The following is a 115,343-nucleotide window of genomic DNA, read 5'->3' as shown; positions in this document are numbered from 1 at the left end:
AAATCACCTTGCCGGTGTGAGGAATGCTCGTCACATCGATGACCACCGCATTCTGCATGCGGCCTTCGATATCACGGATCCGTGCCTCGACCATACCCTGCTGCTCACGGGCAGCGTGGTATTCGGCATTTTCCTTCAAGTCACCCAACTCGCGGGCCGTACCGATGTCCTGGCTGAGCTTCGGACGAACGACCTTGGTCAGGTGAATGTGCTCTTCTTCCAGGGCGCGAGCGCCCTGAACGGTCATTGGGTACTTCGTTATGCTCATGCCTTCAATCCTGCGTGTAGATCCTGCAAGCGGCGTACGGTCTTCTCGGGACCGAACTTCAGCGCTTCACAGATGGCTTCGCCAGCAGCAATGGTGGTGGTGCAGTAAATCTTGTGCTGCAGGGCATTACGACGAATGGAGTACGAATCAGCGATCGACTGACGACCTTCGGTGGTGTTGATGATCAGCGTGACTTCGTCATTCTTGATCATGTCGACCACGTGCGGACGACCTTCGGTCACCTTGTTCACACGGCGCACTTTCAGGCCTGCAGCCTCGATCAGCTTGGCAGTACCGGCAGTGGCAACCACTTCGAAGCCCAAGTTGATCAGATCACGGGCCACGCCCGCAACCAGCGGCTTGTCGTCATCACGCACGCTGATGAACGCAGTACCGCCGGTCGGCAATACTTCGCTGGCACCCATCTGGGCCTTGGCGAACGCCTCACCGAAGGTGTCACCCACACCCATCACTTCACCGGTGGACTTCATCTCAGGGCCGAGGATCGGGTCAACGCCAGGGAATTTGGCGAACGGGAACACCGCCTCTTTCACGCTGTAGAAGTTCGGGATGATTTCCTTGGTGAAACCCAGCTCTTTCAGGGTCTTACCGGCCATCACGCGTGCCGCGATCATCGCCAGGGAAACGCCGATGCACTTGGACACGAACGGTACGGTACGGGAAGCACGCGGGTTGACTTCGATGACGTAGATGTCTTCGCCTTGCAGCGCCAACTGAACGTTCATCAGGCCAACCACGCCCAGTTCCAGGGCCATTTTCTTGACCTGTTCGCGCATCTCGTCCTGGATATGCGCCGGCAGCGAGTATGGCGGCAGCGAGCACGCGGAGTCACCGGAGTGAACACCGGCCTGCTCGATGTGCTGCATGATCGCGCCGATCACCACGTCCTTGCCGTCGCAGACCGCATCCACGTCCATTTCGATGGCGCAGTTGAGGAAGTGGTCCAGCAGCACCGGGCTGTCGTTGGACACTTGAACCGCTTCACGCAGGTAGCGCTTGAGCTCTTCTTCTTCGTAAACGATTTCCATCGCACGACCGCCCAGTACGTAGGACGGACGCACCACCAACGGGTAACCGATCTTGCTGGCGGCACGAATGGCTTCGTCTTCGCTGCGCACGGTGGCGTTCGGCGGCTGACGCAGGTTCAGGCGCTGGACCATCTGCTGGAAGCGCTCACGGTCTTCGGCGCGGTCGATTGCATCAGGGCTGGTGCCGATGATCGGCACGCCAGCGGCTTCCAGGGCACGAGCCAGTTTCAGCGGGGTCTGGCCGCCGTACTGGACGATCACGCCTTTCGGCTTCTCGACGCGGACGATTTCCAGCACGTCTTCCAGGGTCACTGGTTCGAAGTACAGGCGATCGGAGGTGTCGTAGTCGGTGGATACGGTTTCCGGGTTGCAGTTGACCATGATGGTCTCGTACCCGTCATCGCGCAGGGCCAGTGCCGCGTGTACGCAGCAGTAGTCGAACTCGATGCCCTGGCCGATACGGTTTGGGCCGCCGCCAAGGATCATGATCTTGTCGCGACCCGATGGCGCGGCTTCGCACTCTTCTTCGTACGTCGAGTACAGATAGGCGGTGTCGGTGGCGAACTCGGCGGCGCAAGTGTCGACGCGCTTGTAGACCGGGAAGATTTCCAGCTTGTGGCGGTGAGCGCGCAGGCTCTTCTCGGTCACACCCAGCAGCTTGGCCAGGCGCATATCGGAGAAGCCCTTGCGCTTGAGGCGGAACATCAGGTCGCGGTCGATGCTGGTCAGACCCAGGGTCTTGACCTTCGCTTCTTCCTTGATCAGGTCTTCCATCTGCACCAGGAACCAAGGATCGATCATGGTCATGCCGAAGATGTCTTCGACGCTCATGCCGGCGCGCATTGCGTCCGCCACGTACCAGATACGCTCGGCGCCCGGCACGGTCAGCTCGCGCTTGAGTACGCTCATGCTTTCCGGGTTGGCCAGATCAACTTTCTCGTCCAGGCCACAAACACCGACTTCCAGGCCGCGCAGGGCTTTCTGCAGGGATTCCTGGAAAGTACGGCCGATGGCCATGACTTCACCGACCGACTTCATCTGAGTGGTCAGGCGCGCGTCAGCCTTGGAGAACTTCTCGAAGGCAAAGCGTGGCAGCTTGGTGACGACGTAGTCGATGGACGGTTCGAAGGACGCCGGGGTCTTGCCGCCGGTGATGTCGTTCGACAGTTCGTCGAGGGTGTAGCCCACAGCCAGCTTGGCCGCGACCTTGGCGATCGGGAAGCCGGTGGCTTTCGAGGCCAGTGCCGAGGAACGGGATACACGCGGGTTCATCTCGATCACGACCATGCGGCCGGTGTTCGGGCAGATACCGAACTGAACGTTGGAACCACCGGTTTCCACGCCGATCTCGCGCAGTACCGCCAGGGAGGCGTTACGCAGGATCTGGTATTCCTTGTCGGTCAGGGTCTGTGCAGGAGCCACGGTGATCGAGTCACCGGTGTGCACGCCCATCGGGTCGAAGTTTTCGATGGAGCAGACGATGATGCAGTTGTCCTTCTTATCGCGGACAACCTCCATCTCGTACTCTTTCCAACCAATGAGCGATTCGTCGATCAGCAGTTCCTTGGTCGGCGACAGGTCCAGGCCACGGGCGCAGATTTCTTCGAACTCTTCACGGTTGTAGGCGATACCACCACCGGTGCCGCCCATGGTGAAGGACGGACGAATGATGCACGGGAAGCCGAGCTTCTCGAGGACCGCATTGGCCTCTTCCATGCTGTGGGCGATACCGGAACGCGGGCACGCCAGGCCGATGGATTTCATGGCCTTGTCGAAACGCGAGCGGTCTTCAGCCTTGTCGATGGTGTCGGCATTGGCACCGATCATCTCTACGCCGAACTTCTCCAGAACGCCTTCGCGCTCCAGGTCCAGGGCGCAGTTCAGAGCGGTCTGGCCACCCATGGTTGGCAGCAGCGCGTCCGGACGCTCCTTTTCGATGATCTTGGCAACGGTCTGCCACTTGATCGGCTCGATGTAGGTGGCGTCGGCCATGGCCGGGTCGGTCATGATGGTGGCCGGGTTGGAGTTCACCAGGATGACGCGGTAACCCTCTTCGCGCAGGGCCTTGCAGGCCTGGGCGCCGGAGTAGTCGAATTCGCAGGCCTGGCCGATCACGATCGGGCCAGCGCCGAGAATCAGGATGCTTTTAATGTCTGTACGTTTTGGCATGGGTTTGTCACTCAAATCCGCAGGTCAGTCGGCAAGCCGTCTTGTTCAATCTCTGACTTGAGGGGGCCACCGGTATCGGGGCCGCCCTCAAGCTGTGCTACATCAAGGACGAGCGATCAGCGTCGCTTGGCCATCTCGTTGATGAAGCGATCGAACAATGGCGCTACGTCGTTCGGGCCAGGGCTGGCTTCAGGGTGACCCTGGAAGCTGAAGGCGCTCTTGTCGGTACGCTCGATACCCTGCAGGGTGCCGTCGAACAGCGATTTGTGGATCGCGCGAACGTTGGCTGGCAGGGTCGCCTCGTCTACGGCAAAACCGTGGTTCTGGCTGGTAATCATCACCACGCCGCTGTCCAGATCCTGGACGGGGTGGTTGGCACCGTGGTGGCCGTGACCCATTTTCAGGGTCTTGGCGCCGGAGGCCAGGGCCAGCAGCTGGTGACCGAGGCAGATACCGAAGACCGGAATTTCGGTTTCCAGCACATCCTTGATCGCCTGGATCGCATAGTCGCAAGGCTCCGGATCACCAGGGCCGTTGGACAGGAACACGCCGTCCGGCTTCAGCGCCAGTGCATCGGCAGCAGGCGTTTGCGCAGGCACGACGGTCACGCGGCAACCGCGCTCGACCAGCATGCGCAGGATGTTCACCTTGACGCCGTAGTCGTAGGCCACGACGTGGTACGGCAGCTCGGAGGCTTCGAGGGTCGCGTGGCTGTCGGTTTTCAGATCCCAGACAGTCGAGCGCCACTCGTAGCTTTCCTTGGTGCTGACGACTTTCGCCAGGTCCATGCCCTTGAGGCCAGGGAAACCCTGGGCGGCGGCGATGGCAGCTTCTTCGGAAATGTTGTCGCCGGCCATGATGCAGCCGTTCTGCGCGCCTTTTTCACGCAGGATGCGCGTCAGGCGGCGAGTGTCGATACCGGCGATGGCCACAACATTGTTGGCCTTCAGGTAGTCGGACAGGGACATCGTGTTACGCCAGTTGCTCGCCACCAGTGGCAGGTCACGGATGACCAGGCCGGCAGACCAGACGCGGTTGGACTCGGCGTCTTCCGGCGTGGTGCCGGTATTGCCGATGTGCGGATAAGTCAGGGTAACGATTTGTTGGGCGTAGGAAGGATCGGTAAGGATTTCCTGATAGCCGGTCATTGCGGTGTTGAACACCACCTCACCAACGGTCTGACCGTCGGCTCCAATGGCTTCGCCGCGAAAAATGCTGCCATCAGCAAGGGCGAGTATGGCTGGCTTAGTCAAGAAGACCTCCCGTAAATAAAGCCTGAAAGGGCGATCGCAGGTTGTAAAAAAGCGGAGTGACGTATGGACACGTCACCCCGCTTGTTCACTGAATTATTCTGCGCGCTTTTAGTGGACACACTAAAGCTGTAGCTTACAGAAAAAGGCATTTTTGGTCTACCGCCAATGAGCCTTAAAGGCTGGAGAATGCGACAGGACGTCGCTTGGCGGAATAAAACCGGGCTCGAACGCTGTGCGCGAGCCCGATTTCGGGCGCATCTTAACGCAGGTCGAGCACGTCTTGCATGTCATAAAGGCCAGGCTCGCGCCCGTCCAGCCACAACGCAGCACGCACCGCCCCCTTGGCGAAGGTCATGCGGCTGGAGGCTTTATGGGTGATCTCCAGACGCTCACCTTCGCAGGCAAACAGCACCGTGTGATCACCAACCACATCACCACCGCGCACGGTGGCAAAGCCGATGGTTTCACGCTCACGCACACCGGTATGGCCTTCACGACCATAAACCGCGACCTTCTGCAGATCACGATCCAGCGCGCCAGCGATCACCTCACCCATGCGCAGGGCCGTACCGGACGGCGCATCGATCTTGTGACGGTGATGCGCTTCGATGATTTCGATATCCGCCTCATCACCCAGCACGCGTGCAGCCATATCGAGCAGCTTCAGCGACAGGTTCACACCAACGCTGAAGTTGGCAGCGAAGACGATGGGAATATCTTTGCCCGCCTCGGCCAGCAACTGCTTCTGCGCAGCGTCCAGCCCGGTGGTGCCGATCACCATGGCCTTGCCTGCCTTGCGGCAGAAGGCCAGGTTTTTCAGCATGACTTCCGGCAGCGTAAAGTCGATCAACACGTCGAACTCTTCCGCCACGGACTCCAGGCTGCCGGTCAGCGGCACACCAATGCGCCCCAGCGAAGCCAACTCACCCGCATCCACGCCAATCAGCGTGCTGCCAGGGCGCACAACGGCCGCCGTCAGACCGGTCAGGGGCGCGCGCTGCTGCACGGCCTCGATGAGGATTTTACCCATGCGCCCGGCAGCGCCCATCACAGCTATACGTCGCATGCCGACTCCTTACAAATCGCCGAAGAAGCGCTTGACGCCTTCGAACCAGCCAGTGGTTTTCGGCGAATGACTGTTGTCGTCCGCCAGCGAGCTGCGGAACTCCTCGAGCATTTCGCGCTGGCGACGGCTCAGGTTGACCGGAGTCTCGACCGCCACACGGCACATCAGGTCACCGGCACCGCCACCGCGCACGGGCGCAACACCCTTGCCACGAACACGGAACTGCTTGCCGGTCTGGGTCCCTTCAGGGATCTTCAGCTTGACGCGACCATCAAGGGTCGGAATCTCCAGCTCGCCACCCAGCGCCGCATCGACGAAGCTGATCGGCACTTCGCAGAACAGATGCTTGCCGTCACGCTGGAAGATCGCGTGCTCACGCACATTGATCACCACGTACAGGTCGCCAGTCGGACCACCCTGAGCACCCGCCTCGCCTTCGCCGGACAGACGAATGCGGTCACCGGTATCGACACCGGCCGGCACTTTCACCGACAGGGTCTTGTACTCTTCGACACGACCTTCGCCGTGGCAGGAATCGCACGGATCGGAAATGATCTTGCCCTGGCCATGGCAACGCGGGCAGGTCTGCTGCACCGAGAAGAAGCCTTGCTGCATGCGCACCTGGCCGATACCACCGCAAGTCGGGCAGGTCACCGGCGCAGAGCCTCTCTTGGCACCGGAGCCGTCGCAAGGCTTGCAATTGACCAGCGTCGGAACGCGGATGTTCACGGTCGTACCGCGCACCGCTTCCTCGAGGTCCAGTTCCAGGGTGTAGCGCAAGTCACTGCCGCGCTGAGCGCCACCACGGGAACCGCCGCGACCACCACCGAAGAAATCACTGAAGACATCGCCAAAGATATCGGAGAAGTTCTGACCACCGAACCCGGCACCGCCGCCACCCATGCTTGGGTCGACACCGGCATGACCGTACTGGTCGTATGCCGCGCGCTTGCTGGAATCCGACAGCACTTCGTAGGCCTCGTTGGCCTCCTTGAATTTCTCTTCCGACGCCTTGTCATCCGGATTACGGTCCGGGTGGTGCTTCATCGCCAGGCGACGGTAGGCCTTTTTCAGGTCCGCTTCGCTTGAGCCACGCTCAACACCCAACACTTCGTAATAGTCACGCTTTGCCATAAGTCTTTGCACTCTTGAGGACGTCCGACAAAACCCTCCTGAGTCTGCCGAACTCGTTGAGCCCCAATACAGGCCCGGACCCAACTCACGTCAATTCAACGATCCTGGTCTTTGATTCAATGCGGTACTTGCGGCTCGAAAAGCAGGAGCATTCCCGGCCATACCACCAGTACGCGAACACTGTCGCATACTGTAAAAATTCGCGTATTCCAGACACGCCAACGCGGGAGCAAGCTCCCGCGCGGCGACATCCTACCAGTCACTGCCCAAAGGCAGTCAACCGGCCGACCAACAACTTACTTGTGGTCTTTGACTTCTTCGAACTCGGCATCAACAACGTCGTCAGCCTTTTGCGCCTTGTCGTCGTGCGGTGCTGCGCCTTCAGCAGGCTGAGCCTGTTCGGCGTACATCTTCTGCGCCACTGGAGCGGAGACTTTCGAAAGTTCTTCAACCTTGGCTTCGATAGCAGCCTTGTCGTCGCCTTTGACGGCGGCTTCCAGGGCAACCACTGCCGCTTCGATTGCAGTCTTCTCTTCAGCGGTCACTTTATCGCCGGCATCGGTAACCATTTTGCGCGTCGAGTGAACCAGTGCGTCGCCCTGGTTGCGAGCGGTGGCCAGCTCTTCGAACTTGCGGTCTTCCTCGGCGTTCGCCTCGGCATCACGCACCATGCGCTCGATTTCTTCGTCGGACAGACCGGAGTTGGCCTTGATCACGATCGACTGAGTCTTGCCGGTAGCCTTGTCTTTCGCACCTACGTGCAGGATGCCGTTGGCGTCGATGTCGAAGGTCACTTCGATCTGCGGCACACCACGTGGAGCTGGTGGAATGTCGGCCAGGTCGAACTTGCCCAGGGACTTGTTCTGCGCGGCTTGCTTACGCTCGCCCTGCAGTACGTGAATGGTCACGGCGCCCTGGTTGTCGTCGGCAGTCGAGAACACTTGCGATTTCTTGGTAGGAATCGTGGTGTTTTTCTCGATCAGCGCGGTCATCACGCCACCCATGGTTTCGATACCCAGGGTCAGCGGGCTGACGTCGAGCAGCAGAACGTCTTTCACGTCACCGGCCAGTACCGCGCCCTGGATAGCAGCACCCATGGCAACCGCTTCGTCCGGGTTCACGTCTTTACGAGCTTCTTTACCGAAGAACTCGGTTACCAGCTTCTGAACCAGTGGCATACGGGTCTGACCGCCCACCAGGATCACGTCGTTGATCGCGCCAACGTCGATACCGGCATCTTTCATCGCGATGCGGCAAGGTTCGATGGTGCGCTGAACCAGGTCTTCCACCAATGCTTCGAGCTTGGCGCGGGAGATCTTCACGTTCAGGTGCTTGGGACCGGTAGCGTCTGCAGTGATGTACGGCAGGTTCACGTCGGTCGACTGGCTCGAGGACAGTTCGATCTTGGCTTTTTCAGCAGCTTCTTTCAGGCGCTGCATGGCCAGCGGGTCACCCTTGAGGTTCATGCCGCTTTCTTTTTTGAATTCGTCGACGAGGTAGTCGATCAGACGAATGTCAAAGTCTTCACCGCCCAGGAACGTATCACCGTTGGTGGCCAGTACTTCGAACTGGTGCTCGCCATCGACTTCAGCGATCTCGATCACGGAAACGTCGAAAGTACCGCCGCCCAGGTCGTAAACGATCACGGTGTGATCGCCCTTCGCCTTGTCCATACCGTAAGCCAGAGCAGCTGCGGTTGGTTCGTTGATGATACGTTTTACGTCCAGACCGGCGATGCGGCCGGCGTCTTTGGTCGCTTGACGCTGGCTGTCGTTGAAGTAGGCCGGAACGGTGATCACCGCTTCAGTCACGGTCTCGCCGAGGTAGTCTTCGGCGGTCTTTTTCATCTTCTTCAGGATTTCAGCCGAGATTTGTGGCGGTGCCATTTTCTGGCCGTTCACTTCAACCCAGGCGTCGCTGTTGTCAGCCTTGACGATCTTGTAAGGGACCATCTGGATGTCTTTCTGCACGACTTCTTCGTCGAAACGACGACCGATCAGACGCTTCACCGCATACAGGGTGTTGTGCGGATTGGTCACAGCCTGACGCTTGGCCGACTGGCCAACCAGAATTTCGCCATCGTTGGCGTAAGCGATGATCGACGGCGTGGTACGCGCGCCTTCAGCGTTTTCAATAACTTTTGCCTTGCCGTTTTCCAGCACGGAGACGCAGGAGTTGGTAGTCCCCAGGTCGATACCGATGATTTTGCCCATGTTCACTCTCCCGAAACTTTGGATTTGGTTGCCGCAGCAGTGGTGGCTAACTGCGGTAGCACTTAAACGCTTGACTTATAAATGGGGGCCTTGCGGCGGATTTCAAGCCTGCTCGTCAATCGAGGGCGAAACCGGCGCAGGCGCCTTGCTGACCACGACCATGGCCGGGCGCAGCAGGCGACCATTGAGCTGATAGCCCTTCTGGAACACCTTCAGAACGCTGTTCGGCTCGACATCGGCGCTTTCCTGCATGGCCATTGCCTGATGCTGAACGGCATTGAACGGTTCGCCATGCGGATCGATCGCTTCGAGCTGATAACGCTTGAGGGTGTCGTGGAACATTTTCAGGGTCAGCTCGATGCCTTCGCGCATCGGACGGATGCTTTCGTCGTCCGGGCTGGACAGTTCCAGGCCGCGCTCCAGGCTGTCGACGATCGGCAGCAGGTCGCCGGCGAATTTTTCCAGCGCGAACTTGTGAGCCTTCTCCACATCCTGCTCGGCGCGACGGCGGACGTTCTGCAGATCGGCGGCTACACGCAAAGCCTGATCCTGAGCGCCTGCCAGTTGCTCTTCGAGCACTTGTACACGAGCCGCCAGGTCTTCACCCGAAGCCTCGGGCGCCTGGTTGGCGTCTGGGTTTTGCGTATCCACTGTCTGTTCGTCAGCCATAGATTTCTCCTTTCAATATCGTCCGCGAGCTCGACTCGCGCTTCTGCCCAGCTATATGGGGCCGCAAAATCCGGCTTCAAGGGGGGCCCGATCATTAACCCTACAAAAAACAACTGCATTGTCATTCCCGCCCGCGATAAGGGTTTCGTCGGACCAAGCCAATCGAGCTAACGAGGGGCATTGTCAGCCAGAAACAAAACACTGTATAAATAACCAGACCTAACACCTGGGAGCGGCCCATATGCTGGTGCACCTGTCCGTACACAACTACGCCATCGTTGAACATCTCGATCTCGAACTCGATCGCGGGATGAGCGTGATCACCGGGGAAACCGGCGCGGGCAAGTCGATCATGCTCGACGCGCTGGGCCTTACCCTGGGTGATCGCGCCGACAGCGGCGTGGTCCGCCCCGGCGCCGACAAGGCCGATATCCTGGCCACCTTTGATCTGGCCGACATTCCGGAAGCCAGCGCCTGGCTGGCCGAGCGCGACCTCGAAAACGACGGTCCGTGCATCCTGCGCCGGGTGATCACATCCGAAGGGCGCTCGCGTGGCTATATCAACGGCACGCCCTGCCCGCTTGGCGACCTCAAGGCGCTGGGCGAATTGCTGATCGACATTCACAGCCAGCACGAGCACCAATCCCTGCTCAAGACCGATACCCACCGTCGCCTGCTCGATGAATATGCCGGCGCGACGGATCTTGCCCGTCAGGTTCAACTCGCCGCCCAACGCTGGCGCCAGACCCGCCAGGAACTGGAGCGACTCTCCAACTCCGGTGACGAACAACGCGCCCGTCATCAGTTGCTCAGCTATCAACTCGAAGAGCTGGAAAACCTCGGCCTTGGCGACAACGAGCTGGAGCAGCTGGAACAGGAACACAAGAACCTGACCAACGCCGAAACCCTGCTGGGAATCTGCCGGCAAGTCGTCGAGCAATGCAGTGAAAGTGATTCGGGGAATGTCCTCAATGCACTCACCGCCAGCCTCAACCGCCTGTCGAGCGTGAACAGCTCGATCGGGGCTCTGGGTGAAGCCAGCAGCCTGTTGACCAGTGCTCAGATCCAGGTTGAAGAGGCCGTAGGTGAACTGAACCGCTTCCTCGACAATTTCGACGCCGACCCGTCGCGCCTTCAATACCTTGAAGAGCGCCTCGACGCGATCTACACCCTGGCACGCAAACACCGCATCCAGCCAACCGAAGTTGCCGAGATGCAACAGAAACTGCTGGATGAAATCGAGACCCTGAACGCCAACGACGAATCCATCGAGCGACTGAGCGATGAGCTGTCGTCCTATGCTCGGCACTATCAGGAAAGGGCCCGGGAACTGAGCGACCTGAGGCACCAGGCGTCGAACAGCCTGGCCAGCGCCGTGGAGCAGGAAATCCAGCGCCTGGGCATGCCTGGCGGGCGCTTTACCATTGAACTGCGACCCAACAGCAGCGATGAGCTACTGCCCAATGGCCTGGAACAGGTAGAACTGCTGGTCAGCGCCAACCCTGGTCAGCCGTTGAAGGCCCTGGCGAAAGTGGCGTCCGGCGGCGAACTGTCACGGATCAGCCTGGCGATCCAGGTAATCACTGCACAGACTTCCCGTGTTCCGACCCTGGTATTCGACGAAGTCGACGTCGGCATTGGTGGCCCGACCGCAGAAATCGTCGGCCAGTTGCTGCGCAGGCTCGGCGAGCGCGGACAGGTATTGACCGTGACCCACTTGCCGCAAGTGGCAGCGCAAGGACATCAACATCTATTCGTGCACAAGGTGCGCGGTGAGGATGCCACCCGCACAGCCGTTTCCAGATTGAGCAAAAACGACCGCGTCGAAGAAGTCGCACGAATGCTGGGTGGCATTGACCTCACCAAAGAGTCCCTGGCTCATGCCAGGAAAATGGTGGTTGCCGCAAAAGCTTAAATTTAAATAGAGGCAGAAAGCACGAAGGCGACCCTGGGGTCGCCTTCGCTCGTTTCGCGAACTGGTGTTCGCGCGACATGCTTACTTTTTCTTGCGCACGTACAGCACCAGATTGTGATCAACCATCTCGAAGCCATACTTGTCGACGATTGCTTTCTGAAGCCGCTCGATTTCCTCGTCGAAGAATTCGATCACTTCACTGGTTTCGACGTTGACCATATGGTCGTGATGCTTTCCGTCGTCCAGTTCGAAGACCGCATGGCCTCCGTCGAAGTTGTGCCGCACCACAAGGCCAGCTGCCTCGAACTGGGTCAGAACACGGTAAACCGTGGCCAGACCGACGTCCTCACCAGCCTCCATAAGGGCCTTGTAGACATCCTCGGCACTCATGTGGCGCTGCTCGGCGGAATCGAGCATTTGCAGAATTTTGACCCGTGGCAGGGTCACTTTGAGGCCGGCTTTGCGTAGTTCGCTATTTTCAACCATGGTCAGCTTTCTCGCGATGCTGCTTCGCAGCTTCTCTTAATGCGGGTATGATCGGCGTTTACGTTGTCCCAGCCAAGATAGTGGAAGTCGCCCACCGATGCAAAACACCAAGCTCTTGCTAACCAGTTTCACCTTTGTGGGACTGCTCGCACTCGCCGGTTGTTCATTCCCCGGGGTTTACAAAATCGACATCCAGCAGGGCAATGTCGTCACGCAGGACATGATAGACCAGTTACGCCCGGGAATGACCCGCAAGCAAGTACGGTTTATCATGGGCAACCCTCTGCTGACTGACACGTTCCATGCCGATCGCTGGGATTATCTGTACAGCCTGCAACCAGGTGGCGGTGAACGCCAGCAAGAACGCATCAGCGTTATCTTCAACCCAAATGATCAGCTTGTCAGCCTCTCCGGTGATTTCATGCCAGGTGTGAGCCGCGACGAAGCCATCCTCGGCAAGGACAGCGGCACGACAGTCACTGCCCCGGCAGAAAACGTCGAAAAGCCAAAACCGGAAAAACCGGTCAAGCCAGGTTCGTTGCTGGACCAGATCCAGAAGGACGTCGACGGCGTAGAAACCGTTCCGGTCCCGACGCCGCAACCACTGGAAACCTCGCCGCAATAATTTGCGACGCAATAAAAAGCCCGGCATGTCCGGGCTTTTTATTGCGTCGCGTTCGGTGACTTACTGATTCCGGGCCTTCGCCTCGGCAGCCTTGGCCGCACGCAGCCGGCGAACCTCTTTGGGATCAGCCAGCAATGGTCGATAAATCTCGATGCGATCCCCCGATTGAACCAAACGGCTGTCGGGATCGACAACCACCTTACCGAAGATCCCCACAGGACACCCGGCCAGATCCAGCTCAGGAAATGCCTGACCGATACCGGATTTCAGCAAAGCGGCGCGAACAGTCGTTCCTGCTGGCACTTGCACCGGCAGAAGCACCTGGCGATCAACGGCGGCATACACCACCTCAACCCCGATATCCGCCTCAACCATGGATTTGCTTGGCCCGCTGGCAGAATGCATCCACCAGTGTATTGGCCGCCTGATTGAACAAGGGCCCCAGGGTCGCACGAACGATCGGCCCTGCGTAATCGAATGAAAGGTCCAGGCTGATCTTGCAAGCCTTGTCGGTCAACGCCTTGAACACCCAGATGCCGTGCAACTGAGTGAATGGGCCCTCCTCAAGGTTCATTTCGATCGACTGGCCAGGAACCAGAGTATTACGCGTCACGAAATGCTGGCTGAGGCCACCCTTCGCCACGCCAACGCTCGCCCGCATGTGCTCAGGCGAGCTCTCCAGGACTTCGGCCGCCGAGCACCACGGCAGAAACTCCGGATAGCGAGCCACGTCGTTGACCAGGTCATACAGCGCTTGTGCCGGATACGGCAGCAAGGCCGAACGTGAAATGTGTGTTGTCATGTCAGCGTTACTTCCACAGCTGGGCGGCAAACACTACGAGGATGCCGATAGGCGCCACATAGCGCATCAAGAACAAGGACAGACCAAACAGCGCAGGATTGCGCATCGACAATTCGTCGCGCACCGCTTCACGCCCCATGATCCAGCCCGCAAACACCACGAAACACAAACCGCCAAGCGGCAACATGAGTCGCGAGGTAAAGAAATCGATCACACCAAAGAAGTCGAGACCACCGGCTGCACCCCATTGGTAGAGGTGGAACATCCCGCCATCATTCACGAAAAACTTGGCCTCCTTCCAGATATTGAAGGAGAACACTGTGCCCAGGCCAACAAACCAGCAGCTGAAAGCCAACCAGAAGGTGACCCATGCACGACTGACTTTAGTGCGCTCGACCAGGTAGGCCACCATCGGCTCAAGCAGGGAAATCGCCGAACTCCAGGCAGCGACCGCCACCAGCACGAAGAACACCACCCCCATCACTTGCCCGAACGCCACGTTACCGAAGGCAAACGGCAGGCTGACGAACATCAGCCCCGGCCCTTCGCTCGGATTCAGGCCCGCCGCGAAAACTATCGGAAACAATGCCAGGCCGGCCACCAGGGACACAAAGGTGTCGAGCAGCGCCACACCAACGACAGTCCCCGATATCGACGAGTCCTTTGGCATGTAGGCGCCGTAGATCATGATCGAGCCGACGCCCACGCTCAGGGAAAAGAACGCATGCCCCATCGCGGGCAACAAGCCGTCCAGGACCTTTTCCGGGTGGAAGTCGAACATGAAATGCACGCCCTCCATGAAATGACCGGTGGTCATGCTGTAACCCAGCAGCACGAGGACCATCACGAACAACAACGGCATCATGATGCGCAAACTGCGCTCAAGCCCGGCAACCACGCCCTTGGCGATCACCACCGCGGACAACAGCATGAAAATCGTGTGCCAGAGTGTCAGGCGCCAGGGATCGGCGATCACATTGCCGAAGTAAGCCCCCACCTGATCCGGCGTCGTGCCCTGGAAGTCGCCACGCCCCATGTCGATGATGTAATCCAGCGACCAGCCGCCAACCACACTGTAGAAAGACAGGATCAGCAACGCCGTGATCATTCCGGCGAATGCGCCCCAGGACCATTTGCCCGAGTGCCCCGCCTCAATCGCCAGCGCCTTCAAGGCATTCGCCGGGCTGTGCCGGGCACGTCGGCCGATCAGGGTTTCCGCCAGCATGACCGGCACGCCAATCAGCGCGATGCAAACCAGGAACATCAGCACGAAGGCGCCGCCACCATAGACGCCGACCATGTACGGGAATTTCCAGATACTACCCAGCCCCACGGCCGAACCGGTCGCGGCGAGTATGAAGACCCAGCGGCTAGCCCAACTGCCATGGACTGAAACCTTGTCTGTCGACATCGCTATCACGTCCGGCGTTCAAAAAAGAGGCCGCATTGTCCGGGATTCAATCAACCTGCTCAAGCACGTAGCAACACCGTAGCCGACTCGCGTGCAACTCCCTATAATGCCGCCCCTATGGCTAAACAGAAGAAACACCCAACAGGGACCATCGCGCAAAATAAAAAGGCGCGACACGATTACTTCATCGAACATCGGTTCGAGGCTGGTCTGGTCCTGGCCGGCTGGGAAGTAAAAAGTCTGCGGGCAAGCAAGTTGCAGCTGGTCGACAGCTACGTACTGCTCAAGGATGGCGAGGCCTGGCTGCTCGGCAGTCACATCACGCCCCTGACGACCGCCAGCACCCACGTCATCGCTGACCCGGTTCGCACCCGTAAATTGCTGCTCAATCGGCGCGAGCTGGAAAAGCTCTCCGCTGCCGTGCAGCAAAAGGGTTACGCCTGCGTGTGCCTGTCCTGGTACTGGAGCAAGCACATGGTCAAGTGCGAGATCGCCCTGGGCAAGGGCAAGAAGGAATACGACAAGCGTGATACCGAGCGCGAACGCGACGCCGGTCGCGAATTGCAGCGCGCGGTGCGCAACAAGGGCAAGGAAGAGTAATTCCCTTCGCGGGCAAGCCCGCTCCTACAGGGTTTCGGTGTACCTGTGGGAGCGGGCTTGCCCGCGAAAGCAATCTCACAAACGATATGGAACCGACTGGCTACATCCCCTTGCGCCGCTCCGCCCGGGCCATGCGCTGCACTTCCTGACGCACCTCTTCCAGCACTTCCTGCACATACAAAATGTGTCGACTGGAAACTTCCCGCGCCTGCTCCGCCCGCCCTTCAATAATCGCCTGATACAACTCCCGATGCTGCGTGATCAACATGTCGCGGGTTTCAGTGCGCTGCTTGTACATGCCACCGATGTTGGTCACCACGTTGCGCTTGAGCAGATCGAACAGCCCACGAATGGTGTGCAGCAACACGGCATTGTGGCTGGCCTCGGCGATCGCCAGGTGAAAGCTTGCGTCCGCCGCCCCCTCTTCGGCACGGCTCACCTCTTCGTGACGTGAATAGCAGTCCTGCAATTCGTTGAATGCCGCGGTCAGCCGCTCGCGATCCACATCAGTGGCACGCAGCGCCGCGTAGTAGGCACAGGACGCTTCCAGGGTATGGCGAAACTCCAGCAGATCGCGTTGCGCCTCGGGGTTGCTTTCCAGCAGATGCAACAAGGGATCACTGAAGGTGCTCCCCAGTGATTCCACCACATAGTTGCCGCCGCCCTGGCGACTGACCAGCAATCCCTTGGCGGTCAGTTTCTGAATGGCTTCGCGCAACGAAGGGCGTGAGACGCCAAATTGTTCGGCCAACGCACGCTCAGCCGGCAAGCGCTCACCCGCCTTCAACGTGCCCTCGAGGATCATGCCCTCAAGCTGCTCGACAATATCGTCAGACAAACGGCGCTGACGAATCTGATCAAACCCCATAACTCGATTTCTCCACGATCCGACGGCTCGCCGGGGGCTCTATTCTGGCCTATCGGCGCCGCGCCAGCACCTGCAACAACGCATTTGCGTCATACCAGGCAGACGGCCTGCGCACTTTGCATTCGACAAAAGTTTTAGGGCGGCAAATTGACACACCGCCTACAAGGCTTTTACCCTAGCCAACAGCGATTGTAAATTGGTCTTACCAATTATCCAGGATCGCTGATCAGTGCCTGACCAACAACAATTAGGGGCCACCCCATATGCAAACCTGGCAACAGCTCTATACCCCGCTCGGCAGCCTCGGCCTGTCCGCACTCGCAGCCGTCATCCCCATCGTATTTTTCTTCCTGGCTTTGGCCGTGTTCCGCCTCAAAGGGCATGTCGCCGGCAGCATCACCCTGGCCTTATCGATATTGGTGGCGATCTTCGCCTTCCAGATGCCGGTCGACATGGCGTTCGCCGCCGCCGGATATGGCTTCGCCTATGGCCTGTGGCCGATTGCCTGGATCATTGTGGCAGCGGTGTTCCTCTACAAACTGACGGTCAAGAGTGGCCAGTTCGAAGTCATCCGCAGTTCGGTGCTGTCGATCACCGATGACCAGCGCCTGCAGGTCCTGCTGATCGGTTTCTGCTTCGGCGCCTTCCTCGAAGGTGCGGCCGGCTTTGGTGCACCGGTGGCGATTACCGCGGCCCTGCTGGTAGGACTGGGTTTCAACCCGTTGTACGCCGCCGGCTTGTGCCTGATCGCCAACACCGCGCCGGTAGCCTTCGGTGCCCTGGGCATTCCGATCATTGTCGCCGGGCAAGTGACCGGCATCGACGCCTTCAAGATCGGCGCCATGACCGGTCGCCAACTGCCGCTGCTGTCGCTGTTCGTGCCATTCTGGCTGGTGTTCATGATGGATGGCCTGCGCGGCGTGCGGGAAACCTGGCCGGCAGCCCTGGTGGCCGGCTTGAGCTTTGCCGTGACCCAGTACTTCACCTCGAACTTCATCGGCCCGGAACTGCCAGACATCACCTCGGCCCTGGCCAGCCTGATTTCCCTGACCCTGTTCCTGAAAGTCTGGCAACCGAAACGCGCCGCCGGCCAACACATCGTGGGGGCTGTATCGGCCTCAGTAGTAAGCGCCAGCGTCGGTGGTTTCGGTCAGAAGCGCACCACCGTGGCATCGCCCTACAGCCTCGGGGAAATTTTCAAGGCCTGGTCGCCGTTCCTGATTCTCACCGTACTGGTCACCATCTGGACCCTGAAGCCGTTCAAGGCCATGTTTGCCGCCGGCGGTTCGATGTACAGCTTCGTATTCAACTTCGCCATCCCGCACCTGGATCAAATGGTGATCAAGGTCGCACCGATCGTGACCGCGCCAACCGCCCTTCCGGCAGTGTTCAAACTCGACCCGATTTCCGCCACTGGCACGGCGATTTTCTTCTCGGCCCTGATCTCCATGCTGGTGCTGAAGATCAATATCAAAACTGGTCTGACCACTTTTAAAGAAACCTTCTACGAACTGCGCTGGCCGATCCTGTCCATCGGCATGGTGCTGGCCTTCGCCTTCGTCACCAACTACTCGGGCATGTCCTCGACCATGGCGCTGGTATTGGCAGGCACCGGCGCGGCGTTCCCGTTCTTCTCGCCGTTCCTCGGCTGGCTGGGCGTGTTCCTCACCGGTTCCGATACCTCGTCCAACGCCCTGTTCAGTTCGCTGCAAGCGACCACCGCACACCAGATCGGTGTCAACGACACCTTGCTGGTGGCGGCGAACACCAGCGGTGGCGTAACCGGCAAGATGATCTCGCCACAGTCGATCGCAGTGGCCTGCGCCGCAACCGGTCTGGTAGGCAAAGAATCGGATCTGTTCCGCTTCACCCTCAAGCACAGCCTATTCTTTGCAACGATTGTCGGCTTGATCACCCTGGCCCAGGCCTACTGGTTCACCGGCATGCTGGTGCACTAAGACTACAAGCGACATGGAAATAACCGACGCCGGTCCGTGATTCCGGCGTCAGCAATTCACAACCCGGTCTGTAAGGCTGCTGAAAGCAACTCTCTCTATATTCAGCAGCCTCAGCGGACGGATAACCGGGACCACCCGGAGACACGCCTGATGAGCGAGCTTTTTTACAACGCTGTGCCGAATGCGACCCGTGTCGCCCCGCCACTGCCCGAGCCTCGGCAATACCCCAGCGAGAAACCGTCACGGGTTTACCTGTTCGGGACCTGCGTGGTCGATCTGTTCTACCCCGAAGCCGGGATGGATGCGATCCACCTGCTGGAGCGCGAAGGCATTCGTGTCGAGTACCCGCAAGGGCAAAGCTGCTGCGGCCAACCGGCCTACACCTCGGGTTACACCGAGCAGGCACGGACCGTAGCGCGCTCGCAACTGGCGCTGTTCGCTGGCGACTACCCGGTGGTGGTGCCGTCGGGTTCCTGCGCGGGCATGCTGCGCGAGCATTACGCGGACTTGTTCAAGGACGAGCCGCAGACGTTGAAACAGGTTCAGGCGCTGGCCGCCAGAACCTACGAACTGGCCGAGTTCCTGTTGTTTGTCTGCAAGGTGCAGCTCAAGGACAACGGCGAACCGGTAAAAGTGGCGCTGCACACCTCGTGCTCGGCACGCCGTGAAATGAACACCCACCTGCACGGCCGCGAATTGTTGTCGCAGTTGAGCAATGTGGAGCGGGTCAATCACGATCACGAAAGTGAGTGCTGTGGCTTTGGCGGGACATTCAGCGTCCGTATGCCAGACATTTCCGGCGCAATGGTGGCTGACAAGACCCGGGCGTTGAAGGAGTCCGGCGCGCACAAGGTGTTGAGTGCCGACTGCGGTTGTTTGATGAACATCAACGGCTCGCTGGAAAAACAGCAGGAAGCGTTGCGCGGCCAGCACCTGGCCAGTTTCCTCTGGCAGCGTACCGGAGGTGCCCGATGAGCACTTCCACGATTATTCCTACGGTTGCCGTAGAAGAAGATTTCCGCACCCGCGCCCACAAAGCGCTGGGTGACGCGCAATTGCGAAACAACTTTCGCAAGGCGATGGATTCACTGATGAGCAAACGGGCAGCGGCTTTCAGCGATGCCCATGAAAGAGAACATTTACGCGCGCTGGGCAATGCAGTCCGTGCCCGCGCATTATCCAAGTTGCCCGAGCTGCTCGAGCAACTGGAACAGAACCTGACCCGCAACGGTGTGACAGTGCACTGGGCGGAAACGGTGGACGAAGCCAATGGCATCGTCCTCTCGATCATCCGCGCTCACGAGGGGCGGCAAGTGATCAAGGGCAAATCGATGGTCAGCGAAGAGATGGAGATGAACCATTTCCTCGAGGCTCAAGGCATTGAATGCCTGGAGTCCGACATGGGGGAATACATCGTCCAGCTCGACCACGAGAAGCCTTCACACATAATCATGCCGGCGATCCACAAGAATGCCGGTCAGGTCGCGTCCTTGTTCCACGACAAACTTGGGGTGGAGTACACCAAGGACGTTGACCAACTCATTCAGATCGGTCGCAAGGTCTTGCGGCAGAAATTCTTCGAAGCGGACATCGGCGTCTCCGGTGTCAATTTCGCCGTGGCCGAAACCGGCACCCTGCTGCTGGTGGAAAACGAAGGCAACGGCCGCATGACCACCACCGTGCCACCGGTGCACATCGCCGTCACCGGTATCGAAAAAGTCGTGGAAAACCTGCGCGATGTGGTGCCGCTGCTGTCGCTGCTGACCCGTTCGGCCCTGGGCATCCCGATCACCACGTACGTCAACATGATCTCCGGCCCACGCAAGGCGCATGAACTCGACGGCCCGCAGGAAGTGCACCTCGTGCTGCTCGACAATGGTCGCAGCCAGGCCTTTGCCGACAGCGAACTGCGCCAAACCCTGAACTGCATCCGCTGTGGCGCCTGCATGAATCATTGCCCGGTGTATACCCGAATCGGCGGCCATGCCTATGGAGAGGTTTACCCCGGCCCCATCGGAAAAATCATCACCCCGCACATGGTCGGCCTGGCGAAAGTCCCGGATCACCCGAGCGCGTCTTCGCTGTGCGGTGCCTGCGGGGAAGTCTGCCCGGTAAAAATCCCCATCCCTTCGCTGCTGCGGCGTCTGCGGGAAGAAAACGTCAAGGCCCCGGACAGCCCCAATCAAGTGATGCGAGGTCAGGGCAGCAAGTATTCGCGTAAGGAACGGTTCATCTGGAACGCCTGGGCGAAGCTCAACAGCTCGCCGACGCTGTATCGCCTGTTCGGCTTCTTCGCCACCCGTTTGCGCGCCCTCACGCCGAGCAATGTCGGCCCCTGGACGCAAAACCACAGCGCACCAAAACCCGCTGCCCGCTCGCTGCATGACATGGCCCGCGAACATTTGGCCAAACAGGGAGACCGCTGATGAGCGCCAAGCAAAATATCCTCGCCAAGCTGCGCAAAAGTCTGACAGGCACCACGCCGGTGGCCGACAACTTTGATGTCGACCTGGTAACCCAGCCTTACACCTACGCGCCTGAGCAACGCATTGCGCAACTGCGCAAACTGATGGAAGCGGTGCACACGGAAATCCATCTGACGTCCGGCGAAGAGTGGCCGACGCTACTCGCGCAATTGCTGCGGGACCGCCAGTTGCCGAGCCTGCTGATCGCACCCACCACGCCCCACGGTCAACGGATCACACAGCACTGGGCGAAACATCCCGGCCTGCCAATGCTCAAGGCCTACGACCGCCCGGTTGAGGAGTGGAAGGCCGAACTGTTCAACGACACCCCGGCAAGTCTGACCGGCACCCTCGGCGCCATCGCGGCAACCGGCAGCCTGATTATCTGGCCGACCCGGGAAGAACCGCGTTTGATGAGCCTCGCGCCACCGGTGCATTTCGCCCTGCTCAAGGCCAGCGAAATCCGCGACAACTTCTATCAGGTGCAGCAGGAGTTCGAATGGGCACAGGGCATGCCGACCAATGCATTGCTGGTGTCCGGCCCATCGAAAACCGCCGATATCGAGCAAGTGCTGGCGTACGGCGCCCACGGCCCGAAAGACCTGGTGGTGTTGATCCTGGAGGACCAATGAGTCTACCGGCCGCGTTCCTGCGTGATGTACAGCAGCTGATTCCTCAAGAGCGACGTTTCGACGACCCGCTGTCGACCCTGGCCTTCGGCACCGATGCCAGTTTCTATCGCTTGATTCCGCAACTGGTGATCCGCGTCGAGTCCGAAGACGAAGTGGTGGCACTGCTGCAACTGGCACAACGCGACCGGGTGCCGGTGACCTTCCGCGCCGCCGGTACCAGCTTGTCCGGTCAGGCGATCAGCGATTCGGTGCTGATCGTGCTGGGGGATAACTGGAACAGTCGCGAGATCCGCGGCCAGGGCGCGCAAATCCGCCTGCAACCCGGTGTGATCGGCGCCCAGGCCAACGCCTGGCTGGCGCCGTTCGGACGCAAGATCGGCCCCGACCCGGCCTCGATCAATGCCTGCAAGATCGGCGGCATCGTCGCCAACAATGCCAGCGGCATGTGCTGCGGCACGGCGCAAAATACCTATCACACCCTGGCCGGTATTCGCCTGGTGCTGGCCGATGGCAGTCGTCTCGACACTGAAGATGCCGCCAGCGTCGCGACGTTTCGCCAAAGCCACGCCGCCCTGCTGGAGCGCCTGGCGACACTGGGGCGCGAGACCCGCGCCAACGCCGAGCTGGCTGCGAGAATCCGCCACAAATACCGTCTGAAAAACACCACCGGCCTGTCACTCAATGCCCTGGTGGATTTCGACGAGCCTGTGGATATCTTGAGCCACTTGCTGGTGGGCTCCGAGGGCACGCTCGGGTTCATCAGTGCGGTGACCTACGACACAGTGATCGACCATCCGAACAAAGCCTCGGCCCTGATTGTGTTCCCCGATGTCGAGACCTGCTGCAACGCAGTCACCGTATTGAAAAGCCAACCGGTATCGGCCGTGGAACTGCTGGACCGCCGCAGCCTGCGTTCAGTGCAGGACAAACCCGGCATGCCGCCTTTCGTACAGCATCTGTCGAACAATGCCTGCGCCCTGCTGATCGAGTCCCGCGCCGCGTCGACCACCTTGCTGCACGAGCAACTGGCGCAGATCATGGCGTCGCTGCAGGCGTTCCCGGTGGAAAAGCAGGTCGATTTCACTGAAGACCCACAGGAAAACGCCCGCCTCTGGGCCATCCGCAAAGACACCTTCCCTGCCGTCGGCGCCGTGCGCAAGACCGGCACCACGGTGATCATCGAAGACGTCACCTTCCCGGTCGAGCAATTGGCCATCGGCGTCAACCGCCTGATCGAGCTGTTCGACAAACATCACTACGACGAAGCGATCCTTTTCGGACACGCACTGGAAGGCAATCTGCACTTCGTCTTTACCCAAGGCTTCAACAACGCGCAAGAAGTCGCACGCTATCAGGCGTTCATGGACGACGTGGCGCAACTGGTGGCAGTGGAGTTCGGTGGCTCACTGAAAGCCGAACACGGCACCGGACGCAACATGGCGCCATTCGTCGAGCTGGAATGGGGCAGCGATGCCTACCAGTTGATGTGGCAACTCAAGCGTCTGCTCGACCCCAACGGCATTCTCAACCCGGACGTGGTGCTCAGCGAAGACCCGCAGATCCACCTCAAGCACCTCAAGCCATTGCCGGCCGCCGACGAGATTGTGGACAAGTGCATCGAATGCGGCTTCTGCGAACCGGTCTGTCCGTCGAAAGGCCTGACCTTGAGCCCGCGCCAACGCATTGTGATCTGGCGCGACATTCAGGCGAAAAAACGCGCCGGCATCGATACTGCCGAACTCGAAGCCGCGTACGAATACCAGGGCATCGACACCTGTGCCGCCACCGGCCTGTGCGCGCAACGCTGCCCGGTCGGCATCAATACCGGCGAACTGGTGAAAAAGCTGCGCAGCCGAAAGGCAACGCATACGAAAACCGCCAACTGGCTTGAAGGACATTTCGCCACGGCACTGCAAGGGGCGCGTTTCACCCTGCACGTCGCCAATGGTGCGCGCCTGTTGCTGGGAGCGCCGCGACTGGCAAAGCTTTCCGCAACCGTGAGCAAACTGTCCAAAGGGCAAATCCCGCAGTGGACCAACGCCATGCCCCAGCCTGAACGGCCGATTCGCTTCAGCCCGGCGATCAGCGATGAGCGCCCGCGGGTGGTGTACCTGGCCGCGTGCGTATCTCGGGCCATGGGGCCGGCAGCTGGCGACAAGGAACAAATGTCGCTGCACGACAAGACCCGCGGCCTGCTGGAAAAGGCCGGTTATCAGGTGGTTTTCCCAGACAACCTGGACAGCCTGTGCTGCGGTCAGCCGTTCGCGTCCAAAGGTTACGCCGAGCAAGCAGAACACAAACGCCAGGAACTGATTGGCGCCTTGCTGCACGCCAGCCGCGGCGGGCTCGACCCGATCTACTGCGACACCAGCCCATGCACCTTGCGCCTGGTTCAGGACCTGGGCGAAGCCCGCCTGGACCTGTACGACCCGGTGCGCTTCATCCGCACGCACCTGATGGATCGCCTGGAGTTCACGCCACAGGAGGCACCCATCGCCGTACATGTGACCTGCAGCACCCAACACCTGGGGGAAAGCCAGGCGCTGATCGACCTGGCGCGCAAGTGCAGCAAAAACGTGGTCATTCCCGAAGGTATTCACTGCTGCGGCTTCGCTGGCGACAAGGGCTTCACCACGCCGCAGTTGAACGCCCATTCGCTGCGCACGCTCAAGGACGCGGTGCAGCAGTGCAGCGAGGGGATTTCCACCAGCCGTACCTGCGAGATCGGCCTGACACAACACGGCGGAATCGATTACCACGGGCTGGTCTATCTCGTGGATCGGGTCACCCGGGCGAGGGCCAACTGAAGAAAAATAGAACCCTGATGCGCTGCTGTAGTCCACCGATCAAGTCCTGCACATGTGGGACCTCCCCCAAACTCGGCAGCCCGTTCTGATGGCCAGCGATGCCTGGACCTCAGTTCAAGGAGATACACATGAAACGTTCTGTACTACTGTCAGGTCTGTTCGTTACTGCCTCACTGATAGCGTCTACCTCGTTTGCCGCCGGTGGCACAGAAGATCTCTGCGAAACCAATCTGCAAACCATCAACAATGCCAAGGCCCAGGTCCAGGCGCAGGAAATCCAGGCCCGGGTAGAAGCCAGCGTTCAGCAAGCCAAGGCTTATCAGGCACAAAAAACCAAGGAAGGGACGGAGAAATGCATCGCTGAAACCACCCAGACGATTCAGGAAATCCAGAAAGCCAGTAAAGACGGTAAAAGCTCGTAAGGCTTCAAGGCCAACCTTCGGGTTGGCCTTCCGGGTCGCATTGACGTACACTGTGCATGCCTGTTGCTCACTTGATTCAAAGAGCACCAGGCTCGGGGCCGTTTAGGATTCGACGCCGGTTGCGAAACTTTAGGTGCATGCCGAGTTGGTAACAGAACTCGTAAATCCACTGTTGCAACTTCCTATAGTTGCCAATGACGAAACCTACGGGGAATACGCTCTCGCTGCGTAAGCAGCCTTAGCCCTTCCCTCCTGGTACCTTCGGGTCCAGCAATCATCAGGGGATGTCTGTAAACCCAAAGTGATTGTCATATAGAACAGAATCGCCGTGCAGTACGTTGTGGACGAAGCGGCTAAAACTTACACAACTCGCCCAAAGCACCCTGCCCGTCGGGTCGCTGAGGGTTAACTTAATAGACACGGCTACGCATGTAGTACCGACAGCGGAGTACTGGCGGACGGGGGTTCAAATCCCCCCGGCTCCACCAAATGATCAATCAAAGACGTCCAAGGACGTCTTTTTTTGTGCCTGCGATCCAGTAAATACGCGGCCTCCAGCGCTTTTGCGGTCTTTTGAGATTTTTTGAGTTCCAGCCATTCAGGTATTCCAGGCGGTATTCCAGCCCATCCGGTGCTAATCTTTGGAATACCCAATCAGTGCCTGAGGACAATCTCATGCCTGCTCAAAACCTCCGCCTCTCCGATCGACAGCTCAAAGGAGTCAAACCCGCGTCCAAGGATTACGTCCTTACTGACGGTGACGGTTTGCAGCTTCGAGTACGCAGCAACGGCTCGTTGCTGTGGAATTTCAATTACCGCGAACCGGTGACCAAAAAGCGCATCAACATCGGCTTCGGGACCTACCCCGAACTGTCACTAGCGAACGCTCGAAAGATGGCAGTCGAAGCACGCGAGCTGCTCGCCCAAGGCATCGATCCGAAGGTGCGGCGCAATACTCTGAATGAGGCCAAGCGCGCAGAAACCGAACACACCTTCGAGAACGTGGCCACAGCCTGGTTCGAGCTCAAGAAAGACTCGGTCACCCCAGCCTACGCCGAGGACATTTGGCGATCGCTCACGCTGCACGTGCTTCCCGACTTGAAGACGACCCCTCTCGCGAAAATCACCGCGCCGATGGTGATCGAGTTGCTTCGTCCGATCGAAGCGAAAGGCAGCCTGGAGACGGTCAAGCGCCTTAGTCAGCGGCTTAACGAGATCATGACCTACGGAGTGAACTCCGGCCTGATCTTCGCCAACCCTATCAGCGGTATCAGGGCAGTATTCAAAAAGCCCAAGAAAGAGAACATGGCTGCGCTTCCACCCGAGGAGCTCCCCGAGCTGATGCTGGAGATCGCGAACGCCAGCATCAAACGCACGACCCGCTGCCTGGGCACGTTGAAGCACCAGGCCGCGTCGTCTTGATTAGCCAGCTGTTCCAAGGTGAAGAGACGGGAATCAATACGCATGGCGATCTTCCTGGCAAGCCTTCAAGTACGTTTCGAGCCATTGCGATTTACCCGCAAGGATCAAGCATTCGGAATCCAACTGCCCTTGATAGAATTCCAGGACTGCCCTCTTGTATCGTCCCTGCACACCCTGCCCTGTTGCTACCGTTTCGTTGGCATACGAAGACGCCACCACTTGTTGTCGGTGCTGAAGAAAGTCCAGCACCTGCTTCGGGTGGTAACTCTGGGCAATAACATCCAACAGGTTCAGCTCGGCCAGCCTAAAGAAATTGGCCGCAGTTTCCTGCTTGACCTGTTTTTTCTCCAAGCGAATCGCACCCAGCAAAAACTCCAAGCGCAGGGCAAAGGCGGTCAGTTGTTCAACTTCGAACTGATCGACATACATCAGGCTGCACAGCATGAAGATCTCGCGCAGGTACTCCTGGTTATTGCGCAGCAGCTGTTTGTAGATCGTGCGGAATGTGCTCACCTGCAGGCATGGCGCAGGATCATTCATCAGCCGTTGCAGCAACGCTGCGTACTTGTCTGCGTATAGAAAGAACCCAACACCTTCATGGATGGGCTGACGCAACGCCATGGGCAGGCTTGCAGGATTTTGACCGACTCGCAGCTGGCTGCCCTGCAGTACGTAATCGCCATCTCCCGCCAGAGTCATGCAGGACGCTAGCCGATTGTGCCGAGTCGCGTAGAGCGGCACGCTGTCAATGCGGCTACGGCTGTCGGCGACGTGGGGCCAAGTGTCACGCTGGAATTCTGCTAGGAGCAGTTCGTGCCTCCCCGCAGGCGTGTGCGATCCGCGCCAACGCCGCGCACGCCAGAGAAAACGATTGAATAAGTTAGGGGCGAAGTCCTGACCAGGGCTTAGCACCGCCGGGTGGCGTTGCAGGCTCTCCCAACGCTCCGCACAGTGCCGCTGCAGTGCTGCCTTGAGTTCAGTCTTCCCTTGCGCGTAGTCGATCGCACGCAGGTGATAGGCCTTGAGCAGGTCAGTGGCCTCCAAGCGCACCCCGCGGTTGTTCTGGGTGTCGAAAAAGGTGAAAGCGAGATCGGTGCTGTCCACTTCAATCACTGTCAGCCGTAGCCTTTCGATGATCTGCGGCGCAATCGCCTCCATTTGCTTCAATGCCTGCAACCCTTCAGCAATATGTCGCGCGGATTGGCCCGAATAGCTGAGTGCCTGCCCCACTGGCAACTTGCCGGTAGAGCGGTGGTACAACAGCGACAGCGCGGTGATACGCTGCTGACCATCGATAATGAACCGCTTCGACTGGCTTGCGTCGCGATGCAGTAATACGCCCCCCATGTAGTAAGGCAGGGTGATATCCGTCTGCTCTGCATACGCTGCGAGGTCACTGACCAATTGCGTCAGCTTATCCGGGCCCCAGACGAAACCACGCTGATAGCTGTCCAATGCCAATGGCCAATCGCTTGTATTCAGCAATTCGGCGAAAGGCAGAGTACTGACCCGAACAAGCGAATTCGGCTTGCTGGGTACAAGTTCCCAGCTCAATTTTCGTCCCAGCGTCTACGCAGCGTCCTGATCAGTGCGTTCCCACGCAACGCGCGACCGTCTGGCCCACAGAGCGCGACAGAACCTTCCGGCAACCCAAAGACTTCTTCGATCCTTGCCCGGATGGTGCTCACTTTTGCATCCGAGCGCGCGGCCCGATAGCGAGCCGCCTTCCGGTTGCCGATAACGACCGTCGAGTCTTCTTCCTGGTCATCCGAAGCCTCCAGGCCCTCAGCATCCCAGGCCTCTTCCGTTTCATCCTCATCGATAGGCTCGGCATCGTCGTCGACCTCTTCAGCCTCGTCAGCTTCAGCGGTCAGGTCAGCCAGTGTCTGGGCGTGGGAGTACCAAGTGCTGGCATCCTCTTGTTCCCACACCAAGCCATCCTGAACATGGAAAGTGCGCAAGGCTGCGGAAGACGGAATGTAATCGCTGAATCGCGACTTCACGGCTTGCAACCGTTCAAAGCCGGCCCCCAAGGCACGCAGCACCTTTTCTGGACCTGCAACCAGCAAAAACTCAGACCAGCACGGCTCGCGGAAATTGACGCTGACAGTACCGTACATATAGAGAGTCGCCCGAAGTGATGCGTCCTGCTCGGCCAATTGGGTGAGTACCTGCATCACCGTGCGGTAGATGCTGAAACCTGCGTCCTCGATGGACTGCGAATCGACCTCGACGGTGGGTAACGGCGATTTACTGTTGACGAACGCGAGCTCCGTCACCGATTTCTTGATCATTGCCTTCATTCCTTGAGCGGGACCTTGGATGGGCGTCACGAGCTGAGTTGCCAAGATTGCAAACGTTGGGATGAGCGCACAGAGCAGCGAGGGCCATCCCCTGCGGAAGCCGTATGGTTGCGGGAGCATAATGCCACCATTACATGATAAGACTCTACAATCCCTCGTCGAACCTGGCTTCATGCTTGGGGGGCGCCACCTGGAACAGCAGCGTCAAGCGAGATCAACTGCGTGACTGCGCCAACCTACTCGGCAAGCTGGCTCCGGTCATTATTCTGCTGATGCTGGATAACCCGGAAACATTGTGGGGTAATGCGCGTTATCCCGTAGTCGTTTAGCTCAGTGACCACGCTTGGGCCAGGAGTCGCCCGATAGCGGGCGACCGAACTGGTCACCGGCAAGCCAGGAACTTGTCGCGGTATTCCAATCGGTATTCCAGCTTAAAATACAAACCGGAAATCACCCCAATTAATCAATATGTTACTGGCCTGTTTCAAATTACACCGGCCCACCAATTGAGACACCAACGAAGCCCGCCCTGTGCGGGCTTTGTTGTTTCTGGCTGTATCGCAAACCCTGCAACCGTATGAAGCAGGCCTCACGCTAACGATCAGTACTTGATGTCCCGGGCTGTGCGACGGGTATCCTGCTTGGTACTGCGCTTGTCCTGGCGACATTCTACGTTGCTCTTGTCATTGCCCCTTCTACAGTCATCCTTGGTTTGCCGGGCAGCGGAGCGCCCTTCCTGCCTGGTATCGCGGGCCTCACGCCGTTGTTGACCCTGCTCGGTCGCGGACGCAGGTAGCGTCACCCACTGCACGCCAGCGGCGATGAGCAGCATTGCCAAGGCTTTCAAGTAGCGCTTGCGAATCATGATTTGTCTCCAATTCCATACCGCTCAATCGCTTCGTTCACTCACCGAAGAGCCCAGCGAAAACGTGCATTACATCGTACGCTCACAACTCACCAAACCACGTTGTGGTACGTAAAATCCGACGATAGGGTCGCATCAGCAGTCGCGCAATGGTTGTTATGTGCATGATTGCAATATGGACATCGCTAACGACCAGGCTTTGCATCTGGCTGCCCGCGAAGAGACCAGCGAGACCCTCCAGAATATGTTGCATCCACAGTCGCCTATCTCACGGCCATTTCCCCCGAGAAGCTCATGCGCCAAGCCCTCCTAATCATCGACGTTCAACCCGGCTTCGCCCCGCCGCAGTGGCTGGTCGACGGTATCCAGGCACTCATCGGAACCTTGCCCAGTGCCGCCACGGTCGAGCGTCATGATGAGTCCATCACCCCCTTTGAAAAACAGCTCGGCTGGCACCCCGCGCCGGACGATGACAGCCTGATCCCCGCCGACCGCATTTTCATCAAGCACGGCTACGCGCCCACAGCGCAAACCATCGACTACCTGAAAAGCCTGAACGTCGAGCGCGTGCTGGTCTGCGGCCTGCAGACCGAAACCTGCTGCCTGGCGGCGGGGTTTGCGTTGTTTGATGCGGGTTTACAGCCGACGTTGATTACGGATTTGACGGTAGGGTCATCGCTGGACCGGAGCGGCGGGTTAGGGGTCAGGCTTTGGGAACATCATTTCAAGCACACGGTGAGATCGAGTGACCTGTGATCGGTGCAACAACTTCACCGCGTCCTAGGACATTTCCCGCAAAACGCATCGCCTTTCATGAACTGGCGGGCGCTTCTTCTCGACGATAACCTTTACCGATCGCTGCAAATCAGCGATCAGTTTTGACAGACTGAAAACCGGGGCAGCTCCTATGAATTGACCAGGATCTCCATAATGAAAAAACACAGCCCCATCCCACAAGACTCTACATCTGATCCAACTACCAAAACACCCGACTTATCCAACCTCTCCAACACCACCGAACCCGCCATCAGCGCCCGCCTCCGCAACCCCAATCACCTCGACCCCATCAGCCACGTCTTCACCCTCCGCCCCAACATCGACACGCCGTCCCTGCTCACCCACGCCAGCGAAACCCTCGCCTCGCTCAACGTCATGAGCACCGACCTTGCCTGTGATCTTGAAAGTTCGCGTCGCAACATCGCCCTGGCAATCCAGCAGTTGGCCGTGCTGGCGCAATTGCTGGTGAATCGGGCGCTGGACAACGTCGCGCCACTTGATGAAGTGGAGGTTTGAGATGAATCGATACATGCCGATGAGCGGCATCGACTGCACCATCGCGTCGCTGCTGATCGACACCGAAGCGCCGCTGGATGTGCTGCATGAAACAGCCGCCTATCGCATTCGAACCGCGACGCAATTGCTGGAGAGTCTCGCGACTGACGAGGGTGTTTACAGCGAACTGGCGCGGGTGCTGGTCACGTCCCTGCGCGATGGATGCGATTTGCTGGATGTGGTTGGGCGGCGATTGCAGATGCAGGTTTGATCCTTGAAAAATGGACGGTCTCATAGAGGTCGTCCAACTCCAGAGCCGCGATTTCAAGCACGCAGCCGCTTAACCCCAACCCCCACCAATATCCCCAACACAATCGACACCAACGGCACCGTCCCCACCCAGGTCAGCGTCGGAAACACCAATAGAATCTGCGAGTCATTGCCACCCAGCATCATCGATGCGCCGGTCCCCATCAACACGCCCGCGAGCAGGTGCCTGCCCGCGGTCATCCCTGCGAACCGCTGATAGTTGAACGTGCGGCGATGCAACGTGTAACAGAGCATGCCAAGCATCAGCATGGCGAACACCGCCACACGCTGGGTAGTCAATGAGGTGTCGCCCGGGCCCCGGAACATTTGCGAGAGATCGTAGAAGAACACACTGGGCGTCCACAGCGGTTCGAAGGTGTAGAGGGCACTGGTCAGTGCGCCCAGCAGCAGGCTCGACAGCACCAGGTGTTTGTCGCCGTGAATCCGGATCAGGAACAGCAGAATCAGCAGCACGATGCCGATGGCCAGCCAGTAATGACGGCCAGTGATCATCGGCATTTGCAGCGCCCGCTGTTCGGTCAGCATGTTCAGGTGATGCCACAGCACGATCCCCAGTACCCAGCCGAGAATGGTGAAGGCCTTGTTTAGATTGCCGCTGGCGAGTTTGGTGAGAGTACCGACGCTGCATCCGTCGTTGAGCACCGAGGCAAGGCCGAACAGCACTCCGCCACCGACCAGTGCCAGATAGCCAACCTCAGGGATGAACAGCGGCTGACTGACGCCAGACAAGGCATAGACCGGCGCGAGCAACAGACCGAACAATCCGCAACTGATCAGCGACACGAACAGGGTTGGTCGGCGTTTGAGCAGCAGCCCCATGGCATTGACAAGGCACATGCCCATGCGCTGAGACACCCAGCCGATAAGGAACGCCAGCAGCAGTGAAACTGGCAATGAAAACACGGGCCTCCTTGTTTCCAGGTGGTGGCATCGAGTCGATGCCTGACAGACAGATTAGTCGCTGGGCAAACACTTCGGATGAACCCGCAAAGCCCTTCTACACTCAATTCGCAAACGCCCTACAACACCTGTCGAATAGGCCCCCATGACCACCCTCACCGACCGTTTGAAGCAAGGCAGGGATGCACGCAAGAAGTGTTCGCGCCGTTCGCAAGCATCCCTGGGCAATGTCGCCCGCGACCCGATACCGCTGATCAAGGCGTCGAGTGAAGGGCGCGTCAGATCGCTGGTGGAGTTGCGCTACGGGCGCATGCTGGTGTCACCGTTCACCTTCTATCGCGGCAATGCGTTGCTGCAGGCCCACGATCTGGCGGGCACTTCGAACATGGGGCTGGTTTCGCCGATCTGCGGCGATAGCCACCTGATGAATTTCGGCGGGTTCGCAACGCCTGAACGCAACCTGCTGTTCAGCGTAAACGACTTCGACGAAGCCCATCCCGGACCGTGGGAGTGGGACTTGAAACGTCTGGTGGCGAGTTTCCTGGTGGCGGCTCGCGATCTGCGGCATGGCGAGTCGGTTGAAGACACGGTTTGCCATGAGGTCGTGGGCGCCTATCAGAAAACCATGCTCGAATGCGCCGAACAGAGTGCGCTGGAAACCTGGTACGAATCCATCAGCTATGACGACCTGCTGGCGCAGGCCAACAAGAGCACCCTGGAACATGTGCAGCGCGCCATCGAAAAAGCCGAACGTCGTACCCATGCCGAATTGCTGCCAAAAATCAGCGAACGCGACGCCCATGGTCATCTGATCATTCGCGATGACCTGCCGGAAATTTTCCACCTGCACAAGAACACCACGCTGCTGGATGCCGATGATGACTGGTTGCGCCTATCGGACTGGCGTCCGCTCTACGACACCTTCATGCGCGACTATCGCGGCACCCTGCAAGCGGACCGCCGTGATCTGGTGTCGCGTTTTCACGCTCAGGACATGGCGTTCAAAGTGGTAGGCGTCGGCAGTGTCGGCACCCGGTGCCTGGTGGCACTGCTGACCGACGATCAGGAGTTTCCGTTGTTCCTGCAATTCAAGGAGGCGCGGCGCTCGGTGCTTGCCGGCTACGTGAAGGCCAAGTCGCGGGTGCGGCATGAAGGGCAGCGGGTGGTCGACGGTCAGCGGCTGATGCAATCGGCCAGCGATCTGTTCCTCGGCTGGACCACCGGCCCCAGCGGGCGGCATTTTTATGTGCGGCAATTGCGCGACATGAAAATCTCCGCCGAACTCGAGACCTTCGATGGCGAAGCTTTCGCGGCCTATGGCCGACTCTGCGGCCGGGCCCTGGCTCGCGCCCATGCCAAGTCTTCCGGGCACGCGGCGGTGATCAGCGGCTACATCGGCAAGAGCGACGCACTGGCCGACGCGCTCTACAAATATGCCCGGGGATATACCGAGCAGAACGAGCGCGATTTCGAGCAGTTCCAGCAAGCCTGCCGCAAGGGTCGTTTGCGTGCACGGTCGGAAGCCGACTTTGCCGCGGATCATTTGCCGTAGCTGTGTCGCAGGCTCTGGTATGGGGCTTTGACCGAAATGAATTTTTCTTCACCCCACGCTTGCGTTCCTGCCTGTACATTGCCCTCGCTCATTCAAGAAACTACGGTTTGCCCGCCCTCCCGCGGGCTTTTTTTTGCCTGGGATTTTGTCTGACGGCCACCAGTGGTTTTATCCAGCCGACACCGCCCATCACTGTGCCGCTTGCGCGCCATTCCCTTGCGATTGCTCGGGCAGCAAACAGCCTTTGGCCATCCACTGGCAGTCTCTGGTCCAGCGATAACCGGATTCCAGATCGCCTCGGTCGTTGTAATACCCCAGCCTGAGTTGAGTGGCACTCAGGTCGAGTTTGGCAAAACCAGCCCGCGAGTCAGTAAAGGTGCTATTCGGCGTTGGCGTTGGCAGGACATCCAGCTTCTGGCCACCCGCCCCGGAAATCACCCACGCGGGTTCACCAGCACGCAACAGCAATTGCTGGTTGTGATCATGACCCGACAAAAGCAGATCGACGTGGTTGCGTTGCAACACTGGCAACAGCCGTGTGACCAGGTCCGACTCCTCGCCATGCTCACCTTGATTGCGCACCGGGTGATGGGACGCGGCTATTCGCCATACCGGAGCCGGTCCGGGCGCCTGGAACGCCTGATCGATCAAGTCGATTTGCTGCTGCAGAGTTTCACGTGGCGCCGAAGTGTCGAGGAACACCATCCGCACCAATGGCTGCCCGTCGACGTCACCGAAATCCTTGATGTAGAAATTCGCCGGCATCTGCCAGCGACCCGACCCCCGGTGCTGTTGGCCGTACTCGATCTCGTATTTTTGCGACACCGGGTAATCGTGGTTACCCAGCACTGCGTAAAACGGCACATGGCTGAGCCAGTGCCCCCAATAGACACGCTCGAATCGGGTTCCCCAACGATAATCGTGAGTACCGGTCAAGGGCTTGCCGTAGAAGTTGTCGCCGAGGAAAACCACCATGTCCAGGCGCCCCTCCCGGGCCGCGACGCGCTCCATGGCTTGCCCCACTCGCCATTGTTGCAAGTCACCGCTGCCTTGATCGCCCACGGCGATCAACGACACTGCCGCGGGGTCCAGGCCGCTCAGCGGAACATAGGGTGACGGCGGCACGAACAGCCAGTAACCACCTGCGATCAGCAGGAGAGCGAAGACAATGCCTGAGCCAGACAGGACCTTTCGGAGCACCGGACGTTTGGCAAAAATCGAGGGGGAATTTGTGCGATTCAATCAGGGACTCACCGGGCATCGAATGCCAGACTGGCTGGCGAAATGAAGGTCGACCTTCACCCCTAATAGATCACAGCAGTTGTTCATGCTTTGTTAAGAAAGCGTTCCGTATACTTTTTCCAGCCCTTTTTTTCGGCCTTCCTTTTCCGGTAGCCAGAAGTCATGTCGCGCCCTGTCCCACTGCTGTTTGCACTGTGTTGCCTGCTGTTTTTCTTCGCCCTTGGCAACCACCAATTACAAGGCTCCACCGAAGCGCGGGTCGCCGGAATCGCCATGGAAATGCACCTGGATAATGACTGGGTGACGCCGCGACTTTTCAGCGAACCCTTTCTGGAAAAACCACCCCTGAGCCTGTGGCTCGGCGCCGGGGCAATTCGTGTATTTGGCGGTACACCGTGGGCCGTTCGCCTGACGTCTGCATTCGCCGGGCTGTTCAGTGTGATGCTGCTGTACGCCATGCTGCGCCGGCTCGGCCGGCCCGTCAGTGTCGCGTGGGCGGCGGCGATTCTGCTGGCGACCATGGCCAGTTACTGGAGCAACGTGCGCGGTGTCGGTGAAGATGCGTTGCTCGCCCTCGGGGTGAGCGCAGCGTTGCTGGCGTTCTTTGCGGGGCAACGACAAACAGGCATCGGCAACGGATTGCTATTTGTGGCGGGGATCGCCATCGCGACCCTGAGCAAGGGCGTGCTGGGCCTGGCCATGCCGGGTGTGGTGATCTTCACGTATCTGCTGGTCACCAGCCTGATGGACAAGCGCCTGAACGTCGCTGGTTGGCTGCGACCAGGCCTGCTGACGCTGCTGGGGCTGGTACCGCTGGTGATCTGGCTCGCGATGCTGTACCAGCGCGACGGTGCCCATGCCGTGACCGAGGTGCTGTTGACCAACAGTGTCGGTCGCTTCAGTGGTTCCTTCGTCGAAGCGGGGCATCACGAGCCGTACTATTACTACCTGGTCAAACTGCCCCAGGCCTTCCTGCCCTGGAATATCCTGGTGTATCTGGGCCTGTGGCATTTTCGTAAAAGCCTGGTGGCTAACCGGTACTTGCTGTTCTTCGCCCTGTGGTTGCTGGCGCAATTTGTGATGCTGACGCTGGCGTCGAGCAAACGTACGGTGTACCTGATGTCGCTGACGCCCGCAGCAGCGGTGATCGCTGCCGAATATGCACGCGTGCTGCTCGAACGCCTGAAGTCCCGTGAAGGTTCCCCGACCTGGACCGGTCGCGTGGCCGGGTATCGTAACGGTCTGGCGGTTGGCACCCTGGCCGTGGTCATTTGCGGTTACTTCGCCGCAGCACAATGGGCGATGCCTCATGCCGACCGGACATTGTCCTTCCTGCCGCTGACCGAGCAGATCCAGTCGATGCAGGCCAATGGGCAACAGGTTGCCCTGTACCAGGCCACTGAACGATTGGGCGGCGCCAGCGTGTTCTATACCCGCAGCGTGCTCAAAGGTCTCGATACCGAGTCGCAGTTGCATGATTTTCTCGGTGCGTCGCCTGAAAATGTCGCGGTGCTCTCCGGCGACACTGAGCCTGCCGCACCGTTGAAGGTGCTCAAGACAATGATGGTGGGGCGTCAGGCCTACTACTTCGTTGCGCAGTGAGGCACCCGTTCCTGCTGGATCTTTGCTGCGCCCAACCCATGACCCGCTGACATTTCCTCAGCCAATAAAAAACCCGCAGCCCTTTCGGTTTGCGGGTTTCGCTGTTCAAAGCGGACTCAATTCACTGGCTGAGTCTGAGCAGCCGGTACTGCTTGCTGCGCTTTGGAAAGCACCGGCTGTTCCAGCCTCGCTCGCCCGTAAAACGCCAGCGCCGTCAGCAAACATGCCAGCCACACAAAGATCCCAGCCCATAGGGTGTGGGACATGTAGTGCCAGCCTTGCAGCACCCGCGTCGTGCCGTAGATGAAACCGAGGGTCAGCGAGCCGTACATGATCGCCTTGGAATAGCGCCAGCGATAACGGCGAGCCACGAAGTACAACGCCAGCATGGTGAAACCACCCGATGCATGTCCGCCCGGCCAGCAGCGACCGTCACCGGCGACTTTCAGCAGGTCGAAATTTTCATACCACTCAACGTGCTCCATTTTGCCGCCGTACAGGGTGGTCTCGATCGGGCAGTACACGCTGGTGTGGCCCTTGAGGTAGTGAATGACCCCGGTGCTGATGGAAAACGCGAACACCACATAGAGAAAGTCCCGACGGTGCCGGGTGGCAAAGCGCAGCACCGGTGCGACTTTGATTTTTTCCAGGAAAGCGATGATTTTCGAGTGCTTTTCCGCCTTCAGGCGTGGCCAGAGAAACGACAGCAAGGCACCGATAATCGCAATTTCACCGGTCCAGTTCGGAATGATCCGCGCCCATTTATGGGTAATTTTTTCGAACAGATGGGATTGGTCCAACGGGTACGTCTGCGTCACCGGATCAAAAAAGTAATTGTTGAAGGCAATGTCGATTTTGGTCATGTCGAACATCAGGAACACCGCGACCGCGCAGGCCAGCGGAATACCGAAATTCACCCAGTAAAAGCGGTAGCGAGAAGCGGTCTGCATTGTGAATCCTGATTCAAAAAGAGGAGGGGAAAACTCAATGAGTGTTCACCGAGCTCCAGTCAGAGGCATCGATGAAACCAAGCATGCGCGGAGTTTGCGGGGTTTCGGCGGAAATAAACAGCGAAGCGCCATAACCCAGCGTCGTAGGCGGTAACTTCAGGCCTTTTTCCAGTTGTTCCATGCACTCGCTGTGAGTCACCAGAACCAGGTTACGCCCGGCCACTTTGTGCGCAAGCGCGTCGCGCAGCATGGTGCCCTTGCAACTGATCAGCCAGTCTTCCCCCGTGCCAACCTTGTTGAACATGAAGTTGGCGGTCTGTGCCGTGCGCAGGATCGGGCTGTTGTAGATATCGGCCTTGTCCAGGCCAAGGTGTCTGAACTGTGCCCCGAGGCTCTCGGCAACGCTGCGAGCGCGCGCGGTAATGCCATCGTTGCCAACCAGGCAAGGCGCCGAGGAGTGATCGCAGCGCTCGACATGGCGCACCAGTACGATCACATCGCCCTTGGCCCATCCCGTCATCAAAGCCTGTGCACCGGCCACATTGCCGTGGGCCAGGTCGGGCGCGGTGGCGGGACGCAGCAAAAACACGATCAACGGGACCACCAGCAGCGCCGAGGCCAACACCACCGCAGCGTTGCGATAACGGGCGAAGCGGTTCAGATCGATCGAGCGTTTTATCCCGAAAAGACTCAGTCTTAATTCCACATCAAGCCGCCTCGCCGGCACGGACCACCTCATTAGATCCGCAAAGGTTAAGGAAACGTGCGTTGTCGGCGAGTGAAAGACATGTGAAAAAAAGCTTAAAACGCTGCAAAAACCTTGTTACAGAATCCGCCACACAAAAACCTTTCAGCTCCCGGGATTGCTGCCGATACATCTTGCTTACACAGCTTGGCGGCCCCCAAAAAAAACAATCTTCCAGCCAACCGACGAAATAGAAGCACTACGTTCCTGGAGGAATTTGATGAATAGCTGGTTCGGCAACATCAGCGTGAACCTGAAACTGGGCCTGGGATTTGGCCTGGTCCTGGCACTGACCTGCGTCCTCGCCCTGACCGGCTGGACCAGCCTGGGCGGGCTGATCGACCGCAGCAACTGGATGAGCGACATCACCCAGCTCAACGCCGGCCTGACCAAACTGCGCGTGGTTCGCCTGCAATACATGCTGACCAACGGCGACGAAACCGCCGCGCAGAGCGTGCAGACCACCCTCGACGCCTTCTCGGCCCAGCAACAAGCCTTGCTGGCGAAGTTCAAGAGCCCGGAAAACCTCAAGCTGCTCCGAGAGCAGGGTGCCGTCATCGACGCCTACAAGGTGTCCCTCGGCAAAATGCGCAACGCTTATCGCGCCGGCAACAGCGCCCGCGACGCCATGGGTGCCAACGCCGAAACCGCCAACACGCTGATCAATGGCATCACTACCCGCGTTCAGCAAATGCCGCTGAGCGACCAGCGCTTTGAACAGTTCCAGGCCATTACTGCTGCCAGGGAAGCGTTTCTGCTGGCCCGCTACGAAGTGCGCGGCTATACCGCCAGTACCAATGCCGAGACCGAGCAAAAGGCAGTCGGCCAACTGGATGCCGCCATCGCCAGCCTGAAACCGCTGAACGCGCATTTCGCCGACTCCCAGCAAGACGCCCTGCGTCAGCTGGAGGCTGCGCTGGGTAACTACCGCAGCGCCTTGCAGGCCTACAAGGCCGCCAGCAATGACGCGGTGCAAGCACGCCAGGAAATGACCGACCAGGGCGCCGCCATCGTCTCCCTGAGCGATCAGCTGTATCAGATCCAGCTCGACCGTCGTGACGCCGAAAGCGCCCGGGCGCGCACCTTGCAGCTGGTCAGCACGTTGCTGGCGTTGCTGGTGGGCGTCATTGCCGCCGTGGTCATCACTCGCCAGATCACCCGTCCATTGCGCGACACCCTGGCGGTGGTCGACCGCATCGCCAGCGGTGACCTGACCCAGAACGTGCTGGTCACCCGTCGCGACGAACTCGGCGTGTTGCAGCAAGGCATCGCACGCATGGGCGTGACCCTGCGCGACTTGATCAGCGGCATCCGCGACGGCGTCACCCAGATCGCCAGCGCCGCCGAAGAGCTGTCGGCCGTGACCGAGCAGACCAGCGCCGGGGTCAACAGTCAGAAAGTCGAGACCGATCAGGTCGCGACCGCCATGCACGAGATGACCGCCACCGTGCAGGAAGTCGCGCGCAACGCCGAAGAAGCCTCGCAAGCCGCTGCGGCGGCGGACGGTGAAGCCCGTGAAGGCGACAAGGTGGTCAACGAAGCCATCGCCCAGATCGAGCGCCTGGCCAGCGAAGTGGTGCGTTCCACCGAAGCCATGAGTGTGCTGCAGCAGGAAAGCGACAAGATCGGCAGCGTCATGGACGTGATCAAGGCCGTGGCCGAGCAGACCAACCTGCTGGCGCTCAACGCAGCCATCGAAGCGGCCCGCGCCGGGGAAGCCGGTCGTGGTTTTGCGGTGGTGGCCGACGAGGTCCGCGGCCTGGCCCAGCGCACGCAGAAGTCCACCGAGGAAATCGAAGGCCTGGTGGCCGGCCTGCAAAACGGCACGCAACAAGTATCGGCCGTGATGAACAACAGCCGCACCCTCACCGACAGCAGCGTGGCCCTGACCCGCAAGGCCGGCGAGTCACTGGAGAACATCACCCGCACGGTGTCCAATATCCAGTCGATGAACCAGCAGATCGCCGCCGCTGCCGAACAGCAAAGCGCCGTGGCCGAAGAGATCAGCCGCAGCATCATCAATGTGCGCGATGTGTCCGAGCAGACTGCTGCGGCGAGCGATGAAACCGCCAAGTCCAGCGTTGAACTGGCGCGGCTGGGTGGTCAATTGCAGCAGATGGTGAGCCATTTCCGCGTGTGATGACTTCAGGCTCATCCTGTAGGAGCGAGCTTGCTCGCGATGGAAGTCAACGATAACCCGTGCATTCTGAATGATCGCGGCGTTGGCAAGTTCTTCGCGAGCGAGCTCGCTCCTACAGGGAGCTCAGCTCATCCAGGGATCTATCACTTCAATACCGCTGAACTCGAAATCCCGAACATTACGGGTGGCTATGGCAGCCCCATGGCTTCGGCAAGTGGCGGCAATTTGCGCATCTGCCATTGAAACCGCACGCCCATTTGCTTCAGCACCTGCTGCCAGCGTTGCGTACTCGACAGCGGCATGAGCATCGAACGGCAAAATGCGTCCGGCAAAGTCTTCTTCGAACATTGCCATGGCATGGGCTTCAAGTTTTTGTTTGCGCTTGCCAGAAGGCAGGCGTGCAATGCCGTGAAGTATTTCTGCCACCGTCACCGCACTGACTGCCAGATCCATTGCTGGCTGCGCATCAACCCAGACAAGCACCCGGGCTTCAGGCTCGACTCGCATAAACTCTGAAAGAACGTTGGTATCGAGCACTATCATTCAGAAAAATCCACCGCAGTTGCCTTCTCTGAACGCTCTGGCAGATCAAGCTCAACTCCTCCGATAGGGCTGAATCTGTTGCGGATCCTGCTCCCAAGTCCACCGGCGCGATCAACAGTCGCCAAGGCCCTGCCCAGAATCAACCGGGCCTCTTCTTCCATGGAATGTCCGTTATGAGCCGCTGTGATACGCAACTGCTCCTTGAGCTTCTCATCAAGGTTTCTAATTGTGATGCTGGCCATGATGCCTCCTGCAATCAATGAAATCATTGATTGCAGGCTAGCACATTCTGTCAAACCAAAACCCGGCAATCTTCCGGATGGCCAATATCACCACTTACCGCGTCCCGCGCTGGCGCAATGCCGACGGCATGAAGTACGCGTCTTCCGGCACCGGCTGGGCGAAGTCCACTGTGGCCGGCTCTTCGTTGTCCAGGTTTTGCACGTAGTAACGACGCGCCTGCAAGTCATGGAAGACATCCAGCGCACTCCAGGTGGTGGGCAGGTCGTAGAAGTTTTTCAGGTAGGCCATCGACACCCGCCACAACTCCCCTCGCCCGTCATATTGATCCACCAGTGCGGCGCCCCAACTGTCCTCGTCCAGAAACAGCACACGCTTGGAATAGATATGCCGTGCGCCTGGCTTGAGCGTGCCTTCGACCACCCAGACCCGATGCAGCTCATAACGGGTGAATTGCGGGTTGAGATGGCCCGGTGTGAGCAACTGCGCGTACTTCACCTCAGGGCTACCGACTTTGTAGTTGTTATAGGGAATGTAGACCTCTTGCTTACCCTTGAGCTTCCAGTCGTAGCGGTCTGGCGAGCCGTTGAACAGGTCGGTATCGTCCGCCGTGCGCAGGCCGTCGGATGAGGCGATCGGGGTGTCATACGCGAGGTTCGGCGCGCGGCGCACTCGGCGTTGGCCCGCGTCGTAGACCCAGGCCTGGCGCGGGTCCTTGAGCTGGTCCAGGGTCTCGTGAACCAACGCCGCACCGCCAGCCAGCCGGGCCGGGCTCTTCACGAACGCCAGGTAGTAAAACAGGATGTTCTTCAGGTCGGCAAACTGCCCGCCCTGGCGGTAATAGTTGAAGAGCCCCTCCTGCTGCGAGGTCACCAGCGCGAAGCTGCCGTTGCGTTGTACCGGCGCTTCGGAGGCACGTCGGACCACATAGATGCCGCGATAACGGGTGATGTGGTTCCACAGCACCTCGATCCCGTCCTTGGGCACCGGGAACGGCACACCGCCATAGGCATCGGCAAAACCGGTCCCGCCATCGAGCAGCTTGGCCGAGGTCGCATTTTTCAAGGTGTTGTCATACAGCCACTGCGGCGCCGATCCGGAGCGACGGGAGGGATAGACCGGCATCTGGAAGGTGTCGGGGTAGCTGTTGAACAGTGCAATCTGACCCGGGCTGAGGTGGTCCTTGTACTGATCGAGGTTGGTCTTGGTGATGGTGAACAGCGGCTTGTCCGCCGCATACGGGTCCAGGTGATGCTGACCAGGCTTGTAGCCCGCCGGCGCCTGGGTGATGCCGCCGGTCCAGGCCGGAATGGTCCCGGCCGCGTTACCGGCACGTTCGGCCCCCAGCGGCGTCAGCGTGGTTTTCAATTGCTCGGCTTGCTGGGGCGTGACTGCGGCCAGCGCACTGCCGGCGGCCAGGCTCAGGAGCAGCGCCAGCGTGGTCTTGGTCAATCGTGAAGTGTGAAACATGATCGTTCTCCGAAATAAAGGCCGCAGGTCTGCAAACACACAGCAGATCCCCTGTGGGAGCGGGCTTGCTCGCGAAGAGGGCGGCACATCCAGCACAGATGTCGCCTGATACACCGCTTTCGCGAGCAAGCCCGCTCCCACACAGGGTTTGCGTGTAGCGATCAAAGGAAGTACTTGAGGTTGAAGCCGACGTTGTCGCGGTCACGCAGGCCGTTGTCCTGCCCACCGCCATAGAACTCGGTGTATTGCAGCTCGGCCTCCAGTTTGTTCTGGTAGTTGGCCTTGATCCCCAGGGTGTAGGCCTTGCGGCCCTCGATGATGTTGCCCGCCTGATAGCTGTTGCCCTCGAAGTCATCCTTGTAGACGACATAAGGCGAGACGTTGACCCCGGCATACACGTCGTTCCAGGTGCCATTGAGCATCGCGGTGTAGCTGTAGGAATTGCGGTTGACCTGGTCGTCGCGCTCACCGCCGGACACATAGGAAAAGTTACCGGTGCCAGCGAAGTAACGGGTGCTGCCGTCAAAAGCGGTGTATTGCAGGCTGCTGCCGCGCAAGTGTTCGGATGCCAGCTCGAATACGCCGAACAGCGAGTCGAACGACAGGCTCGGACCGAAGTTGTAAATGGTGCCGACGGAGGTGTTGAACGCCTCCACCCGCTGGGCGTTATTGATCTGACTGGCGAGCGTGACCTGCTGCCCGCCAATGTTGATGGTCTGGCCGGCTGCCGCGGCGGCAGCGCCGTTGGCCAGGTCGCCGATCAGGTCGTTGGTGGCGGCGACCCCGATGGGCAGGTTCGGCCGATAAGCCACTTCACCGAACACCGATGCCTGGCCCAGGGTGGTGTTGAAACTGAAGCCGTACATGCGGATGTCTTCGGCGTAGCGCCGATGCGCCTGTATGTTGCCCAGCACATCCACGGTCGCCAGGCCGTTGGCCAGTTGCCCCGCCTGACTGCCGGCGACACCGGCCAACAGGTTGGTCAGGGCATTCATGTCGATGCCCTTGTACCCTCCCAGATCGGCAGAAATGGTCGGTTCCTTGGCGTGGTAGTTGACCATGTACAACCCGAACTCGGTGCTGTTGAGTGCTTCTGCGATGTAGCGAAACGCGAAACCGAACTGGCCGTCGTTGCGCGCGTTGAAATCCTTGCCGACCGAGGCCACCTTGACGGTGTTGCCAAAGGCAGGGGTAACCCCGCTGGCGTACAGGCCGGTAGTCCTCAGGGCCTGGTTGAGTACCGGGTTGTTGCCCAGTGCACCGTACAGATCGATCACGTTGCCGAACCCCGGCACCGGGGTGTCCAGCGCGGTACCGGTAAAGTTGTTGTAGGCGGTGTTGCCACCGTCGGCGAACAGGTCCGTCTGCGAGTAGAACGTGCCGACCGGGTCGATGCGGGTTTCCTTCCAGTTGGTCTGGTAGAAGCTTTCCATGGTCAGGGAATCGGTCAGGCCGATGTTGAAGCTCAGTGCTTCCACCGGTACCAGCACTTCCTTGACTTCGGCCCCGGGTAGACGGTACTTGGCCGCATCCACCGGGTTGGTGGTGTTGATCCCGCCACGGTAGAAAATCCCCTCGCCCCAGTTGAACACCTGGCGCCCTATACGTGCCGTGAGCGGCATCTGCGCTACATCCCAGTTGCCGTAGAGGTAGGCGTCGAGCATCTCCACCCGGCTGCCGGCGATATCGCGGGTCTGGTCAGTGAAGTGGTCGTCCTGCGGGAAACTCTGACTGGGTTGCGACGGTTTGTTGTTGCGCAAGTAATCGTTGCGCTTGTCCATCAGTTGGGTGTCATAGAACGCGGTGCCGCGCACGAACATCCCGTAGTTCTGATAGTTGGCCTCGAGTTCCGAGGTGATCTTGTACACCTCGGAAACCAGCCCGGTGTCGAAGTTGCGATTGCCGTCGTTGGTGTTGACGTCATCGTTGGTCTTGTCCCGGCCCTGGACCCGCCACAAGCGGCCGTAGGACAAGGTACTGTCGAATGAACCGGTGATCTGGTTGTCCAGCACGCTGAACTCCTTGGCCTGCACGCCGTCGACCGCGCACAGTTGCAGCAGCCCTGCCAGGCCGACACCAGGAAGCGCCGCGCCAGACAGGCGAAATCGAATCTTCATGATCTGTTCCCCTTCCCCTGGTTTTATTGTTTTTGTGTTCTGGCAATGTGGCTGCGATGGCTAGGGTGCCAACCCCGCAGTGACATAAACCCGGCTGTGCGCACCGAAATGCCCCAGCAGTTTGAACAACTGCCGGTTGAGTGCCGGATGGTCGAAATCTTCGCGCTGCAGCTGATTACCGTTGCTGAAATCGCTGGTGATCGGTGCCGAGTCCAGCCACTGACCGATGGCTTCATCGAACGCCGCGGACTCGTCAACGGACTCGGCACTCACCACTTCGCGCAGGTAGTCCACCGAGTACGGCGGGTAATGGCCGTCCCGGGCAGAATCGGCATAAGCGTCGAGCATCGGATGGGGCTGGCCGGCACGCAGCAAACGACGCAGCCAGGTCGACTGATACTTCTCCACTTCCATGTGCCGGGTCGCAACGCGTTCGATGGACGCCTGCTTGTCGGCAGCGAAACCGGCCAGTGCCTTGCCTTCCAACAGAAGAAGACTGGCAAGGTCGACGCCGGGCAATGGCTTGGCGTGATAAGGCTGGGTCAGGTCCTGAATGTGGTGCAGGCCCCAGCCGAGAAAGCGATAACCCCAATAAGGATGACCGGTGGCAAAGGCCAGTCGCGCCAAGCCCATGTACTGGTAGGCGCGCCAGTCAGGCCAGCTGCGTTCGAGAAACCCGGCAGCGGCGTACACCACCGGGCTCTCATGGAAGAAGCCCATATGGAACGGCGCCTGGGAGCTGTACTGAAACCGTGCGTCACCAAAGGGCTGCGGGCCGAAGCCGTACAGCGCGCCGACTTCGCCCGGGTTGTCGCTGAACAGGTTGATGTCGTGACCGTAATCCGGCTCGTCGGCGGCGCTGGCCAACACGGCCAGGGGTGCGACTTTTTCGTTGTCAGTCACGCGAATGAAGCGCTGGCGATTCCATGGCGAGAGGGTCTGCTCGACCATGACCTGCTCGGCGATTAGGTGTTCACGCTCAGGCAGATCCTGGCCGGGCAGCGGTTGAATGACCATCGCCAGATGAATCTGCGGATTGATCCGCAGCGCGGTGAGGAAGTCGTGGCGCAGATTGTCCCCAGGTACGTCTGGCAATCGCAGATTGTCGGGGCGTGGCGGGTACTGGGCGAAGTGTTCGCGGGCGAAGCGTTCCTGCTCGTCGAGTAACGCGCTCACGGCTTGATATTGCTGCGCGAGAAACCGCTCCAGTGGCTCGACTTCGACAGTTGGCGCATCACGCAACGCCGGCAGGTCCTGCAACGCCAGGTAGCTGCCCACCGTATGGTTGGACCAGCCCCAGGCCGTCGGGGCCGTTGCACAAAGCAGCAACAGGAGGAATGTCAGCTTCATTGCTTTTGGTTCTTATTGGATGTGCCGTGGGGGTTGAGCCTAACAACCGACCCGGGCCCTGACACTGTCCAAACTCACCAGAAAAGTTCTCCGATAGCGCCACGCCTCGATGCAAAAAAACACCACGGACCAATGTGGGAGCGGGCTTGCTCGCGAAGGCGGTGTGTCAGTGAAATCAATGTTGACTGACACTCCGCCTTCGCGAGCAAGCCCGCTCCCACAGGGGGGATCTGCGGTGTTCTTTCAGGCGGGGTAACCGGTGATTTTGCGGATGCTTTGGTACAGCGGCTTGAGCTGTCGATACATACGCAGGTAGACCTCCTTGTACAGTCGCTCATAGATCTGCTGCGCCTCGGGTTGCGGCATGAATACCGCTCCGACCCGGGTCATGGCGGCCATCGCCGTGGGGAAGTCCGCGTGCAGCCCCAGCCCTACCGCGCAGCAAATGGCCGCGCCCAGCCCGGACGCTTCGTAGACATGCGGACGCTCGGCCGGCAGGCCGAAAATGTTCGCCGTGAGTTGCATCGCGGCATCACTCTGGGAGCCACCACCGGCGACGCGCAAGCGCGTGATGGAGACCCGCGAACGTTTCTCGATCTTCTCCATGCCCTGACGCAAGGCATACGCCAGGCCTTCGAGGATCGCCCGGTAAATGTGCGCGCGGGTATGCACGTCACCAAAGCCGATCATCGCGCCCTTGGCTTCCACACCCGGCTCGCGGATGCCGGGCGACCAGTAGGGTTGCAGCATCAAGCCCATGGAGCCCGGCGGCACGGCGTCGACCAGCGCATCGAAGAGTTGCTCAGGCTCCACGCCCTGGGCTTTGGCCTGCTGCATTTCCCGCAGGCCGAACTCGTTCTTGAACCAGCTGACCATCCAGTAGCCGCGATAAATCATCACCTCGCAGTTGTATTGATCCGGCACCGCCGACGGGTAAGGCGGAATCAACGGGACGATTTCCAGGTAGCGCGACCGGGTACTGGTGATCGTCGCCGTAGTGCCGTAGGAAAGGCACACGGTGCCGGCGTCGACGACGCCGGAACCCACGACTTCGCAGGCCTTGTCGGCGCCCGCGGCGATCAGCGGCAACCCCTCGGGAATACCGGTGTGGCGGCTGGCCTCGGCGCTGATGTAGCCGAGGGTTTCACCGGGCTTGTGCAGGCTCGGCAGTTGCTCGGGACGCACCGCCAGCGCCTGCCATTTCCAGTCGGCGGGTGCGGCCCATTTCAGGCGTTTGAAGTCGAAGGGCAAGTAGCCGACGCAACACCCCACGGAATCGACAAAGCGCCCGCACAGGCGATGGGTGAGAAACCCCGAGAGCAGCAAAAACTTGTCGGTTGCCGCCCAGACCTCAGGCTGGTGGCGGGCGATCCAGTTGGCCTCGGCCTGGGCGCGAAAGTAGTCCACCGTGGCTTGCGCGCCGACCAGTTTGAACAGCCAGCCCCACGGTCCCTTGATACCGCCTTCGACTTCGGCCTGGCGTTGATCGAGCCACAAAATCGCCGGTCGCAGTGGCTTGCCCTGGGCATCGACGTTGATCACCGTGCCGCGCTGGGTGGTCAGGGATACACCGGCAATCTGCGAGCGATCGATGCCGGTTTGCTGCCACAACTGCTGGCAGGCCTCACCCAGTTTTGCCCAGTAATACTCCGGGTCCTGCTCGGCCCAGCCGGGTTGAGCCGAGTAGTAGGCCTGCAACTCGACCTTGCCTTTGCCCAGCAGATTGCCCTGCAGGTCGAAGAGCAGCGCGCGCACGCTCTGGGTGCCATTGTCGATGGCCAACAGGTAACGCTTGCTCGGGTGGTTATCCATGGAACTCTCTTCAATGGGCATCAATGCGCGGCATCCGGCAAACCATGATGGCGTTGCCACAACGCCAGGTAGCGCTGCTGTTCCTGCTGCCAACGCTCATCGTCCCAGCCCAGCCGCGGTTGGCAGAGTCGGCGAATCGCCGGCCAGTAATCTTCGGCGCCTCGAGGCAGCAACAGGCCAATGCGGGTGCGGCGCAGCAGCAGGTCATCCAGGTGCAGGACCATTTCCGTATCGCAGGCAACGGCCAGCTCTGCCCACAAGGTGTCAGTGCCGCCGACGGTGTCATGGCCCAGTTCGACAAGCAGCTTCGCCAGCCTCGGCAGGTCACGGCCATGCCGCCCGGCCAGGCGCCGCCACTGGTTGGCGCTGAGCCCCGGGATCGCCAGCGGCGGCACGACGGCGAACACCGGCGCGGCGTCGTCATTGAAGGGCCGGTCGAGCATGTTCGCGCAGGCCTTGAGCACTTCGATCGCCTGCGGGCGAAAGGTGGTCAGCTTGCCGCCGGCCAGGGTCACACAACCCGGTTCCTGCCACAGCACATGTTCACGGGTTTCATTCGAGGGCTTGAGTTCACCCGCAGCGCTGCCCACCACCGGGCGCACGCCCGACCAGGTCGACAGCACGTCGGCGGCGACCACCTCGGCCTGGGGGAACTGTTGGCTGCAGGCAGCCAGCAGATAGTCGAGTTCCTCGGAGCTGATGCTCGCGCTTTGGTCGAGATCGCCGTGATGATCGAGGTCCGTGGTACCGACCACCGTGGCACCCTCCCAAGGGAAAACGAACACCGGTCGACGGTCGCGCTCGTGCAGAAAGGTGAAGGCTTGTGCCACTGGCAGGCGCCAGCCCGGCAACAGCAAATGACTGCCACGCAACGGGCGCAACTGGCGAGGGGCATCGGACGGGCGCAAGCGCTCGGCCCACGCGCCGGTGGCCACGGCCAGCACACCGCAACGCAATGTCAGTAGTCCGCCACCCTCGCAGTCCTCGACCTGAACGCCGCAAACGCGCCCCTCTTCACGCAGCAATCGCTGCACCCGCATACCGTTGAGCACCACGGCGCCGTCGGCCCGGGCCTCGCCCAATACACGCATCACCAGCCGGGCATCATCGGTCAGCGCATCGACAAAACAGGTGCCGCCCAGCAGGTCATCTTCCTTCACCCCAGGCGCCAGATAACGCAGTTGTTGCGCGTCGTGGAAGCAATGGCTGCGCCGCCCGGCCAATGCGTCATAGATGGACAGCAAACCACCCAGCACCCGTGGTCCGGGAAAACCGCCACGGTAATGCGGCATCATGAAACTCATCGGTTCCACCAGCCCCGGCGCTTCGTCGAGCAGGCGCTGGCGTTCGCGGACCGAATCGCGGGTCAGGCGCCACTGGCCCTTGGCGATGTAACGCAAGCCGCCATGGACCATTTTCGAAGAGCGGCTGGAAGTGCCCCAGGCAAAATCGCGCTGCTCCAGCAGCAGGCAACGCCACCCACGGCGCGCGGCTTCGCGCAGGATGCCGGCGCCGCTGATGCCGCCGCCGATGACGATCAGGTCCCAGGTTTCATCCGCCAGCGTCGGCAGCACCTGCTGTCGCCACGCCGCGTTCCAGTCCAGGCTCATGGCCGTCACTCCTGCAACAGCGTGCCAGGGTTCAGTCGCCCGGCCGGATCAAAATGCCGACTCAGTGCCTGCAGGGTTTCCATTGCCAGTGCGCCCTTTTCCCGGCGCAGGTACGGCGCGTGGTCCTTGCCCACGCCATGCTGGTGGCTGATGGTGCCTTGGTTGTCGACGATGGTCTGGCTGGCCGCCTGCTTGAGTGCCTGCCAGCGCGCCAGGGTGGCGGGGTAGTCCGCTGCCGGGCGAAACACATAGGTGGTGTAGATGCTCGATCCTTCGCCGTAGACATGGGAAAGGTGGGTGAAGACATGCACCCGCTCGCCTTCGGCAGCCAAGGCGTCGCGCAGGCTGTTTTCGATGAGCGTGAGGAGGTTATCGACGTTGCTCCAGTCAGTGGCCGTTTCCAGGGTGTCCACCACGTAACCTGCATTCCACAGGTTTTCGCGCAGGTAGGGAAAACGAAAACGGTTCTGCGCCCACTTCTTGCCGAGCAAGGTGCCGGTAAACACCCCGCCGAACGCCTTGAGGTGCTGCCGGGCCTGACGCAGGGACAGCGCATTTTGCCGACGGTTGCCGGTCACGCCGAACGTCAGCAGGCATTTGCCCTCACCGGCGCCGCGCAGGGCCAGGTACTTTTCCAGCCAGGCGATCTGTTGCGGGTGACCGGCCAGCGCCAGCTGGGTTTCGGTTTCCACCGCGTTGGACAAGCGCAGCATCGACAGCGGCACGCGCGCCTGGGCCAACTGGCGGATGGCTTGCAGCGCCTTGGGCCAATCGGGCAGAAACACCCCATAGAAACGCTCATCGGCGGGCAGTGCGCTGACCCGTACCTTCACCTCGGAAATGATCCCGAATCGACCCTCGCAGCCCAACACCACCTCGCGCAGATCAGGGCCGGCCGCCGAGGCCGGGAAGGAGGGAATCTCCAATGGGCCGGCGAAGGTTTCCAGGGTCCCGCCGGCGAACAATTGCTCGATTCGCCCATAACGCAATGACTGCTGGCCACTGGAACGGCTGGCGACCCAACCGCCCAGGGTCGACAGCTCCCACGACTGCGGGAAATGCCCCAGGGTGTAACCCCGGGCGCGCAGCTGACTTTCCACCTGCGGTCCAGTGGTGCCGGGGCCAAAGGTGGCCAGTAGACTCTCTTCGTCGAGATCCAGCAGGCGATTCATGCGAGCCAGGGAAACCGTCACCACCGGCCGCGCGGAACTCGGCGGGTTGATGTGACCGGCCACCGAGGTGCCGCCGCCATAAGGAATCAGGCACAGGTCCTGTTCATGGGCGAGCAGCAGTAACCGGCGAATCTGTTCAGCGCTCGTGGGATAGGCCACGGCGTCGGGATAATTCCCCAGCGCGCCCTCACGCAACGCCAGCCAGTCCGGCAGGCTCTGGCCCCGCGCATGCAACAAACGATCATGGGCATCCACGCTGTACAGGAAGTGTTGCTGCAACCGCGACGGGGGTACGCGGGCCAATGCCGTCTCAAGCGTCGCATCGGGCAGCGCTCGACCGTCACCCACCCGCCGGGCGAGAAAACTCGCGCCCTGGGCCGGCAGTTCGACCACCGTGGTTGCATCTCCCCAGCCGTTCCAGCGTCGCATGCGTGTGTCCTTTTGCGGTTCTGATCAGTGATATTTCAGGCCCCCATACTAGTGCGCCGCCCGAAAGTGTCACGGTCGCATCCGGCCAGTTCGAGTAGCCAATTGAGTCAAACGTCGCGCAAGCGTCAGCCATTTACTTTAGCCGTGGTTTCAAATTACCTTTCAGGGCATTCATCCGCGCACGCGGGCCTTGATCAAAGGAAACGATCATGCAATCCCTGGGCTTCACTTCAGTTCCGCCGCTGCTCAAATACCTGCGTCATGCCGAACAACTGGGCATGGCCATCGAGCCTGCGTTGGCGGCTGCCGGGTTGCAGGCACAGCAGTTGAGTGACAACAGCCTGCGGTTGCCGGGTGAAGCCCATGAACGGCTGCTCGATTATTTCTGCGAACACTCGGGCGATGCGTTGTTCGGTCTCAACGCCGCGCGTTTCGTGTTGCCCAACTCCTGGAGCGTGCTGGGTTACATCACCATGAACTGCGCGACACTGGGCGACGCCATGAGCCGCATCATGCCGTTCGAAAAGCTGGTGGGAGACATGGGCGTGAGCCGCGCCGAGGTGCAGGACAGCGGCGTGCACCTGATCTGGACATGCCGCCACCAACGCCCGCGAATTCGCCGGCACCTGGTGGAAAACGTGCTCGGCTCCTGGCTGCAATACGCGCGCTGGATCGCCGACACGCATATGTCGCCGGCCGCCGTCTGGCTGGAACATGCCCGTCCGGCCGACACGACGCTGGCACAGTACGAGCAGTTCTTCGACTGTCCGGTACTGTTCGACCAGCCTTACTCGGCGCTGATTGTCCCATTGCCGTATTTGCAGTTGCCATTGCGCCAGGCCGATGCGCAATTGCTGCGCACGCTGGAAGAACATGCCCTGGGATTGATGGCCACACTGGAGGACGCGTCGCTGGAACAACGGGTCAAAAACATCCTGCGCCAATTGCTAAAGGAAGGTCTGCCACGCAAGGAGCAGGTGGCCGAGCATCTCACCGTGTCAGTGCGCACGCTGCAACGCCAGTTGCATCAGGCCGGTACGTCGTACCAGCAGATCCTTGATGATCTGCGCCAGGAACTGGCCGAGCATTACCTGCTCAACAGCACCCTGCCGATTCAGGACATCGCCCAATACCTGGGTTTCACCGAACCCCGCTCGTTTCACCGCACGTTCAAAAGCCGGCGCGGGATGCCGCCCGGCGAGTTTCGGCAAACCCACCGGGTGTCGAACGAAAGCTAAAGGCTCAGAGGCTGATCGCGTTGGTGAACACCAACCGATTGCCGAACGGGTCGGCGATGGTCATGTCCTGGCTGCCCCACGGCATGGCCTGAATCTGTGGATGGGAAAAGCTGTATTGCTTGGCCAACAGTTGCTGTTGAAACGTCTCCAGCTCATCCGTCTCGATTCGCAGTGCAGAACCCGGCGTGCTGTCGCCATGGTGTTCGGACAAGTGCAGCACGCATTCGCCACGGGAGATTTGCAGGTACAGCGGGAAGTTCGCTTCGAATCGATGCTGCCAGTCGATCTTGAAACCGAGGAAGTCGACGTAAAACTCCACTGCCTTGGCTTCGTCGAAAATACGCAGGACCGGAGTGGTTTTGCCGAAGCTCATCGGATTGCCCCCAGACGGTGAAAGACCTGTGGGAGCGAGCTTGCTCGCGATGGTCGTTAATGATGACGCGTGTCTACCGGGTAAACGCTGCGCTCTTTTGTCCATCGCGAGCAAGCTCGCTCCTACAGAATACGTAACCGAACAATGAATGGTTGTCAGGTTTGATATCAGTCCTTCGGCGCGGAAATGCCATTCTTTAATTTCAAAGTGCCATCACTGTGACACAGTCCTCGAAACTCACTCGAACCCCGTACGCAAATCCCCTTCCCTAGCCAGGAACCGCCCTTCTCTGCGCCCGTTGGCCTGGCCATCACGGTAACTCAACACACCGTTGACCCATACGCCCTCGATGCCTTGCGCCGCCCGCTGCGGATCGTTGAAATCGGCGACATCGCGGATGGTTGCCGGATCGAACAACACCAGGTCCGCCCAATGACCTTCGCGAATTTCACCACGCTCCTTCAAACCGAAGCGTGCCGCCGACAGCCCGGTCATCTTGTGCACGGCGGTGTGCAATGGAAACAGTCCTACGTCACGGCTGAAATGTCCGAGCACCCGGGGGAATGCGCCCCACAAGCGTGGGTGTGGGAACGGGTCTTCCGGCAAGCCGTCGGAGCCGACCATCGACAGCGGATGCGCGAGGATTCTGCGGACATCGGCTTCGTCCATCCCGTAATAAACCGCGCCGGCCGGCTGCAGTTGGCGGGCCGCGTCGAGCAGCGACAGGTTCCATTCGGCGGCGATGTCCATCAGGTCGCGGCCGCCCATTTCCGGATGCGGGGTCGACCAGGTGATGGTGATGCGGTGGGCATCGGTCACCTGCTTGAGGTCCAGGGTCGATGAGCTCGCGGCGTAGGGATAACAGTCGCAACCGACCGGGTGGGTCTTCGCTGCCTGTTCGAGGGATGCCAGCAACTGCGGACTACGCCCCCAGTTTCCGGCACCGGCACATTTGAGGTGGGAAATGATCACCGGGCTTTGTGCATGGCGACCAATCCGGAACGCCTCGTCCATGGCCTCCAGCACCGGTTCGAATTCGCTGCGCAGATGGGTGGTGTAGACCGCTCCGAATGCCGTCAATTCTTCGGTCAGCTGCATCACTTCATCGGTCGATGCCGAGAAGGCGCTGGCATAGGCAAGGCCGGTGGACAAGCCCAAGGCGCCGGCTTCGAGGCTTTCACGCAGTTGCTCGCGCATCGCGCTGATTTCATCGGCCGTGGCGGTGCGAAACAGGTCGTCCAGATGATTGCTGCGCAACGCCGTATGGCCGACCAGCGCGGCTACGTTCAACGTGGTATTCGCCGCTTCGACCGCCGTGCGGTAGTCGCGGAAGGTCGGATAAACGAACGCCGCGGCCGTGCCGAGCAGGTTCATCGGATCCGGCGGATCACCGCGCAAACTCACCGGCGAGGCACTGATCCCGCAGTTGCCGACGATCACCGTGGTCACGCCCTGGCTGAGCTTGGGCAGCATCTGCGGCTGACGAATCACCACGGTGTCGTCATGGGTGTGCACGTCGATGAAACCCGGCGCCAGCACCTGGCCCGCTGCGTCGATTTCTTCGTTTGCGTGGGCATCGCGCAAGTCGCCGATACGCTCGATGCGCCCATTGAGAATGGCCACGTCGGCGGGGTAACCGGGGCTGTTGCTGCCGTCGATGATCAGGGCGTTGCGAATCAGCGTGTCGTACTGCATGTCAGTCTCCCAGCGGCAAGTGATCGTCGCCGCCGCGGTATTCGTCCAGGGCGAGTTTGATCCGCCGCAGACGTTCTTGATTGTCTTCAGGATTGGCCAGGGCCAGCTCGGTGGCGAGCACGTCGATGGCCAGCAGCATGCCGTAGCGCGCTGCCGTGGGTTTGTAGATGAACGAAGTTTCGGCACTTTGCAGGGGCAGGACGATGTCGGCCAGTTGCGCCAGCGGTGAACCCGCGAGCGTAATGGCCAGAATGCGAGCGCCATAGTTGCGCGCCAGCTCCACCGTTTCGATCAACTCCGGGGTGATCCCGGTCAGCGAGCAGACAATCACCACCTGTTCAGCGCTGAGGCTGGCGGCGGTGACGCGCATCATCACCGCATCGTGGCACGCCGTAATCGGATAGCCGAGGCGCACCAGGCGCACTTGCAGTTCGTCGCTGCACAGGGTCGAGCAGCCGCCCATGCCGAAGGCGTGAATCATCCGCGCCTTGCCCAGCAGTTTCACCGCATCGGCGAAACGCGACTCATCGAACGCCGCCAGGTGCTGGCGCAAGGTCGATTCGATGTCACTCACGATCTGTCCGTAGAACGCCGACTGCTCGGGCGTGCCCGCCGGGTCGAGAAACCGGCTGCCGACGCCGCTGGCCTGGGCCAGTTGCAAACGCAAATCGCGCAAATCCCGGCAGCCGACCGTGCGGGCGAAACGCGACAGCGTGGCGGTGCTGACCTCTGCCCGCAGCGCCAGTTCATCGAGGCTGGCGGAGGCGGCAAATCCTACGTCGTCGAGCATCAGGCGGGCGATGCGGCCTTCACCGGCGCTGAAGGAATCCTGACGGGCGCGGATCTGGTAGAGGATGTCCATGCGGGTGGCTCCGGCTAAATCAGGTAAGAAAGGCCAACGGTCAGTCCGAAGGCAACGACCGAGATCAACGTCTCGAGCACGGTCCAGGTCTTGAAGGTTTGGGCAACGGTCATGTTGAAGTATTCCTTGATCAACCAGAAACCGCCGTCGTTAACGTGGGAAAAGATAACCGACCCGGCGCCGGTCGCCAGCACCAGCAGCTCCGGATGGGGATAACCCAGACCAATGGCTACGGGTGCGACCACACCTGAAGCGGTCGTCATGGCCACAGTGGCAGAACCGGTGGCGATGCGCATCAGCGCGGCAAACAGCCAGCCCATCAACAGCGGCGACAGATGAAATTCGTGGGCCAGGCCAACGATCTGGTCGGTGACGCCAGCGTCCACCAGAATCCGGTTCAAGCCACCACCGGCACCCACCAACAGCGTAATGCTCGCGGTCGGCGCCAGGCATTCGTTGGTGAACTTGAGGATCGATTCACGGTTGAAGCCCTGCGCCAGGCCGAGGGTCCAGAAGCTCAGCAATGTGGCGAGCAACAGCGCGATCACCGAGTTACCGATGAACAGCAGGAACTGGTTGAAGCCGCTGCCCGGCGTGGAAATCAGATTGGCCCAGCCGCCGATCAGCATCAGCACCACCGGCAACAGGATGGTTGCCATGGTGATGCCGAAACCCGGCAGGCTGTCGCGGGGCTCACGCTCCAGGAACTGGCGCTCCAGCGGGTTTTCCGCCGGCAATTGAATACGCGGCACGATGAACTTGGCGTACAGGGGACCTGCAATGATCGCGGTCGGAATGCCGATCAGGATCGCATACATCAAGGTCTGCCCCACCGACGCCTGATACACCTGTACCGCCAGCATCGCCGCCGGGTGCGGCGGCACGAGCGCATGCACCACCGAGAGCCCGGCGACCATCGGCAAGCCGACCATCAGGATTGATACACCCACGCGCCGTGCCACGGTAAAGGCAATCGGCACCAGCAAGACGAAACCGACTTCGAAGAACAGCGGCAGCCCCACCAGAAACGCGATGCACACCATCGCCCAATGCGCGTTCTTCTCGCCAAAACGGTCGATCAGCGTGCGCGCCATCTGCTCGGCGCCACCGGACTCGGCCATCATCTTGCCGAGCATGGTCCCCAACGCCACCACCAGCGCGATGTGCCCCAGGGTTTTGCCGACACCCGCCTCGTACGCCCCCACCACACCGGAGGGTGGCATCCCGGCGACCAGCGCCAGGCCGAGGGAAATCAGGGTGATGACAATGAACGGATTGAGCCGGTAACGAGCGATCAGAACGATCAGCGCGATGATGGCAACGGCGGCATACACCAGCAGCCAATAGCCGAAGGACGGGGTCATGCGGTACTCCTCGAGAGGGTCACGTCGAAATATTTGTGAAACTCTTAAAACATTTCGGTCGGTGATTTTCAAACGAGGTGAAAGTAATTTTCGTGCACGGATAAGAGGTGTCGTACAGAGACATGGCGTGTCGCGAATTATGAAAGTCGGCCGTACGAATTTTCATCGCCGAAAGACAGATCGTTCCCACGCTCAGGGTGGGAACAATCGAATGGCTGAGCTCAGTCGTGCTGCATCCGGGCGCGCTTGAGCAACTTCTTGCAACGCTCGGACAAATGCAGCACACGCAAGTGCTTGCCAGCCTTGGCGTAGCGCTCGCGCAAGGTGCCCAGCGCAGCGATGGCCGAGTAATCGACAAAACTCAGGTGACGACAATCCAGGGTCACTTGCACCGGGTCATTGGCCGGATCGAACTGATTGAGAAAGGGTGTGGTCGAGGCGAAGAACAGCGTGCCATGCAGCCGATACAGCTTGCTGCCGTCGTTCTCCAGATGACTGTCGGCATACAGCTGGCGGGCCTGCTGCCAGGCAAAGTTCAGCGCCGCAATGATGATGCCGCAGAGCACCGCGATGGCCAGATCGGTGAAAACGGTAATCACCGTCACCGCGATGATCACCAGCACATCGTTCAACGGCACTTTGTTCAGCACCCGCAATGAGGCCCAGGCGAAGGTCTGTTGCGACACCACGAACATCACCCCGACCAGCGCGGCCAATGGAATGCGCTCGATCAGCGGTGACAGGAACAGGATGAACAGCAGGATCGACACCCCGGCCACTACCCCGGACACGCGCCCGCGACCGCCGGAACTGAGGTTGATCATGGTCTGGCCGATCATGGCGCAACCGCCCATGCCACCGAACGCACCGGACACCACATTCGCCACCCCCAGCGCCACGCACTCGCGATCCGGGTAACCACGGCTCTCGGTGATTTCGTCGGTGAGGTTCAGGGTCAACAGGGTTTCCAGCAACCCGACCAGTGCCATCAGGATCGCGTAGGGCGCGATGATCCGCAGGGTGTCCGGATTCCATGCGATGTCCGGCAACGCCAGCGTCGGCAAGCCACCGGCAATGTGCGCCATGTCGCCCAGGGTGCGGGTCGGCAGGCCAAGCAGATACACCGCCAGGCCCACACCGAGAATCGCCACCAGCGCCGGTGGCACCGTACGGGTCAGGCGCGGCATCACATAGACAACGGCCATGGTCACCGCGACCAGCCCGAGCATCATGTACAGCGGCGTACCGCTCAACCAGGCCTCACCACTCTTGAAGTGCTCCAGTTGCGCCAGGGCAATGACAATCGCCAGGCCGTTGACGAAACCGAGCATCACCGGATACGGCACCATGCGCACCAGCTTGCCGAGCTTGAGCAGCCCGAACGCGATCATGATCAGTCCGCCCAGCAACACCGTGGCCAGCAAATACTGCACGCCGTGTTGCACCACCAGTGCGACGATCACCACGGCCATCGAGCCGGCCGCACCGGACACCATGCCTGGTCGCCCGCCAAACAGCGCGGTCAGGGTGCAGATGATGAATGCGCCATAGAGCCCCATCAGCGGATTGAGATGCGCCACCAGCGCGAAAGCGATGCACTCGGGCAACAGGGCGAAGGAAGTGGTAAGTCCGGCCAGGACATCGGCGCGTAGACGTTTTGCTTTCATGGGGAACCGCACACTGGGAGAGACGAGAAATGAGTGTGCGGATGTTACGGAATCGAGGGCGGACCGGCCATCATCTGTGTCATCGAAAATGCCTTCGCGAGCAAGCCCGCTCCCACAATTGATCGCGCTTCGTCAGAAGGAATGCGGCCGAATGTGGGAGCGGGCTTGCTCGCGAAGAACGATGACGCGGTCTAAAGCGAACTCACACCATCTCGTCGCGAATCCACTCCACCACCGACGTGCGCTTCGGCACCCAGCCCAGCAGCTCCCGCGCCTGCTTGCCGCGCACCCGGCTGTTGGAGCCCAGGCCATAGTTGGCCATTTCATAGCCCCACTCGGCTTCGGCGTCCTTGAGCGGCCAGTCTTGCGGCTCGCCCAGGTTCAGCGCCCGGGCCATGGCGGTGGTCATGTCGATGAACGACGCTTCACCGCTTTCGACGAAGTAGAAGGTGCCAGGCACGTTTTCAGTCAGCGCCAGCAGGTACAGCGCCACCACGTCCTCGATGTGCACATTGGACCAGATGTTCCGGCCCGTGCCGACATGGCGTACAACGCCGCTTTTACGCGCCTGTTTGAGCAAGCGCGGCAATTGCACGCTGTCGCGATGGACGCCCAGGCTGTGACCGTAGATCAGCGTGTTGCAGATCACTGCCGAGTTCACCCCGTCCATGGCCGCCGCCAGGATCAGGTTGTCGATGGCCACTCGCGCCGCCTTGTCGACAGTCGGCTCCGGCAGGTTGTCTTCGAAGTAGATGACATCACTGGATTTGCCACCCGAGGCATCACCGACAATGCTCGAACCGCTGGTATGCAGGAACACTTTGCCGGAACCGCGCAAGGCATCGAGCAATGCTTGCACCGCACCACGATGATCGCTGCTGGCGGCGTTGATCACCGCGTCGGCAGCCAGCGCCTGATCGGCCAACAGGGCGGAGTCGTCGAGGGTGCCGATCACCGGTGTGATGCCCAGTGCACGAAGTTCATCCGCTTGTTCGGCGCTGCGTACCAGACCAGTGACGTTGTAGCCGGCCTGGACCAGCCCCGTGGCGATGGAACCGCCGATAAAACCGGCAGCACCGGTAACGAATACGTTCATGGAGAAACTCCCTGCGTTGATAAGTGATGCAAGGAGTATCCAGCAGCGATCCCTGGCGAAAAATCCCTGTCGGCCCAATTCACTCTTGCGCAGGAATCACGAATCAACCCTTGAAGTCTGCGCTCGCATAATCCGCCAACTTGCCCTGGATAAAGTCCAGGAAGCATTGAATCCGCAGGGCCAGTTGCGAGTTGCGGTAGTACACCGCGTTGATCGGCTGGCGATAGCCGCTGTTGAACTCGGCCAACAACACTTTCAAGCGCCCGGCACGAATGTCTTCGATGGTCATGAAATGCGACAGGCTGGCGATACCCTGGCCGTCCAGTGCCAGATGGCGGATGGTCTCACCGCTGGAGGCGCTGATCGACGCCTGGATCGGCCAGCGATCGCCATGCACGTAACGCAGCGGCCATTGGTTGAGGCCTTCGTTCTGGGTGAACCCCAGCAGCGTATGGTTGGCCAGGTCAGCCACGGCTGTCGGTGTGCCGTGCTTTTCCAGGTAGGCGGGGCTGGCGACGATGTGCAGCGGGCTGCAACCCAGGGAGCGGGCATGCAGTGTCGAGTCGGTCAGGGTGCCGATGCGGATGGCGATGTCGGTGCTCTGTTCCAGCAGATCGATGATCAAATCATTGCTGTTGAGTTCGAGCTGGATGTCGGGGTAGAGCCGGCGGAATTCATCGATGTAGGGCACGATGGCGTGCAGCATGAACGGTGACGCCGCGTTGATGCGCAAACGCCCGGACGGCGTTTGCTGGCGTGAGGACAGGCGCTCTTCGAGTTCGTCCATCTGATCGAGAATCTGCTTGGCGTGCTCGAAGAAGTACTTGCCCTCTTCGGTCAGGTCCATGCGCCGCGTGGTGCGGTTGATCAGCGTGGTGTCGAGCTTGGCCTCCAGCCGCGACAGCGTACGACTGACCGCCGAAGGCGTTTGCCCGACCTGCTCGGCCGCCGCAGAAATCGACCCGCATTCAATCACGCAGACGAAAATCTGCAACTCATCGGATCTGGCTTTCACGTGTGTCCTCTTTTGCGAGTCGGCGCGGCGATCTTCCTGGCCGTTGCATCGGATAGTAGCCGAGCACTATGCCTTGAGGCCAAACACCTCAGTCAAATGCTGCGCATAGCGTGCCACGTCACCTTCGATGTTCGGGCGTTTCATCACGTCCACGCACAGGAAGGTCGGCAAACCGGCCATGCCAAGGAACTCGTTGGCCTTGTGGAACGGGAAGTAAACCGCATCCACACCCTTGGCTTCGAAGAAATCGCTCGGGTCGTCGAAGGCTTGCTGCGGGGCGTTCCAGGTCAGCGACAACATGTACTGCTTGCCGTGAATCAGGCCACCGCTGCCGTACTTCTGCGAGGCATCGGAACGGGTGCGACCGTCGCTGGCATAGAGGCTGCCATGGCCTTCGGTGAAGACTTCGTCGATGTACTTCTTCACGGTCCACGGCGCACCCATCCACCAGCCGGGCATCTGGTAAATGATCACGTCGGCCCAGAGAAACTTGGCCACTTCTTCGGCGATGTCGTAACCCTCGTCGATGAAGGTGGTTTTGACATCCAGGCCGCCGCGATCCAGCACGCTCAACGCTGCTTCATGCAAGGTGGTGTTGTAGCGACCATCGGAGTGCGCAAATTTTTTGCCGCCATTGAGCAACAGGACTTTTTTCATGAGTGATCTCGGGAAGGGTCAGGAATTCGATGGCGGCAGAGTACCGACCGGCTTCGCGCGGAATAAGCATCGATTTGGCAAAATTCATTTGACCCACAAGCACGAATCGACAGGCGATTGTTGCCTTAGACTGGCGCCAGTTCTGACTTGAGGAGAGATGTACATGAGTGAAATCCAGGGCTTCATCCTGCACGCTAAGACCCGCCCGGAAAAATCCGACGCCTTCGAAGCGTTTTTCAGCAGCTACGTGGAAGCAAGCCGCGCCGAACCCGGTTGCATCGAATACCACATGTTGCGCGACAAACAGGACCCGACCCTGTTCATCTTTTACGAGATCTGGCAATCCCAGGCCCACCTCGACGTGCACTCGAACCTTCCGCACATGAAGCAGTTCCTCGAGCAGCGCGATGAATACCTGGAACGAGACTTCGAGATCCGCGCCATCGAGATGATCAGCCCGTCGTCCGCTAGCCGCTGATCAGCAAATGGCCGCCGAGCACACCCAGGCCACTGAAGAACACGCGCTTGAACCACAGGGCGCTGATCCGCTGGCGCAGCGATTGCCCCAGCCACATGCCGAGCATTGCCGGGATCAGCGCCAGCAGCGACGCGCTCAACTCGCCCCCGCCGAGGGCGCCGCGCCATAGCAATCCACCGGCCAGGGCCAGGGTCGAGACGGTGAACGACAGGCCCAGCGCCTGCACCAGCTCGTCCTTGCTCAAACCCAGCGCTTGCAGATAAGGCACCGCCGGAATCACGAACACGCCGGTGGCCGAAGTAATGAATCCGGTCAGCACGCCACACAATGGCCCGAGCCAGCGTTCGCTGCGCCGCCCCACGCGCAAAATCGGCAGGAACAGACCGCTCAGCGCATACAGCAACAATGCCGCCCCCAGCCCCCGCACCACCCAATGGCCACCGCTCATGCCGATCCACAGCGTGCCCGCCCCTGTGCCGAAAAAAATCGCCAGCAGCATTGGCCACAGCCGTTTGACCAGCCCCGACAGATGCCCGCCGAATGCCAGTTGCCAGACATTGGTGAGGGTCGCCGGAATGATCAACAGCGCCGCAGCCTGCGTCGGTGCCATAGCCAGGCCGAGCAGGCCCATGGCAACGGTCGGCAGGCCGAGGCCGATGACGCCCTTGATCATGCCGGCCAGCACAAAGGTGCCGATAACCAGTAAGGAAAGGGCCAATCCGAGATTCTGGTAAAACGTCGAGAGTGTGTTCATGGGGCTATGGTGAGCCCGCGAGGGCAGGTTGAAAATCTGCCATATACTGAGGCTGCCTCTTGCTTTGGCAGAGGCTGAATACTTCACTGCAGCGACTGGCCTCTTCGCGAGCAAGCCCGCTCCCACAGTGGATCGCATTTCTTCCATGAGAATTCGGTCACCTGTGGGAGCGGGCTTGCTCGCGAAGGCGCCCGCCCAGACAACATCACATTCAAGGTTGTACCGATGCACTTCGACCTCACCGACCTGCGCCTGTACCTGAACATCCTCGACACCGGCAACATCACCGCCGGCGCTGCCCGCAGTCATCTGTCCCTCGCAGCGGCCAGTGCGCGCATTCGTGCCATGGAAGCCTCACTGGGGATCGAGTTTCTCGAAAGAGGCCGACGCGGCGTAACGCCAACGCCTGCCGGCAAGGCCCTGGCTCAGCATGCCCGTACCCTGATGCAACAAGCCGAGCGCATGCAGCAGGACCTGGCCGAATACGCCAAGGGCGTCAAAGGCCAGGTGCGATTGTTGTGCAACACCACGGCGATCACCGAGTACTTGCCGGAATTGCTCGCCGATTTCCTGCGTGACCACCCCAACCTCGACATCGACCTGCAGGAACTGCCCAGTACCCGTATCACCCACGCCTTGCGCCAGGGGGCGGCGGACCTGGGGATCGTCTCGGATGCGGTGGACACCCACTCCCTCGACACCCTGCCCTTTCGTGACGATCCGCTGGTACTGATCATGCCGCCCGGGCATCCCCTCGCCGACGGCGAACCACCGAATTTCAGCGACACGCTGCAACACCACTACGTCGGCCTGACCGCCGATAGCGCGTTGGCGGTGTACCTGGAAGAACAGGCTTTGCACACAGGCCTGCGCATGCAAATCCGCATCCGTGCCGAAGGTTTCGACGGCGTGATGCGCATGGTCGCGCACGGTGCCGGGCTGGGTATCGTGCCGCTGGCAGCGATCCGCCGCTGGACGGTGGATCAACCGCTGAAAAGCTTCGCGCTGAAGGAGCCATGGGCACAACGAAAACTGCTGCTGTGCGCACACTCATTCGAGCACTTGCCCGGCTATGCCAGGGCCTTGCTGGAGGCGCTACTTAGCGCAAAACGTCGTGAAAATCCTTGAAAATCACCGTTCAACCCTACGCGCGGCTGTATAACCAAGAGGTCACCCAGAGTAATATTCGTCCTTTGAAATCAGGCCTGGCCACAACAACCAGAAGGGAACCAGATGGCGGATGAAATATTGCAACAGGGGACGCTCAAGCGGGGGTTGAAGAATCGTCATATTCAGCTGATCGCCCTGGGGGGAGCCATTGGTACGGGGCTATTCCTGGGCTCCGCCGGCGTGCTCAAGTCGGCCGGACCGTCGATGATCCTCGGCTACGCGATTGCCGGATTCATCGCCTTTCTGATCATGCGCCAGCTCGGCGAGATGATTGTCGAGGAGCCGGTGGCCGGCTCCTTCAGCCACTTCGCCCACAACTACTGGGGCGGCTTCGCCGGCTTCCTGTCCGGCTGGAACTACTGGGTGCTGTATGTGCTGGTGGGCATGGCCGAGCTGACGGCCGTCGGCAAGTACGTGCAGTTCTGGTGGCCGGAAGTGCCGACCTGGGTCAGTGCCGCGGTGTTCTTCGTGCTGGTCAACCTGATCAACACGCTGAACGTCAAAGTCTTCGGTGAAATGGAATTCTGGTTCGCGATCATCAAGGTCGTGGCCATCATCGGCATGATCGTCCTGGGCTGCTACATGCTGTTCAGCGGCACCGGCGGCCCGCAAGCCTCGGTGAGCAACCTGTGGGACCACGGCGGGTTCTTCCCCAACGGCTACAGCGGCCTGCTGATGGCGATGGCGTTCATCATGTTTTCCTTTGGCGGCCTGGAACTGGTCGGCATCACCGCCGCTGAAGCCAGCGAACCAAGGAAGGTCATTCCCAAGGCCATCAACCAGGTGGTTTACCGGGTACTGATCTTCTACGTCGGCGCGCTCACAGTGCTGCTGTCGTTGTATCCGTGGGACCAACTGCTGCAGACGCTCGGCGCTTCGGGCGATGCCTACAGCGGCAGCCCGTTCGTGCAGATTTTCGCCTTGATCGGCAGCGACACCGCCGCGCAAATCCTCAATTTCGTGGTGCTTACCGCGGCGCTGTCGGTCTACAACAGCGGCGTGTATTGCAACAGCCGCATGCTCTATGGCCTGGCCGAGCAAGGCGACGCACCCAAGGTGCTGATGAAACTGAACAAGCAGGGTGTTCCCTTGCTGGCTCTGGGCGTATCGGCACTGATCACGATGCTGGCGGTGCTGATCAACTACGTCGCGCCACAGGAAGCGCTTGAGTTGCTGTTCGCCCTGGTGGTCGCGTCCTTGATGATCAACTGGGCGCTGATCAGCCTGACGCACCTGAAATTCCGCAAGGCCATGGGCCAGCGCGGCATCGTGCCGGGCTTCAAGGCCTTCTGGTCGCCGTACACCAATTACCTGTGCCTGGCCTTCATGGCCGTGATCATCTGCGTCATCTGGATGATTCCACCGGTACGCGCCTCGGTGTACGCCATGCCGGTGTGGGTGTTGTTGATCTACGCTTGCTACCGGTTGCGCATGGCCCGGCATCGAAAGCTGCCAGTGGCTCAGTAACCCCGCACAATAAAACGCCCCGACATTCGATGAATGCCGGGGCGTTTTTCATGGCGTGCGCAAATCGACTAGCGCTTCTGGATACCTCGATGTCGACCACAGACAACTGATGCCCGGCCAAGCCCTATAGGGTGCGACTTCAGCTCTCCCTCATGCCCGGAGTCATCATGACCGCACCGATTACCGTACTTCGCGACACCCACCCGCTGCCCGTACTCGACGCCTGCAAATGGGAAAAACTCGAAGGCGACCCGCACACCGTCAACCTCAACGCCTACACCAGCGAAGACGGCAGCAAGATCATGGGCACCTGGATCTGCACGCCGGGCAAGTGGTACGTGGAATACGTGAAGTGGGAATACTGCCACTTCCAGGAAGGCTACTGCATCATCACTCCGGAAGGCATGGCGCCGATCCACCTGCGCGCCGGTGACATTTTCGTCATCGAGCCGGGGATGAAAGGCACCTGGGAAGTAGTGGAAACCGTGCGCAAGTATTTTGTGTTTGCCTGATCCCAACCCAAAACGACACCCGGTTACAAAAGCGACACCTGCAACGAGTAGCTACCCAAGTAACTACTCGTTGCGCAATATCGTCTTCCATAGACGCACTCGCATCCCCTCTCGTCTCCCCCCTTCCACGCTCAAAACACCCACGCTATACGCTTCGCCGCTACATCAGCAGAACGCTTGAAAAAACAAAGTGATTGCTTTTTGCCACTCAGTGACCAATCGGTTTTCATAACGAACGCAAAGCTTGACCGTGTCGATTTCAGATACGAAGGTGGCGCGATCAGGTAACGGGAGCGTCGGACAAGCCGGGTAAGGTGGCGCTGCTTTTCACCGATATAACCACATCGCGATGATGGGTTTGACAAGAACGGCAGCGTCTGGAGGGCGCAGCGTTCAGAAAGGGTATCCGGCAATTGTGACAATCACTGCCCCCCATCAGCCCGCTCAAATGTCGTTCACCAGAGAAAAAAAATAATGATTAGCCCGAGCTCCAAGGATTCCAGTGGCCAATTGGCGCAGGGCTTCAAGCCTCGTCACGTCACCATGTTGTCTATCGCCGGGATTATCGGCGCCGGTTTGTTTGTAGGCTCGGGGCATGCCATCGCGGCCGCTGGCCCGGCCGTATTGCTGGCCTATCTGTTCTCGGGCCTGCTGGTCGTTCTGGTCATGCGCATGCTCGGTGAAATGGCGGTGGCCAATCCCGACACCGGTTCGTTCTCCACCTATGCCGACCAGGCCATCGGCCGTTGGGCGGGCTTCACCATCGGCTGGCTCTACTGGTGGTTCTGGGTGCTGGTGATTCCTATCGAGGCGCTGGCCGCCGGCCATGTGTTGAACCAGTGGTTTCCCCAGATCGATGCCTGGCTGTTTGCCCTGGTGTCGATCATTGCGCTGGTGGTGACCAACCTGTTCAGTGTGTCCAAGTACGGCGAGTTCGAGTTCTGGTTCGCCATGGCCAAGGTCGTGGCGATCATTGGTTTCATCGGCGTGGGTTTTGCCGTGTTGATGGGCTGGGTTCCCGATCGGGAGGTCAGCGGGCTGAGCGGCCTGATGGCCGAGCACGGCGGGTTTGCTCCCAACGGCCTGTCGGCGGTAGTCGGCGCCTTCATCACCATCATGTTCAGCTTCATCGGTACCGAAGCGGTCACCATCGCCGCAGCCGAATCCGACAACCCGTCGCAGAACATTGCCAAGGCCACCCGTTCGGTGATCTGGCGCATCGGGGTGTTTTACCTGCTGTCGATTTTCGTGGTCATCTCCGTGGTGCCCTGGAATGACCCGCTGTTGGCTTCCGTAGGCTCCTACCAGCGCGCACTGGAAATCATGAACATTCCCCACGCCAAGTTCATGGTGGACGTGGTGGTGCTGATTGCCGTGGCCAGCTGCATGAACTCCTCGATCTATATCGCCTCGCGCATGCTGTACTCGCTGGGGCGCCGTGGCGATGCGCCGAAAGCGCTGAAGGCAACCTCTTCCGAAGGCGTACCACGGGCGGCGGTCATCGCCAGTACCGTGTTGGGGGCGGCGATTACCGTTTGGAGCTACTTCATGCCCGCCGGGTTGTTTGAGTTCCTGCTGGCCAGCTCCGGCGCGATTGCATTGGTGGTGTACCTGGCCATTGCGGTATCGCAGTTGCGCATGCGTCGGATGCTGCGTCGACAGAACGTCGAACTGGCCTTTCGCATGTGGCTGTTTCCATGGCTCACATGGCTGGTGATCGCGTTCATTTGCGCTGCGCTGGCAGTGATGATGGTCTCCCCGCAACACCGTACCGAAGTGAGCACGACCATTGGCCTGGCGCTGGCGATTTCCTTTATCGGCCTGGTCACATCGCGTCAACCTGCGCAATCCGCAAGGGCGACGTCAGTGGGATAACACAAGAGAGATACCTGCGAGAACCTGATACTTGCGCGTACCCGAGGCAGGGGCGTTACACGCTACCGTGCCTTGGGCCGCCATCTCTCTTTGTGAGGACATGACCACGATGTCATCGAGCTCCAGCGTATCCGTCGGTACGACGACCCGATCGGTTGGTTTTCTGTTGCTGGATCAATTCACGCTGATTTCCCTGGCCTCGGCCGTAGAGCCATTGCGCATGGCCAATCAATTGTCAGGGCAAGAGCTATACCGCTGGCACACGTTCAGCCTCGGTGGCGAGCCGGTATGGGCCAGTGACGGCGTGCCGATCACCCCGGATGCCTCGTGGAACGATCCCTGGGTAACAGACACTGTGTTCGTGTGCGGTGGCGTAGGTATCCAGAATGTGGTCACCCGCGAGCACATTGCCTGGCTCAAAGCCCTGGCGCGTCAATCCAGGCGGCTGGGAGGCATATGCACCGGTAGCTGGGCACTGGCCAAAGCGGGCCTGCTCGATGGCTACGAGTGCAGTGTGCATTGGGAGTTTCTGGCCGCCATGCAGGAAGCTTTCCCGCGGGTCAGCATGAGCGCGAGTCTGTTTACCCTTGACCGGAACCGGTTCACCAGCTCCGGCGGAACGGCGCCCATGGACATGATGCTGCACCTGATCGGCCGCGATCATGGCCGTGAATTGTCCGCCGCCATTTCGGAGATGTTTGTCTACGAGCGCATACGCAACGAACAGGACCATCAGCGCGTACCGCTCAAGCATGTGCTGGGCACTCATCAACCCAAGCTGCAGGAAATCGTTGCGTTGATGGAGGCCAACCTCGAGGAGCCGATCGACCTGGATGACCTGGCAGATTACGTTGATCTGTCACGTCGGCAGTTGGAGCGGCTGTTCCAGAAATACCTGAACTGCACACCGTCCCGTTACTACCTCAGGTTACGCCTCATTCGAGCGCGGCAGTTGCTCAAGCAAACGTCGATGTCGATCATTGAGTTGACGGCGGCCTGCGGTTTTGTGTCTACGCCCCACTTTTCCAAATGCTATCGCGAGTACTTCGGCGTTCCACCTAGCGACGAGCGCGCCGGCTCTGAAATGAGTCGAAAACCGGCAACGCTTGCGATTGTTCAGCAGCCATCGACCAGGCCGGTGACGACGCTGGAGCAGGCGCGAAATGAGTCGACATTTGCCAGCGTCCGGATGGGCGATCATTCCTGGTAACGCCCATCACAAAGCCTGCGATCTTTTTCCGATAAAAAAACCGGGAAGCCGCCCGACGCGGCCCCCGGTAAATGTTGATGCGCACACGCCTTACCTGTAGGAGCGAGCTTGCTCGTGAAAAACCCGAGGCCAACGCGGGGTGTCAGACACCCCGCGTTATCGTTAACGACCATCGCGAGCTGGCTCGCTCCTACAGGGGTTTGCGATAGCTGTTGATGATCGCCGAGAAGTCGTTGCCGCCCTCCCCACGCAGGCTCATCGCCTGATACAACTGCTGGGCCACCGCGCCGAGTACCACCGGCTGGTGCGCCTGACGCGCCGCTTCAGTAGCCAGCCCCAGGTCCTTGAGCATCAGTTCGGCCCCAAAGCCGCCGGTGTAACCGCGCGACGCCGGTGCCGTTTCAACGATGCCCGGCCATGGGTTGTACATCTCCGAACTCCAGCAACGCCCGGTGGAACTGTTGATGATGCCCGCCAGCACCTTGGTGTCGATGCCGAGGGCGTCGCCCAGCGCCATGGCCTCGCTGACGCCGACCATGGAAATTCCCAGCAGCAGGTTGTTGCAGATCTTGGCGATTTGCCCGGTGCCGACTTCACCACAATGGACGATGTTACGGCCCATTTGCGCCAGTACCGGTTGCAGGGTGGCGAACAGTTCAGGCGTGGCGCCAACCATGAAGGTCAGTGTCCCGGCGGCTGCACCACCGGTTCCACCAGAGACCGGCGCGTCGGCCATGGCCACGCCCTGTTTCGCGGCGGCGGCGGCCACGTCCCGCGCAGTCTGCGGATCGATGGTGCTGCAATCCACGGCCGGTACACCTTTACCGATACCGGAGAGCACGCCGTCCTCACCCAGCCACACGCTGCGCACATGCACGGCGGCTGGCAGCATGGTGATCACAAGTTCCGCGCCCTCTGCCGCTTCACGGGCCGATGCGCTGATGCTGCCGCCCAGTTGCTCCAGTTCCGCCAGCACGGCTTTGTTCAAATCGACCAGGCGCAACGCATGACCAGCCTTGATCAGGTTGCGCGCCATTGGCGCGCCCATGTTGCCCAGACCGATAAAAGCGATTTTCATGTCCGGCTCCTTAACGCAGGTTGATGGTGGTGTTCACACCGTCGTTGACACTGTCGTCATCGAACCAGCGGCTGGTGACGGTCTTGGTCTGAGTGTAGAACTGCACCACTTGTTTGCCGTACGGGCCGAGGTCGCCAAGCTTGGAACCGCGCGAACCGGTGAAGCTGAAGAACGGCACAGGCACCGGGATCGGGATGTTGATACCGACCTGGCCGACATCGATTTCATTCTGGAATTTGCGCGCCGCCGCACCGCTCTGGGTGAACAGGCCCGTGCCGTTGCCGAACGGGTTGGCGTTGACCAGGGCGATGGCCTCATCGAGGGTTGCAACTTCCAGTACCACCAGCACCGGGCCGAAGATTTCCTGGGTGTAAATCTGCATGTCGGTGGTCACGCCGGAGAACAGGGTCGGGCCGACAAAATTGCCCTTCTCGTAACCCGGAACCGAGATCTCGCGACCGTCCAGCTCCAGTTTCGCGCCTTCCTTGATGCCGCTTTCGATCAGATCGAGAATCCGCGCCTTGGCTTTTTTCGAGATCACCGGACCGACATCGGTGCCCGGCTCGCTGCCGGCATTGACCTTGAGTTTTTGCGCCAGCGCCTTGAGGTCCGGCAGCCACTGTTTAGCCGCGCCCACCAGCACCACCACCGAGGTGGCCATGCAACGTTGACCGGCGGCACCGAAACCAGCGCCCACCAGCGCATTCAGCGCTTGTTCGCGATTGGCGTCCGGCAGTACCACGGCGTGGTTCTTCGCGCCCATCATCGACTGCACACGCTTGCCGTGCTTGCCGGCCAGGTCATAGACGTGAGTACCGACAGCGGTCGAACCGACGAAGGAAACAGCCTTGATGTCTTTGTGGGTGCAGAGCCCGTCCACCACATCCTTGCCACCATGCACGACGTTGAGCACGCCAGCCGGAATACCCGCCTCGATCGCCAGTTCCACCAGCAGCATGGTCGACATCGGGTCCTGTTCCGACGGCTTGAGTACGAAGGTGTTACCGCAGGCGATGGCCATCGGGAACATCCACAGCGGAATCATTGCCGGGAAGTTGAACGGAGTAATACCCGCGCATACGCCGATCGGCTGGCGCAGGGTGTAGGTGTCAACGCCACCGGCGACGTTTTCAGCGAACTCGCCCATTTGCAGGCTGCCGATGGAGCAGGCGTGCTCGACCACCTCCAGGCCACGGAAGATATCGCCTTCGGCGTCGGCAATGGTCTTGCCCTGCTCGGCGCTCAGGACGGCGGCGATGCGCTTGGAGTGCTCGCGGATCAGCGCCTGGAGCTTGAGCATGATGCGCATGCGCGCGCCGATGGGGGTCAGTTTCCAGGTCTGGAAAGCACGATGAGCGGCGCTGATGGCAGCATCGACTTCTTCAGCGGTGGCAAACGGCACCTTGGCCAGCACTTGCTGGGTCGCCGGGTTGATGATGTCGTGCCATTCGGTGGACTTGGATTCGACCCACTGGCCGTCGATCAACAGTTTGACCTTCTGCACGGTGGTGTCAGTGGGCGTAAGCGATACGTTCATGTGGGTCTCCAGATCTTTGTTGTTATCTTGGGAGCCAAGGCGAAATAGTCGCCTTGAGAAGAGGCATGCGCCGCGAATTGGTTAACGGGCTGTTTTTGGAGTATAGATGTGCAAACTTCTGATAAGAACGCACATAAAAACCGGTCCAACATGCAAAAAAACATCACCTCCCTCGGCTCGTTGAACTGGGACGACCTCAAGTTTTTCCTGGAAGTCTCCCGCACCCGCAAAGCCAGCACTGCGGCCAAGCGCCTGGCGGTGGACTACACCACGGTGTCGCGGCGCATCAGCTCCCTGGAAACGGCGCTGGGCACATTGCTGTTCGAAAAATCCCGGACCAGCGGCTTTGTCCTGACCGCCGAAGGCCAGCGGTTGATGGGCTATGCCGAGTCGATCGAAAGCACCTTGCACATGGCGTGCGAGCAGGTTTCCGGGTCCGGCGTGGCGCTGTCCGGTCATGTGCGCATGGGATGCACCGAAGGCTTCGGCAGCTTTTTCATCACGCCGCAGCTGAGCCACTTCGTCGACACCTACCCGGCAATCTCGGTGGATATCCTGCCGTTGCCGCACTTCATCAGCCTGTCCAAGCGCGAGGCCGACATCGTCATCGCCCTGGAGCGTCCGGAGCATGGCCCGTACGTCTGCTGCAAACTGTGCGACTACCGATTGCAGCTGTACGCGACCCAGGATTATCTGGACAACCACCCGGCCATCCGCCGCCCGGCAGACCTGGCGAAACATTCGTTTATCAGTTACGTCGACGACCTGGCATTCAGCTCGGAGCTGTTGTACCTGGCCAACGTACTGCCCGGTGCCAGTGCCAATCTGCGCAGCACCAGCGTGATCGCACAGTTCGTGGCCGCGCAGCAGGGACGCTCACTGGCGATCCTGCCGTGCTTCCTCGCCACCCAGGACCCTCGCCTGCTGCCGGTGTTGCCACAGGAAATCAACATCACTCGACAGTTCTGGATGTACTGCCGCGAAGACCTGCGCAAGCTCAAGCGGATCACCCTGTTGTGGGATTACATCCGCGAGGTGACCGAACGCAATCAGGGCCTGCTGATGGGTGAAAGCCGGGAGATGCTGTTCGCCGACTGATGGGCTCGCTGCAAGCGCTGTCAGTCGCGGCCCTCCTTTAGCTCCAGCATCAGCCCGCTCAAGCGTTTGACCCGGCGTTTCACCGCCTCTTCAAACACGCCCGCACGCGACTCGATCAAGGTGAACCAGTCCTTGGCCCGGGTGATCCCTGTGTAGATCAGTTCCTTGGTGAGTACCGGATTCAAGGCGTCAGGCAGAATCAACGCGGTATGCGCGAACTCCGAGCCCTGGGATTTATGCACGGTCATGGCGTACACGGTTTCGACATCATTCAGGCGGCTTGGCAGGACGAATCGCACGCCCCCCTGGCCATCATTTCGCGGGAACGCCACTCGCAGAACCTGCCTTCCAGTCTCATGGCCCTCCTGCTCCGGGAGCTTGAGGGCGATGCCGATGTCGCCGTTCATCAAGCCCAGCCCGTAGTCATTGCGGGTCATCAGTACGGGGCGGCCTTCGTACCACTGCTGGTCACTGTCGATCAGGCGCGCCCTCAGCAAAGCCTCCGTCACTCGCAGGTTCAAGCCCTCCACACCCCACGGCCCCTTGCGCACGGCACATAACAACTGGAACGCGTCGAAGGCCTGCAACACTTGTCGAGCCCAATCAGTCCAGCGCGAATCCTCCAGCGGGCTGTCGAGTGGCGGCCGCTGATTGCGCAACACGCTCAGGTAGTGCCGATACCCCTGCGGGCCCTGACCATGGCCGTCGAGAAGCAAGCGTTCCAGGGCCCGGTCCTGCTCCCCCTTGAGGGACAAGGAATGCACATCGTCATGGCTTCGCGCAGACAACAACTTGCGTGCGTCTTCGGGTTGCTGCTGGTTGACCCAACGAGCCAGTTGACCGATACCGCTGCCCTCGCCGAATCGCCGGGAATGGCGCAGCATCACCACCTGTTGGGCCAATGGATGCGCGCCCTGCGTGTCTTCCTGCAATCCGCTGGCCTGCAAACTTTCGCCGCTGACGGCTTCCAGCCACTGGCGTGTCTGCGGGCTGTACCAGCCAGCCTCGGCGTCGCGACACAGATCCCCCAGTACCGCACCGGCTTCTACCGAAGCCAACTGATCCTTGTCACCCAACAGCACAAGGCGTGCATGGGCGGGCAATGCGTCGAGCAGATTGGCCATCATTTCCAGGTCGATCATCGAGGCCTCGTCCACCACCAACACATCCAGCGGCAGGCGATTGCCGGCATGGTGGCGAAAATGACGAGTCCCCGGCCGGCTGCCGAGCAGACGGTGAACGGTGGTGACGTCGGACGGGATCTTGTCCCGAATGTCTTGCGTGACCTTCAAGGTCCGCACTTGCTGGCTGATGGATTCCGTCAGACGCGCTGCGGCCTTGCCGGTCGGTGCGGCGAGGCGGATGCGCAGGGGCTTGCCGGCCTCGACCGCCGGCGCCTGGAGCAACGCCAGCAAACGTACGACGGTGGTGGTCTTGCCGGTTCCCGGCCCTCCCGTCACGATGCTGAAGGCGCTACGGGTCGCCAGTGCGCAGGCAAGCTTCTGCCAGTCGATCACCTCACCGGACCGGGCAGGACCAAACAATCCGGTAAGGCGCTGGAGCAAGTCGTTCGGCGTGGATTCACGTTCGGTCAGACGCTCGCGCAACGAGAGGTCGATCCGTCGCTCATAGGCCCAATAGCGGCGCAGGTACAAGCGTTTGCCCGATAACACCAAAGGCCGTTCGCGCACGTGGTCACGACTGTCGACAGCCAGTGCAACCAGGTTGCTGGCAGCCAGCACCTTGCACCAATGGGCCCCGTCCAGCGACCCCAGCAATTGCGACGGCAACAGCATTGCGCCTTGCACGTCACCTTCGGGTGGCAATGACAGGGCAAAGTCAGGTTCTTTCAGCGTCTCGAACAGGTCAAGGCAGACATGCCCGTGGCCCAATTGGTGGCTGGTCAACGCGGCGGCCAGCAACACCAACGGATCATCATTCGGGGCCAGCTCGTGCAAGAATGCGACAAAGGCTTTGTCCAGTGCTCGCAACCAGCCACGCTCGACCCAACGCGTGAGCAACAACAGCAAGTCGTCGGCACGACTCAGCGGCGCCAGTTCGGCCAGGCTTTCGGCTGCCAGCGATGTGGGCAACAAATCGGCGAATGTGCGGTTCATAACAGTACTCCCTGTTCCCAGGCGGGCTCGGCCTTGGGTTCCGGCTTGCCCTGGAACAGTCTGTCCAGACGCTCGATCAGTTCTCTTGGCGGACGGGCAAAAAATGCGCCCTGGCTGGCCGCACGCGTGCCACGCAAAAACAGGTACAACGCACCGCCGACATGCCGGTCGTAGTCGTAATCGACAAGACGCGCCTTGAGCTGGCGATGCAGGGCCAACAGGTACAACACGTATTGCAGGTCGTAACGGTTGTCGAGAATCGATTGTTCCATGGCCTGCTGGGTGTAGGCCGCATCATCGGCGCCAAGCCAGTTGGATTTGTAGTCGGCAACGTAATAGCGGCCGTTGTGTTCGAACGTCAGGTCGATGAAGCCCTTGAACATGCCATTGAGCAACACCGGTTCGGCCGCCACCCGGGCCACGCCGTTATGGGTGTATTGGCACACCAGCGCGTCGAGCTTGAGCACATCGACCTTATGGCTGGCGAACCAGAACTCCATCTCGACCTGGTACTGCGTCAACTGCCCGAATATCACCGGGGCCTGACCGGCGCCCAGCTCCAACGGCAACTTGAGCAGATGCTGCAACCAGTCACTGAGCGTGGTGATCCAGCCCTCCCAGCCTCGACGATTGCAGCGACGGGCAATGGCGTCGTTTACATCTTGTGGCGCGGCAGCAAAACCCTCGCCTCCCGCCCATTCGAGCAGGCCATGGAGGAAAGTGCCGGGGTTCGGGCCGCGCGGGAAGCGATGGATATCGGCACCACCGGCCACCACTTCTCTGGGGGCCTGCGGGTCGAGGCGCTCGTCATCGAACAGTTTTTGCGCCTGCGGGCTCTCCGGCGCCTCGTCCGCGCCGACACTCAGGGTGTCGCCAATGCGTAATGCGCTGTAGGAAGCGATCCACCAGTTTTCGCTGGCCTTGCGTTTCGGGATCAGCGGCACCAGCAGCGCCGCGTCGTTTTGCGGTGGCTGGTATTGCTCGGCAGTCGCTTCAGGCATCCGGGCATAGGCCAGCGCCGGGCAGTCCTGCTGCAGATCCCGCAACCACTGCTGCAACGCCGGGGACTCGCCCAATGGTGCACCGCCACCCAACAGATAACCCAACGCCGACAGATGCAGCACCGAGCCATTGTTGTTGCCGCGCTTGAGGTCAGCCACCCCCAGCCAGCAGGCATGTTGCGCCCGGGTCAGGGCGACATAGAGCAAGCGCAGATCCTCGGCCAGCCGCTCATCATCGGCCAGGGCAATCAATTCTGCGGTCGGCTTCAACGAGACCTGGGCATTGCCTGATTCATCGTGGTAATGCAACGGCAGGCGGCTGCCGTCCACCGGTTTCGCCGAACAAATGAACGGCAGGAACACCAACGGGTATTCCAGGCCTTTGGACTTGTGAATGGTCACGACCTTGACCAATTGCTCATCACTTTCCAGGCGCAGGATCTGCTCTTCGCCAGCCTGCCCGGACAACGCCAGGTGCTCGGACAAATGCCGGATCAGTGCTTGCTCACCATCGAGTTCCGCGGCCGCCTGTTGCAGCAATTCGGACAGATGCAACAGATTCGTCAGTACCCGCTCGCCGTCACTGCGTGCGATCAGCGCCTGGGGCAGACGGAAGTCGTGCAGCAAGCGCCGCAGCATCGGCAATACGCCCTGCTTGCGCCAGACTTCGCGATAGCCACGAAACTGCATGACCCGGGATTCCCAGGCCAACTCGTCCTGATTCAGCCGCTCCAGCTCAGTCAACGAAAGGTTCAACGTGATGCTGGCCAACGCAGCCCGCAGCGGGCGCTCGACATCCGGCTCGGCGCAGGCCTTGAGCCAGGTCAGCACGTCATGCGCCTCTTGAGCGGCGAACACCGAGTCCTTGTCCGACAGGTAAACACTGCGCACACCCCGGGCCGACAATTCGCCACGAACCGCCTGCGCTTCCTTGCCATCGCGCACCAGGATGGCGATGTCCGCCGGCAGCAGGCCTCTGAAGGCCTTGCCGTCCTGGGTGAACCCCGCTTGCTCCTGTTGTCCGCCATTGAGCAACGCAGTGATTTCACTGGCGCAGGCAGCCGCCAGGTGTTGCCGGTACACAGCACCGGACAACGGTTGTTCCGCCGCCAGGTGCCAGATGTTCAAGGCAGGGACTGCCTGATCATTTATGCACAGGACTTCTTTGCGGCCCTGGGAGGCAACCGGCGTGAACGGAACCGGGTTGTCGCCATTCTTCTCCCGGAAGAGGAATGCCCCGCGCCCTGACTCCCGGGCTTCAGCACGCTCGAACACATGGTTCACCGCGTTGACCATGCCATGGCTTGAGCGAAAGTTGGTGCCCAGGGTGTGCAGGCGGCCGGTGGTGGCCTGCCGGGCGCGCAGGTAGGTATGGATGTCGGCGCCGCGAAAAGCGTAGATCGCCTGTTTCGGGTCGCCGATCAGGAACAGACCGCACTCGGGGCTGTTCTCTTCAATCCGGTAGATGCTCTCGAAGATCCGGTATTGCACAGGGTCCGTATCCTGGAACTCATCGATCAGTGCGACCGGAAACTGCTCGCGAATCAGGGTGGCCAGTCGCTCGCCGCCATCGGACTGCAAGGCCGCATCAAGGCGCAGCAACATGTCGTCGAAACCCATTTCCGCACGGCGGCGTTTCTCTTCCTCGAATCGTGCCCCGACCCAGCGGGCGGCGTGTTGCAGTACGGCGGCATTGGGTGTTGGCAGCCCATCGAGACTGGCCTTGAGGCCGGCCATCGCATCGAGCCCCGGATGTCGAGGCGCTTCGCCCTTCCAGGCTTCGGCCATGCCGTCAGGGGTCAGGCGCGTGAAGCCGGTGCCGATATCCAGTTGTTCAAGGGATTCGTCTTCGGCCCAGGCCTTGATCTTTTCGAACCATGGCTCGAAATAGCGGGCCTGCATCTTGCGACCGTCGACAGCCTTGCTGGCAACGCCCTGGTGACAGATGGCAAGCAACTCGTCCGCCCACTGGAGCCAGGGTTGCTTGAGTTCGATCAGGGCAACCCGTCGCTCTTGCAAGCATTGTGAAATCACCTCGGCGGGCTCTTTCCCTTGCAGCGTATCCCGCTCGCTGGCGAACAGCGCACGGATCCGCGGCACCAACGCCGCCGGGCCGCCCCAATTGCTGCGCACCCAATTGAGCGCGTCACCTTGCATCGGGTAACAGAACAGCCGCCAGTAATCGCGCAGGACTTCCCCCAGCAAATCGCTGTGGTCGGTTTCCAGAGTCTGGGTAAACAGGCTGCCGCTGTCGAAGGCGTGCTCGCGCAACATGCGCTGGCACCAACTGTGGATGGTCGAAACCGCCGCCTCGTCCATCCACTGGGCGGCGATATCCAGGCGGTTTGCGCAGCCGGGCCATTGCTCGGGCAAGTACTGGCCACGCAACTCGGCAATCAGGCTGTCGGGGGCAGGCGTTTCATCGCGGAAAAATCGTGCGGCCTCGGCGAGCCGCGTGCGAATGCGTTCGCGCAACTCTTTGGTCGCGGCATCGGTGAAGGTCACGACGAGGATTTGCGGCGGCAGCAACTCTCGCCCGAACCCCGAGCCCTCGTCACCATGACCAAGGACCAGGCGCAGGTATAACGCGGAAATGGTGAACGTCTTGCCGGTGCCGGCGCTGGCTTCGATCAGTTGGCTGCCACGCAGCGGGAACGCCAGGGCCAGCGGTGTCTTCGTGCTCATCAGCGCGACTCCTCGCTGGACAGTGAACGCCAAGGGGCTTCAAGAAGCGGGCGATAGAGCGCATCACACCATTGGGGGAACGTCTCATCGGCGGTCAAGGCAGCGTAATCGGCGAATTGGCGTGCGAGTGCCGGGCTTTCGCGCCGTTCTCCGTCCGTCGTCTGCCCGTCGCCTTCATAGGCTTTGCGCGCAGCGGCCTCGGCCTTGACCGGGTCGGTTTGCCCCAGCCAGGCGAAGGCGGTCTTGACCGCGATCGGCAGAGGCTGGCGCATACCCGACTGCCAGGCCAACAACAGGTCACCGAGAATTTCCTGCGCGGTGGCCCCGTCCAGCGGACCGAGCAACAGGCTGTCGTCGCTGGCCACCAGTGCGGTGGTCAGCGCCATGCCACTGGCACAAGCGATCAGATGATTGACCCACGGGCGTGTCAGGCGATGCCATTTGCGCGACTTGATCGAGCCGATACTGTTGGGGATCGTAGTGATAGACAGCAAGCCACCATCAGCGCGCTGATGCAGGCCGCTGAGCCAGCCATCGATGTGCAGGCCTTGCAGTTCAAGACTGACGGGTAACGCGCTGCCGAGCGGTGTTGGCCACAAAGCCAGGAGCTGCTGGTGGCGTTGCAGCAAGTCAGGTAATGGCTCGATCAATTCACGTTGCAGGCACTCACCGAATCCGGCCATGGGCAGCAGCCCGCTGTTTTGCAGGCGTTTCGCCTGATCCTCCAGGGCCTGTCCGGCATTTCCCGGATCTGCCAGCCCCGCTTCAAGCAAACGGTCGCTGAGGCTGTAACGCTGCAACGCATCCAGGACAAAAGGCTCTTCATCAGCCAACGGCACTTCTGCTGCTTCGAAGTAGACCTTCAGTCGCTGGCTGAAAAAGTGCCGTACCGGATTGCGCAGGAAGTCCTGCAGTTGACCGAGACTGAGTGGTTCGTCCTGAACGTGAGCCTCGAGTACTTCGGCACTTGCCTGCTGCTCTGTCGCCTGATGAAGGACCTGCCATTCGGTGGCGTAGCTGAACGAGTCATCGCCTTCGTGAAAGTAGCGAGCGCTGAAGGGTTGCAAAGGGTGTTCCCGGGTCATGCCTTCAATCAGGTCCTTGTCGCTTTGCGCCAATCGCCAACCGCTGGCCAGGTGGTCACGCAACTGGCCGATCAGCACCGAAGCAGGCCTCTCGCTGTTGTCGCGGATGCTGCGGCCCACCCAACTGATGTAGAGCTGGTCCCGTGCCGACAACAAGGCTTCCAGTAGCAGGTAGCGGTCATCTTCGCGCCGGGAACGATCGCCTGGACGGTAATCACTGCCCATCAGATCGAAATCCAGCGGCGGTTGCGCACGTGGATAATCGCCGTCATTCATGCCCAACAGGCAGACCAGTCGGAACGGGATGGCACGCATCGGCATCAAGGTGCAGAAGTTGACCGCGCCGGCCAGGAAGCGTTGAGACAAACGGCCCTGATCCAGACCTGCGAGCCAGGCTTCACGGACGACGGTCAGCGGCAACTCGTCCTGCAACCCGACGGACTCGCAGGTCTCGAGCCAGGTCTCACGCAGCTCTTCGAGCTGAGCCAGCAAGTAGTCATCGTGTTCGTTGCTGGCAAGGAAGAACAACTGCACCAACGCCTGCAAGCGCAAGCCCCATTGCCGCGGCGGTGCCGGCTGAGAGAGTTCGTGGTGAGCCACTTCCAGCGCGTCCAGCAGCGCAACCAGCGGGCCGATTAGCGCGGCGTCCAGGCCACCGATTTCGTCGTAGGGCTCGATACTTTCATAAGCATCGGCGCTGCCAACGGCATAACCGAGCAACATCCGGCGCAAGCCGAAACGCCAGCTGTTTTGCTCCAGCTCATTCGGCAGCCCGAGCCCGGCACGCTGCTCGGCATTCATGCCCCAGCGAATGCCGGCACCTTCGATCCAGCGGTGCAGCGTCGGCAGGTCACGCTCCTCGACACCGAAGCGAGTGCGCAGTGCCGGGACGTCCAGCAGATCGAGAATCTCACTGACGGGGAATCGGCTGTCAGGCAGCTTGAGCAGGTGCTCGACAGCAATCAGCAGCGGGTCGCGACCACGCTGCCCCTGGTCCGCCAGGGTAAACGGAATGAAGCGCGGATCCTGGCGGTCAAGCTGACCAAACACGGCACGAATGTGCGGGGCGTAGCTGTCGATGTCCGGGACCATCACGATGATGTCCCGGGGTCGCAATTGCGGGTCGGCGCTGAAGCGCGCGAGCAGTTGATCGTGAAGGATCTCGACTTCTCGCTGGGCGCTATGGGCAATGTGAAAACGGATCGATTCGTCCTTCTGCAGATCGATAGCCGGCCAGCGCTCCCGGGTCTCGTTGAGGGGACGCAATTCGAGAATGTCATCCTGCAACTGGTTAAGCATATTCAGCGGATGACCGTCACTGAACAGGTCGATACGCCCGTCGCGGAATGCCGAGCGATAGCTGTTGGGATCGTCATGGCTGTCGAGCAGGTTGATATAGTCCCGTCCCTGCTTGCCCCAGGCAGCCAGTAGCGGGTGAGCATGCTGGTGCAGGGTTTGCGGATCGATCACTACCGGCATCCCGCTTTTGCGGGCTTGACGTTTGTATTGATGCCGCAACAGGTCTTTATCGGCGACGATGTCCGCCCAATGGTGACGACACGGGTTGTGTACGCACAGCAGGACCTGGCTGAAGCGTGCCAATCCCGCCAACGCTTCCAGGGCTTGGGCAGGCAGCGAAGAAATCCCGAAAACGATCACTCGTGAGGGCAATCCCTTTGGAGCGACTTCGAGATTGTTGATTCGCTCGACAAAACGCTGGTGGACGCCGGCACGACTTTGCGCCATGCCTTCTTCCCCTACATCCAGCAAGAGTGCGCGCCATAACTCTGCCTGCCAGCAATTGGCCGGAGTCAGGGGTTTGGCTTCGCCCCTGGCGTTTCTTGTTTGATGTCGACCGTCTGCCCAGTCTTCGAGCCAGTCAGCCCGATAGACCTGGTATTGGTCGAACAGGTCCGCCAGACGCTCGGCCAATTGGTAGCGTTTACGCAGATCGGTGTCATGGGTCAGGAAACGCTGCAGTGGCTCGAAGTGCGGTTGGTTGATCAACTGCGGCAGCAGGCGCATCAGTCGCCAGGTCAGCGGGGCTTTATCCAGCAGGGACTTGGCCGGAATATCATCGCGGCCAAGGACCATGCGATAGAGCTGCCACATGAAACTACCGGGCAGCTGCACGTCGATGGCGGCGGCGATCCCGCAGCCGCCCATGTCGTCATCCTCAGAATCTTCCGCCAGTGCCAGCTTCAGCCATTGGGCAATGCCATTGCTTTGCACCAAAGCAATTTCATTCTCCAGGGGAGCCAGCGGGTAGCGACGCATCCAGCTGACCACCAGGCTGCGCAACTCGTCCAGGCGATTGCCGTGAACCACCATAAAACCAGCACTGAGGGACGTCGCGTCCGGCATAAAGGCTTCCTTGGAAAGCGCAAATCGAGGGACGACTTTAACATTGAAGGCGATTGGCTTCATTGTAGGAGCGAGCTTGCTCGCGATGGACGTTAACGATGACGCGGGAAACCTGAGGCCCCGCAGCGGTCTCGGGTTTTTCGCGAGCAAGCTCGCTCCTACAGGGGGGTGGGGCGCCAAAAACAAAACCCCTACCTGCGTACGCAGATAGGGGTTTCGGAATTTAATCTTGACGATGACCTACTCTCACATGGGGAAACCCCACACTACCATCGGCGATGCATCGTTTCACTGCTGAGTTCGGGATGGGATCAGGTGGTTCCAACGCTCTATGGTCGTCAAGAAATTCGGGTACTGAGTCGTGGCCGGCTGGCCTCGCTTCAGCAAATTGGGTATGTGATGGAAATCGGTGTTTTGTGAGCGTCGAACTTTCGGTTCTTTCGTCTTCACACACCGCAATCTGATGCTCTTTCGAGTAGTCAAATTGCTTGGGTGTTATATGGTCAAGCCTCACGGGCAATTAGTATTGGTTAGCTCAACGCCTCACAGCGCTTACACACCCAACCTATCAACGTCGTAGTCTTCGACGGCCCTTCAGGGGACTCAAGGTCCCAGTGAGATCTCATCTTGAGGCAAGTTTCCCGCTTAGATGCTTTCAGCGGTTATCTTTTCCGAACATAGCTACCCGGCAATGCCACTGGCGTGACAACCGGAACACCAGAGGTTCGTCCACTCCGGTCCTCTCGTACTAGGAGCAGCCCCTCTCAAATCTCAAACGTCCACGGCAGATAGGGACCGAACTGTCTCACGACGTTCTAAACCCAGCTCGCGTACCACTTTAAATGGCGAACAGCCATACCCTTGGGACCGGCTTCAGCCCCAGGATGTGATGAGCCGACATCGAGGTGCCAAACACCGCCGTCGATATGAACTCTTGGGCGGTATCAGCCTGTTATCCCCGGAGTACCTTTTATCCGTTGAGCGATGGCCCTTCCATACAGAACCACCGGATCACTAAGACCTACTTTCGTACCTGCTCGACGTGTCTGTCTCGCAGTCAAGCGCGCTTTTGCCTTTATACTCTACGACCGATTTCCGACCGGTCTGAGCGCACCTTCGTACTCCTCCGTTACTCTTTAGGAGGAGACCGCCCCAGTCAAACTACCCACCATACACTGTCCTCGATCCGGATAACGGACCTGAGTTAGAACCTCAAAGTTGCCAGGGTGGTATTTCAAGGATGGCTCCACGCGAACTGGCGTCCACGCTTCAAAGCCTCCCACCTATCCTACACAAGCAAATTCAAAGTCCAGTGCAAAGCTATAGTAAAGGTTCACGGGGTCTTTCCGTCTAGCCGCGGATACACTGCATCTTCACAGCGATTTCAATTTCACTGAGTCTCGGGTGGAGACAGCGCCGCCATCGTTACGCCATTCGTGCAGGTCGGAACTTACCCGACAAGGAATTTCGCTACCTTAGGACCGTTATAGTTACGGCCGCCGTTTACCGGGGCTTCGATCAAGAGCTTCGCGTTAGCTAACCCCATCAATTAACCTTCCGGCACCGGGCAGGCGTCACACCCTATACGTCCACTTTCGTGTTTGCAGAGTGCTGTGTTTTTAATAAACAGTCGCAGCGGCCTGGTATCTTCGACCGGCGTGGGCTTACGCAGTAAATGCTTCACCCTCACCGGCGCACCTTCTCCCGAAGTTACGGTGCCATTTTGCCTAGTTCCTTCACCCGAGTTCTCTCAAGCGCCTTGGTATTCTCTACCCAACCACCTGTGTCGGTTTGGGGTACGGTTCCTGGTTACCTGAAGCTTAGAAGCTTTTCTTGGAAGCATGGCATCAACCACTTCGTCACCCAAAGGGTAACTCGTCATCAGCTCTCGGCCTTAAGATCCCGGATTTACCTAAGATCTCAGCCTACCACCTTAAACTTGGACAACCAACGCCAAGCTGGCCTAGCCTTCTCCGTCCCTCCATCGCAATAACCAGAAGTACAGGAATATTAACCTGTTTTCCATCGACTACGCTTTTCAGCCTCGCCTTAGGGACCGACTAACCCTGCGTCGATTAACGTTGCGCAGGAAACCTTGGTCTTTCGGCGTGGGTGTTTTTCACACCCATTGTCGTTACTCATGTCAGCATTCGCACTTCTGATACCTCCAGCAAGCTTCTCAACTCACCTTCACAGGCTTACAGAACGCTCCTCTACCGCATCACTTACGTGATACCCGTAGCTTCGGTGTATGGTTTGAGCCCCGTTACATCTTCCGCGCAGGCCGACTCGACTAGTGAGCTATTACGCTTTCTTTAAAGGGTGGCTGCTTCTAAGCCAACCTCCTAGCTGTCTAAGCCTTCCCACATCGTTTCCCACTTAACCATAACTTTGGGACCTTAGCTGACGGTCTGGGTTGTTTCCCTTTTCACGACGGACGTTAGCACCCGCCGTGTGTCTCCCATGCTCGGCACTTGTAGGTATTCGGAGTTTGCATCGGTTTGGTAAGTCGGGATGACCCCCTAGCCGAAACAGTGCTCTACCCCCTACAGTGATACATGAGGCGCTACCTAAATAGCTTTCGAGGAGAACCAGCTATCTCCGAGCTTGATTAGCCTTTCACTCCGATCCACAGGTCATCCGCTAACTTTTCAACGGTAGTCGGTTCGGTCCTCCAGTCAGTGTTACCTAACCTTCAACCTGCCCATGGATAGATCGCCCGGTTTCGGGTCTATTCCCAGCGACTAGACGCCCTATTAAGACTCGCTTTCGCTACGCCTCCCCTATTCGGTTAAGCTCGCCACTGAAAATAAGTCGCTGACCCATTATACAAAAGGTACGCAGTCACCCAACAAAGTGGGCTCCCACTGCTTGTACGCATACGGTTTCAGGATCTATTTCACTCCCCTCTCCGGGGTTCTTTTCGCCTTTCCCTCACGGTACTAGTTCACTATCGGTCAGTCAGTAGTATTTAGCCTTGGAGGATGGTCCCCCCATATTCAGACAAAGTTTCTCGTGCTCCGTCCTACTCGATTTCATGACCAAGAGATTTTCGCGTACAGGGCTATCACCCACTATGGCCGCACTTTCCAGAGCGTTCCGCTAATCTCAAAGCCACTTAAGGGCTAGTCCCCGTTCGCTCGCCACTACTAAGGGAATCTCGGTTGATTTCTTTTCCTCAGGGTACTTAGATGTTTCAGTTCCCCTGGTTCGCCTCTTGCACCTATGTATTCAGTACAAGATAACCATCTTATGATGGCTGGGTTCCCCCATTCAGACATCTCCGGATCAAAGTCTGTTTGCCGACTCCCCGAAGCTTTTCGCAGGCTACCACGTCTTTCATCGCCTCTGACTGCCAAGGCATCCACCGTATGCGCTTCTTCACTTGACCATATAACCCCAAGCAATCTGGTTATACTATGAAGACGACATTCGCCGAAAATTCGCACTTGCTCTAAGAGCAACTCACAAATTTTACCTTAGCCTGATCCGTTACCAGTGAAAGTAACGTTCAGTCTATCTTTCTATCACATACCCAAATTTTTAAAGAACGATCTAATCAAAAGACTAGAAATCAATATTCATCGCGGAATATTCATTTCTAAACTCTTCGACACGTGAAGCAGTTTATGGTGGAGCCAAACGGGATCGAACCGTTGACCTCCTGCGTGCAAGGCAGGCGCTCTCCCAGCTGAGCTATGGCCCCATACAAAATTGGTGGGTCTGGGCAGATTCGAACTGCCGACCTCACCCTTATCAGGGGTGCGCTCTAACCAACTGAGCTACAGACCCAATTTCGAGCTTGTAACTGTTAGCGTGAGCTATCAGCTTGGAGCTTAAAGCTGCTTCTATCGTCTTCTTCAATGAATCAAGCAATTCGTGTGGGAACTTATGGAGCAGCTGAGTCGTCGATTAAGGAGGTGATCCAGCCGCAGGTTCCCCTACGGCTACCTTGTTACGACTTCACCCCAGTCATGAATCACACCGTGGTAACCGTCCTCCCGAAGGTTAGACTAGCTACTTCTGGTGCAACCCACTCCCATGGTGTGACGGGCGGTGTGTACAAGGCCCGGGAACGTATTCACCGCGACATTCTGATTCGCGATTACTAGCGATTCCGACTTCACGCAGTCGAGTTGCAGACTGCGATCCGGACTACGATCGGTTTTATGGGATTAGCTCCACCTCGCGGCTTGGCAACCCTCTGTACCGACCATTGTAGCACGTGTGTAGCCCAGGCCGTAAGGGCCATGATGACTTGACGTCATCCCCACCTTCCTCCGGTTTGTCACCGGCAGTCTCCTTAGAGTGCCCACCATAACGTGCTGGTAACTAAGGACAAGGGTTGCGCTCGTTACGGGACTTAACCCAACATCTCACGACACGAGCTGACGACAGCCATGCAGCACCTGTCTCAATGTTCCCGAAGGCACCAATCCATCTCTGGAAAGTTCATTGGATGTCAAGGCCTGGTAAGGTTCTTCGCGTTGCTTCGAATTAAACCACATGCTCCACCGCTTGTGCGGGCCCCCGTCAATTCATTTGAGTTTTAACCTTGCGGCCGTACTCCCCAGGCGGTCAACTTAATGCGTTAGCTGCGCCACTAAGAGCTCAAGGCTCCCAACGGCTAGTTGACATCGTTTACGGCGTGGACTACCAGGGTATCTAATCCTGTTTGCTCCCCACGCTTTCGCACCTCAGTGTCAGTATCAGTCCAGGTGGTCGCCTTCGCCACTGGTGTTCCTTCCTATATCTACGCATTTCACCGCTACACAGGAAATTCCACCACCCTCTACCATACTCTAGCTTGTCAGTTTTGAATGCAGTTCCCAGGTTGAGCCCGGGGCTTTCACATCCAACTTAACAAACCACCTACGCGCGCTTTACGCCCAGTAATTCCGATTAACGCTTGCACCCTCTGTATTACCGCGGCTGCTGGCACAGAGTTAGCCGGTGCTTATTCTGTCGGTAACGTCAAAACACTAACGTATTAGGTTAATGCCCTTCCTCCCAACTTAAAGTGCTTTACAATCCGAAGACCTTCTTCACACACGCGGCATGGCTGGATCAGGCTTTCGCCCATTGTCCAATATTCCCCACTGCTGCCTCCCGTAGGAGTCTGGACCGTGTCTCAGTTCCAGTGTGACTGATCATCCTCTCAGACCAGTTACGGATCGTCGCCTTGGTGAGCCATTACCTCACCAACTAGCTAATCCGACCTAGGCTCATCTGATAGCGCAAGGCCCGAAGGTCCCCTGCTTTCTCCCGTAGGACGTATGCGGTATTAGCGTCCCTTTCGAGACGTTGTCCCCCACTACCAGGCAGATTCCTAGACATTACTCACCCGTCCGCCGCTGAATTCGGGAGCAAGCTCCCGTCATCCGCTCGACTTGCATGTGTTAGGCCTGCCGCCAGCGTTCAATCTGAGCCATGATCAAACTCTTCAGTTCAAACATCTTTGGGTTTTGAGAAAACCCTAAACTTGGCTCAGCAATCGTTGGTTACATCTTTGATTTCTCGCGGAGTAACTTGTGATGCTGATAATCTGTTGACTAGCAGTCTGACTCCACAAGCACCCACACGAATTGCTTGATTCAGTTGTTAAAGAGCGGTTGGCTAAGATCTTTCGTCTCAACCGAGGCGCGCATTCTACAGCAGCCTCATTTGCTGTCAAGTGATTTTTTTCAGAAGTTTTCAAGGAATCCTTAACAACTTCAACCACTTGCGCTTTCGATCTCTCGTCAGCGGGAGGCGAATTCTACAGCGTTACACGCTGCTGTCAACACCTCTTTTTCAACTTCCTTTCGGCTTCGATGACCTGAAGCAACCTGCTGCCGAAACCTACATAACTCTTTGTTTTCCAAGGAGTTTTTCGTTTCGACTGCGCCGGAAGTGGGGCGAATTATAGGCCTCCAGAATCTGCCGTCAACACCTATTTTCACAAAACTGTCATATAGGTCAAAAAAGCCCCGAAAACAAAAAGGCCGACCCAATGGGTCGGCCTTCTACGCCCTTCTACTTACAAGCTAGGGAAGGCGAACTGCGAAGCTTCATGGCTAGCACGCTGCGGCCAGCGCTGGGTGATGGCTTTGCGGCGGGTATAGAAACGCACGCCATCCGGGCCATAGGCGTGCAGGTCGCCGAACAGCGAACGCTTCCAGCCACCAAAGCTGTGATAGGCGACCGGCACCGGCAACGGTACGTTGACGCCGACCATGCCGACTTCGATCTCGTCGCAGAACAAACGCGCCGCTTCCCCGTCGCGGGTGAAGATGCAGGTGCCGTTGCCATACTCGTGATCGTTGATCAGTTGCATGGCTTCTTCCAGGCTGTTGACCCGGACAACGCAAAGCACCGGCCCGAAGATCTCTTCTTTATAGATACGCATCTCTGGCGTGACGTTGTCGAACAGGCAGCCACCCAGGAAGAAGCCTTCCTCGTGACCGGCCACGGTCAGACCACGGCCGTCGACGACCAGCGTCGCGCCGGCAGCTACGCCGTCTTCTACATAACCGCTGACTTTGTCGCGGGCCTGGCCGGTGACCAGAGGCCCCATGTCCAGGCCGCAAGAAGTACCGGCGCCGATTTTCAGCGCCTGGATTTGCGGTACCAGCTTGGCCACCAGCGCGTCCGCCACCTGATCGCCAACGCACACGGCCACCGAGATCGCCATGCAACGCTCACCGCAAGAACCGTATGCTGCGCCCATCAGTGCGCTGACGGCGTTGTCCAGGTCTGCATCCGGCATCAGCACCGCGTGGTTCTTCGCGCCGCCCAGGGCCTGAACGCGTTTGCCACGTTTGGTGCCTTCGGAGTAGATGTACTCGGCAATCGGTGTCGAACCGACAAAGCTCAGCGCTTTGACTTCCGGCGCCTCGATCAGCGCATCCACTGCGGTCTTGTCACCGTGCACCACACTCAGTACGCCTTTAGGCAGACCAGCTTCCAACAGCAACTGGGCGATCAGCAGCGTCGAGCTCGGGTCACGCTCGGACGGCTTGAGAATGAAGCAGTTGCCACAGACGATCGCCAGTGGGTACATCCACAGTGGCACCATGGCCGGGAAGTTGAACGGAGTGATACCGGCAACCACGCCCAGCGGCTGGAAGTCAGACCAGGCATCAATATTCGGGCCGACGTTACGGCTGTACTCGCCCTTGAGGATTTCCGGGGCTGCACACGCGAACTCGACGTTCTCGATGCCGCGCTTCAGTTCACCAGCCGCATCTTCCAGGGTCTTGCCGTGCTCTTCGCTGATCAGTTGGGCGATACGCGCTTCGTTCTGCTCCAGCAGTTGCTTGAAGCGAAACATCACCTGGGCACGCTTGGCCGGTGGCGTGTTGCGCCAGGCCGGGAACGCAGCCTTGGCAGCATCGATGGCGCTCTGAATGGTTTCGCGAGTCGCCAGCGGCAACTTGTGAATGGCCTGGCCGGTGGACGGGTTGAACACATCAACCGCGCGACCGTTCTCGGTCACCAGTTCGCCATTTATCAAATGCGGAATAACGCTCATGGAAGCTCCTGAAAAGTTGTCCACAGGCGCCCTTCAACGGGTGCCTGCTATATAGATAGCTTTTGTAGGAGCTAGCTTGCTCGCGAAGATGCTGAGGGCGCCGCGTTCATCCAGACAGCCCCCCGTCATCGTTGACGCCCATCGCGAGCAAGCTCGCTCCTACAGGTGTTGTGTCAAATCAGTCGATCTTGCCCAGCACTTCGCCGACCGCGTCGAACAGGCGATCCAGGTCCTGCGGCTTGCTGTTGAAGGTTGGGCCGAACTGCAGGGTGTCGCCGCCGAAGCGCACGTAGAACCCGGCTTTCCACAGCGCCATGCCGGCTTCGAACGGACGCACGATGGCGTCGCCGTCACGTGCAGCGATCTGGATCGCGCCGGCCAGGCCGAAGTTGCGGATGTCGATGATGTTCTTGGTGCCTTTGAGGCCATGCAGCGCATTTTCGAAATGCGGGGCGACTTCGGCCACGCTCTGCACCAGGTTTTCCTTTTGCAGCAGGTCGAGCGCTGCCAGGCCCGCGGCGCAAGCCACCGGGTGCGCGGAGTAGGTGTAGCCATGAGGAAATTCAACCGCGTATTCAGGTGTCGGCTGATTCATGAAGGTCTGGTAGATCTCGGAGCTGGCAATCACCGCGCCCATCGGGATCGCGCCGTTGGTGACTTGCTTGGCGATGCACATCAAGTCCGGGGTCACGCCGAAGGTGGTGGCGCCGAACATGGTGCCGGTACGGCCGAAACCGGTGATCACTTCGTCGAATACCAGCAGGATGTTGTGCTGGTCGCAGATTTCACGCAGACGCTTGAGGTAACCCTGAGGCGGAACCAGCACGCCAGCGGAACCGGCCAATGGCTCGACGAATACCGCCGCGATGTTCGACGCATCGTGCAGTTCGATCAGCTTCAGCAGTTCGTCAGCCAAGGCGATACCACCCTGCTCCGGCATGCCACGGGAGTAAGCGTTGCTTGCCAGCAAAGTGTGCGGCAGGTGGTCGACGTCCATCATCGCCTGACCGAACAGCTTGCGGTTGCCATTCACGCCACCGAGGCTGGTGCCGGCGATGTTCACGCCATGGTAACCACGGGCACGGCCGATCATTTTGGTCTTGGTCGACTGGCCTTTCAGGCGCCAGTAAGCGCGGACCATCTTCACCGCAGTGTCAGCGCACTCGGAGCCCGAGTCGGTGAAGAACACGTGGTTCAGGTTACCCGGGGTCAGGTCGGTGATTTTCTCGGCCAGCTGGAAGGACAGCGGATGGCCGTACTGGAAGCCTGGCGAATAATCGAGGGTGCCCAGTTGCTTGGACACGGCCTCCTGGATTTCCTTGCGGGTGTGCCCGGCGCCACAGGTCCACAGACCCGACAGCGAGTCATACACCTTGCGCCCCTTGTCGTCGATCAGCCAGCTGCCCTCAGCGCCAACGATCAGGCGCGGGTCGCGCTGGAAGTTGCGGTTGGCGGTGTAAGGCATCCAGTGAGCATCGAGCTTGAGCTGGCTGGCCAGGGAAGTCGGGGCGTTTTCAGGCTGGTTCATGGGCGAAACCTCGCAAGGCAATAAGCGGCGTAAGGATTGAAAACCGTTGTTGCAGCTAAATTGCCACGGGGATAAAGTCGGTGAAATGCAACTTTTCTAATGTTCAGTCAGCCCACTACTAAACTTTCGAGTAACAAGCATGAGCACTCGCCGTCCCGATCCGCTGGCCCAGGTCAGCGACTTTGACATTCGCCTGCTGAGGATCTTTCGCAGCGTGGTGGAATGCGGCGGCTTCTCCGCGGCGGAAACCGTTCTGGGCATCGGTCGCTCGGCAATCAGTCAGCAGATGAGCGATCTGGAGCAACGCCTCGGTTTACGACTGTGCCAACGTGGACGTGCCGGGTTTTCCCTGACTGAAGAAGGCCGCGAGGTCTATCAATCGGCGTTGCAACTGTTAAGTGCACTGGAAAGCTTCCGCACCGAGGTCAATGGCCTGCACCAGCACTTGCGCGGCGAATTGATCATTGGCCTGACTGACAACCTGGTCACCCTGCCCCACATGCGCATCACCCATGCCCTCGCGCAATTGAAAGAACGCGGCCCGGATGTCCAGATCCAGATCCGCATGATCGCGCCCAATGAAGTCGAGCAAGGCGTACTCGACGGTCGTCTGCACGTCGGCGTGGTGCCCCAGGCCAGCGCGCTGTCGGGGTTGGAATATCAACCGCTGTATAGCGAACGATCGCTGTTGTACTGCGCGGTCGGCCATCCGCTGTTTTATGTCGACGATAAACAACTGGACGACGAACGCCTGAACAGCCAGGACGCCATCGCGCCCACCTTCCGTTTGCCGGCGGAAATCCAGGCTCACTACCAGGCGCTCAATTGCACCGCCAGCGCCTCGGACCGCGAAGGCATGGCGTTCCTGATCCTGACCGGACGCTATATCGGTTACCTGCCGGATCACTACGCGAGTCTTTGGGTGCAGCAAGGCCGGTTGCGAGCGCTGAAAGAAAAAACGCGCTTCTATGACCTCAGCCTGGCGTCGGTCACACGCAAGGGGCGTCGACCTCATCTGGTGCTGGAGAGCTTTCTGGAGAGCCTGGCCGCGACGCGTTAATGATCATTGCGCCACATAAGGACTTGTCTGAAGCCGGTGGGTACGATATCAACGCAATGGCCGTCCCACCCACCCGTTCGGAAGTGCTTATGACCTTTGAAGTCCCAGCCCACGGCGCAAAATCCGTCAGCCGCATTCGTCAGAAAAACGAAGAGACCATCATCAAAGCCGCCGAAGACGAGTTCGCCCGTCACGGGTACAAAGGCACGAGCATGAACACCATCGCCCAGAACGCCGGGCTGCCCAAGGCCAACCTGCATTATTACTTCACCAACAAGCTCGGTTTGTACGTGGCGGTGCTGAGCAACATCATCGAACTGTGGGACAGCACCTTCAACACCCTCACCGCCGAGGACGATCCGGCCGAAGCCTTGACCCGCTATATCCGCGCGAAAATGGAGTTCTCCCGACGCCAGCCGCAAGCCTCGCGGATCTTTGCCATGGAAGTCATCAGCGGCGGCGAATGCCTGACCGAGTATTTCAACCAGGATTATCGCGCCTGGTTCCAGGGCCGTGCGGGTGTGTTCCAGGCCTGGATCGACGCCGGTAAAATGGACCCGGTCGATCCGGTGCACCTGATCTTCCTGTTGTGGGGCAGCACCCAGCACTACGCCGACTTCGCCACGCAGATCTGCCGTGTCACCGGGCGCACCCGGTTGACCATGCAGGACATGGAAGACGCCGGGGACAACCTGATCCGCATCATTCTCAAGGGCTGCGGCCTGACACCGACAATTTAAGTTCTTATGCCTTTTACCCTCAGCGGTTTTTGCGAACACCGCGAAGAGATTCGCAAGAGCCGCTTCATCACCTTTGCCGCGCCCATCTCCAGCCCGGCCGAAGCCCAGGCATTCATTGAACAGCACAGTGACTTGAATGCCTCGCACAACTGCTGGGCGTGGAAGCTCGGCGATCAATATCGCAGCACCGATGATGGCGAGCCCGGCGGTACGGCCGGCCGACCGATTCTGGCGGCGATAGAGGCACAGGATTGCGATCAGGTCGCGGTGCTGGTGATTCGCTGGTATGGCGGCATCCAACTGGGTACCGGCGGGCTCGCCCGGGCCTATGGCGGTGGTGCGAACAAATGCCTGCAAGCGGCGCCAAAGATCGAATTGATCAGCCGGGTGCCGCTGCGTTGCGCTTGTGGGTTTGCCGAGTTGGCCCTGGTCAAGCTGCGGGTGGCGGAGGCAGGTGGATTAGTTGTGGAGGAAACCTTCACCGCCAACGGTGTCGAGTTGCAGTTGGCCGTGGGTGATGTGCAAATCGACACCTTGCAATTACAACTGGCCGATTTGAGTCGCGGGCGTATTTTGTTGCAGCGCTAAAAAGCTCCGGCCCAGGCTGCAATCTTTTGGGGCACAGCGCTTTTTCACTTATTCCATACTTGCCCACATCTGCTGTGCACCCGGCTGTGGATAACCTGAGCACATACGGCTGTAACCCTTCTGTCATGCGGCTTTGCGGACTTTGCTCAATTTTCGTCCAATCTGCCATCAAGCAGAGTAAATTCAAATAAAAACAAACAGTTACATCGGTTTATCGCCTTTAGAAGAAAGCCACTCAGTGCTTATGCCCATGCTTTGGGCTTGCGCACAAATACTGTGGAGCAATCTGTGGATAACCCGTTCATGGCCGTCGCCGAGCCGTGTACAACACGGCTCGTGGTCATTTGCTCATTTTTTGATCAAAACCGTACGAGCAAAATCAGGGCTTGATTCTCGGCACTGCCCCCCTGTGGTGCCCGGCTCCGTGCGACACATTTGAAAGCGGCGCACTCAATGCCTCGGCCCACGCTGGATGGGTGTGAACCCGGTCAAATGTGGGAGCGAGCCTGCTCGCGAAGGCGTCCGAACAGGCAGCGCCTGAACTGCGCCCCACGCCAATTCAAACACCAGGAAAACCACCAACAACGAACTCGCGCCATGGGCAAGTGCATAAGCCTGCCAAGCCGAGAACAGGAATCTGGCCACGGCGTCATACCGTCCGAAAATCTGCTGCGGATCACGAATCCGCAACACCGCCCACACGCAGACAATCGAACCCAGCAGATTCGCCATCAGCATGTGCAGCGGTTCGAACGGCGGCAGCTCACCGGGTAAATTCAATGCCTGGCTCACGTTAGTCAAAATCCCATGCAGTGCCGCAAAACTCCACGGCGTGACAAACGCGACCGTCACGATCAGGTCGTACCAGGCACTGCCTTGCACCAGGCGGCGATATTGCGTTGCAGTCCACATCGACATTGCTCCATCAATTCAGGGAGCAACAAGGCTAAAGCCTGGAGTATGCTCCAGGGTCAAGCCCCCTTCGAGAGGTCATGATGCGCATCGGTGAATTAGCCCAGGCCAGCGCCGTCAGCCGCGACACGCTGCGTTTCTACGAGCAGCGCGGGTTGATCGCGGCGCAACGCAGCGCCAACGGGTATCGCGACTATCCGCCAGACATGGTGCAACTGGTGCAGTACATCAAGACCGCTCAACGGCTGGGCTTTACCCTCGGCGAGATCGGCAACAGCGTCACTGCAATCTGGCAGTCGCCCGATCCCGACGCGGCCGTCACGCAACTGCTGCAAGACAAACTCAAACTGATCGAAGCCCGCATGACCGAACTCGGCGCACTGCGCGATGAGTTGCAACAACGGCTCGGGCAACAGTGTCCATTGAATCCACGACTCTGAATTTTCAAGGAAGCCACTCATGTCCAAGGCAAAAACCGCACTCATCATCGGCGCCTCCCGGGGGCTTGGCCTCGGGCTGGTCAAAACCCTGTTGGCCGATGGCTGGCAAGTCACCGCCACCGTGCGCAATCCGCAAAAAACCGAAGCCTTGCAGGCCCTGGGCAAGGTGCGGATCGAAACGCTCGACATGGACGATCAGCAAGCGGTGTCCGCCCTGAGCCAACAACTCAAGGGCGATGTGTTTGACCTGTTGTTCGTCAATGCCGGGGTCAAAGGGCCGGATGTCCAGACACCGAACGGTGGTGCGACGATGGCCGAAGTCGGCCAGCTGTTTTTCACCAATGCCGTGGCGCCGATCAACCTGGCCCAGCATTTTGTCGAGCATATCCGCCCGGACACCGGCGTGCTGGCGTTCATGAGCTCGGTGCTGGGCAGCGTGACGATGCCCGATGCACCGGAATTGGCACTGTACAAGGCCAGCAAGGCGGCGCTGAACTCGATGACCAACAGCTTCGTAACGCAATTGGGCGAAACCAGCCTCACCGTGCTGTCGCTACACCCGGGCTGGGTGAAAACCGACATGGGCGGCGAAGGCGCGGACATCGACGTCGAAACCAGCACCCGTGGCCTGGTTGATCAGGTCAATGCGTATGTCGGCAAGGGCGGACATCATTTCATCAATTACCGGGGTGAGACCATTCCCTGGTAATACCCCAAATCTAAATGTGGGAGCGGGCTTGCTCGCGAAGGCGTCGTATCAGTCGACAGGTATGTGCCTGACACACCGCTTTCGCGAGCAGGCCCGCTCCCACAGGGTTATGGGTTGTCCTGTCGGGCCGGGCTTGCCCCCGGCAACGTTTTGTTTGACACTTCGCACCTCGCCTCCCCGGCGACCCTGGATCAGCAGACAGGGCAACACTGAGCTGGCAACCCTGAACCCAACTTTCAGAGGAGCCGGCCAACATGCCTGCGACCCGTACCTGGTTAAAAAATCCCCTCGCCATTTTCACAGCCAACGGTCTCGATGCCCGTGGCGGTCTGGTGCTGCAAGACGGCTTGATCGTCGAAGTGCTGGGCGCAGGCCAGCAACCGTCCACCCCCTGCAATGAAGTGTTCGATGCCCGCGAGCATGTGATCCTGCCGGGCCTGATCAACACCCATCATCACTTCTATCAGACCCTGACCCGCGCCTGGGCACCGGTGGTCAATCAGCCGCTGTTCCCGTGGCTGAAAACCCTGTACCCGGTCTGGGCACGCCTGACCCCGGAAAAACTCGCCCTCGCCACCAAAGTCGCGCTGGCTGAGTTGCTGCTGTCCGGCTGCACCACCGCGGCCGACCATCACTACCTGTTCCCGGAAGGCCTGGAAAATGCCATCGACGTGCAGGTCGAGAGCGTTCGCGAACTGGGCATGCGCGCCATGCTCACCCGCGGTTCCATGAGCCTTGGCGAAAAGGACGGTGGCCTGCCGCCGCAACAGACCGTGCAGGAAGGCGAAGTGATCCTCGCCGATAGCCAGCGACTGATAGCCGAGTACCACGAACGCGGTGATGGCGCGCAAATCCAGATCGCCCTGGCACCGTGCTCGCCGTTTTCGGTGACGCCGCAAATCATGTCGGCCAGTGCCGAACTGGCGAACAGACTCGACGTACGCCTGCACACCCACCTGGCGGAAACCCTCGACGAAGAAGAGTTCTGCCTGCAACGCTTCGGCCTGCGCACCGTGGACTATCTGGACAGTGTTGGCTGGCTCGGCCCGCGTACCTGGCTGGCCCACGGCATCCATTTCAACCCGGATGAAATCGCCCGCCTCGGTGCCGCCGGCACCGGTATTTGCCATTGCCCGAGTTCGAACATGCGCCTGGCCTCGGGCATCTGCCCAAGCATCGAGCTGACCGATGCCGGTGCCTTGCTTGGCTTGGGCGTGGACGGTTCGGCGTCCAACGATGCCTCGAACATGATGCTCGAAGCACGTCAGGCCCTGTACATCCAGCGCCTGCGCTATGGCGCCGAGAAGATCACTCCGGAACGCGTACTCGGCTGGGCGACCAAAGGTTCGGCCAGTCTGTTGGGACGTACCGATATCGGTGAACTGGCCGTGGGCAAGCAGGCCGACCTGGCCCTGTTCAAGCTCGACGAACTGCGCTTCTCCGGCAGTCATGATCCAGTCTCGGCACTGCTGCTGTGCGGCGCCGACCGTGCGGATCGGGTGATGGTCGGCGGCAAGTGGCGAGTGATAGACGGGCAGGTCGAGGGGCTGGACTTGAAGGGGTTGATCGCTGATCACAGCCAGGCGGCACGGCAGCTTATCGCAGGCGTCTGACACCACACCGATTAAAACCATGGGGTGACGCTAACGTTTCGTTTTGCCTTAGCGCACCAGTGGGTGGCAGCTGTGCAGCGCCATGCACTTTTATCGCACTTCACCGACCTGTCGCGAGCAGGCTCGCTCCCATAGAGACCGCGGTGCTTTTGTGGGAGCGAGCCTGCTCGCGAGGGCATCACCGCGACTTCAAGTTCTTGTTGTCCTGTTGGTCAGCCGTTTGCATTGCCCTGTGCAAGCCAAAGAGCCCAGCCAACCTCACGACAAAATGGAGTCCGAATTCATGCACAACCCTCCGTTGAAGAAGCTGCTCTGCGCCATTGCGGTGACCATCGGCCTGAGCGCCAGCCTGACTGCCATTGCCAACACCCCTCCGAAATTCGGCTTCGTCGCCTCGTTCCTGATCCCGGAAATGATCCGCGACATCAACGCCATCCAGCTGGCCTTGAACAAATACAACCCCGCACCGATCCAGGCCGCCGAGCGTCGCGGCGTGTACGCCGTGGGCTACGCTTCGGACATGGCGTACATCGGACCGAAAATGGCGCTGACCTCCATCGTCACCGATTGGGCTCCGCGACGGGAACCGGAAGCGCTGTGGTGAACCGCCTGGTCAGGTTTTACCAATTGTTGCGGAAACCCTCTGTAGAATGGCGACCATTGCACCTGATGAGAAAAGAATCATGTACGACTGGCTGAACGCCCTGCCCAAGGCAGAACTGCACCTGCACCTGGAAGGCTCGCTGGAGCCCGAGTTGTTGTTCGCCCTGGCTGAGCGCAACAAGATTGCCTTGCCATGGAACGACGTCGAAACCTTGCGCAAGGCGTATGCCTTCAACAACCTGCAGGAATTCCTCGACCTGTATTACCGGGGCGCCGATGTGCTGCGCACGTCCCAGGATTTCTATGACCTGACCTGGGCGTATCTGCTGCGCTGCAAAGAGCAGAACGTTATTCACACCGAACCGTTCTTCGACCCGCAGACCCACACCGACCGTGGCATCCCGTTCGAAGTCGTGCTCAACGGCATCGCCGCCGCACTGAAAGATGGCGAGCAGCAACTGGGTATCACCAGTGGTTTGATCCTGAGCTTCCTGCGCCATCTGAGCGAAGACGAGGCCCAGAAAACCCTCGACCAGGCGCTGCCGTTCCGTGATGCGTTCGTCGCCGTGGGTCTGGACAGCTCCGAGATGGGCCACCCGCCGAGCAAGTTCCAGCGCGTGTTCGACCGTGCCCGTCACGAAGGCTTCCTGACCGTCGCCCACGCCGGTGAAGAAGGCCCGCCCGAGTACATCTGGGAAGCCATCGACCTGCTGAAAATCCAGCGCATCGACCATGGCGTGCGCGCCATCGAAGACGAGCGTCTGATGCAGCGAATCATCGATGAGCAGATCCCGCTGACCGTGTGCCCGCTGTCGAACACCAAACTTTGCGTGTTCGATCACATGTCGCAGCACAACATTCTCGACATGCTGGAACGCGGCGTGAAAGTGACCGTGAACTCCGATGATCCAGCGTACTTCGGTGGTTATGTCACCGAGAACTTCCATGCACTGCACACCCACCTGGGCATGACCCAGGACCAGGCCAGACGCCTGGCGCAGAACAGCCTCGATGCGCGGTTGGTAAAGCCCTGAAGGCAAACGCAAACCCTGTAGGAGCTGGCTTGCCAGCGATAAGGCCATCACGGTCGCCATCGCCGGCAAGCCGGCTCCTACAGCGCCATTTCCAGCTCGGTCTCACTGGCGAAACGATGAATTTCCCGTTGCCCGGAGGCTGTCACCTGCAAGGCTCGGGAATCGCTGTGAAAACTCAGCCACCCCGACTGCATGAACAGCTGCAACAATGCCGCGCCCAGTGAGCCGCCCATGTGCGGGCGTCTTTCGCTCCAGTCGGGGCACGCGCAGGCAACCCTGCCGTTGTGATGGGCCAGCGCCTGGATGAACACTCCCCGTGCCGCCAACTCCGCCGCGCCCTTGAGCGTGACCGTGACCCGCTGATCAAAATGTTCGATCCAGCCTGCCTCCACCAGTCGCTGATACAGATCGGCGGACAGGGTACCCCCCAAGTGATCGTCGCACAGCCGGGCACTCAGCAATGACGAACGCACCGCCCGGGGTTTGACGAGAGGCGCATTGCGCTTGAATACATCGGGAACATCCTGGGGTGCGCTGGCGAAGGTCGCGCTGGCCAGTGCTTCGATTGCCGCCCCGACCTCGGGAGCGGCCAGGCGGAAGAAGCGTTTGCGGCCGCGGGTTTCAACCCTCAACAGGCCTCCAGCGGACAAACGTCCCAGGTGTGCACTGGCCGAAGACTGTGACAGGCCGGCCAGCAATGCCAACTCTTCGGTTGCTCGTGCCGAACCATCCATCAAGGCCCACATCATTGCGCTGCGCTTTGGGTCAGCCAGCAATGTGGCGATCTGGCTGATGCAAGGTGCATGTTCCATGTATTCACTCCCTGTTGAATCGTTTCGTCTACTGCCCAGAAACATCTTGACCGGTAATGTGTCGCCGGCCAATTCGTGGAAACTGCCATCAACCCGGCAACGCATTGCTCACTCTTTAGTGCTGCCTGGCCGATGCCGCGAAGGCCGGACGGATGACCATGCAGTCGGGCCGACCCGAACGTGGACCCGCCATGGGTGGTTCGACGCTACTTATTTGATGAGGGCGCTAGTATATGCGGGTTGCTCGTCGGATCCTGTCCTCCGCCCGGCATAGGTGCTGATCGCTCCTGAGAGAAATTTCTCTTTTTTTGTGCGACTAATGATCGATATCCGAAAAGCCCGGAAATTGACTACTCAAAACGGCGCAGCGGCTGGCAAGCATTTCCCGCAGAAGGTTCACCGGCTTACTCAGTTGTGCGCGATGGGCGCACAATAGATTCAGCGGTGCGCGCTCGCAGAGCAGCTCCGGCATCAGCACCTTCAAGCGGCCGGCCAGTACATCGGCGGCGACATCGAGCCAGGATTTATAAGCGATCCCGGCACCTGCCACGGCCCAAAGGCGCACGACATCGGCATCGTCACTGAAGCGGTCGCCGCTGACGGTCAGGCTGACTTCGCGTTTGCCGTCGTGAAAACTCCAGTGATCGTGGACCCGGCTGCCAAGCATGTACAACAGGCAATTGTGTTGAGCCAGTTGCTCCAGATGCCGCGGCTCGCCATGACGTGCCAGATAGCCGGGAGCGGCGCACAACACCCGGCGGTTCTGCGGGGCGATGGGCAGCGCCACCAGGCTGGAGTCCTCCGGCTCACCGTAGCGCAGGGCAATGTCTACCGGTTGGCGAAACAGGTCGGCGATGCGGTCCCCCAGCAGCAGGCGCACGGTCAGTTTCGGATGCTCGCGTTGAAACTCGTCGAGCCAGGGCAGTAGCAGATTGCGGCCAAAGTCCGATGGCGCCGACAACTGCAGAACCCCACTGACCTGGTCCTGACCACGGGCCAGCAATCGCCGTCCCTCGTCGAGATTGCTCAAGGCCGCGCGGGCGTATTCGAGAAAACCCTCGCCTTCGGCGGTCAGACGCAGGCTTCGGGTCGAACGGGCCAGTAAACGGGCGCCGAGTTGCTGTTCGATGCGCTTGAGCGCCGCACTGGCCACTGCCGCCGACATGTCCATGCCCCGCGCGGCGGCGGACAGACTGCCCAGGTCCGCCGCCCGGACAAACAACTGCAAGTCATCGAAACGCAGCATCGAGAGCACCGATTATCAAAAAAATATTGAAAGAGACTGCTCTTTTAGCCGGTTTTATCTTCAGGAGAAATAGCCAATCATCTCCCCTATCGAATCTATTCTTTATTAGTGTTCAGGAGTCGCCCATGAAAGCCATTGCCTACTACGCCTCGTTGCCGATCGGTGACGACAAGGCTCTGCAAGACATCGAACTGCCAGAACCGGTTGCCGGCCCCCGCGACTTGCTGGTGGAGGTCAAAGCCATCTCGGTCAACCCGGTGGACACCAAGGTGCGCCAGAGCGTCCAGCCCGAAGGCGGCGCGGCCAAGGTGCTGGGTTGGGACGTGGCCGGCGTGGTCAAGGCGGTGGGCAGTGAAGTGAAGCTGTTCAAGGCCGGCGACAAGGTGTATTACGCCGGCTCCATTGCGCGTGCCGGCGGCAACAGCGAATTGCATGTGGTGGACGAGCGCATCGTCGGCCACATGCCCAAGACCCTCGGTTTCGCCGAGGCCGCTGCCCTGCCGCTCACTGCGATCACGGCGTGGGAACTGTTGTTCGAACGCCTGCGAGTGCGCGAAGGCAAAACCGATGAAGGCCAGAGCCTGTTGATCGTCGGCGCGGCGGGTGGCGTGGGCTCGATTCTTACGCAACTGGCTAAGCAACTGACTGCCCTTGAAGTCATCGGCACCGCTTCGCGTCCGCAGACCCAAAGCTGGGTGAAGGAACTGGGCGCCGATCTGGTGATCGACCATGGCCAGCCACTGAGCGAAGCACTCAAGCGGGCCGGCGTGGATCAGGTCACCCACGTCGCCAGTCTGACCCAGACCGACCAGCACCTGGATCAACTGGTCGAGGCATTGGCACCGCAAGGCAAACTGGCGCTGATCGATGACCCCAAGTCGCTGGACGTGACCAAGCTCAAACGCAAGAGCCTGTCACTGCACTGGGAGTTCATGTACACCCGTTCGCTGTTTGAAACCCCGGACATGATCGAGCAGCACAACCTGCTCAATCGCGTCGCCAGGCTGATCGATGCCGGAACCCTGAAAACCACCATGGGCGAACACTTCGGCACGATCAATGCGACCAATTTGCGCCGTGCCCATGCCCTGCTGGAGAGCGGCAAAGCCAAGGGCAAGATTGTGCTGGAAGGGTTCTGAAACGCTGAAAAAAACCATCGCTGATTTCATCAGTCTGCCGCGTTTTTTTGTCTGCGACCGGGGCGTCCGGGTCGCAGACAACCCCCCGTGGGCGCCATCGAAAAGTCGTGTTTTTTTTAGTTACAAACCGTCAGTCCGACAGTTGCCCCTTGTCACAATGGTGCTCGTATTCGGGACTACAATCGAATCTCCTGCGAGGCAGTCTTTTGCGTAACGTCTTTTTCGAGACATCTTTTACGAGACGTCTTTTACGATAGGAGTTCAGCTATGAAGATCCTGATAAAAGAACTGGCAAAGTCCCAGTGGCAAGTTCGCCTTGATCAACATGCCGTGACGTTCCGCAGCGAAGCAGAAGCTCGCGCTTTCACGCGTACCCTCGAAGCCCGCATCCAGGCCCCTCACCAGATTCCCGTCCTCCACCCGCAGCGTGCAGCCGGCTGATTCCGGCTTCAAACCTGGGTTTGCGCTAGCGCCCGGGCATTTTGCAAACGCCGGGTGAGCATCGCCGCACTCACCACCAGAATTCCACACAGGCTGATGACCATGGCCATCGGCACGGCGCTGCCGTCGTGCAGCACCCCCACCAGCGCAGAGGCACCGGCAGCCACGCTGAATTGCAGGCAACCGAGTAGCGCCGACGCACTGCCAGCCCGTCCACCCTGCCCGCTCATCGCGCAGGCCGCGGCGTTGGGGCTGATGCAACCGAGGCTGGCGATGCAGATGAACAATGGAATCAGCAGCGGCCACAGTTGTGCGGTGTGCAGGGAGCTGACCGCGAGCAGCGTCACGCCGGCCGCCAGGTAAACCCACACTGCGCGCGCCAGCAAGAAGGCCGGACCACGCTTGGCCAGCAACCGCGCATTGACCTGTGCCACCAGAATGAAGCCCGCGGCATTGGTGCCGAACAGCCAGCCAAAGTGCTCGGCCGGAACGCCGTAGAGCTTGATAATGATGAAGGGAGAACCGGCAATGTAGGCAAACATCCCGGCGATGGCGATGCCCCCGGTCAAGGCATGGCCAAGAAATACGGGGTCGGCCAGCAACCGGCCGTACTGACGCAGCGCACCCGACAGCGGTTGACGCGGTATGTGGGCCGGCAAGCTTTCCGGCAATCCCGTCGCAACCGCCAGCCCCGCCAGTGCACTGAATCCGGTCAGGGCCAGGAAGATCGACTGCCAGCCTGTCGTGTTGACCAATAAGCCACCCAGCAACGGCGCGAGGATGGGGGCAAGCCCCATCACCAGCATCAGCTGCGAAAAGACTTTCGCCGAACCCACCGCATCACATTTGTCGCTGACCACCGCCCGGGAAATCACCATCCCGGCGCAGCCGCCCAAGGCCTGGACGAAACGCGCACCGATCAGCCATTCCAGGTTCGGTGCATAGGCACATGCCACGGAGGCGACGGTAAACAAGCCGACACCAGTGAGCAATGGAATGCGTCGCCCGAAACGATCCGCCACCGGGCCATAGGCCAGTTGACCGATGGACAGCCCGAGGAAGTACGCCGCCAACGTCATCTGAACGTGATTTTCGTCCGTCCCGAAGGCCAGTGCCATGGCCGGAAAGGCCGGCAGATAGAAATCGATCGCCAGCGGACCGAAAGCGCTCAGGGCGCCGAGAATCAGAATGGTACGAAAGTTCATCAGGCATCCAGTGGGGCAGTAGTCGGCAGCCCGACAGTCTAGCCGCGCATGGACGCCTTGAACATTCCGGTAGCTCGCTAACTATCAAAATCAGGCCAGCTTGACGCCATAACCCTCTTCGCTGATTGCCTCGATCACTTGCTGAGCGGTCAATGTACTTTCGACGCCAACCTCCCTGCTCGCCAGATCGACCCGCACACTGGCCGCCGGGTCTCTGGCCTGGACCGCCTGGGTGATGGCCTTGACGCAGTGACCACAAGACATGCCTTCAACGTTGAACACTTGCATGGGATGACTCCTTTTCCGGGATTGAACCCAGTTTCGGGCTTGCCACCATGGCAAGGTCAAGTTCTGACGTTAGCTGCCGGGCTGGCAATCGGCGCCGGGCTCGGCCAAGCTGCGTCCATCAATGACTCGAACTCAGGAGATTCAGCCATGCGCTGGTCGGTTTTCAGCCTGTTTGGCTTTCTCAGCCTTTTCGCCGCCGTGCCTTCGGTCAATGCTGCCAGTCAGGATTATGGCGTGCTGATCATTTCCCGCGAGCGCCTGGAAGTCGCGACCAGTTGCGAAATCGGTGTGTACATTCACGATCAACTGGCGGCGCGGCTGTTTCAGGAGCAGAGCACCTCGTTCAACTTGCCGCCCGGCAACGTCTCGCTGCGCCTCAAATTGCTCCCGGGTCAGGTGCCGGGTTGCAATCCGGGCATGCTCGCGCCGGGCTCGCAGGATATCCGGCTCAAGGCCGGGGATGTGCTCAAGTACCGGATCGCGATGACGCAGGAAGGGATGTACCTGAAACGCGCCGGCCTCGGCTACTGACATCTGTATCCCCCGGTGGGAGCGAGCTTGCTCGCGATTAGGCCGTTACATTCAACAACTCTGTTGACTGATACTCCGCTATCGCGAGCAAGCTCGCTCCCACAGGGGATCAGCGGCACGTTTAAGATTGGTGCTTGACCTTGCCAGCATGGCAAGGTTGATCCTGTGGTCATCTACTACAGGGAGTGCGACCGATGTCCGAATCCACCACGTTCGACCTGCCGATCGCCGGCATGACCTGTGCCAGTTGCGCCGGGCGTGTCGAGCGCGCCTTGAGCAAAGTCATTGGCGCCAGTGCCGTCAGCGTCAACCTCGCCACTGAACAGGCCCGGGTCCAGGCACCCAGCGACAGTTTGCCTGCCTTGATGGAGGCTGTAGCCAGGGCCGGCTACAGCGTGCCACAGCAGAATCTGGAACTGAGCATCGACGGCATGACCTGCGCGTCCTGCGTCGGTCGGGTCGAGCGCGCGCTGGGCAAGGTTGCGGGAGTAAAAAGCGTCAGCGTCAACCTGGCCAACGAACGTGCCCACCTGGAACTGCTCGGCCAGATCGAGCCGCAAACCCTGATCGCGGCCGTGGCCAAGGCTGGCTATACCGCCAGCGTATGGGAAGCCGAACACCCGTCAACCGACAATCAGCAACAGCGCCTGCATCGCGAACGTAGCGCCTTGATCATCGCGATTGCCCTCGCTTTGCCGCTGGTAATGCCGATGCTGCTACAGCCGTTCGGCGTGCACTGGATGCTCCCGGCCTGGGCGCAATTCGCCCTGGCCACGCCTGTGCAGTTCATCTTCGGCGCACGGTTTTACATCGCCGCGTGGAAAGCCGTGCGCGCCGGAGCCGGCAACATGGACCTGCTGGTCGCCCTGGGCACCAGCGCCGGATACGGCTTGAGCCTGTACGAATGGGCCACCGCCGCCGGGCGCATGCCGCATCTGTATTTCGAAGCCTCGGCGGTGGTGATCGCCCTGGTGCTGCTGGGCAAGTACCTGGAAAGTCGCGCCAAGCGCCAGACCGCCAGCGCCATCCGCGCCCTCGAAGCCTTGCGTCCAGAGCGGGCGATTCGGGTGACCGATGGCCACGAGCAAGAGGTCGCCATCAGTTCCCTGCGTCTCAATGACCTGGTGCTGGTCAAACCCGGCGAACGCTTTCCGGTGGACGGCGAAGTGGTCGAAGGCCAGAGCCACGCCGACGAAGCCCTGATCAGCGGCGAGAGCCTGCCGGTGCCCAAGCGGCCCGGCGACAAAGTCACTGGCGGCGCGATCAACGGTGAAGGCCGCTTACTGGTGCGTACCCAGGCCCTCGGTGCGGAAACCGTGCTGGCACGGATCATCCGTCTGGTGGAAGACGCCCAGGCGGCAAAAGCGCCAATCCAGAAACTGGTGGATAAAGTCAGCCAGGTGTTCGTGCCCACCGTGCTGCTGATTGCCCTGGCAACCCTGATCGGCTGGTGGCTATATGGCGCGCCGATGGAAACCGCGCTGATCAATGCCGTTGCGGTGCTGGTGATCGCCTGTCCGTGCGCCCTGGGCTTGGCCACACCGACGGCGATCATGGCCGGCACTGGCGTAGCGGCACGCTACGGGATTCTGATCAAGGACGCCGAAGCACTGGAGCGCGCCCATGAAGTCGGCGCGGTGGTGTTCGACAAGACCGGCACCCTGACCTCCGGTGCCCCGCGCATTGCTCATCTGAATGCCATCGACGGTAATGAGGCGAGCCTGCTGCAATTGGCCGGAGCCCTGCAACGCGGCAGCGAGCATCCGCTGGCCAAGGCTGTTCTGGATGCCTGCGTCGAACGTCACTTGAAAGTGGCCGATGTCAGCGACAGCCAGTCCCTGACCGGCCGCGGCATCGCCGGCAGTCTCGAAGGGCGTCGCCTGGCGCTGGGCAATCGTCGCCTGCTGGAGGACAGCGGCTTGAACGCCGGGCCGTTGGCCGACTCGGCGATCGCGTGGGAAAAACAAGGCCGGACCCTGTCCTGGTTGATCGAACAATCCCCCGAGCCACAAGTGCTGGGCCTGTTCGCCTTCGGTGACACCCTCAAGCCCGGGGCGCTGCAAGCGGTGCAGCAACTGAGCGCACGGAACATCAGCAGCCACCTGCTGACCGGCGACAACCGCGGCAGCGCCAACGTGGTGGCCGAGGCGCTGGGCATCCGGGATGTGCATGCCGAAGTGCTGCCGGCGGATAAAGCCGCCACGGTCGCCGCATTGAAAGAAACCGGCGTGGTGGCGATGGTCGGCGACGGTATCAACGACGCCCCGGCACTGGCCGCCGCCGACATCGGCATCGCCATGGGTGGCGGCACCGACGTCGCCATGCACGCGGCCGGCATCACCCTGATGCGCGGCGATCCGCGACTGGTACCGGCCGCATTGGAGATCAGCCGCAAGACCTACGCCAAGATTCGGCAGAACCTGTTCTGGGCCTTCGTCTATAACCTGATCGGCATCCCACTGGCGGCGCTCGGCTTCCTCAATCCAGTGCTGGCCGGTGCAGCCATGGCGTTGTCGAGCGTCAGCGTGGTGAGCAATGCGCTACTGTTGAAAACCTGGAAACCCAAGGACCTGGAGGACAACCGATGAACATCGGCCAAGCGGCCCGCCACAGTGGCCTTAGCGCAAAGATGATCCGCTATTACGAGTCCATCGGCCTGCTCAAGGCTGCCCATCGCACTGATAGCGGATATCGGGTGTATGGCGATGACGACCTGCACACACTGGCGTTCATCAAGCGCTCGCGGGACCTGGGGTTTTCCCTGGAAGAAGTCGGCAAGTTGCTGACCCTCTGGCAAGACCGTCAGCGCGCCAGCGCCGACGTGAAAGCGTTGGCTCGCCAGCACATCGATGAGTTGAACCGCAAGATCCGTGAACTGGGGCAATTGCGCGACACCTTGCAGGACCTGGTTGAGCACTGTCACGGCGATCATCGGCCGGATTGCCCGATTCTGAAGAATCTGGAGTCGGGGTGTTGTGCTGAACCGGCTCGCGCCTGATAGACCAATTGTTCCCACAGGGTTTTGGTGCTTCCCGAGACCCCACAAAAAACCCGGCCGAAGCCGGGTTTTTCTTTATCCGATCACTGCATCCACGGTGGAGGCGGTTCTTCGGCCTTGCCCGGTGGCGCATCGTCCGCCGCACGGGCCGCCTGCTTGCGCTCTTCGTCCAGGCGCGCGGCCTCGATTTCGCGCATGATGCCGCCCACGTCGGCCAGCTCTTGCGTATCGGCGAACTCGCCGGTCAGGACACTGGCCGGGTGCAAGGTGCCGGCCTCGTACAAGGCCCACATTTCCTTGGCGTATCGGGTCTTCTTCAACTCCGGCGCGAACCGCCCGAAGTAGGACGCCATGTTGCCCACGTCGCGCTCCAGCATGCTGAATGCGTGGTTGTTGCCCGCCGCATCCACCGCTTGTGGCAGGTCGATGATCACCGGACCGGTCGGCGTCAGCAGCACGTTGAACTCGGACAGGTCGCCGTGCACCAGACCGGTACACAGCATCAGCACGATCTGGGAAATCAGATACGCGTGATACTCGCGGGCCTGGTCCGGCTCCAGCACCACGTCGTTCAGACGCGGCGCGGCATCGCCGTACTCGTCGGCCACCAGCTCCATGAGCAGTACGCCTTCGAGGAAGTCGAACGGCTTGGGCACCCGCACACCGGCATTGGCCAGACGGAACAGTGCCGCCACTTCGGCGTTCTGCCAGGCGTCTTCGGTTTCCTTGCGGCCAAACTTGGAGCCCTTGGCCATCGCACGGGCCTGACGGCTATTGCGCACCTTGCGGCCTTCCTGATACTCGGCCGCCTGACGGAAACTGCGTTTGTTCGCCTCCTTGTAGACCTTCGCGCAACGTAACTCGTTACCGCAGCGCACCACATAAACAGCTGCTTCTTTACCACTCATGAGTGGGCGCAGCACCTCGTCGACCAGACCGTCCTCGATCAGGGGTTCAATGCGTTTTGGAGTCTTCATCAGCTTTTATTGTGGGTCCTTTATTACCAAACACGCGAAAGTCATTCCTTATACGGCAATCCACTCACCGGGGGGAGGGGTTGCCGACTTATGAACATTGCAGAGGCACACAATGTGCCAAATACATCGGGTAAAACCGACGACCACCACGGGTCGTTCCAGATCATAGCCGAGCCTGCGTCACTTGTTGCGCAAGGGCATTGAGGCCAATTGCGACAGAAGCTGACACAACAATTCATACCTTCCGTAGGATTTTTCCCAACAGGCCTCAATTTCCTCCGCCAACAGCCGAAGTCCTTAGTGACAGAGTGATTTGTCCGACAATCGCTGCCACAACAAAAGCGATGCCGCACTCAAGGATCAGGGTTGACCAAGAACGTTTACGGCTGCCAATAAACCGCGAGTCATCTGCACTGCGTGGGCCTACAAGAAAATCTGGAGCGCGGATGAACATCAAACAGAAGTTGACCTGGGCGTTTGCAATCATCGCCTGCCTGCCCGTGGTGCTGGTCGCCACCGTCGTTGTGCTGAACCTGCGCAGTGATGCCAGGGACGAATTCGTCGACGGCAGTGCCCGCGAGATTCGTCAGGTCAGCAACGCCATGCAATTGTTCTTTGACGGCATCAGCCAGAACGTCGACTACCTGGCCAGGCAACCGCTGATCCGAAACTCCGACGACAGCCTCAAGACTTACATGGCCGCCAACGCCGAGAGCGTCCCTCAGGGCGAGGCTGACAAGAAAGTCTTCACCCTGCTCCAGGACCTGGGCAACAGCCACCCGGCCTACGCCTATGCCATTCTCGGCACGGCGGCGGGCGGCTACGTGTCGTGGCCGGATGATCCGAAGCTGAGCAACTACGACCCGCGCCAGCGCCCCTGGTACAAAGCGGCCCAGGCCAAACCGGGCAAGCCGTTCCGCACCGAGGCCTATTACTGGGCCCAGGACGATGCGACCTACGTCAGCACCGTGCGCACTATCGACAACAAGTTGGGCACCAACGGTGGCGTGGTCAGCATCGACGTGACGCTCAAGCAGCTCACCGAAATCGTCAAACAGATCAAGCTCGGTGAAACCGGCTACCTGATGCTGCTGGAAAACACCGGCACGGTCCTGGTGGACCCGAAACAACCGGAACACAACTTCAAACCGTTGAACAGCCTTGGCGACGGCTACGCGCAACTGGCCAAGGCCGGCAAGGGCCTGGTGGAAGTGGAGTTGAACGGCGAGCGCTACATGGCCAACGTCTGGCCATCGGAGCAACTGGGCTGGACCTTCATCGGCCTGATCAAACAGAACGACGTGATGAGCTCCGCCACCCAGTTGACCTGGTTGATCGCCATCATTGCTGCCGTCCTGGCCGTTATCTTCGCCATCGTCGGCGCCAGTTTTGCCAGCCTCATCGTGCGCCCGATCCGTAGCGTGGCCAGCGGCCTGGAAGGCATCGCCCAGGGCGAAGGCGACCTGACCCAGAACCTGCAAATCCGTGGCAGCGACGAAACCGCGCAACTGGCCAACTGGTTCAACCAGTTCCTGACGGCGATCCGTAACCTGATCCAGAACATCGGTGGCGCAGCGGGCAAGATCCTCGACACCTCCAAGAGTTCGACCCAAGTCTCCAGCGACATGGCCGAAGCCGCCGGACGCCAGCGTGAAGCCGTGGACATGGTGTCCACGGCGTTCCACGAAATGGTCGCCACCGCCAACGAAGTCGCACGCTCTTGCAGCCAGGCGGCGGAATCCGCCGACAGTGGCCAGCGCCAGGCGCGCGAAGGTCAGCAGCAGATTGATGCGGCGGTGAACAGCGTTGATCGCCTGAGCCAGGAAATCGAACAGTCGGCCCAGTCGATGCAACAGCTGGAGCGCGACAGCAACGACATTCAGTCGATCCTGGGGACCATCCGTTCGATCGCCGAGCAGACCAACCTGCTGGCGCTGAACGCTGCGATCGAAGCGGCCCGTGCCGGTGAGCAAGGTCGCGGCTTTGCCGTGGTGGCCGATGAAGTGCGGGCCCTGGCCAAACGCACGGCTGACTCCACGGCGGAAATCGACGGCCTGCTGGGCAACCTGGCCAAGCGCACCAGCCAGGTGACCCAACAGATGCACGCCAGCCTGGAAGTGTCCCAGCAATCGGTGACGCGCATCGGCGAAGCGCGCAACAGCTTCGGGCAGATTCGCGAGTCGGTGGACGTGATCCGCGACATGAACACCCAGATCGCCACGGCGGCGGAACAACAGCATCAAGTGGCCGAAGACATCAACCGGCACATCAGCCAGATCCATGGCGATGCGCAACTGGTGGCGGAGCTGGCCAACTCGGCACGCCTGGACTCCCAGAGCCTGGCCGGGTTGTCGAATGAACTGGACGTATTGGTGCGCAGGTTCCGTACCTGATTCATCCCGCCCCAAAGATCTTCTGTGAACAAAGGAGATCCATTGTGGGAGCGGGCTTGCTCGCGAAGAGGGCATCAGCGTCAACATCAATGTTGACTGCTATACCGCTTTCGCGAGCAAGCCCGCTCCCACAGTTGTTTGTGTTCAGCGTTCGATGATCGCAGTCACGCCCTGCCCGCCCGCCGCGCAAATCGAAATTAGTCCCCGCCCCTTGCCCGCCGCATCCAGCAACTTCGCCAGGTTGGCGACGATGCGCCCGCCCGTGGCGGCAAACGGGTGCCCCGCCGCCAGTGAACTGCCCTTGACGTTGAGCTTGCTGCGGTCGATCGAGCCCAGCGCCGCATCGAGCCCGAGACGGTTTTTGCAATATTGCGGATCTTCCCAGGCCTTCAATGTGCACAGCACTTGCGCGGCGAAGGCTTCGTGGATTTCGTAGTAGTCGAAGTCCTGCAAGGTCAGGCCATTGCGCGCGAGCAGGCGCGGTACGGCATAGACCGGTGCCATCAATAACCCTTCCGCACCGTTGACGAAATCCACCGCCGCCGCCTCGCCGTCACGCCAGTAGGCAAGAATCGGTAACCCGCGTGCCCTGGCCCATTCCTCGCTGCCCAACAGCACCAGTGACGCGCCATCGGTCAGCGGTGTGGAGTTGCCTGCGGTCAGGGTGCCCTTGGCGCTTTTCTCATACGCCGGTTTGAGGGCGGCGAGCTTTTCCAGCATGGAGTCCGGGCGCAGGTTGTTGTCGCGGGTAAGTCCCAGGAACGGTGTCATCAGGTCGTTGTGCCAGCCTTCGGCGTAGGACGCGGCCAGTTTCTGGTGGCTCTCGAGCGCCAGTTGATCCTGTGCCTGGCGAGGGATGTTCCAGGTCTGGGCCATCAGCTCGCAATGCTGGCCCATGGACAACCCGGTGCGCGGCTCGCCGTTGCGCGGGAATTCGGGGATCAGATGCTGGGGACGCAATTGCAGGAAGGTTTTCAGTTTGTCGCCGGTGGTTTTCGCGCGATTGGCTTGCAGGAGGATCTTGCGCAACCCCTCGCTGACACTGATCGGCGCATCCGAGGTGGTGTCCACGCCACCGGCAATGCCGCAATCGATCTGGCCCAGGGCAATCTTGTTCGCCACCAGCAACGCCGCTTCCAGCCCGGTACCGCACGCCTGCTGGATGTCATAGGCCGGGGTGGCAGGCGACAGTCGCGACCCCAGTACGCATTCGCGTGTGAGGTTCATGTCCCGCGACAACTTGAGCACGGCCCCGGCAACCACTTCGCCGATGCGCAGGCCATGCAGGTTGTAGCGTTCGATCAAGCCCTCGAGAGCGGCGGTGAGCATCACCTGGTTACTGGCCGTGGCATAGGGGCCGTTGGAGCGGGCGAAGGGAATCCGGTTACCGCCAATGATCGCGACACGGCGCAGCTGGGTCATAAGAGCTCCTGGTGAATGATTCAAAACGAAACCCGCCCCCTGTAGGAGCGAGCTTGCTCGCGATAGCGGCCTGTCAGCTACATTGATGCCGATTGGCTTATCGCTATCGCGAGCAAGCTCGCTCCTACACTAGCGTAGGCCTTATCTCGTGGATCGAACGACTGATCGCCATTCATGGTCCACACTTTCAACCCCAGCTGCTGGAGCGCGTTCCATGTCCGACCGCTATATCGACTTCGCCAACTCGTCCATCGGCCATCGCCTGGTCGGCGCCCTGGGGCTGCCGGCGCCGACCAGACTGGAGCGCTGGCAAGCAGGCCGACTGCGACCTGTAGAAGGTGCGCTGCTGATCGGCGGCGGGCCGTTGGCGGAACACGTCAGCGCCTTCGCCAACCGCCTGACCGACTCGATCTACAGCTACGGCAACGGGCCCTCAATGGCCACGGCCTGGATTCCCGGCCACGGACCGAAACTCAAGGCCGTGGTGTTCGACGCCAGTGATCTGCTGCACACCGACCAGCTCAAGCAACTGCGCGAGTTTTTCCAGCCGCTGATGAAAAACCTTGATCACTGTGCGCACCTGGTGATTCTCGGGCGCGATCCGCAATCCCTGAGCGACCCGTTCGCCGCCAGTGCACAGCGTGCCCTGGAAGGTTTCAGCCGTTCGCTGGCCAAGGAGTTGCGCAGCGGTGGCACCCTGCAATTGATCCATGTCGGCGAAGGTGCCGAGACACAGCTGGAAGGCCCGCTGCGGTTTTTCCTCTCGCCTAAAAGCGCCTTCGTGTCCGGGCAGGTCATTCGCTTGAATCCCTGCTCGACACCCGTCAGCGACTGGACACGCCCGCTCGCCGGGCGCAAGGCACTGGTCACCGGTGCGGCACGAGGCATTGGTGCCGCCATCGCGGAAACCCTGGCCCGTGATGGTGCCGACGTCATCCTGCTCGACGTGCCACCGGCCAGGATCGATCTCGAGGCCCTCGCCGCGCGCCTCGGCGGGCGCAGCATCACCCTCGACATCTGCGCCGAAGACGCTGCCGCGCAGTTGATCGAACAGTTGCCCGACGGCCTCGACATCGTGGTGCACAACGCCGGCATCACCCGGGATAAAACCCTGGCCAACATGACCCCGGAATACTGGGACGCCGTGCTGGCGGTCAACCTCAATGCGCCGCAAGTACTGACCAAGGCCCTGCTCGACAGTGGCACCCTGCACGACAACAGCCGGGTGGTTCTGCTGGCGTCCATCAGCGGCATCGCCGGCAATCGCGGACAAACCAATTACGCCGCGAGCAAGGCCGGGCTCATTGGCCTGGCGCAAGCCTGGGCGCCGCTGCTCCAGAAGCGCGGCATCAGCATCAACGCCGTGGCGCCCGGTTTCATCGAAACCCAAATGACCGCGCACATTCCCTTCGGCCTGCGCGAAGCCGGACGCCGCATGAGCTCCCTTGGCCAGGGCGGCCTGCCGCAAGACGTCGCCGAGGCCGTGGCCTGGCTGGCGCAACCGGGCACCGGCGCGTTCACCGGGCAAGCGTTGCGCGTGTGCGGGCAAAGCGTTCTGGGGGCTTAAGGATGATCACCGACTGGCACACACTCGACCGCGAACCCGGCCTGCCGGGGTTGTACGCCCGCGCCGCGACACGGCGAAAAATCACCGGCACCACCTTGCCCGACTCGGGTTTGCGTTGCTGGGTCGATGTCGATCCCAAGCGCCTGGCGGCCTATCGCAAGGTCTGTGGTTTCGCCGACAACGGCCTGCTGCCGCCGACCTACCCGCATATCCTTGGCTTTGCCTTGCAGATGCAATTGCTCACGGCCAGGGAGTTCCCGTTCCCGCTGCTGGGCCTGATTCACCTGAGCAATCGCATTCGCGTACTGCGCCCCATGGGCGGGGTAAACCGGGTGCGCGTCAGCGTTCAGGTGCAGAACCTGCAACCACACGCCAAAGGCGCGACCTTCGATTTGCTGACCACCCTCGACGATCAGTTGGGGCCATTGTGGGAAGCGCAAAGCCGGATGCTCTGTCGCAGCGCCAAACTCCAGGGCGAACCGCTCGAAGAGCAACTGGCAAGCAGCCTGGCCTTGACCGAAGTCGAACACTGGAAAGCGCCGTCGGACATCGGCCGGCAATACGCCAAAGTGTCCGGAGACTACAACCCGATCCACCTGAGCGCAGCCAGCGCCCGACTCTTCGGCTTCCCGACCGCCATCGCCCATGGCCTGTGGAACAAGGCACGCACCCTGGCTGCACTGGCCGTGCATCTGCCAGTGGCGAATGTCGAGATCGCAGTGCAGTTCAAGAAACCGGTACGGCTACCCAGCGAGGTGACATTGCTGGCCAGTGCACCGGGGGCGAGCGGGGACTTTCAACTGACGGGTACCGGGGGCCTGGAGCACATGGTCGGACATTGGCGGCCGGTGGCCGGCCTGATCGCGATTGAACGCGTTTCCCTGTAGGAGCGAGCCTGCTCGCGAAAAACGCCAGGACAGCGTGGGCATTCAGGCAGCCCGCGTCATCGTTGACGTCCATCGCGAGCAGGCTCGCTCCTACAGAAGAGCAGAGCAAAGCAGATCGGCGTACGCAGGCGCTTTTCACCATTCAGCAGGCCGAGCGTTAGCTCGCCTGTCGCTCTTGATCTTGATCCACCCGCCCCCCTCGGGAGGCTGAGCGGAGGGCAATGCCCCCGGATGAATGCCGGAGCGAAGGAACCCCGAGCCCTGGCGAGGGGCCGGACGTTCGGGGCGAGCGTTTTTTTGCTTACTTTTTTGAGGCGCTTGTCAAAAAAAGTGAGTCGCCGTAAGGGCGAAACCATCAGCAGCCGTTACCGCAGAAACGGATAGTCAGCCAGATCAGTAGGACAAAGCTCTGCATTCGGTAAAAAACGTCAGCTTTGGCTGAATGATTCTATGCTGACATTACTCAGTGTTGGTCAGGGTAGACACACTCATGAAAGCCAGCCTCCCCCACAAACAAAATGGCGCAGCCATCCCGTTCCTGAACCTGTCGGGCATCGGTCGGGTGCCGAATCTGCCGGCGACCCTCACGGCCAGTGCGAGCCTGCGACTTTGAGTGCCGGCGACAAACTCTTCGGGCGCCTGCTCAACCGCCATCCGCCGCCCCCGCCGGAGCCGCAAGAGACACAGCGGGTGCCCAGTTTCGGCTTGCAGATACAGCTCGATGCCGAGGGGCGTGTCGTTCAACTGAGCGGTCCGCTACGGCACCTGTTGACTCAGCAAAGCCCCGGCACGCAGGCACCGCACCTGCTCGACTTCCTGTTGCCCCACAGCAGCCTCATCATCGAAGGTGTACCGGCAGACTGGCAGGGACAAACCCTGGACCTGGACTTCTACAGCCTCAACGGTCCGCCACTGCATTTGCGCGGCTGGGTGCAACCCTTGACCGATGCCTGGTTGTTGCAGATGCTCGACATCGGCGACTTGCTGCTTGAGCGCCGGCAATCGCGCAACCGCGAACAATGCCAGGTGCTGGCAATGCACATCACCGAGCAGTTGCGCCTGTGCAGCCTGACGCGCCTGCCCGAAGTGCTCGGCGAACAACTGCAAAGCCTGGCCCAGCGTTTTCAGATTCCCTGCATTGCCCTGGCCTTGCTCGATGAGCAGGGACAGGGTTGGCAGATTCACCAACACTACGTAGCCCTCGATGCTCCACAACTGTGGCAAAACGGCCAACGCCTGGGCACGGGGCTGGACAGTTTGAGCGGTTCGACGCCGCAGCACCTGACCCTGCGCGAACACCCGCGCCTGCAAGGGACCTTCGGCAATACCGATGGCTTCGCCGTGCCCTATCACGATGCGCAAGGCGTGGTTGCCTGGTTGCTGTGCGGTTTCTATACGGCGCACCAACGCGCCCCCGATGT

Annotated in this window: 90 protein-coding genes, 2 tRNA genes, 3 rRNA genes, 1 other RNA gene and 4 pseudogenes (2 of these 100 cut by a window edge); 45 read left to right on the top strand and 55 right to left on the bottom strand. The window is 60.1% G+C overall.

Annotated elements, in window-relative coordinates; translation table 11 throughout:
* From greA to grpE, 7 genes are all read right to left on the bottom strand, one after another.
* Positions 1-262: the 5' portion of a transcription elongation factor GreA gene (gene greA, locus AC06G5_RS03515; protein WP_413421737.1), read on the bottom strand. Its footprint begins 215 nt before the window's first position; only the first 262 of its 477 coding nucleotides appear in the window; the start codon lies at positions 260-262; its stop codon lies beyond the left edge, outside the window.
* Positions 263-264: 2 nt separating this feature from the next.
* Complete coding sequence (gene carB / locus AC06G5_RS03510) at positions 265-3,486, bottom strand: carbamoyl-phosphate synthase large subunit (RefSeq protein ID WP_413421612.1); 3,222 nt, start codon at positions 3,484-3,486, stop codon at positions 265-267.
* A gap of 116 nt (positions 3,487-3,602) precedes the next feature.
* Positions 3,603-4,739, bottom strand: coding sequence for a glutamine-hydrolyzing carbamoyl-phosphate synthase small subunit (carA, locus tag AC06G5_RS03505; protein ID WP_085718633.1), 1,137 nt, complete (start codon positions 4,737-4,739; stop codon positions 3,603-3,605).
* Between the two features lie 259 nt (positions 4,740-4,998).
* A complete protein-coding gene (gene dapB, locus AC06G5_RS03500; protein WP_413421614.1) occupies positions 4,999-5,805 on the bottom strand; it encodes a 4-hydroxy-tetrahydrodipicolinate reductase in 807 nt (268 codons plus the stop codon).
* A 9-nt stretch (positions 5,806-5,814) separates the two neighbouring features.
* Entirely contained in the window at positions 5,815-6,939 is a 1,125-nt protein-coding gene (gene dnaJ, locus AC06G5_RS03495) for a molecular chaperone DnaJ (protein WP_008018791.1), read from the bottom strand.
* A gap of 296 nt (positions 6,940-7,235) precedes the next feature.
* Positions 7,236-9,152 (bottom strand): molecular chaperone DnaK, encoded by a 1,917-nt coding sequence (gene dnaK / locus AC06G5_RS03490; protein ID WP_413421616.1) that lies wholly within the window; start codon positions 9,150-9,152, stop codon positions 7,236-7,238.
* Between the two features lie 102 nt (positions 9,153-9,254).
* On the bottom strand, positions 9,255-9,821 hold the full coding sequence (gene grpE / locus AC06G5_RS03485) for a nucleotide exchange factor GrpE (protein ID WP_007988694.1): 567 nt from the start codon (positions 9,819-9,821) through the stop codon (positions 9,255-9,257).
* Between the two features lie 241 nt (positions 9,822-10,062).
* On the opposite strand from grpE, the gene recN reads away from it, so the two are divergent.
* A complete protein-coding gene (recN, locus tag AC06G5_RS03480) occupies positions 10,063-11,736 on the top strand; it encodes a DNA repair protein RecN (protein ID WP_111280790.1) in 1,674 nt (557 codons plus the stop codon).
* Positions 11,737-11,817: 81 nt separating this feature from the next.
* Here the strand turns inward: recN and fur are convergent, their stop codons facing one another.
* On the bottom strand, positions 11,818-12,222 hold the full coding sequence (gene fur, locus AC06G5_RS03475) for a ferric iron uptake transcriptional regulator (RefSeq protein ID WP_003197684.1): 405 nt from the start codon (positions 12,220-12,222) through the stop codon (positions 11,818-11,820).
* Positions 12,223-12,319: 97 nt separating this feature from the next.
* Here fur and AC06G5_RS03470 point away from each other — a divergent pair, with 97 nt between their 5' ends.
* A complete protein-coding gene (locus AC06G5_RS03470) occupies positions 12,320-12,847 on the top strand; it encodes an outer membrane protein assembly factor BamE (protein WP_413421619.1) in 528 nt (175 codons plus the stop codon).
* A gap of 60 nt (positions 12,848-12,907) precedes the next feature.
* Here the strand turns inward: AC06G5_RS03470 and AC06G5_RS03465 are convergent, their stop codons facing one another.
* From AC06G5_RS03465 to AC06G5_RS03455, 3 genes are read right to left on the bottom strand one after another with little or no spacing between them, the layout of a single operon-like run.
* The gene (locus tag AC06G5_RS03465) at positions 12,908-13,222 is read right to left on the bottom strand and encodes an RnfH family protein (RefSeq protein WP_480458990.1); all 315 of its coding nucleotides are present in this window, start codon (positions 13,220-13,222) and stop codon (positions 12,908-12,910) included.
* Complete coding sequence (locus AC06G5_RS03460; RefSeq protein ID WP_413421623.1) at positions 13,215-13,649, bottom strand: type II toxin-antitoxin system RatA family toxin; 435 nt, start codon at positions 13,647-13,649, stop codon at positions 13,215-13,217. The genes AC06G5_RS03465 and AC06G5_RS03460 overlap by 8 nt, the downstream gene beginning before the upstream one ends.
* 7 nt (positions 13,650-13,656) lie before the next feature.
* Positions 13,657-15,060, bottom strand: coding sequence for a sodium-dependent transporter (locus AC06G5_RS03455; protein ID WP_480458989.1), 1,404 nt, complete (start codon positions 15,058-15,060; stop codon positions 13,657-13,659).
* Between the two features lie 117 nt (positions 15,061-15,177).
* Between AC06G5_RS03455 and smpB the strand changes: the two genes are divergently transcribed.
* A complete protein-coding gene (gene smpB, locus AC06G5_RS03450; protein ID WP_007988707.1) occupies positions 15,178-15,660 on the top strand; it encodes an SsrA-binding protein SmpB in 483 nt (160 codons plus the stop codon).
* A gap of 100 nt (positions 15,661-15,760) precedes the next feature.
* On the opposite strand, the gene AC06G5_RS03445 is transcribed toward smpB, so the two are convergent.
* Positions 15,761-16,528 (bottom strand): GntR family transcriptional regulator, encoded by a 768-nt coding sequence (locus tag AC06G5_RS03445; protein WP_057396627.1) that lies wholly within the window; start codon positions 16,526-16,528, stop codon positions 15,761-15,763.
* 263 nt (positions 16,529-16,791) lie between these two features.
* Here AC06G5_RS03445 and AC06G5_RS03440 point away from each other — a divergent pair, with 263 nt between their 5' ends.
* The 8 genes and pseudogenes from AC06G5_RS03440 to AC06G5_RS03405 form a co-directional block, all read left to right on the top strand.
* Positions 16,792-18,486: a lactate permease LctP family transporter gene (locus AC06G5_RS03440; RefSeq protein WP_414913289.1), complete on the top strand. Its 1,695-nt coding sequence runs from the start codon at positions 16,792-16,794 to the stop codon at positions 18,484-18,486.
* A gap of 150 nt (positions 18,487-18,636) precedes the next feature.
* Positions 18,637-19,461 carry a (Fe-S)-binding protein gene (locus tag AC06G5_RS03435; RefSeq protein ID WP_480458988.1) on the top strand — a complete coding sequence of 275 codons (825 nt, stop codon included), beginning with the start codon at positions 18,637-18,639 and terminating at the stop codon, positions 19,459-19,461.
* Positions 19,458-20,912, top strand: a complete 1,455-nt coding sequence (locus AC06G5_RS03430; protein WP_480458987.1) for a LutB/LldF family L-lactate oxidation iron-sulfur protein — start codon at positions 19,458-19,460, stop codon at positions 20,910-20,912. Before AC06G5_RS03435 ends, AC06G5_RS03430 begins: the two co-directional genes overlap by 4 nt.
* A complete protein-coding gene (locus AC06G5_RS03425; protein ID WP_480458986.1) occupies positions 20,912-21,583 on the top strand; it encodes a LutC/YkgG family protein in 672 nt (223 codons plus the stop codon). The genes AC06G5_RS03430 and AC06G5_RS03425 overlap by 1 nt, the downstream gene beginning before the upstream one ends.
* Entirely contained in the window at positions 21,580-24,390 is a 2,811-nt protein-coding gene (locus AC06G5_RS03420; protein WP_480458985.1) for an FAD-binding and (Fe-S)-binding domain-containing protein, read from the top strand. The genes AC06G5_RS03425 and AC06G5_RS03420 overlap by 4 nt, the downstream gene beginning before the upstream one ends.
* Before the next feature lie 128 nt (positions 24,391-24,518).
* Positions 24,519-24,812, top strand: a complete 294-nt coding sequence (locus AC06G5_RS03415) for a hypothetical protein (RefSeq protein WP_413421638.1) — start codon at positions 24,519-24,521, stop codon at positions 24,810-24,812.
* 94 nt (positions 24,813-24,906) lie between these two features.
* Positions 24,907-25,300: a transfer-messenger RNA gene (gene ssrA / locus AC06G5_RS03410) on the top strand.
* Between the two features lie 187 nt (positions 25,301-25,487).
* Positions 25,488-26,201, top strand: a pseudogene (locus tag AC06G5_RS03405) (phage integrase central domain-containing protein); the annotation flags it as partial.
* Between the two features lie 66 nt (positions 26,202-26,267).
* Here AC06G5_RS03405 and AC06G5_RS03400 read toward each other — a convergent pair.
* The 3 genes from AC06G5_RS03400 to AC06G5_RS03390 all read right to left on the bottom strand — a co-directional run bounded on the left by AC06G5_RS03400 (position 26,268) and on the right by AC06G5_RS03390 (position 29,402).
* Positions 26,268-27,788: a DUF262 domain-containing protein gene (locus AC06G5_RS03400; RefSeq protein ID WP_480458984.1), complete on the bottom strand. Its 1,521-nt coding sequence runs from the start codon at positions 27,786-27,788 to the stop codon at positions 26,268-26,270.
* Positions 27,785-28,528 carry a hypothetical protein gene (locus tag AC06G5_RS03395; protein ID WP_480458983.1) on the bottom strand — a complete coding sequence of 248 codons (744 nt, stop codon included), beginning with the start codon at positions 28,526-28,528 and terminating at the stop codon, positions 27,785-27,787. The genes AC06G5_RS03400 and AC06G5_RS03395 overlap by 4 nt, the downstream gene beginning before the upstream one ends.
* A 610-nt stretch (positions 28,529-29,138) precedes the next feature.
* The gene (locus AC06G5_RS03390) at positions 29,139-29,402 is read right to left on the bottom strand and encodes a hypothetical protein (RefSeq protein WP_413421662.1); all 264 of its coding nucleotides are present in this window, start codon (positions 29,400-29,402) and stop codon (positions 29,139-29,141) included.
* Positions 29,403-29,696: 294 nt separating this feature from the next.
* Between AC06G5_RS03390 and AC06G5_RS03385 the strand changes: the two genes are divergently transcribed.
* The 3 genes from AC06G5_RS03385 (at position 29,697) to AC06G5_RS03375 (ending at position 30,945) form a co-directional block, all read left to right on the top strand.
* Positions 29,697-30,158 (top strand): cysteine hydrolase family protein, encoded by a 462-nt coding sequence (locus AC06G5_RS03385; RefSeq protein ID WP_480458982.1) that lies wholly within the window; start codon positions 29,697-29,699, stop codon positions 30,156-30,158.
* Between the two features lie 174 nt (positions 30,159-30,332).
* Positions 30,333-30,695, top strand: a complete 363-nt coding sequence (locus AC06G5_RS03380) for a DUF6124 family protein (protein WP_413421666.1) — start codon at positions 30,333-30,335, stop codon at positions 30,693-30,695.
* A 1-nt stretch (position 30,696) separates the two neighbouring features.
* The gene (locus tag AC06G5_RS03375; RefSeq protein WP_413421668.1) at positions 30,697-30,945 is read left to right on the top strand and encodes a hypothetical protein; all 249 of its coding nucleotides are present in this window, start codon (positions 30,697-30,699) and stop codon (positions 30,943-30,945) included.
* 53 nt (positions 30,946-30,998) lie between these two features.
* On the opposite strand, the gene AC06G5_RS03370 is transcribed toward AC06G5_RS03375, so the two are convergent.
* Complete coding sequence (locus AC06G5_RS03370) at positions 30,999-31,907, bottom strand: YeeE/YedE thiosulfate transporter family protein (protein ID WP_413703623.1); 909 nt, start codon at positions 31,905-31,907, stop codon at positions 30,999-31,001.
* Positions 31,908-32,049: 142 nt separating this feature from the next.
* Here AC06G5_RS03370 and AC06G5_RS03365 point away from each other — a divergent pair, with 142 nt between their 5' ends.
* Entirely contained in the window at positions 32,050-33,456 is a 1,407-nt protein-coding gene (locus AC06G5_RS03365; protein WP_480458981.1) for a DUF2252 domain-containing protein, read from the top strand.
* A gap of 189 nt (positions 33,457-33,645) precedes the next feature.
* Here AC06G5_RS03365 and AC06G5_RS03360 read toward each other — a convergent pair whose 3' ends face one another.
* Positions 33,646-34,698: a metallophosphoesterase gene (locus AC06G5_RS03360; protein ID WP_413421674.1), complete on the bottom strand. Its 1,053-nt coding sequence runs from the start codon at positions 34,696-34,698 to the stop codon at positions 33,646-33,648.
* Positions 34,699-34,860: 162 nt separating this feature from the next.
* On the opposite strand from AC06G5_RS03360, the gene AC06G5_RS03355 reads away from it, so the two are divergent.
* Positions 34,861-36,300, top strand: a complete 1,440-nt coding sequence (locus AC06G5_RS03355) for an ArnT family glycosyltransferase (protein WP_480458980.1) — start codon at positions 34,861-34,863, stop codon at positions 36,298-36,300.
* A gap of 116 nt (positions 36,301-36,416) precedes the next feature.
* On the opposite strand, the gene AC06G5_RS03350 is transcribed toward AC06G5_RS03355, so the two are convergent.
* Positions 36,417-37,250 (bottom strand): phosphatase PAP2 family protein, encoded by an 834-nt coding sequence (locus tag AC06G5_RS03350; protein WP_413421678.1) that lies wholly within the window; start codon positions 37,248-37,250, stop codon positions 36,417-36,419.
* A gap of 34 nt (positions 37,251-37,284) precedes the next feature.
* A complete protein-coding gene (gene pmrG, locus AC06G5_RS03345; protein ID WP_480458979.1) occupies positions 37,285-37,956 on the bottom strand; it encodes a lipopolysaccharide core heptose(II)-phosphate phosphatase PmrG in 672 nt (223 codons plus the stop codon).
* A gap of 259 nt (positions 37,957-38,215) precedes the next feature.
* Here pmrG and AC06G5_RS03340 point away from each other — a divergent pair.
* Positions 38,216-39,229, top strand: a pseudogene (locus AC06G5_RS03340) (methyl-accepting chemotaxis protein); the annotation flags it as partial.
* 42 nt (positions 39,230-39,271) lie between these two features.
* Positions 39,272-40,135, top strand: a complete 864-nt coding sequence (locus tag AC06G5_RS03335) for a methyl-accepting chemotaxis protein (protein ID WP_480459851.1) — start codon at positions 39,272-39,274, stop codon at positions 40,133-40,135.
* A 123-nt stretch (positions 40,136-40,258) separates the two neighbouring features.
* Here AC06G5_RS03335 and AC06G5_RS03330 read toward each other — a convergent pair whose 3' ends face one another.
* The 8 genes from AC06G5_RS03330 to AC06G5_RS03295 form a co-directional block, all read right to left on the bottom strand.
* Positions 40,259-40,678 (bottom strand): PIN domain-containing protein, encoded by a 420-nt coding sequence (locus AC06G5_RS03330; protein ID WP_480458978.1) that lies wholly within the window; start codon positions 40,676-40,678, stop codon positions 40,259-40,261.
* The gene (locus AC06G5_RS03325) at positions 40,675-40,920 is read right to left on the bottom strand and encodes a FitA-like ribbon-helix-helix domain-containing protein (RefSeq protein WP_480458977.1); all 246 of its coding nucleotides are present in this window, start codon (positions 40,918-40,920) and stop codon (positions 40,675-40,677) included. Before AC06G5_RS03325 ends, AC06G5_RS03330 begins: the two co-directional genes overlap by 4 nt.
* Positions 40,921-41,014: 94 nt before the next feature.
* Positions 41,015-42,388, bottom strand: coding sequence for a DUF1329 domain-containing protein (locus tag AC06G5_RS03320; RefSeq protein WP_480458976.1), 1,374 nt, complete (start codon positions 42,386-42,388; stop codon positions 41,015-41,017).
* Positions 42,389-42,549: 161 nt separating this feature from the next.
* Positions 42,550-44,505, bottom strand: a complete 1,956-nt coding sequence (locus AC06G5_RS03315) for a DUF1302 domain-containing protein (RefSeq protein ID WP_480458975.1) — start codon at positions 44,503-44,505, stop codon at positions 42,550-42,552.
* A gap of 60 nt (positions 44,506-44,565) precedes the next feature.
* A complete protein-coding gene (locus AC06G5_RS03310) occupies positions 44,566-45,855 on the bottom strand; it encodes a phospholipase C/P1 nuclease family protein (RefSeq protein WP_413703627.1) in 1,290 nt (429 codons plus the stop codon).
* 243 nt (positions 45,856-46,098) lie between these two features.
* The gene (locus tag AC06G5_RS03305; RefSeq protein WP_480458974.1) at positions 46,099-47,667 is read right to left on the bottom strand and encodes an FGGY-family carbohydrate kinase; all 1,569 of its coding nucleotides are present in this window, start codon (positions 47,665-47,667) and stop codon (positions 46,099-46,101) included.
* 20 nt (positions 47,668-47,687) lie between these two features.
* Complete coding sequence (locus AC06G5_RS03300; RefSeq protein WP_413421690.1) at positions 47,688-49,277, bottom strand: glycerol-3-phosphate dehydrogenase/oxidase; 1,590 nt, start codon at positions 49,275-49,277, stop codon at positions 47,688-47,690.
* Between the two features lie 5 nt (positions 49,278-49,282).
* Positions 49,283-50,878, bottom strand: a complete 1,596-nt coding sequence (locus AC06G5_RS03295; RefSeq protein ID WP_413421692.1) for an FAD-binding oxidoreductase — start codon at positions 50,876-50,878, stop codon at positions 49,283-49,285.
* A gap of 209 nt (positions 50,879-51,087) precedes the next feature.
* On the opposite strand from AC06G5_RS03295, the gene gliR reads away from it, so the two are divergent.
* Positions 51,088-52,116, top strand: coding sequence for an AraC family transcriptional regulator GliR (gene gliR, locus AC06G5_RS03290; RefSeq protein ID WP_480458973.1), 1,029 nt, complete (start codon positions 51,088-51,090; stop codon positions 52,114-52,116).
* A 4-nt stretch (positions 52,117-52,120) separates the two neighbouring features.
* Here the strand turns inward: gliR and AC06G5_RS03285 are convergent, their stop codons facing one another.
* The 8 genes from AC06G5_RS03285 to mdaB all read right to left on the bottom strand — a co-directional run bounded on the left by AC06G5_RS03285 (position 52,121) and on the right by mdaB (position 60,845).
* On the bottom strand, positions 52,121-52,489 hold the full coding sequence (locus AC06G5_RS03285) for a glyoxalase superfamily protein (RefSeq protein ID WP_480458972.1): 369 nt from the start codon (positions 52,487-52,489) through the stop codon (positions 52,121-52,123).
* A gap of 237 nt (positions 52,490-52,726) precedes the next feature.
* On the bottom strand, positions 52,727-54,184 hold the full coding sequence (locus AC06G5_RS03280) for an N-acyl-D-amino-acid deacylase family protein (protein WP_480458971.1): 1,458 nt from the start codon (positions 54,182-54,184) through the stop codon (positions 52,727-52,729).
* A 1-nt stretch (position 54,185) separates the two neighbouring features.
* A complete protein-coding gene (locus AC06G5_RS03275) occupies positions 54,186-55,046 on the bottom strand; it encodes a MurR/RpiR family transcriptional regulator (protein ID WP_085719039.1) in 861 nt (286 codons plus the stop codon).
* Between the two features lie 14 nt (positions 55,047-55,060).
* Positions 55,061-56,410: a GntP family permease gene (locus AC06G5_RS03270; RefSeq protein WP_413421701.1), complete on the bottom strand. Its 1,350-nt coding sequence runs from the start codon at positions 56,408-56,410 to the stop codon at positions 55,061-55,063.
* Between the two features lie 221 nt (positions 56,411-56,631).
* Positions 56,632-58,077 (bottom strand): SulP family inorganic anion transporter, encoded by a 1,446-nt coding sequence (locus AC06G5_RS03265; protein WP_480458970.1) that lies wholly within the window; start codon positions 58,075-58,077, stop codon positions 56,632-56,634.
* Between the two features lie 202 nt (positions 58,078-58,279).
* Entirely contained in the window at positions 58,280-59,173 is an 894-nt protein-coding gene (locus AC06G5_RS03260) for an NAD-dependent epimerase/dehydratase family protein (RefSeq protein ID WP_413421705.1), read from the bottom strand.
* Positions 59,174-59,276: 103 nt separating this feature from the next.
* A complete protein-coding gene (locus AC06G5_RS03255) occupies positions 59,277-60,188 on the bottom strand; it encodes a LysR family transcriptional regulator (RefSeq protein ID WP_413421707.1) in 912 nt (303 codons plus the stop codon).
* Positions 60,189-60,254: 66 nt separating this feature from the next.
* On the bottom strand, positions 60,255-60,845 hold the full coding sequence (gene mdaB / locus AC06G5_RS03250) for an NADPH:quinone oxidoreductase MdaB (protein WP_413703631.1): 591 nt from the start codon (positions 60,843-60,845) through the stop codon (positions 60,255-60,257).
* Positions 60,846-61,008: 163 nt separating this feature from the next.
* Here mdaB and AC06G5_RS03245 point away from each other — a divergent pair, with 163 nt between their 5' ends.
* Complete coding sequence (locus AC06G5_RS03245) at positions 61,009-61,323, top strand: putative quinol monooxygenase (RefSeq protein ID WP_413421711.1); 315 nt, start codon at positions 61,009-61,011, stop codon at positions 61,321-61,323.
* Here AC06G5_RS03245 and AC06G5_RS03240 read toward each other — a convergent pair.
* On the bottom strand, positions 61,313-62,077 hold the full coding sequence (locus tag AC06G5_RS03240; protein WP_413421713.1) for a sulfite exporter TauE/SafE family protein: 765 nt from the start codon (positions 62,075-62,077) through the stop codon (positions 61,313-61,315). The genes AC06G5_RS03245 and AC06G5_RS03240 overlap by 11 nt on opposite strands.
* A 225-nt stretch (positions 62,078-62,302) precedes the next feature.
* Here AC06G5_RS03240 and AC06G5_RS03235 point away from each other — a divergent pair, with 225 nt between their 5' ends.
* The 5 genes from AC06G5_RS03235 to gbdR all read left to right on the top strand — a co-directional run bounded on the left by AC06G5_RS03235 (position 62,303) and on the right by gbdR (position 68,311).
* A complete protein-coding gene (locus AC06G5_RS03235) occupies positions 62,303-63,205 on the top strand; it encodes a LysR family transcriptional regulator (protein ID WP_413421715.1) in 903 nt (300 codons plus the stop codon).
* Positions 63,206-63,310: 105 nt separating this feature from the next.
* The gene (locus tag AC06G5_RS03230; protein ID WP_413421717.1) at positions 63,311-64,714 is read left to right on the top strand and encodes an amino acid permease; all 1,404 of its coding nucleotides are present in this window, start codon (positions 63,311-63,313) and stop codon (positions 64,712-64,714) included.
* A 167-nt stretch (positions 64,715-64,881) separates the two neighbouring features.
* Positions 64,882-65,226: a cupin domain-containing protein gene (locus tag AC06G5_RS03225; protein WP_007900627.1), complete on the top strand. Its 345-nt coding sequence runs from the start codon at positions 64,882-64,884 to the stop codon at positions 65,224-65,226.
* A 474-nt stretch (positions 65,227-65,700) separates the two neighbouring features.
* Positions 65,701-67,101: a GABA permease gene (gene gabP / locus AC06G5_RS03220; RefSeq protein ID WP_413421719.1), complete on the top strand. Its 1,401-nt coding sequence runs from the start codon at positions 65,701-65,703 to the stop codon at positions 67,099-67,101.
* A gap of 109 nt (positions 67,102-67,210) precedes the next feature.
* The gene (gene gbdR / locus AC06G5_RS03215; protein WP_413421721.1) at positions 67,211-68,311 is read left to right on the top strand and encodes a choline metabolism transcriptional regulator GbdR; all 1,101 of its coding nucleotides are present in this window, start codon (positions 67,211-67,213) and stop codon (positions 68,309-68,311) included.
* Positions 68,312-68,501: 190 nt separating this feature from the next.
* Here gbdR and mmsB read toward each other — a convergent pair whose 3' ends face one another.
* Entirely contained in the window at positions 68,502-69,389 is an 888-nt protein-coding gene (mmsB, locus tag AC06G5_RS03210) for a 3-hydroxyisobutyrate dehydrogenase (protein ID WP_480458969.1), read from the bottom strand.
* Between the two features lie 10 nt (positions 69,390-69,399).
* Positions 69,400-70,926 (bottom strand): CoA-acylating methylmalonate-semialdehyde dehydrogenase, encoded by a 1,527-nt coding sequence (locus AC06G5_RS03205; RefSeq protein WP_480458968.1) that lies wholly within the window; start codon positions 70,924-70,926, stop codon positions 69,400-69,402.
* A gap of 150 nt (positions 70,927-71,076) precedes the next feature.
* On the opposite strand from AC06G5_RS03205, the gene AC06G5_RS03200 reads away from it, so the two are divergent.
* Positions 71,077-72,024, top strand: coding sequence for a LysR family transcriptional regulator (locus AC06G5_RS03200; protein WP_413421727.1), 948 nt, complete (start codon positions 71,077-71,079; stop codon positions 72,022-72,024).
* Between the two features lie 20 nt (positions 72,025-72,044).
* Here AC06G5_RS03200 and recD read toward each other — a convergent pair whose 3' ends face one another.
* The 10 genes from recD to aptA all read right to left on the bottom strand — a co-directional run bounded on the left by recD (position 72,045) and on the right by aptA (position 90,317).
* A complete protein-coding gene (gene recD, locus AC06G5_RS03195) occupies positions 72,045-74,141 on the bottom strand; it encodes an exodeoxyribonuclease V subunit alpha (protein ID WP_480458967.1) in 2,097 nt (698 codons plus the stop codon).
* On the bottom strand, positions 74,138-77,827 hold the full coding sequence (recB, locus tag AC06G5_RS03190; protein WP_480458966.1) for an exodeoxyribonuclease V subunit beta: 3,690 nt from the start codon (positions 77,825-77,827) through the stop codon (positions 74,138-74,140). The genes recD and recB overlap by 4 nt, the downstream gene beginning before the upstream one ends.
* Positions 77,827-81,276, bottom strand: a complete 3,450-nt coding sequence (gene recC, locus AC06G5_RS03185) for an exodeoxyribonuclease V subunit gamma (protein ID WP_480458965.1) — start codon at positions 81,274-81,276, stop codon at positions 77,827-77,829. Before recC ends, recB begins: the two co-directional genes overlap by 1 nt.
* A 227-nt stretch (positions 81,277-81,503) precedes the next feature.
* Positions 81,504-81,619: ribosomal RNA gene (gene rrf, locus AC06G5_RS03180) — 5S ribosomal RNA — on the bottom strand.
* Between the two features lie 156 nt (positions 81,620-81,775).
* Positions 81,776-84,667: ribosomal RNA gene (locus AC06G5_RS03175) — 23S ribosomal RNA — on the bottom strand.
* 239 nt (positions 84,668-84,906) lie between these two features.
* A tRNA-Ala gene (locus AC06G5_RS03170) sits at positions 84,907-84,982 on the bottom strand.
* 9 nt (positions 84,983-84,991) lie between these two features.
* Positions 84,992-85,068, bottom strand: a tRNA-Ile gene (locus AC06G5_RS03165).
* Between the two features lie 121 nt (positions 85,069-85,189).
* A 16S ribosomal RNA gene (locus AC06G5_RS03160) occupies positions 85,190-86,726 on the bottom strand.
* The 16S, 23S and 5S rRNA genes sit together here with 2 tRNA genes alongside, the layout of an rRNA operon.
* A gap of 569 nt (positions 86,727-87,295) precedes the next feature.
* The gene (locus AC06G5_RS03155; RefSeq protein WP_008021905.1) at positions 87,296-88,789 is read right to left on the bottom strand and encodes a CoA-acylating methylmalonate-semialdehyde dehydrogenase; all 1,494 of its coding nucleotides are present in this window, start codon (positions 88,787-88,789) and stop codon (positions 87,296-87,298) included.
* A gap of 178 nt (positions 88,790-88,967) precedes the next feature.
* A complete protein-coding gene (gene aptA, locus AC06G5_RS03150) occupies positions 88,968-90,317 on the bottom strand; it encodes an omega-aminotransferase AptA (RefSeq protein ID WP_413703634.1) in 1,350 nt (449 codons plus the stop codon).
* Between the two features lie 139 nt (positions 90,318-90,456).
* On the opposite strand from aptA, the gene AC06G5_RS03145 reads away from it, so the two are divergent.
* The 3 genes from AC06G5_RS03145 to AC06G5_RS03135 all read left to right on the top strand — a co-directional run bounded on the left by AC06G5_RS03145 (position 90,457) and on the right by AC06G5_RS03135 (position 92,705).
* Positions 90,457-91,377, top strand: coding sequence for a LysR family transcriptional regulator (locus tag AC06G5_RS03145; protein WP_150815110.1), 921 nt, complete (start codon positions 90,457-90,459; stop codon positions 91,375-91,377).
* Positions 91,378-91,466: 89 nt separating this feature from the next.
* Positions 91,467-92,117 (top strand): TetR/AcrR family transcriptional regulator, encoded by a 651-nt coding sequence (locus AC06G5_RS03140; protein ID WP_413427956.1) that lies wholly within the window; start codon positions 91,467-91,469, stop codon positions 92,115-92,117.
* A 6-nt stretch (positions 92,118-92,123) separates the two neighbouring features.
* A complete protein-coding gene (locus tag AC06G5_RS03135) occupies positions 92,124-92,705 on the top strand; it encodes an IMPACT family protein (RefSeq protein WP_413427957.1) in 582 nt (193 codons plus the stop codon).
* 450 nt (positions 92,706-93,155) lie between these two features.
* Here the strand turns inward: AC06G5_RS03135 and AC06G5_RS03130 are convergent, their stop codons facing one another.
* Positions 93,156-93,617 carry a hypothetical protein gene (locus AC06G5_RS03130; protein ID WP_413427958.1) on the bottom strand — a complete coding sequence of 154 codons (462 nt, stop codon included), beginning with the start codon at positions 93,615-93,617 and terminating at the stop codon, positions 93,156-93,158.
* Between the two features lie 83 nt (positions 93,618-93,700).
* Here AC06G5_RS03130 and AC06G5_RS03125 point away from each other — a divergent pair, with 83 nt between their 5' ends.
* From AC06G5_RS03125 to AC06G5_RS03105, 5 genes and pseudogenes are all read left to right on the top strand, one after another.
* Positions 93,701-94,057, top strand: coding sequence for a MerR family transcriptional regulator (locus AC06G5_RS03125; RefSeq protein ID WP_413427970.1), 357 nt, complete (start codon positions 93,701-93,703; stop codon positions 94,055-94,057).
* 19 nt (positions 94,058-94,076) lie between these two features.
* The gene (locus AC06G5_RS03120) at positions 94,077-94,766 is read left to right on the top strand and encodes an SDR family oxidoreductase (protein ID WP_413703635.1); all 690 of its coding nucleotides are present in this window, start codon (positions 94,077-94,079) and stop codon (positions 94,764-94,766) included.
* A gap of 254 nt (positions 94,767-95,020) precedes the next feature.
* The gene (locus AC06G5_RS03115) at positions 95,021-96,379 is read left to right on the top strand and encodes an 8-oxoguanine deaminase (protein WP_413703636.1); all 1,359 of its coding nucleotides are present in this window, start codon (positions 95,021-95,023) and stop codon (positions 96,377-96,379) included.
* A gap of 376 nt (positions 96,380-96,755) precedes the next feature.
* A pseudogene (locus tag AC06G5_RS03110) lies at positions 96,756-96,956 on the top strand (BMP family ABC transporter substrate-binding protein); the annotation flags it as partial.
* Positions 96,957-97,062: 106 nt separating this feature from the next.
* The gene (locus AC06G5_RS03105; RefSeq protein WP_008021924.1) at positions 97,063-98,016 is read left to right on the top strand and encodes an adenosine deaminase; all 954 of its coding nucleotides are present in this window, start codon (positions 97,063-97,065) and stop codon (positions 98,014-98,016) included.
* A gap of 77 nt (positions 98,017-98,093) precedes the next feature.
* Here the strand turns inward: AC06G5_RS03105 and AC06G5_RS03100 are convergent, their stop codons facing one another.
* On the bottom strand, positions 98,094-98,828 hold the full coding sequence (locus AC06G5_RS03100; protein ID WP_413427961.1) for an ArsR/SmtB family transcription factor: 735 nt from the start codon (positions 98,826-98,828) through the stop codon (positions 98,094-98,096).
* Positions 98,829-99,144: 316 nt separating this feature from the next.
* On the bottom strand, positions 99,145-100,074 hold the full coding sequence (locus AC06G5_RS03095) for a LysR family transcriptional regulator (RefSeq protein WP_413427962.1): 930 nt from the start codon (positions 100,072-100,074) through the stop codon (positions 99,145-99,147).
* Positions 100,075-100,199: 125 nt separating this feature from the next.
* Here AC06G5_RS03095 and AC06G5_RS03090 point away from each other — a divergent pair, with 125 nt between their 5' ends.
* Complete coding sequence (locus AC06G5_RS03090) at positions 100,200-101,213, top strand: zinc-binding alcohol dehydrogenase family protein (RefSeq protein WP_413427963.1); 1,014 nt, start codon at positions 100,200-100,202, stop codon at positions 101,211-101,213.
* Positions 101,214-101,480: 267 nt separating this feature from the next.
* The gene (locus AC06G5_RS03085) at positions 101,481-101,654 is read left to right on the top strand and encodes a hypothetical protein (RefSeq protein WP_008021930.1); all 174 of its coding nucleotides are present in this window, start codon (positions 101,481-101,483) and stop codon (positions 101,652-101,654) included.
* Between the two features lie 8 nt (positions 101,655-101,662).
* Here AC06G5_RS03085 and AC06G5_RS03080 read toward each other — a convergent pair whose 3' ends face one another.
* Entirely contained in the window at positions 101,663-102,859 is a 1,197-nt protein-coding gene (locus AC06G5_RS03080) for a multidrug effflux MFS transporter (protein ID WP_413427964.1), read from the bottom strand.
* Between the two features lie 90 nt (positions 102,860-102,949).
* Entirely contained in the window at positions 102,950-103,147 is a 198-nt protein-coding gene (locus AC06G5_RS03075; protein WP_413427965.1) for a heavy-metal-associated domain-containing protein, read from the bottom strand.
* A gap of 147 nt (positions 103,148-103,294) precedes the next feature.
* Here AC06G5_RS03075 and AC06G5_RS03070 point away from each other — a divergent pair, with 147 nt between their 5' ends.
* The 3 genes from AC06G5_RS03070 to cueR all read left to right on the top strand — a co-directional run bounded on the left by AC06G5_RS03070 (position 103,295) and on the right by cueR (position 106,676).
* The gene (locus AC06G5_RS03070; protein ID WP_413427966.1) at positions 103,295-103,678 is read left to right on the top strand and encodes a hypothetical protein; all 384 of its coding nucleotides are present in this window, start codon (positions 103,295-103,297) and stop codon (positions 103,676-103,678) included.
* 194 nt (positions 103,679-103,872) lie between these two features.
* Positions 103,873-106,266 carry a heavy metal translocating P-type ATPase gene (locus AC06G5_RS03065; protein WP_480458964.1) on the top strand — a complete coding sequence of 798 codons (2,394 nt, stop codon included), beginning with the start codon at positions 103,873-103,875 and terminating at the stop codon, positions 106,264-106,266.
* Positions 106,263-106,676, top strand: a complete 414-nt coding sequence (gene cueR / locus AC06G5_RS03060) for a Cu(I)-responsive transcriptional regulator (protein WP_413703638.1) — start codon at positions 106,263-106,265, stop codon at positions 106,674-106,676. Before AC06G5_RS03065 ends, cueR begins: the two co-directional genes overlap by 4 nt.
* A gap of 83 nt (positions 106,677-106,759) precedes the next feature.
* On the opposite strand, the gene AC06G5_RS03055 is transcribed toward cueR, so the two are convergent.
* A complete protein-coding gene (locus AC06G5_RS03055) occupies positions 106,760-107,653 on the bottom strand; it encodes a PA4780 family RIO1-like protein kinase (RefSeq protein ID WP_413427969.1) in 894 nt (297 codons plus the stop codon).
* 344 nt (positions 107,654-107,997) lie between these two features.
* Here AC06G5_RS03055 and AC06G5_RS03050 point away from each other — a divergent pair.
* Together AC06G5_RS03050 and AC06G5_RS03045 are read left to right on the top strand one after the other, a co-directional pair.
* Positions 107,998-109,188 (top strand): annotated as a pseudogene (locus AC06G5_RS03050) (cache domain-containing protein); the annotation flags it as partial.
* Between the two features lie 90 nt (positions 109,189-109,278).
* Positions 109,279-110,046 (top strand): methyl-accepting chemotaxis protein, encoded by a 768-nt coding sequence (locus tag AC06G5_RS03045; protein ID WP_371919026.1) that lies wholly within the window; start codon positions 109,279-109,281, stop codon positions 110,044-110,046.
* Between the two features lie 144 nt (positions 110,047-110,190).
* Here the strand turns inward: AC06G5_RS03045 and AC06G5_RS03040 are convergent, their stop codons facing one another.
* Complete coding sequence (locus AC06G5_RS03040; protein ID WP_413703639.1) at positions 110,191-111,468, bottom strand: acetyl-CoA C-acetyltransferase; 1,278 nt, start codon at positions 111,466-111,468, stop codon at positions 110,191-110,193.
* Positions 111,469-111,682: 214 nt separating this feature from the next.
* On the opposite strand from AC06G5_RS03040, the gene AC06G5_RS03035 reads away from it, so the two are divergent.
* The 4 genes from AC06G5_RS03035 to AC06G5_RS03020 form a co-directional block, all read left to right on the top strand.
* Positions 111,683-113,035, top strand: coding sequence for a 3-oxoacyl-ACP reductase (locus AC06G5_RS03035; protein WP_480458963.1), 1,353 nt, complete (start codon positions 111,683-111,685; stop codon positions 113,033-113,035).
* Positions 113,036-113,037: 2 nt separating this feature from the next.
* Complete coding sequence (locus tag AC06G5_RS03030; protein WP_413427412.1) at positions 113,038-113,922, top strand: MaoC family dehydratase; 885 nt, start codon at positions 113,038-113,040, stop codon at positions 113,920-113,922.
* A 490-nt stretch (positions 113,923-114,412) separates the two neighbouring features.
* Positions 114,413-114,535, top strand: a complete 123-nt coding sequence (locus AC06G5_RS03025) for a hypothetical protein (RefSeq protein ID WP_413427411.1) — start codon at positions 114,413-114,415, stop codon at positions 114,533-114,535.
* Positions 114,532-115,343, top strand: the 5' end (the start) of a protein-coding gene (locus tag AC06G5_RS03020; protein WP_413427410.1) for an ATP-binding protein. Its footprint extends 1,750 nt past the window's final position; the window shows 812 of its 2,562 coding nt (coding positions 1-812); its start codon is at positions 114,532-114,534; its stop codon lies off the right edge, out of view. Before AC06G5_RS03025 ends, AC06G5_RS03020 begins: the two co-directional genes overlap by 4 nt.

Source organism: Pseudomonas sp. WT-JTC (genome assembly GCF_056711565.1).
Note: the sequence above shows the minus strand (reverse complement) of the source record. Positions and strands in the feature narration are given on the sequence as shown.

What these genes read in the sequence shown, in the direction of transcription:
- carB (WP_413421612.1), bottom strand. Translation starts at nt 3,486, where the DNA reads ATGCCAAAACGTACAGACATTAAAAGCATCCTGATTCTCGGCGCTGGC.
- dapB (WP_413421614.1), bottom strand. Translation starts at nt 5,805, where the DNA reads ATGCGACGTATAGCTGTGATGGGCGCTGCCGGGCGCATGGGTAAAATC.
- dnaJ (WP_008018791.1), bottom strand. Translation starts at nt 6,939, where the DNA reads ATGGCAAAGCGTGACTATTACGAAGTGTTGGGTGTTGAGCGTGGCTCA.
- dnaK (WP_413421616.1), bottom strand. Translation starts at nt 9,152, where the DNA reads ATGGGCAAAATCATCGGTATCGACCTGGGGACTACCAACTCCTGCGTC.
- grpE (WP_007988694.1), bottom strand. Translation starts at nt 9,821, where the DNA reads ATGGCTGACGAACAGACAGTGGATACGCAAAACCCAGACGCCAACCAG.
- recN (WP_111280790.1), top strand. Translation starts at nt 10,063, where the DNA reads ATGCTGGTGCACCTGTCCGTACACAACTACGCCATCGTTGAACATCTC.
- fur (WP_003197684.1), bottom strand. Translation starts at nt 12,222, where the DNA reads ATGGTTGAAAATAGCGAACTACGCAAAGCCGGCCTCAAAGTGACCCTG.
- AC06G5_RS03470 (WP_413421619.1), top strand. Translation starts at nt 12,320, where the DNA reads ATGCAAAACACCAAGCTCTTGCTAACCAGTTTCACCTTTGTGGGACTG.
- AC06G5_RS03465 (WP_480458990.1), bottom strand. Translation starts at nt 13,222, where the DNA reads ATGGTTGAGGCGGATATCGGGGTTGAGGTGGTGTATGCCGCCGTTGAT.
- AC06G5_RS03460 (WP_413421623.1), bottom strand. Translation starts at nt 13,649, where the DNA reads ATGACAACACACATTTCACGTTCGGCCTTGCTGCCGTATCCGGCACAA.
- AC06G5_RS03455 (WP_480458989.1), bottom strand. Translation starts at nt 15,060, where the DNA reads ATGTCGACAGACAAGGTTTCAGTCCATGGCAGTTGGGCTAGCCGCTGG.
- smpB (WP_007988707.1), top strand. Translation starts at nt 15,178, where the DNA reads ATGGCTAAACAGAAGAAACACCCAACAGGGACCATCGCGCAAAATAAA.
- AC06G5_RS03445 (WP_057396627.1), bottom strand. Translation starts at nt 16,528, where the DNA reads ATGGGGTTTGATCAGATTCGTCAGCGCCGTTTGTCTGACGATATTGTC.
- AC06G5_RS03440 (WP_414913289.1), top strand. Translation starts at nt 16,792, where the DNA reads ATGCAAACCTGGCAACAGCTCTATACCCCGCTCGGCAGCCTCGGCCTG.
- AC06G5_RS03435 (WP_480458988.1), top strand. Translation starts at nt 18,637, where the DNA reads ATGAGCGAGCTTTTTTACAACGCTGTGCCGAATGCGACCCGTGTCGCC.
- AC06G5_RS03430 (WP_480458987.1), top strand. Translation starts at nt 19,458, where the DNA reads ATGAGCACTTCCACGATTATTCCTACGGTTGCCGTAGAAGAAGATTTC.
- AC06G5_RS03425 (WP_480458986.1), top strand. Translation starts at nt 20,912, where the DNA reads ATGAGCGCCAAGCAAAATATCCTCGCCAAGCTGCGCAAAAGTCTGACA.
- AC06G5_RS03420 (WP_480458985.1), top strand. Translation starts at nt 21,580, where the DNA reads ATGAGTCTACCGGCCGCGTTCCTGCGTGATGTACAGCAGCTGATTCCT.
- AC06G5_RS03415 (WP_413421638.1), top strand. Translation starts at nt 24,519, where the DNA reads ATGAAACGTTCTGTACTACTGTCAGGTCTGTTCGTTACTGCCTCACTG.
- AC06G5_RS03395 (WP_480458983.1), bottom strand. Translation starts at nt 28,528, where the DNA reads ATGATCAAGAAATCGGTGACGGAGCTCGCGTTCGTCAACAGTAAATCG.
- AC06G5_RS03390 (WP_413421662.1), bottom strand. Translation starts at nt 29,402, where the DNA reads ATGATTCGCAAGCGCTACTTGAAAGCCTTGGCAATGCTGCTCATCGCC.
- AC06G5_RS03385 (WP_480458982.1), top strand. Translation starts at nt 29,697, where the DNA reads ATGCGCCAAGCCCTCCTAATCATCGACGTTCAACCCGGCTTCGCCCCG.
- AC06G5_RS03380 (WP_413421666.1), top strand. Translation starts at nt 30,333, where the DNA reads ATGAAAAAACACAGCCCCATCCCACAAGACTCTACATCTGATCCAACT.
- AC06G5_RS03375 (WP_413421668.1), top strand. Translation starts at nt 30,697, where the DNA reads ATGAATCGATACATGCCGATGAGCGGCATCGACTGCACCATCGCGTCG.
- AC06G5_RS03365 (WP_480458981.1), top strand. Translation starts at nt 32,050, where the DNA reads ATGACCACCCTCACCGACCGTTTGAAGCAAGGCAGGGATGCACGCAAG.
- AC06G5_RS03355 (WP_480458980.1), top strand. Translation starts at nt 34,861, where the DNA reads ATGTCGCGCCCTGTCCCACTGCTGTTTGCACTGTGTTGCCTGCTGTTT.
- AC06G5_RS03350 (WP_413421678.1), bottom strand. Translation starts at nt 37,250, where the DNA reads ATGCAGACCGCTTCTCGCTACCGCTTTTACTGGGTGAATTTCGGTATT.
- AC06G5_RS03335 (WP_480459851.1), top strand. Translation starts at nt 39,272, where the DNA reads ATGGGCGTGACCCTGCGCGACTTGATCAGCGGCATCCGCGACGGCGTC.
- AC06G5_RS03330 (WP_480458978.1), bottom strand. Translation starts at nt 40,678, where the DNA reads ATGATAGTGCTCGATACCAACGTTCTTTCAGAGTTTATGCGAGTCGAG.
- AC06G5_RS03325 (WP_480458977.1), bottom strand. Translation starts at nt 40,920, where the DNA reads ATGGCCAGCATCACAATTAGAAACCTTGATGAGAAGCTCAAGGAGCAG.
- AC06G5_RS03320 (WP_480458976.1), bottom strand. Translation starts at nt 42,388, where the DNA reads ATGTTTCACACTTCACGATTGACCAAGACCACGCTGGCGCTGCTCCTG.
- AC06G5_RS03315 (WP_480458975.1), bottom strand. Translation starts at nt 44,505, where the DNA reads ATGAAGATTCGATTTCGCCTGTCTGGCGCGGCGCTTCCTGGTGTCGGC.
- AC06G5_RS03310 (WP_413703627.1), bottom strand. Translation starts at nt 45,855, where the DNA reads ATGAAGCTGACATTCCTCCTGTTGCTGCTTTGTGCAACGGCCCCGACG.
- AC06G5_RS03305 (WP_480458974.1), bottom strand. Translation starts at nt 47,667, where the DNA reads ATGGATAACCACCCGAGCAAGCGTTACCTGTTGGCCATCGACAATGGC.
- AC06G5_RS03300 (WP_413421690.1), bottom strand. Translation starts at nt 49,277, where the DNA reads ATGAGCCTGGACTGGAACGCGGCGTGGCGACAGCAGGTGCTGCCGACG.
- AC06G5_RS03295 (WP_413421692.1), bottom strand. Translation starts at nt 50,878, where the DNA reads ATGCGACGCTGGAACGGCTGGGGAGATGCAACCACGGTGGTCGAACTG.
- gliR (WP_480458973.1), top strand. Translation starts at nt 51,088, where the DNA reads ATGCAATCCCTGGGCTTCACTTCAGTTCCGCCGCTGCTCAAATACCTG.
- AC06G5_RS03285 (WP_480458972.1), bottom strand. Translation starts at nt 52,489, where the DNA reads ATGAGCTTCGGCAAAACCACTCCGGTCCTGCGTATTTTCGACGAAGCC.
- AC06G5_RS03280 (WP_480458971.1), bottom strand. Translation starts at nt 54,184, where the DNA reads ATGCAGTACGACACGCTGATTCGCAACGCCCTGATCATCGACGGCAGC.
- AC06G5_RS03275 (WP_085719039.1), bottom strand. Translation starts at nt 55,046, where the DNA reads ATGGACATCCTCTACCAGATCCGCGCCCGTCAGGATTCCTTCAGCGCC.
- AC06G5_RS03270 (WP_413421701.1), bottom strand. Translation starts at nt 56,410, where the DNA reads ATGACCCCGTCCTTCGGCTATTGGCTGCTGGTGTATGCCGCCGTTGCC.
- AC06G5_RS03265 (WP_480458970.1), bottom strand. Translation starts at nt 58,077, where the DNA reads ATGAAAGCAAAACGTCTACGCGCCGATGTCCTGGCCGGACTTACCACT.
- AC06G5_RS03260 (WP_413421705.1), bottom strand. Translation starts at nt 59,173, where the DNA reads ATGAACGTATTCGTTACCGGTGCTGCCGGTTTTATCGGCGGTTCCATC.
- mdaB (WP_413703631.1), bottom strand. Translation starts at nt 60,845, where the DNA reads ATGAAAAAAGTCCTGTTGCTCAATGGCGGCAAAAAATTTGCGCACTCC.
- AC06G5_RS03245 (WP_413421711.1), top strand. Translation starts at nt 61,009, where the DNA reads ATGAGTGAAATCCAGGGCTTCATCCTGCACGCTAAGACCCGCCCGGAA.
- AC06G5_RS03240 (WP_413421713.1), bottom strand. Translation starts at nt 62,077, where the DNA reads ATGAACACACTCTCGACGTTTTACCAGAATCTCGGATTGGCCCTTTCC.
- AC06G5_RS03235 (WP_413421715.1), top strand. Translation starts at nt 62,303, where the DNA reads ATGCACTTCGACCTCACCGACCTGCGCCTGTACCTGAACATCCTCGAC.
- AC06G5_RS03230 (WP_413421717.1), top strand. Translation starts at nt 63,311, where the DNA reads ATGGCGGATGAAATATTGCAACAGGGGACGCTCAAGCGGGGGTTGAAG.
- AC06G5_RS03225 (WP_007900627.1), top strand. Translation starts at nt 64,882, where the DNA reads ATGACCGCACCGATTACCGTACTTCGCGACACCCACCCGCTGCCCGTA.
- gabP (WP_413421719.1), top strand. Translation starts at nt 65,701, where the DNA reads ATGATTAGCCCGAGCTCCAAGGATTCCAGTGGCCAATTGGCGCAGGGC.
- gbdR (WP_413421721.1), top strand. Translation starts at nt 67,211, where the DNA reads ATGTCATCGAGCTCCAGCGTATCCGTCGGTACGACGACCCGATCGGTT.
- mmsB (WP_480458969.1), bottom strand. Translation starts at nt 69,389, where the DNA reads ATGAAAATCGCTTTTATCGGTCTGGGCAACATGGGCGCGCCAATGGCG.
- AC06G5_RS03205 (WP_480458968.1), bottom strand. Translation starts at nt 70,926, where the DNA reads ATGAACGTATCGCTTACGCCCACTGACACCACCGTGCAGAAGGTCAAA.
- AC06G5_RS03200 (WP_413421727.1), top strand. Translation starts at nt 71,077, where the DNA reads ATGCAAAAAAACATCACCTCCCTCGGCTCGTTGAACTGGGACGACCTC.
- recD (WP_480458967.1), bottom strand. Translation starts at nt 74,141, where the DNA reads ATGAACCGCACATTCGCCGATTTGTTGCCCACATCGCTGGCAGCCGAA.
- recB (WP_480458966.1), bottom strand. Translation starts at nt 77,827, where the DNA reads ATGAGCACGAAGACACCGCTGGCCCTGGCGTTCCCGCTGCGTGGCAGC.
- recC (WP_480458965.1), bottom strand. Translation starts at nt 81,276, where the DNA reads ATGCCGGACGCGACGTCCCTCAGTGCTGGTTTTATGGTGGTTCACGGC.
- AC06G5_RS03155 (WP_008021905.1), bottom strand. Translation starts at nt 88,789, where the DNA reads ATGAGCGTTATTCCGCATTTGATAAATGGCGAACTGGTGACCGAGAAC.
- aptA (WP_413703634.1), bottom strand. Translation starts at nt 90,317, where the DNA reads ATGAACCAGCCTGAAAACGCCCCGACTTCCCTGGCCAGCCAGCTCAAG.
- AC06G5_RS03145 (WP_150815110.1), top strand. Translation starts at nt 90,457, where the DNA reads ATGAGCACTCGCCGTCCCGATCCGCTGGCCCAGGTCAGCGACTTTGAC.
- AC06G5_RS03140 (WP_413427956.1), top strand. Translation starts at nt 91,467, where the DNA reads ATGACCTTTGAAGTCCCAGCCCACGGCGCAAAATCCGTCAGCCGCATT.
- AC06G5_RS03135 (WP_413427957.1), top strand. Translation starts at nt 92,124, where the DNA reads ATGCCTTTTACCCTCAGCGGTTTTTGCGAACACCGCGAAGAGATTCGC.
- AC06G5_RS03130 (WP_413427958.1), bottom strand. Translation starts at nt 93,617, where the DNA reads ATGTGGACTGCAACGCAATATCGCCGCCTGGTGCAAGGCAGTGCCTGG.
- AC06G5_RS03125 (WP_413427970.1), top strand. Translation starts at nt 93,701, where the DNA reads ATGCGCATCGGTGAATTAGCCCAGGCCAGCGCCGTCAGCCGCGACACG.
- AC06G5_RS03120 (WP_413703635.1), top strand. Translation starts at nt 94,077, where the DNA reads ATGTCCAAGGCAAAAACCGCACTCATCATCGGCGCCTCCCGGGGGCTT.
- AC06G5_RS03115 (WP_413703636.1), top strand. Translation starts at nt 95,021, where the DNA reads ATGCCTGCGACCCGTACCTGGTTAAAAAATCCCCTCGCCATTTTCACA.
- AC06G5_RS03105 (WP_008021924.1), top strand. Translation starts at nt 97,063, where the DNA reads ATGTACGACTGGCTGAACGCCCTGCCCAAGGCAGAACTGCACCTGCAC.
- AC06G5_RS03100 (WP_413427961.1), bottom strand. Translation starts at nt 98,828, where the DNA reads ATGGAACATGCACCTTGCATCAGCCAGATCGCCACATTGCTGGCTGAC.
- AC06G5_RS03095 (WP_413427962.1), bottom strand. Translation starts at nt 100,074, where the DNA reads ATGCTGCGTTTCGATGACTTGCAGTTGTTTGTCCGGGCGGCGGACCTG.
- AC06G5_RS03090 (WP_413427963.1), top strand. Translation starts at nt 100,200, where the DNA reads ATGAAAGCCATTGCCTACTACGCCTCGTTGCCGATCGGTGACGACAAG.
- AC06G5_RS03085 (WP_008021930.1), top strand. Translation starts at nt 101,481, where the DNA reads ATGAAGATCCTGATAAAAGAACTGGCAAAGTCCCAGTGGCAAGTTCGC.
- AC06G5_RS03080 (WP_413427964.1), bottom strand. Translation starts at nt 102,859, where the DNA reads ATGAACTTTCGTACCATTCTGATTCTCGGCGCCCTGAGCGCTTTCGGT.
- AC06G5_RS03075 (WP_413427965.1), bottom strand. Translation starts at nt 103,147, where the DNA reads ATGCAAGTGTTCAACGTTGAAGGCATGTCTTGTGGTCACTGCGTCAAG.
- AC06G5_RS03070 (WP_413427966.1), top strand. Translation starts at nt 103,295, where the DNA reads ATGCGCTGGTCGGTTTTCAGCCTGTTTGGCTTTCTCAGCCTTTTCGCC.
- AC06G5_RS03065 (WP_480458964.1), top strand. Translation starts at nt 103,873, where the DNA reads ATGTCCGAATCCACCACGTTCGACCTGCCGATCGCCGGCATGACCTGT.
- cueR (WP_413703638.1), top strand. Translation starts at nt 106,263, where the DNA reads ATGAACATCGGCCAAGCGGCCCGCCACAGTGGCCTTAGCGCAAAGATG.
- AC06G5_RS03055 (WP_413427969.1), bottom strand. Translation starts at nt 107,653, where the DNA reads ATGAAGACTCCAAAACGCATTGAACCCCTGATCGAGGACGGTCTGGTC.
- AC06G5_RS03045 (WP_371919026.1), top strand. Translation starts at nt 109,279, where the DNA reads ATGGCCGAAGCCGCCGGACGCCAGCGTGAAGCCGTGGACATGGTGTCC.
- AC06G5_RS03040 (WP_413703639.1), bottom strand. Translation starts at nt 111,468, where the DNA reads ATGACCCAGCTGCGCCGTGTCGCGATCATTGGCGGTAACCGGATTCCC.
- AC06G5_RS03035 (WP_480458963.1), top strand. Translation starts at nt 111,683, where the DNA reads ATGTCCGACCGCTATATCGACTTCGCCAACTCGTCCATCGGCCATCGC.
- AC06G5_RS03030 (WP_413427412.1), top strand. Translation starts at nt 113,038, where the DNA reads ATGATCACCGACTGGCACACACTCGACCGCGAACCCGGCCTGCCGGGG.
- AC06G5_RS03025 (WP_413427411.1), top strand. Translation starts at nt 114,413, where the DNA reads ATGAAAGCCAGCCTCCCCCACAAACAAAATGGCGCAGCCATCCCGTTC.